This is a genomic window from Devosia sp. Soil_C_22 (genome assembly GCF_057657195.1).
The window spans coordinates 1-115,343 of the sequence record NZ_JBDGIY010000001.1 but is presented as its reverse complement, the minus strand read 5'-3'; the positions used below and the strand labels follow the sequence as shown (position 1 = coordinate 115,343).

The window sequence follows — 115,343 nt, the reverse complement described above, 5'->3', positions numbered from 1 at the left end:
ACCGTGAGGTAGCCCCACCACTGCCACATATCGACGAGTAGCACGCCGTAGAGCGAAGTCGCCGGATCGGACAGCGGGTTAGAGATCGGCACGCCGATCAGGTTCAACCACGCGACGAGGCCGGTATTGGAGCTGTAGATCATGCCCATCCACACCTGTGCCAGCACCGCGGTGGTGATGGTGACGGGCAGGAAGAAAACAAGCTGGAAGAAGTTGCGGCCGCGCGGCGTCACCAGCAAAAGCACGGCAAAGAGTAGGCCGCCGATCATCGGCAGGGTCACATAGAGCGTCGAATAGATCAGGTTGTTGACTAGCGCCTGCCAGAAGCGCGCCTCGTGGAAGACGACGGCAAAGTTGTCGAGGCCGACGAAGCGCGGGATGCCGAGCCCATTCCAGTCCGTGAAGGCGAAGCCGGTGGTCGCGATCACCGGGACGAGTACGACCGACAAGCTGATCAGCAGCGCCGGCAAGGCAAAGAGCAGGCGCGTCCACGAACCGGTCGGGTAGCGGCGCGACCGTTTTCGCGTGCGCGGAATCGCCGAGGTGGCTGCAATGGCCGTCATTGTTCTTCCTTCACGTAATGAGCCGGCGAGGTGCATCGGGGCGCGAATGATCCCGGACCGCTGGGCGCGGCTCAAAATGGGGAAAAGTGCCGACCACGCTTGCGCAGCCGGCACCCCGTTTGGTTCAGACAGCGCGCGGCGGCAGCGGCTTCACCGTGCCGGCGGCAAGCTCTTGCTGGAACACGCTGTTGACGTTGTCGCAGAACTGCTGCGGTGTGATCGAACCAAGCCACACCTCCTCGACCGAGGCCTTCATATATTCGTCGGTCTTAGGCGGCCAGAACGACCAGGGCAGGTAGCCGTAGGTGTTGTTGGCCGTAGCGGCTGCCGTCTGGGCGCGGATGTCTTGCGCCATTTGGGCATACTGGTCACCGTCGACCGTGGCAGTCTGCAGCAGCGGAACATCCCAGCCGCCGGGCCAGCGCTGCGACAGCGGCCCGATGACGGCAGGATCGGTCAGCATGTTCAGCAAGCGCGCCGCGGCATCCTTGTTGGCTGCGGCGGCATTGACGGCGATATGCCCGCCAACGCCCAGCGCGAAGACCGGATAGTCAACACCGTCGGCGAGCTGCGGCATCGGGGCCCAGCCCAATTCTTGACCGGTCTTGCCGAACGAGTTCGGTATCCACGACAGCGCCCAGGTGCCCATCGGGCACATGGCGGAACGGCCGGTGGACATGAAGGTGAAGGACTGCTCCTGCGTCATCGAGAAGTAGTTTTGGCCACCGAAATAGCCCTTGTCCCACCAGTCCTTGAGCAGCTGGATGCCTTCCACGAAATCCGGTGAGTTCCACGCCCGCTTGCCCGACAGGGCCTCGTGGATGGCGCCGCCACCGACGAAGGAGTTCCAGATGATCGAAACATACTGGCGGTTGACGAAGCGGGCGCCGGAATTGCCGGCCGCGAGCGGGGTGATGCGCTTGGCGAGGCAATCGTCGGCGATGGCCTCGAACTCGGCGCGGGTCTTGGGCGCGGTATAGCCGTTCTTGTCGAACAGGCTCTTGTTGTAGAACAGGACCTGCGTTTCGGCCGAGGTCGGCAAGGCGTAGAGTTCGCCGTTGGTGGTGCCGAGATCGAGCATGAAGGCCGGCAGCTTCTCCCGCCAGCCGAACTGTTCGGCATAGGCATTGAGCGGCGCGAGCTTATTGGACGCTACCATCTGGTCGGTCCAGGACGGGCCATTGGTCATCACGATGTCCGGACCACCATTGGCGGCGAGCGCCACCATCAGGGTGTCGGCCATGTCGTCGCCGCGATAGTCGACCTGCAGGTCGATGTCGGGATTGGCCGCACGGTAGGGATTGATCAGGTATTCCTCAAGCGCCGCCTGCTGGTCGGGCAGGCCGGTGCCGGTCCACCAGACCAGCCGCCCACCCTGGGCGAATGCGACCTTGCCGAGCAGGCCAGTGGCGGCAAGCGCGCCGCTGGCGACCATAAACACACGGCGCGAAATTCTAGAGCTGTCCATGTTTTCCTCCTCACTTGTTGGTCGTTCCGGCGACCCGGCGAAGGTCCTCCCCTATGCCGGTGGCCGGTCCTCGCTCGCGCCAGCCATGGCCGGCGCGGCGAAAATCTGATGCGCTAGGCGGCGCCCACTCCCTCGTGGTTCTCCGCCCGGCGTTCGGCCGACGAAAAGCAGATGACGGCGGTCAGTGGCTCGGCGCTGGTGCACCGGGCCCAGTGGCGAACACCGCGCGGGATGCGGATCACCGCCCCCGGCGAGAGGTGATAGAGCTGATCGCCGAGCAGGTGATCGCACTCGCCCGACACGACGTAGAGCAGCTCCTCGCAGTTGGGATGCGAGTGCAGCGGATTGCGCTGGCCGGGCTGGATCGTGACGATGCCGAAGGTCTGCTCGGCGCCGGGCATCTCCTTGGCGCCGACCATCCAGGCCAGCGTGCCCCAGCTCTCCTGGTTGAGCTTTGTGTCCTGCAGCCGCGCCACAAACTCGATTGCTACTTCCTGGCTCGGTCCGGCCATCCACCACTCCCTAAGTGCCCATCCGCCGCTCGTTGCTTGCGGCAGCTTGGGTATACGGTAGGGATATATGTATACAATCGTCAATCAGAAAATTCCTATTGTCACACTCGTATCCTTGACGTACGTATCCCATACGATTGAGATCACATGTATTCGCTCCGAAGGAGGAACGAGTGGTGACGGACGCGAGGTCGCTGACCCTTCGGAGCAGGATTTACGACGAGTTGGTGCGCATGATCACCAAGGGTGAGCTGCTGCCCGGCACTCCGCTCGACGAGAAAGCGCTCACCGAAGCGCTGGGGGTCAGCCGCACGCCGTTCCGGGAGGCAGTGGCGATCCTTGCCAGTGACGGGCTGGTGGAAGTGCGCCCCTATCGAGGCTTCTCGGTCCGCAGCTTCACTCGCAAGGAGATCGACGATCTCTACCAGCTGCGGCGTACGCTCGAATGCTTCGCGGTCCGGCTTGCGGTGGAGAACATCTCGAACGCCGATATCACCCGGCTCGAGGCTATCCTCGACGAGAGTGTCGCCGCGCTCGAGCGTGACGACCTGGCCGCCTACGCCGTGCACGACACAGCCTTCCACGCCATGATCGCCGAGCTTTCCGACAGCTCGCCCCTGATCACGACACTGGAGCGGCTGTCGCTGCAAATCCAGATGTGCCGCGTGCTCGCCAACCGCAGCGCAACATTCGCGCAGGAAGCGGCGCAGGAACGCGACCAGATCCTGCGCGCGCTGCGCGATCGCGATGCCGACCGAGCCGCCGAGCTGCTCGACGCGCATATTGCCCACGCCCAAAAGACGGTGCTGCTCAACCTCGACCAGACCCCGCCGGCCGCGAACGACCGCGACCGCCCGACGCGGCGGCGACAGAACCCGTAAGGCCCACGGAACGTGCATCACAAGCACGAACGAACGCTTCGGGGAGGAAGCGCTTATGACTGAATTGACCGTACTCAACCGAATGGCCGATCCGGATTTCGACCGCGCCGTGGCACGGCATGTCGAGTGGGGCCTCCACTGGATGGACCTGCGCGACGGCATCTACGACAAGGGCGTCGCCGATCTCGACATCGCGACCGCCGAGCGCGCCAGGGCGGCAATCGATGCCGCAGGGCTCGAGGTCTACTGCCTGTCGAGCCCGATCATGAACGACCATGTCGAAAAGGGTGAGGCGCATTTCCGCGCCAACCACATCGATCGCATCGCGGCGATGGCCGACACGGTGCGCATCCTCCGCCCGAAGTATTTCCGCCTGTTGGCCGCCGAGTTCGAAGGCCGCCGCCCCGGCGAGACGACCACCGAAACGCTGCAGCGCGAGCACCCATGGGTGATCCCGGCCTACCAGGAGGCGATCGACCGGGTCGCCGAGCTGGGGGTCGCAGTCACCATCGAGAATGAATGGCGCAACTGCATCATCACTACGGCCGATGACGCGCATGCGTTTTTCGACGCCGTCGATCGGAAGGGCGTCGTCGGCTACACCTGGGACGTCCAGAACCAGTGGACCTCGGGCTTCTTCCCGACCGTGGCCGAGTACCGGCGGATGTCCTCGCTCATCCAGTATGTGCACCTGAAGGGTGGTCAGTACGCCGACCCCGACAGCAAGGAACTTGCCTGGCGCGCCGGCCTCCCCGAGGCCAGCTGGCCGGTGAAGGACATCGTCCAGGCCGTGCTCGATGACGGTGTGTCGCCGGTCATCTGCCTCAACCCGTCGCATGGCGAGCTCAAGGCTTCCTACGACTACGACTACGACACCGTCACCAAGCGGGACATCGATTTTCTGCGCCGTGAATTCGAGGGGATCGTTTGAGATGGAATATCAGATCGAAGCCAAGCGCCGCGTCCGGATCGGCCTGGTCGGCGCGGGCTCGCATGCCTATCGCAATATCCTGCCGGCGCTGATCTACCTGCCGGTCGAGCTCGTCGCTATCGCCGACGTCGATGGCGAGCGGGCCGCAACCGTCGCCAAGGTATTCGGTGCCAAAAGCTCCTACTCGAGCGCCGCCGAGATGTACGCCAAGGAGGATCTCGAGGCGGTGCTGCTGGTGGTCGGCCCACAGATGCATCCGCGCCTCGCCATCGAGGCATTCAAGGCCGGCCTTCACGTCTACATGGAGAAGCCGGCCGCCACCCGCGCCCGCTTCATCGAGGAGATGATCGCGGCTCGCGGCAGCCAGATTAGCGTCGTGGGGCACAAGAAGTGCTTCATGCCGGCCACGCGCAAGGCGGCGGACTTGCTCGCCGATCCGGCCAACCAGCCACTGCGCAGCCTGCTCGGCGTCTATCCCAATACCGTCCCGGAGAACGGGCCGGCCGTGCTCGAGGGCGGCCAGCCCAACCCCTGGCTCGCCAATGGCTGCCACCCGTTGTCGATCCTGCTCGAACTCGGCGGGGATGTGAACGAGGTGACCTACCATCGCGGCCAGCATGGCGGTGGAGCAGCCATCCTCGACAATGCCAACGGCTCAATGACGACGCTGCATATGCCCTATGGCGCGCCGGCCTCGCAGCCGGTCGAGCGCTACCTGATCGCCGCCGGCCAGCACAGCATCGAGGTCATCAACTCGCGCAAGCTCGTCTACCAGCGCGGCATCGACTTCAGCTACGCGTATGGCACCAACTATGTGGGCGGCGAAGGCGCGACCGTTTGGGAAGCGCAAAACCACCTCAACTCGCCCGAGAACATGGCGGTGATGACGCAGGGCCTGTTTGGCGGGCTGGAGCATTTCTTCCAGTCGATCATCACCAACACGCCCGCGACGATCAGCAACCTCGAATTCGCACTGAAGCTTACCCGCGTATGGGAGGCGGTGCTGCTCTCGGAGGGCAAGCCCATCCGGATCGTCGACATCTAGCCAGCCTCGCCTCACCGTCAGCTAGCCATAACGGCGGTACCCACGGGGTCGGCCGAAGGAGGAGATTTTTCGACATGGCCAAGGTCTACGTCATCGGAACGATGGATACGAAGGGCCCCGAACTGCGCTACGCCGCCGATATGGTGCGTGGCGCCGGAGCGGAGCCGGTACTGGTCGATGTTGGTACTGTCGGGCAAGGTGAAAGCGCTACCGTCACCGCAAGGGAGGTCGCCAGCCACCATCCGCAGGGCGCCGAGGCCGTACTCGGCCGCAATGATCGCGGCCAGGCCGTCTCGGCCATGGCGAAGGCGCTGACCAACTTCCTCGCTTCCCGCAGCGATATCGGCGCCGTGCTCGGGCTCGGCGGCACCGGCAACACGGCGCTCGTCACGGAGGCGATGCGTACGCTGCCGATCGGCGTGCCCAAGCTGATGGTCTCGACCGTAGCCTCGGGCAACACGGCCGCCTATGTCGGCCCCAACGACCTCGCCATGATGTATTCGGTGGTCGACGTCGCCGGCCTCAACGCCATCTCACGCAAGGTGATCGGCAATGCGGCCCATGCGGCCGCAGGCATGGCGCTTAGTTTTGTACCGGCCTCGGAATCCGACAAGCCCGGTGTCGGCATGACCATGTTCGGCGTCACCACCGCCTGCGTCACCATGGTGCGCGAGGCAATGGAGCAGAGCCACGAGGTCTACATCTTCCATGCTACCGGGGTCGGCGGCCAGTCGATGGAAAAGCTCGCCGACTCCCGGCTGGTGGCGGGGCTCATGGACATCACCACGACCGAGGTGCCGGATCTCCTCGTCGGCGGCGTGTTCGCCGCGACCGAAGACCGCTTCGGGTCGGTCATGCGCACAAAGCTGCCCTATGTAGGTTCGGTGGGTGCGGTCGATATGGTCAACTTTGGCGCAAAGGAAACCGTGCCGACGAAGTTCGCCAACCGCCGACTGCACGTCCACAACGCCCAGGTGACGCTGATGCGAACGACACCTGAAGAGAACGTGGCGATCGGCAAGTTCATCGTCGAGCGGCTCAACCGCATGGAGGGACCGGTGCGGTTCCTTCTGCCGCTACGCGGTGTCTCCGCCATCGACGCTCCTGGCCAGCCGTTCCACGATCCCGAAGCCGATCGCGCGCTGTTCGACGCCATCCGCTCCGGCTGGCGGCAAGCCGGCAACCGCCAGCTTGTCGAACTCGACTTCCACATCAACGATCCGGAATTCGCCGCCGCACTTGTCGACAATTTCCGGGCCATCAGTTCTCCGAGGGTTTCCGCATGAGCCGCACCGACCGCACCGCCATTGTCGAGCGCCTGCACAAGAAGATCGCCGACGGCACCCCGATCATCGGCGGCGGCGCTGGCACCGGCCTTTCGGCAAAATCCGAAGAGGCAGGTGGCATCGACCTTATGGTCATATACAATTCCGGTCGCTACCGCATGGCCGGGCGCGGCTCGCTCGCTGGACTTATGGCTTACGGCAATGCCAACGACATTGTCGTCGAGATGGCACGCGAAGTGCTGCCAGTGGTGCAGCACACTCCGGTGCTGGCAGGCGTCAACGGCACCGATCCGTTCATGCTGCCCGATCAATTCCTCGACCAACTCAAGGCGCTGGGCTTTGCCGGCATTCAGAACTTCCCGACGGTCGGACTGATCGACGGCGTGTTCCGCGCCAATCTCGAGGAGACCGGCATGGGTTACGCCCTCGAGGTCGACGTGATCGCCCGCGCCGCTCAGAAGGACATGCTGACCACGCCGTACGTGTTCTCCGAGGCCGATGCCATCGCCATGGCCAAGGCCGGCGCCGACATCATCGTCTGCCACCTCGGCCTGACGACCGGCGGCACCATCGGCGCCCAGACCGCGCTTTCGCTCGACGACTGCGTGGTTCGCATCGACGCCTGGTCGGCGGCCGCCCTCGCGGTGCGCAAAGACATTATCGTCCTCTGCCATGGCGGCCCGATCTCCATGCCGGATGATGCAGCTCATGTGCTGAAGCGCACCCGAAACTGCCATGGCTTTTATGGTGCAAGTTCGATGGAACGCCTGCCGACAGAAGTCGCGATCCGCGATCAGATACGTCAGTTCACACGGATCAAGGCCCAGCGCTAAGCCGAGGTTCTTCTCGGGGCGCCGCTGAATGCGATGTGAGGCGTTTGGTCGGAATCCGCCGACGGCTGTAGGTTATCAGCGCGACAGGCCACCGGCAGCAACGAGGTTGGGGCAGGGGTCTCAATTGGGCCGCGCCGTGGGGCCGGACGCCTTGCCGTCGGTGCCTGCGATCATCGCAAGCAGCTCTTGCAGGCTGAACCAGACCACGAACCGGGTTCCGGCATGATTTCATCCGGAATACGAGGTCTCCACGAGCTTCGGCACGATCCGGTGCCGGGTGGCCTGCTCGTAGTCATAGGCGAACGCCAGCAGCTCGGCCTCGCTCCACATCCGGCCCACCAGGATCAGAGCAAACGGCGCACCGCTGGCGTACTGCCCGGCGGGGACCGTCACGCCTGGCAGCCCGGCGATGTTGATTTCGGAAACCGTGGTCGCAGGATACTCTTCCTTGCTGAAGATCCCCGGCAGGGGGGCCTCCGACTGCGGGAATACGAGGGCATCAAGTTCGTTGTCGTCCATCACCCGGTTGACGACGTCGAGGTAGGCCGTCCGCGCTGAGACGAACTCGCTGAGGTCGGGGGGAACCGTGGGGTCCTTGAGCGACTCTGCCAGCACCGGACGCTTGGCGTGCATACCCAGGATGCCGTCTTCGGCGAACGGGTCGGACGGTAGCAACGCCTTCAGCCCGAGGAAGGAGCTGGCCAGCGGGCTGCCGAGGCGGCGCAGGAAATTCTCGAAATCATGCGCTATCGACTCCATGCCGCGCGGATCGAAGCCCTCCCCCAGCGCCAGCGACGCGAACTCGGTACCGAGGAACGGGTCCTCTACCAGCACCGCGCCGCGCAGTTGCAGCTCGGCCTGCGCCGCGCCGTAAAGCTTTGCGGTCTCATCGGCGATGGGCTTCTTGCGCCAGCCGGCGCCATAGAGCCCCAGACGCTTGCCCTTCAGCGCCGTGTCGCTGAGCTTGCTGGTATAGCCGCCCGGCGGGACGTTGCCGATCGCGGCCACCGTCTTGGGGTCGGCCGGCGTGTAGCCCGCCAGCACATCCATCAGCAGCGCCGCGTCGCGGACGGTGCGCGCATGCGGCCCCACCACGTCGCGGGTCGAGCCGGCGAGCGGGGCAACGCCGGTATTGGGGATCAGCGCAAAGGTCGGCTTCACCGACACAAGGCTCTGCGCCGCGCCGGGGTTCTGGATCGAGCCGCCGGTTTCCTCGGCCAGCCCCACCACCGCAAAGCTCGCCGCGATGGCCGTGGCTGTGCCCGACGAGCTCGCGCCCGGGCAGATATCGCGGTTCACCGCATTGTAGGTCGGCCCATCCCAGCTGGTATTGGCGCGCGCGCCATCGTGGCTGAAGGCCGGGATATTGGTCTTGCCCAGGATCACCGCGCCAGCCGCCTTGAGCCGCGCCACCACCGGCGCATCGACAGCCGGCATCAGGTCGAAACCGCCGGCAAGGCTCGAGAGCGGCGCCCAGCCAGCAGTCGAGGGCAGGCCGACGAAATCCATCGCCTCCTTGATCACCACCGGCACCCCGGCCAGCGGTCCCAGCACCTCGCCTGCCGCCCGCCGCGCATCGATGGCACGTGCATCGGCCAACGCGTCCGGGTTCATGAAAGTGAAGGCGTTGTAGTAAGGCTCGTATTTCTCGATCCGGGCGAGATGGGCCAGCGTCAGCTCCTCGGAGCTGAACCGGCCCTCCCTGAACCCCGCCTGCACGTCGGCAATCGTCAGTTCGGCGACATCGATTTGGCCGGTGACAACCGGCTGGACCAGGGCGTTCATGCTGATGCTCCGTCAGGATAGGGGAAGGGTAGCCGGCCTCGGGAGGGCGGCCTTTGGGGCGCCAAGGGGTCAGGCTGCGGCCTTGGTCAGGCTCGACTTCTCGATCAGCTCGAGCAGATGGGGCGTATCCATCACGTCGGCGAAGATGGTGTACATCGAGAGCAGCGTGCCCAGGTGCTCCTCGTCCGACAGCGTCGCGTTGGCGTCGGACATGAAGATCACCTTGTAGCCCATCTGCAGCGCGTCCCGCGCCGTGCTCTCGCAGCAGCAATTGGTCAGCGTGCCGGTGATGATCAGCGTATCGATGCCCTTCTGCTTGAGGATCGCATCCATGTCGCAGGTCTCGGGGATCAGCGCCGAAAAGCGCGTCTTGTCGACGATGATATCGTCGGCCTTGAGCTCCATCCGCGGATCGATCTCCCAGTCCGGCTGGCCCGGGCCCATCTTCTTCTGCCCCTCCTGCTGTGCCTTGCCGAGCGTTTCAACCCAATAGGCCCAGGAGTGCTTCTCGGTCGGATCGAAAGTGTAGCGGGTGAAGACGTTCACGCCCCCCGCCTGGCGCACCGCCTCGGAAATCGTGTTGATCGTGCCGTAGATCTCGCGCGTCATCGGCACCTCGATGGGCGCCCCTTCGGCGACGAAGCCGACCTGCATGTCGACGCACACATGCGCCACCTTGCTCATGTCGAGCGCCGAATAAATGTGGTCGCCGCCGCGCACTTTTCGCACGCGCTCGACGATATGGGCCGGGATGGTCACCTGATGCATGGTCGGTCCTCTTCTCTGTCAGGAAAGCTTGGGGTGCCGGGCGTGCCAGTTGGTAGCGGCCTGGAAGGCGTGGCCCGCCTGGAACAGCAGCGCCTCGTCGAGGTGCTTGCCGGCGAGCTGGAAGCCCATCGGCACGCCGCGCGCGTCGAACCCGCCACTCAGCGACAGCGTCGGCTGGCCGGTCATGTCGAACACGGCGGTGAAGCGGGTCAGCCCATCGAACTCGTCGCCGGTCATCGAGCGGCTGAACATCTCGGCCATCGGGGCCGGCGTCGGGATGGCCGGCACCAGCAGCAGGTCGCAATCGAGCATGGTCTTGGCGATGGCGCCGTTGAGCTTCAGCCGGTACTGCAGCGCCTCGGCCAGCTGCTTGCCGCTGGTCGCGAGGCCCTGGTCGATGAGCGCCGTCAGCACCGGACCATATTCGTCGCGCCGGCTCGGGAAGGTCGCGGCATGCGCCGCCGCACACTCGGTCGAGCAGATCGCCATCCAGTGCTCGCCGACATCTGCCACAGACGGGAACTTCACCGGCACGATGCGAGCACCGAGCGCCTCGAAGACCGCGATCGTCTCGCGCATCATCGCCGACACCTCGGATGAGCTCCTGGCGAAGACATAGTCCTCGTCGAGGCCGATTCGCAGGCCGGCGATGGCGCCGCCGAGCCCGGCGAGATAGTTCGGCACCGGCGCGTTCAGCGTCGTCGGGTCGCGCCCATCATGGCCGGCAATGGCCGTCAACATCACCGCCGCATCGCCGACGCTGCGGGTGATCGGGCCGACATGATCGAGTGAGTCCGCCAGCGCCCACACCCCGGCGCGGCTTACCCGCCCCCAGGTCGGCTTCATGCCGGTGAGCCCGCAGGCCGTCGATGGCAGCCGGATCGAGCCGCCGGTATCCGAACCGAGCGAGCCGTAGCAGAGCCCGGCCGCGGTCGCGACGCCCGAACCGGACGAGGAGGCGCCGGTCCACACGCCCTCGAGCCAGGGGCTCTCCGGCGTCTTCATCTTCGGATGGTGCCCGGCCCAGGCGCCCTCGGTCATGGTGAGCTTGCCCAGGATCACCGCGCCCGCGCCTTCCAGCCGGTCGACTACCGTGGCATTCGCCGCTGCCATGTGCTCGCGGTGGATGTGGGTCCCCGCACTGGTCGGCGCAAAGCTCGTATCGCACAGGTCCTTCACCGCTACCGGCACGCCGTGCAGCGGCCCGCGCCAGATCCCCGCCGCCAGTTCCCCCTCGGCCCTTCTCGCGCTCTCGAGCGCATGTTCTGCCGTCACGGTGGTGTAGCTCTGCAGCCTGCCGTCGAATTTCTCGATCCGGTCGAGCAGTGTCCGCGCCACTTCCACCGGGCTGACAAAGCCGGTGCGGATCAGCTCGGATACCGCGGTGAGGCTCAGGTAGTGCAGCTCCTCGCTGGCGACGAGGGTGTGCGGCGCCTTGGCATCCATTCCCGCGAGTCCTTCAGTTGATGTCCTAGGCGATAGTCAAATATGAAAATATCAAAAGCGCAAGTGGACTCTTCTCATCCGTTCGCCTAAAATATAGGCATTTCACGTATCGGACTAAAAAGTCAGCATTTGTTTGACATCCGCGCCGAGAGCGGTCAGTGTGCCCCGTCCGCCGCATGGGACGATCCTTCGTCCTAGAAATGTTGCGGCGCTTCTCGGGCGGAGGTTACGGCGTGAAAGTCGGCATGCTGCATCCACGGAGCGGAATCGCGGGAATGTGGGCCCCCGCCATGGACGCCGCGGCCTTGCTCGGCGCCGCCGAGATCAACGAGGTGGGCGGGATCCTGGGCGAGGACGTGGAGATCGTGTTCGGCGATTCCGGCCTCACCATCGGCGAGGCGCTGGGCGCGGTCGACCAGTTGATCGACATCGATGAGGTCGATGCCATCATCGGCAGCCACACCTCCAACCTGCGCGACGCGATCAGCCGGCAGGTGAGCGCACGCCTGCCCTATATCTACACGTCGCAATACGAGGGCATCGCCGTCGGCCCATCCACCGTCGCCATCGGCTCGACTGACGGGGAACTGCTCGGCCCGGCGCTCAACTGGCTGAAATCGGCCCGGCGCGCCGACCGCTACTTCTTCGTGGGCAATGATTACATCTGGCCACACATGGCGCTCGGCACCACCAAGCGCGTGCTGCGCCAGCAGGGCTCCGAACTCGTGGGCGTCGCGCTCGTGCCGACCCAGCCCCAGGATTTCACCGAGGTGCTGCGCCAGATCGCGCATTCCGGTGCGCAGGTGGTGGTACAGGCCTTGGTCGGGCAGTGCTCGGTCGAGTTCAACCGCGCCTTCGCCAAGAAGGGGCTCGACCAGAAGATGCTGCGCTTCGGGTTGATCGTCGACGAAACGGTGATCTGCAATATCGGCGCCGACGCCACCACCAACCTCTTCACCGCTTCCAACTACTTCGCGCACCAGCATTCGCGCCGCAACGACCACTTCCTCGAGCGTTATCACGATGCCTTCGGCGAGCTGGCGCCGCCCGTCTCGGCCGCCAGCGTGGGCTTCTACGAGGGCCTGCACGTGCTCGCCGGCCTCGTGCGCGACCTCAAGACCCTCGACAGCCGCGCCCTCGCCCGGCATCTCACCCGGCCGATCGCCCGTCCCATCGTGCGCCACATGCTCGAGGACAAGCCGATCGGCGTCTCCCCGCTCGCCTATCTGGGCGAAGCCGAAGGAGTGACGCTGCAGGTGATCGGCCAGCTCGCCCACTGAGCCCCAGGCCGTTCAGGCATTCCGGCCGTGGCCAAAATTAGTTGCATCGGCAATATTGTCAGACTGAAGTCGTAGTGCTATCCACGCGCCAATGACGGTCGCAGCGATTCCGCTGCGCCGGATGGGATGCACTCCCGCAAAATACCCGCCGCTGGCCGGAACCGGGAGCGCCCCATACGGCGTTAGTTGAAATATGTACTATTGAAGACGGGAGGGGACGGTGACTCAGACGCGCATGAAGGATCAGCTGGCCTACATGATCGCCAGCATCAACCGTCAGCTTGAAGCCGAGCTCGAGGAAAGGCTGCGTCCCGGCGGCGTGCCGATCGAGCAATACCGCATCCTCGAGGTGCTCGATGCCAACGAACCGGCGGCCATGGGCGAGATCGCCCAGCAATCGCTGATCGAGGCGCCCACCCTCACCAAGATCATCGACAAGATGGTGGCCGAGGGCCTCGTCTACCGCGCGCCCGATCCCAATGACCGCCGCCGCGTCCTGATCCTGACCGCCCCCGGCGGCAAGGCTCTGTTCAAGCGCCTGCGCGGCGTCTCAACCGCCCAGGAACAGCGCATCGTCGAGCTGCTCGAAGGCGACAAGGCGGCGGCGCTCAGGAGCCTGCTGAAAGAACTGATCCAGTAGGGCAAGCCTGCCCTCTACACCCGCTTGGCACACTGCCCCGTTCGGGCGGGCGGCCCCTGCGTGCCGCGATAGCTTGACTTTAAATATGCATGCACATACATATGCATCATGATGCAACAAAGTATATTCCAGATGCTGGCCGATCCGACCCGGCTGCGCATCGTCGAGGCGTTGGCTCGCGGCGAGCAGGCCGTGGGCGACCTCGTTCGGGCCGTCGACATCGACCAGTCCGGCGTTTCGCGGCACCTGCGCATTCTCGGTGAGGCCGGCTTCGTCACGATGCGGCCCGATGGCGCGAAGCGCCTCTATGCGCTCCGCCCGGAACCGTTCCGCGCCATCGACGATTGGGTGGCGAGCTATCGCAAACTGTGGGAGGGCCGGCTCGATCGCTTCGATGCCGCTATGGCGCGGCGGCGGCAACGCGAGGAGAAGCCGTGATGGAGCATGCCGGCGCGCTGGGCGCGGACGCCATCAGGTTCGAGCGGGTCTATGACGCATCCGTCGAGGACGTCTGGGCCCTGTGGACCACCAGGGAAGGGCTCGAAGAGTGGTTCGCGCCCGAAGGCATGCGCTTCGAGGTGTCAGTGCTCGAGCCGTGGGACGGCGGTGCGTTTGATCATGTGATGACTGCGGTGGGCCCTGAGCAGGTCGCGTATCTGGCGAGGCTCGATCGCCCGCCGTCGGCATGGGTGAGCGGCCGGTTCATCGAGGTCGTGCGCCACCGCAGGCTGCACATCCGCTTCGACATCGACTTCGTCCCCGGGGTCGAGGCCTACCCCTACCACATGCTGGTCGAGCTCCACGCCGAGGCCGGCCGCGTGCGCATGGTCCTGACCGCCGATCGTCACCCGGACGCCGAGATGACGCGCGGCGCCATCCTCGGACTCACCAGCCAATTGCACCGCTTCGACCTCGCCGTCGCGGCCCGAGCGACCAAGGAGCAATGACCCCGATGCGCCCCCTTCTCTACTCCATCAACGTGACGCTCGACGGCTGCGTCCACCATAACGCCATTCCGACCGATCCGACCCTGATGGACGAGCAACTGCGCGCGACGCACCGCCACGCCACCGAAAGCCTCGGCCGGTGCGATGCCCTGCTCTTCGGTCGCGTCACCTACGGCATGATGGAAGGCGCGTGGCGGCTGGATACGCGCACCAGCACCCCGCCCGACTGGACCGAGCCATTCGCGCGCACGATCGATGCGATGAAGAAATACGTCGTTTCGAGCACGCTCGACCATGTCGAATGGAACTCGGAACTCATCCGCGACAACCTGGGCGAGGCGGTGGAGAAGCTCAAGCAGCAGCCCGGCGGGCCGATCCTCACCGGCGGCGTGCAGTTGCCGCTGGCGCTGGCGGAACTGGGCCTGATCGACGAGTACGAGTTCGTCCTGCAGCCCCGCATCGCCGGCCACGGCCCCACCCTGCTCGCCGGCCTCTCCAGCTATGTCGAACTGAAGCTCATCGCCCGCAAGGAACTCAGCTCCGGCGCAGTTGCGCTGCGCTACGAGCCGAGACGGTAGCCCGCGCGTGAGCGCAAGACGGACGCCGGACCCACTCGGGGCCGGCGTCCGCTTCATCCTGGGCGCGCGGTGCCGGCGCGCTCAGAAACCGGGAGGACGGCGGGTGTGCCAGTCGGTAGCCATCTGGTAGGCATGCGCCACCTTGAGCAGCAGCGCTTCCGAGCCGGGGGCGCCGGCGAGCTGCATGGCGACCGGGCGGCCGTCCTCGGTGTAGCCGACCGGCAGCGTCACCGTCGGCGTGCCGGTGGCGTTGAACGGCGAGGTGAACTTGCCGATCTTGTCGAAGCTTTCCGCCACCAGCGCGCGCATCTCGCTCCAGGTCGGCGTGCCGTATTTGAACACCGGCATCACGAACACATCGATGTCGTCGAACATGCGGATCACCGCGCCGCGGAACTTCCGCCGCTCGATGATGCCCTTGCCGATATCGACCGGATTGGCGGCGCGGCCGAGCTCGATCATCTGCTTGACGCTCGGCCCGTATTTGTCGGCCTGGCTCGGATAGGTCGCGTCGTGATGCGCCGCCGTCTCGGCCATGGTGGCGGCCATGTTCATCTTGAGCAGCTCGTCCTGCGAGGGGAAGCTCACCGGCGTGGTCAGCGCGCCGATCTCCTCCAGCACCGCTACGGCATCCTTGATGAAGCCGATGGTCACCGGGTCGGCATCGTCGGCCATATAGTCCCAGTCGAGCCCGACCTTCACGCCACGCGCGCCCCACACGCCGGCCGAGAGTTCGCCCAGATAGTCCGGGATCGGCGCCGATAGCGAAGTGGTGTCCTTCGGATCCCAGCCGGCCAGCGTCTGCAGCATCGCCGCCGCGTCAGCCGCCGAGCGCGCCATCGGACCGAGATGGTCGAAGGTCGCGGCGAGATCGAAAATGCCATAGCGGCTGATCAGCCCCCAGGTCGGCTTCACCCCGGTCAGCCCGTTGCAGGCCGAGGGGAAGCGGATCGAGCCGCCGGTGTCCGAGCCGATCGTGGCATAGGCGAGCCCCGCCGCGGCCGAAACGCCCGAGCCCGACGAGGAAACGCCGGTCCACAGGTCCTTCTTCCACGGGTTCACCGGCTCAGGGAATTCCGGGTGATGCTCCAGCATCGCGCCCTCGGTCATGTGCAGCTTGCCGAGCAGCACCGAGCCGGCATCGGCGAGCTTGGTCACCACCGTCGCATCGTGGTCGGGCTTGAAGTCGCGATAGATCGACATGCCGCCGGTAGTGGTGATTCCCTTGGTGTAGCAGAGGTCCTTCACCGCGATCGGGATGCCGTGCATCACCCCGCGATAGATCCCCTTCATGATCTCGACCTCGGCTTTGCGCGCCTGGTCCATCGCCACATCGGCGGTGACCGTAGTGTAGCTGTGCAGCCCCTGGTCGTAGTTCTCGATGCGCGTGAGGATCGCCTCGGTCACCTCCACCGGCGAGATGTCGCGGTTCTCGATGTGCTTCGCCACCTTGGTCAGCGGCTGGAAATGGATGTCGTCCAACGCCATTGTCGGCTCCTATCGCTTGGTCAGGAAAGAGTGGGCCGGCGCAGGTGCCAGTCGGTCGCCTGCTGGTAGGCATGCGCGGCCTTGAACAAGCTGGCTTCGCTGAGCTGCGCCCCGACCAGCTGCATGGCGAGCGGCAGGCCGATGCTGTTCGACCCCACCGGGAAGGTGATGGTCGGCACGCCCGCCATGTTGTAGGGGCCGGAGAACCGGTTGAAGGTCGGGTGCTTCTCGAACACGCCGTCGAGCTCGTCATATTTGACGCCGGCCCACGGCATGATCGGCGCCGCGATCACGTCGATCTGCTCGAAAATCTCACTGAGGGCGCCGCGGAAGCGGTCCTTCTCGATATAGGCGGCGGCGAGATCGACCGGCCGGTAGTTGAAGCCGCGCTCGATCACCTCGGCAAGCTTGCCGAAGCCCGACGGGTTCGCCCGGTAATGCGCCTCGTGGTAGCGGGCGCACTCGGACTCCATGATGATGCGCTGGCCGCGCACCAGCTGCTCGGTCACCGGCACCGTGATCGGCACGATCCTGGCGCCGATCGCCTCGAACATCTCGAGCGCGTCGTGCAGTCCCTGCACCAGCTCGGCGTCAACGCCCTCGGTCACATAGGCCCAGTCGATGCCGATCTTGAGATCCCGCGCTCCGAACACGCCTTCCAGACCCGCGACATACCCCGGTACCGGCGCGCGCAGGCTGGTCGGATCGTTCACATCGTGCCCGGCAATCGCATCGAACACCGCCGCGGCATCCGCCGCCGAGCGCGCCATCGGCCCGACGGAATCGAGCGTATCGGCCAGCGTGAACACGCCATAACGCGATACCCGCCCCCATGTCGGCTTCAGCCCCGTCAATCCGTTTGTCGCCGAGGGGAAGCGGATCGAGCCGCCGGTATCCGAGCCCAGCGCGGCAAAGCACAGCCCCGCTGCCGTGGCGACGCCCGAGCCCGACGACGAGCCGCCCGGCCAGTAGCCCGCAACATAGGGATGCCGGGGCGGCGCGCCGAAATGCGGATGGTGCTCGGCCAGGGCGCCTTCATGCAGCGCCAGACGCCCGAGGATCACCGCTCCCGCCGCCACCAGCCGATCGACCACCGTGGCGGAGTAATCGGCGACGAAATCCTTGTACGCACCCGAGCCGAAAGTCGCCGGCACGCCCTTGATGAAGAACAGATCCTTGATCGCAATCGGCACACCGTGCAGCGGCCCGCGATAGCGGCCGGAGCGAATTTCCGCCTCGGCCTGCCGCGCCTGCGCCAGCGCCATCTCGCCGGTGACCGAGAGGAAGTATGCAGCTCCGGATCCACCGCGGCGATGCGCGCCAGCATGGTCTCGGCCAGCGTCACCGGCGACAGCTCGCCGGATCGGATGCCGGCCGCGACGTCGGTCAGGGCCATGAAGGGAATGTCGCTGGTATCGAGCATGGTCGGTCTTTCAGTGGAGAAGCGGTGGGCGCTTGAGGTGCCAATCGGTCGCCTGCTGGAAGGCGTGGGCGGCGCGCAGCAGGCCGGGCTCGCTCAGATGCGGCCCGATCAGCTGCATGCCGATCGGCATCCCGACCTTGGCGAGGCCGACCGGGAAGGTGATCGAGGGGCTGCCGGAGACGTTGAACGGCGAGGTGAAGCCGAGGAACCCGACGAGGTCGCTCAGGTGCGCATCCATGTCGTCGTAGCGCGCGCCAACCATCGGATAGACCGGCGAGGCGATCGCATCGATGCCGTCAAAGGCCCGCAGCAGCTCGCCCTTGAACCGGTCGCGCGTGATGTAGGCCTTGCTGAGCGTCAGCGCGTCATAGCCCCTGCCCCGCTCCATCGCCTTGGCCAGCTGCGGCCCGAATTTTCCGGGGTCGGCCTCATAGACCGGCTTGTGGAAGGCAAAGCTCTCGGTGTCGGTGATCACCATCTGCGCTTCGATCGCCGCGCGCCGCTCCGGCACCTTCACCGGCACGATGACCGCGCCGAGGTCCGCGAACATCGCGATCGCGGCACGGATCGCCGCCACCGTCTCGGCATCGACGCCGCTCTCGAGATAGGCCTCGTCGACCCCGATGCGGAACCCCCGCGCCCCGAGGATCCCATCGAGCCCCGCGAGATAATCCGGCACCGGCGCCGTCAGCGCCGTCGGATCGTTGGGGTCGGGTCCGGCGAAGGCTGCCAGCATCGCAGCGGCGTCGGCCGCATCGCGCGCCATCGGCCCGATCGTGTCGAGCGAATCCGCCAGCGGGAACACGCCATAGCGGCTGGTCCGCCCCCACGTGACCTTGAGCCCGGTGACCCCGTTGGCCGCCGACGGAAAGCGGATCGAGCCGCCGGTATCGGTGCCCAGCGAGGCAAAGCAGAGGCCGGCGGCGGTCGCCGCGCCGGAGCCGGATGACGAACCGCCCGGCCAGTAATCGGCGTTCCAGGGGTTGAGGCATTTGTCGAGCGCCGGATGGTGCTCGCCGAACGCCCCTTCGTGCAGGTGCAGCCGGCCCAGGATCACCGCGCCGGCCATCTTCAGCCGGTGGACGATGGTCGCATCCTGGTTGGAGATGAAATCCCTGTAGGCCACCGAGCCGAAGGTCGACGGCACACCCTTGGTCCAGAACAGATCCTTGATGGCGATCGGCACGCCGTGCAGCGGCCCGCGATGCCGGCCGGCCGCGATCTCGCTCTCGGCGACCTTGGCCTCGTCGAGCGCGCTCTGCCCGGTGACCGCCAGGTACGAGTGGAGCGCGGCATCCACCTTGCCGATCCGGTCGAGCATCATCTCGGTGAGCTCCACCGGCGACAGGGCGCGGCTGGCGATCATCCCCGAGACCTCGAGCAGCGAGGCGTAATGAAGGTCGGCGGGTGGGGACATCGGAGCCTCTGGAGAGATGGCGGGCGCGGCGGCCGGCGCGAGCCGGTGCCTGCTTCACCCATATACAAGCCTTTCTGATATTTTCAAACGATAATATCAAAAGTAGAAAGATTGCTCAGGCTGCCCGTTTGTTGGGCGTTATCATCTGGTTCGACCGGCTTGTATGCGAACACCGCTCCTTCCTGCGAAGCATTCGGAATCTGCATAGCTGCCATCCCGTCCACCGAAATGCTTGGATTTTCTACTATTTGCGCCTCAGCGGTCGTGTGCCGCACCCCTCTCTGGGCGGGGCTGGCACACCCTTTGCAGCGTCCTTGGCGTAACGCCCGACACAGGGGGTGACCGCATGCAGGAAGGATGCATCATGAATTCAATCAAACTGCGGGGCGTGCTAGCGGCAGCCGCCTTGGCCATCGCGACCGGAATGGGCAGCTCTGCCATTGCGCAGGAATCCGTGCTGCGCGTCGCCATGACCGCTGCCGACATCCCCGACTGGACCGGAGCACCGGACCAGGGCTACGAGGGCATGCGGTTTGCCGGCTACACCATGTACGACGCGCTCGGCCTGTGGGACCTCACGTCCTCCGACAAGGCCGCCGATGTCGTTCCCGGTCTCGCCACCAGCTGGGAAGTCGATCCCGCCAACAACCTGCTCTGGACCTATCATCTGCGCGAGGGCGTGAAGTTCCACGACGGCTGCGACTGGAACGCCGATTCCGCCATCTGGAATTTCGCCCGCGTCATGGATCAGTCGGCGCCGCAGTTCAACGCGCGCCATGCCACCCAGCAGGGCTCGGGCGTCGTCAACGTCGCGTCGGTCGCCAAGGTCGACGACTACACCATCCAGATCACCACCAAGACGCCAGCGTCGCTCCTCCCCTACGACCTCGCCATGTTCCTGATGATCTCGAACTGCGGCGTCGAAGCGGTCGGCAACGACTACGCCAAGTTCGGCGAGAAGCCAGCCGGCACCGGCCCGTACAAGTTCGACAAGCTCGTCCCGCACGAGCGCCTCGAGCTGGTCAAGAACGCCGAATACTGGAACCCGGACCGCGTGCCCAAGCAGGACCGCGTCGTGCTGCTCCCCATGCCGGAAGCCTCGACCCGCGCCGCCGCGCTGATGTCGGGCCAGGTCGATTTCGTCGAGGCGCCCTCGCCCGACACCATCCCGGCCCTGCAGGGCGCGGGCATGCAGATCATCACCGTGCCTTATCCGCACAACTGGGACTATCTGCTCAAGGTCGATAGCGGCCCGTTCTCCGATATCCGCGTCCGCCAGGCCGCCAACATGGCGATCAACCGGCAGGACATGGTCGACATGCTGCAGGGCGTCGCCGTCGCCGGCTACAACACCCTCATCGAGTCCCAGCCCTGGTACGGCTCGCCGCCGATCTACGAGTATGACCCCGAGGGCGCCAAGGCGCTGCTCGAGGAAGCCGGCTGCGTCCCCTGCAAGGTCCGCATCGGCATCTCCACTTCCGGCTCGGGCCAGATGCAGCCGCTGCCCATGAACGAACTGGTCAAGGAGCAGATGGACGAGGTCGGCTTCGAGGTCGAACTGGTTCCCATGGACTGGAACGCCCTGATCGGCGTGTTCTTCCAGGGCGCCACGGCATCCGGCTTTGACGGCATCAACTTCTCCATGGCTCCGATCGATGCCAGCCAGGGCATCATCAAGAAGTGGATGACCGAGTATGCCGCGCCGAGCTGCTGCAACTGGGGCACCTACTCGAGCGCCAAGGTCGACGAGCTCGGCAAGGCCGCCCTTGCCGAGTTCGACCAGGCCAAGCGCGACGCGCTGCTGACCGAGATGAACAACGCCATCATGGCCGACGCGCCCGAGCTGTTCATCGTGCACGACCTCAACCCGCGCGCCCTGTCGCCGAAGCTCACTGGCTTCGTGCAGGCCCAGAGCTGGTTCCAGGACCTGACGCCCATCATGGTCGCTCCCTGATCTCCGCATGATTGCCGCGGGCGCAACTCGGCGCCCGCGGTCCTCGTCCACCACGCCAACTGCGGGTAGCCAAAGATGTGGATGTATGCCCTCCGCCGCCTGATCCTGACGATCCCGATCCTCCTGGGCGTCACGGTGATCTGCTTCGCCCTGGTCCAGATCGCCCCCGGCGATCCGATCACCAACCTCATCAGGCCCGACACGCCGCCCGAGCAGATCGCCATGCTGCGTGCGCATTACGGGCTCGATCAGCCGGTGGTGGTGCAGTACTTCCTCTGGCTGTGGCGCGTCATCGGCGGTGACTTCGGCACCTCGATCTCCACCAACCTGCCCGTCGCGGTCGAAGTGCTCCGTGCCTTCGCCAACACCATCGTCATCGCGCTCATCTCGGTCGTTGTCGCCTTTGTCGCCTCGCTGGTGCTGGGCACCATCGCCGCCATCCGCCAGGGGGGCGTGGTCGATCGCTTCGTCACTGCGCTCGCCGTGTTCGGCATTTCGGTGCCGACCTTCTGGCTGGCCGTGGTGCTGGTCATCTTTTTTGCCGTCGAACTCAACTGGCTCCCCGCCACCGGCATGGGCTCGTCCGGTTCGGACAGCTTCAACTATCTCGACTGGAACGACTTCAAGTTCGCCGTGATGCCGATCATCGCGCTGGCCCTGCCGCCGCTCGCCATCATGACGCGCACCACCCGTGCCTCGCTCAGCGAAATCCTCAACCAGGACTTCATCCAGACGCTCCGCGCCAAGGGCCTCAGCGAATTCGCCATCATCACCCACGCCATCCGCAACATCATGCCCTCGGCCGTCGCCATGCTCGGCCTGCAGTTGGGCTATCTGATCGGCGGCTCGGTGCTGGTCGAGACCGTGTTCACCTGGCCCGGCACCGGGTTCCTCCTCAACAAGGCGATCCTGTCCCGCGATATCCCGCTGCTGCAGGGCACCATCCTCGTGCTGGCCGGCGCCTTCGTCCTCATCAACCTCGTCGTCGACCTCGCCCAGTCGCTGGTCGATCCGCGCATCAAACGCAGCTGAGGCCAGAGCAATGACCGATATTCCCGCCGGCAACCTGTCCATAGACAAGTCGCAATCCGCGCCCGCCACCAAGGTGCGCGGCTACTGGGGCAGCGTCTGGAACCGGCTGCGCTACGATTACGTGACCCTGTTCTGCCTCGCGCTCATCGCCGTCATCGTGCTGCTCGCCGTGTTCGCGCCGTGGCTGTCGCCGATGGATCCCGAAAAGTCCTCGATGGCCAACCGGCTGCGCCCCATCGGCCACGCCAAGTTCGTGCTCGGTACCGACGAGCAGGGCCGCGACATGCTCTCCCGCCTGCTCTGGGGCGGACGCGTCTCGCTGCTCATGGGCATCGTCCCGGTCGTCTTCGCCACCCTGATCGGCGGCACTTTCGGCGTCATCGCCGGCTACTACGGCGGCAAGGTCAACATGGTGATCATGCGCACCATGGACGTGTTCTTCGCCTTTCCCTCCGTCCTGCTCGCTGTCGCCATCGCCGGCAGCCTCGGCGGCGGCATCGGCAACCAGATGATCACGCTCACGGTCGTCCTCATCCCGCCGATCTGCCGCGTCGCCGAAACCGCCACAGCCCAGGTACGCTCGCTCGATTTCGTGGATGCGGCGCGCGCCAGCGGCGCCTCGACCTTCTCGATCCTCACCGGCCACGTGCTCATCAACGTGCTCTCGCCGGTACTGGTCTATTCCTCCACCCTGGTTTCGATCTCGATCATCCTCGCCTCGGGCCTGAGCTTCCTCGGCCTCGGCGTCTCCCCGCCGACCGCCGACTGGGGCCTGATGCTCGCGACGCTCCGCCAGTCGATCTACGTGCAGCCCTTCGTTGCTGCGCTGCCGGGCGTCTGCATCCTCATCACCTCGATCGCCTTCAACCTCGTCTCCGATGGCCTGCGCCAGGCCATGGACGTCAAAGCGTAAACGGAGGCAGCCGCCATGACCGACATCATCGAAACCACCAGCGCCACCGGCCCCGACCCCCGCGATCGCGGCGGGCCGGCCCAGCCGATGCTCATCGTCGAGAACATCAAGAAATACTTCCCAATCCGGGCGGGGCTGCTCAACAAGAAGGTCGCCGAGGTGAAGGCCGTCGACGACATCTCCTTCTATGTGCTGAAGGGCGAAACGCTCGGCATTGTGGGGGAATCCGGCTGCGGTAAGTCCACTCTGGCGCGCCTCCTGATGTACCTGATCGAAAAGGACGAGGGGAACCTCGTGCTCGACGGCGATCCGGTCGGGGAGAAGACCGGCACCTCGCTCGACGGCCTGCGCCGATCGCTGCAGATGGTGTTCCAGGACAGCTATTCGTCGCTGAATCCGCGCCTCCCGATCGAAAGTTCCATCGCCTACGGCCCCAAGGTGCAGGGCGCCAGCCCCAAGACCGCCAAGGAACAGGCCCGCGCGCTGCTCGAACAGGTCGGGCTCAAGGCCGAGCGCTTCGGCCAGCGCTACCCGCACGAGCTCTCGGGCGGCCAGAAGCAACGCGTCAACATCGCGCGCGCCCTCGCGCTCGATCCGCGCCTGCTGATCCTCGACGAAGCCGTTTCCGCCCTCGACAAATCCGTCGAGGCCCAGGTGCTGAACCTGCTCGGCGATCTGAAGGAGCAGCTGAACCTCACCTACATCTTCATCTCGCACGACCTGCACGTGGTGAAATACATCTCCGACCGCGTGCTGGTGATGTATCTGGGCCAGGTCGTCGAGATCGGCCCCGTCGACAAGATCTACGACAACCCGCTCCACCCCTACACCCAGGCCCTGCTGGCCTGCCGGCTCTCGATGGATCCCGACGAGCGCGTCGACAGCGCCCCCCTCGCCGGCGACCCGCCCAACCCAGTCAACCCGCCCTCGGGCTGCCGCTTCCACACCCGCTGCCCCTATGTCGAGGACGTCTGCATGAGCAAGGCGCCCGGGCTCGGCGACGCCGTTCGTGCCGATCCCGGCGAGCACCTCGCCGCCTGCCACATGGTGCATGCCGGCTCCGGCCACTCCAAGGCGCCCGACCCCGACAGCCGAACCCTCCCGCTCTGGCAAGGAGAGATGAAATGAACGAGATGCGCTCCCCCGACCTCTCTTTGGTCGAAGCCCAGTCCGAAAAGCCCGACGCCTATGTGAAGGTGAAGGACCTGCAGGTCCGCTTCGTCTCGCGCGAGGCCACCGTGAAAGCCGTCAACGGCGTTTCCTTCGAGCTCAAGAAGGGCGAAGTCCTCTGCGTCATCGGCGAGTCCGGCTCGGGCAAGTCGGTGATGATGCGCTCGCTCATGCAGCTCCATCCCAAAAAGCGCACCCGCATCGAGGGCGAGATGCGCATCGGCGAGCACGACATCATGACCGCCACCGACAGGCAGATGTCGGAGCTGCGCGGCTCGACCGTGTCGATGATCTTCCAGGAGCCGATGACCGCGCTCGATCCGCTCTACACCATCGGCGACCAGATCGCCGAAACCGTAATGCGGCACGAGAAGGTCGACCGCGATGCCGGCTGGAAGCGCGCCCTCGAGCTGCTCGAACTGGTCCGCGTCCCCTCCCCCGAGCGCCGCCTCAGGGCCTATCCGCACGAGCTCTCCGGTGGCCTGCGCCAGCGCGCCATGATCGCCGTGGCGCTCAGCTGCCGTCCCTCGCTGCTGTTGGCGGACGAGCCGACCACCGCGCTCGACGCCTCGGTGCAGATCCAGGTCCTCGTGCTGCTGCGCAAGCTACAGCGCGAAATGGGCATGTCGATGATCTTCGTCACCCACGATCTCGGCGTCGCCGCCCAGATCGCCGACAAGGTCGCCGTCATGTATGCCGGCCGCATCATCGAATACGGCAACGCCCGCGACGTGCTGATGCACCCCGAGCACCCCTACACCCGGGCCATGCTGTCCTCGACCATCAAGGATCAGGCCCGCGGCAGCCAGCTCGAGACCATCGCGGGCACCCCACCCGACCTGCGGGCCTTGCCGGACGGCTGCAGCTTCGCGCCGCGCTGCAAATATGCAGGCCCCGACTGCTTCGAGACCATGCCCGACGAAGTCACCGACGGCCGCGGCCACATGGCCCGCTGCGCCAAGGTCAGCGTCGTCCGCTGCCTCCTCGCCTTCGACCCCGGCATCGCGGCACCAGTCCCCGCCTGACCCTGCCCGGACGCCCGGACGCCGGGCGTTCCTCGCAGATTTCTTTTCATTTTCATTAGTTGAAATATTGACTATCGTGGATCACGCCGCGATAGTCGCAACAGGGGCCGGCAGAGCCCCACGAGGCACCACCATGGCCGAACACCACCTTCTCCCCAGTGTAGAAACCTGCCACTGGGGCTATTTCGACGCGACGCAGGCGCCCGCGCTGGTCGTGAAAAGCGGCGACACCGTCATCATCGACACCGTCACCGGCACCCCCAACGTCGTCCCCGACCGCGAGAAATTCCACGTCCCCGCGGCGCTCGACGCTGTCTTTGCGGGGCTGAAGCCCGAGGGCCCGCATATCCTCACCGGTCCGGTCTATGTCGAGGGCGCCAAGCCCGGAAACGTGCTGGAGGTCCGCATCAAGGACGTCTCGGTGATCCAGGACTGGGGCTTCAACATCATCGTGCCCAAGCTCGGCACGCTCCCGCACGACTACGACGAGTTCGTGCACAACAACATCCCGATCGACCTCGGCCGCAATGTCGGCATCATGCCCTGGGGCCTCGAGCTGCCGCTCAAGCCGTTCTTCGGCGTCATGGGCCTCGCCCCGCCCAAAGGCTGGGGCCGCATCTCCTCGATCGCCCCGCAATCGATGTGCGGCAACCTCGACAACAAGGAGTTGATCGCCGGCTCCACCCTGTACATCCCGGTCTTCGCCGAAGGCGGCCTGTTCTCCTGCGGCGACGGCCATGGCTGCCAGGGCGATGGCGAGGTCAACGTCACCGCCATCGAGACCGCGCTGCGCGGCACCTTCGAGTTCATCGTCCGCGATGACCTCAGCTTCACCTGGCCGCGCGCCGAGACCCCGACCCACCACATCACCATGGGCATGGACCCCGATCTCGACCAGTGCGCCATCACCGCCCTGCGCGAAATGATCGGCCTGCTCGGCGAGAAATCCGGCCTCTCGCATGCCGACGCCTACATGCTGTGCAGCCTCGCCGGCGACCTCCACGTCACCCAGACGGTCAACGGCAACAAGGGCGTCCACATGATGATGGACAAGAGAAACTTCTGACAGATGAGCAAGATCCGCATCGCCCACATGGCCGGCCCGACGGCCACCATCCAGAATACCCCGCCGCTGGTGACCTCGAACAAGGCCCGCGCCAAAGCCGGCCTCGAGCCCATCGCCGGCGACTTCGACCCGCTGCGCGCCCAGCGTCTCGCCGCGCCGGTAAAAGTCTATGTCGAGCAGTTTTCCGCCCATCCGCTCGAGGCAGATACCGCCGAGCTCTACGCCGCCCCCGATGGCTATATCGGCGCCGATGGCAGCTTCTCCAAAACGAAGACCTCCGACGCCGATAAGCCGGTCTACGAGATCGAACTGAAGCCCGAGGACGGTCTCTACCCCCTGCCCTACATGGCGCTCCAGGCCGACGGCACGCCCTGGGAGGAGGAGACCACAAAACCCTTCGGCACCATCACCCGCCAGGGCTTCTTCCCCGACGGCTCGCGCTCGTTCGAGGAGATCGACCGGCTCTCCATCGGTGCCGACGGCAAGGTGAACCTGATCGGCGGCCGCGCCGAGGTCGATTTCTATCGCCCCGCCCCTCCGGGCGGCTTCACCAAGGGCCTGACCAATGCCCAGCGCGCTGACGAGGGCGACGGCGATACCCCGGCCGAACGGCTGGGTTACGACTTCTTCGCCTACAAGCCCTTCCACATGGCCAAGTCGCCGCCGCGTCCGGTGCTGGCCAAGATCACCAACGACGTGCAGGCCATCCTGTCCTCGGGCAAGTACGATGGCGCCATCTGGACGCAGGGATCGCCACAGGTCGAGGAAACCGCCTACTGGTTCAACCTGCTGATCGATACCGACCTGCCCATCGCCTGCAACGCCGCGCAGCGCCCGCAGGGCCAGATCTCCAATGACGGTCCGGCCAACATCGTCGACAGCGTCACCTATATCGAGAGCGGCATCTGGAAGGACGGTAAGGGCGGCAACCGCGCCGGCACCGTCGTCATCCAGGAGCAGCAATTCTTCGCCGCCCGCGAAGTCGCCAAGGTCGACGCCCGCCCCGGCGGCTATGTCGCGACCGGCGGCCATGGCGGCATCCTCGGCCAGGTCACCCACATGGGTGCGCCGTACATGATGTACGTGCCGGCCTACAAGCACACGTCCGGCTCCGACGTGAATATCAGCAAGCTGCCGAACTCCGTCACCGGTACCAAGCTGGTCGACGGCACGGCCACCACCTGGACCGTCTCGATCAAGAACGGCACCGGCAAGCTGCTTGCCGACGCCATTCCCTCGGTCTCGATCATCAAGGAAGGCGGCTACTACGCCGACACCTTCGGCGACGATCCGTCCCCCGAGGGCGATCTCGATTTCCTGATCAAGCACAAGCTGAGCGGCAAGCGCCTGGGCGGCTTCGTTGTCGAAGGCCTCGTCCCCTACGGCAACATCACCTCCGAGCTGCGCGGCAGCATGCTGCGTACCGCGAGCTTCATGGGCCTGCCCGTGGTCAAGGTCGGTCGCGGCTACCCGGAGGGCTTTGCCGATCCCGACCCATGGATGATCTCGGGCAGCAACCTCACATCGACCAAGGCCCGGCTGCTGCTGATGGCCTGCCTGATGAAGTTCGGCGCCCTTCCCCTGGCAGCCGATCCGAAGAACCCGACAGAGGCGGAGATCGCCGCACTCAGGGACGCGCTGGCGAAGTACCAGTCCGTGTTCCACACCCACTGACGGAGGCGAGCATGCTGCGGCTCCACGGCATCATCGGCACGGCTCAGGATGCGGCCTATGCCGGCCTGATCCACGAGCTCGAGCATTCGGGCGGTATCGAGCTTCTGTTCGTCCCGCCCTCCGATGCCGGCCGCAAGCGCTTCCGCCTCGTCACCGACCGCGGCACCGACTGCGCCGTCAGCCTCGACCGCGACGAGGACCTGGTCGACGGCGCCCTGCTCTTCCTCGACCCCGAACGCGCCATCATCGCCCGCTTCGGCGAACAGGAGATCTGGCGGTTGCGCCCGGTAGATCAGGCCGCCTCCCTGAAGCTCGGCTGGAACGCCGGCAACCTCCACTGGCGCGTCCGCTTCGAAGGCGACGTGCTCCACATCCTCCTCGACGCCCCGCTGCACACCTACCGCGCCCGCATCCTGCCGCTGCTCGAGAGAGGCGAGGTCGAAGAGCTGCCCGATGTTTGACGCCGCCACCGCCCTCGCCCTCCTGCAATACGGCGACAGCGCCTACCCGGCCGGCGGTTTCGCATTTTCCTGGGGCATCGAAGGCCTTGCCGCCGACGGCATGCTCGACACCACGGACCAGCTCGACGGCTTCATCGCTGATCACCTCAGCCGCCGCTGGCAGACCATGGACCGCGTGCTGCTGCGTCGTGCCTTCCTCGCTCCCGACCTCGAGCTGGTCGCGGCCACCGACCGTCTCGCCGAAGCGGCCACGCTCTCGGCGGAAATGCGCGAGGGCTCCCACCGGGCCGGCAAAGCCCTGCTCGGCGTCGCCGTAAAGCTTGGCGGCCCGCTGAGCACCACCTACCGCCAGATGGTCTCGGCCGACCCGCGCCTCGGCCACCTGCCCATCGTGCAGGCCGTCGCCTGGCGCGACGCCGGGCTCGACCTCGAGGCCGCCGAACTCGTCTCGAGCTGGACCCTCGTCACCGGCCTCGTCTCCGCCGCCACCCGCCTCGGCATCATCGGTCACATCGAGGGCCAGCGCGCGCTTACGAATGCCCGCGTCGTGCTCTCCGAACTGCTCGCCGACCCGCCGGCCGCCGATGTCGTCCCCTCCAGCTTCACCCCGCTGATCGACATCGCCGTCGCCCGCGGCCCCACCCGCCACGTCCGCATGTTCGCCACCTGAGGAGCCCATCGTGAACCTCACGCCCACCGAGATGGACCGCCTGACCATCTTCACCGCCGCCGAGATGGCGCGCCGCAACAAGCAGCTCGGCATCCGCCTCAGCCACCCGGAAGCCGTGGCGCTGATCACCGACGAAGTCATGCTCGCGGCCCGCCGCGACATGCCCTATGCGCAGATCCGCGACATGGCGAGCCGCCTGCTCACCACCGATGATGTCGAGCCCGGCGTCGCCGAGATGATCCCGATGATCTACATGGAACTCGCCTTCGCCGAGGGCACCAAGCTCATGGCGCTGTTCGAGCCCATCGCCATCGGCCACCAGCCGCTGCTCGAGCCGACCTATCCCGGCCAGATCTTCACCCCCAAAGGCGACATCGAGTTCTTCGAGGCGGGCGAGAGCGTCACCATCGAGGTGGTCAACACCGGCGATCGCGACATCCAGGTGCGCAGCCACACCCATTTCTTCGAGGCCAACCGCGCCCTCGAATTCGACCGCGCCGCGACCTGGGGCATGAAGCTCGATCGTCCCGCCGGCATGGGCATCCGCTTCGAGCCCGGTGTGCCGCAATCGGTCCGTCTCGTGCCCATCGCGGGCCAGCGGATCGTCCAGGGCCAGGCCGGCCTCGTCAATGGTCCGCTCGAGGCCGAAGGCGCCAAGGCGCGCGGTGTCGAGCTCGCCCGCGCCCGCGGCTACAAGGGAGCCTGAGAACAGTGTCCAAACTTTCCCGCGAAGCCTATGCCCGGCTCTACGGCCCCACCAAGGGCGACGTCATTCGCCTCGGCGACACGGAGCTACTCGTCGAGATCGAGCACGACTACGCCATCTACGGCCACGAACTGGTGCTGGGCGCCGGCAAGAACCTGCGCGACGGAGAGGGCATCGATCCCTTCGCCAAGCCAAGCGACGGCATCCTCGACATCGTCATCTATGGCGCCACCATCGTCGATGCGGTCACCGGCATCATCAAGGCCGATATCGGCTTGAAGGACGGGCGCATCGCCGGCATCGGCAAGGCCGGCAACCCGGCGACCATGCCCGGCATCACCCCTGGCATGCTGGTTGGTTCGACCACCCAGCAGATGAGCGGCACCAATTTCATCGTCACGGCCGGCGCCATTGAAAGCCACGCCCATATCGGCTCGCCCGAGCAGTCCGAGCACGCGCTGGCCGGCGGCACCACGACGCTCGTCGGCTCCGGCCCGCTCGATGTCGGCTCCGGCACCACGCGCTCCTTCGGCCTATTGCTGCAGGGCATGGAGAGCTCGCCGGTCAACTATGCCCTGTTCGGCCGCGGCAGCACCAGCCCCGAGGCGGTCGAGGAATCCGTCGCCGGTGGCGCCGCCGCCATCAAGATCCACGAGGATTGGGGTGCCGCGCCCACCGTCATCGACGGCTCGCTGATCGCCGCCGACCGCAACGATTTCGCGGTGCACCTGCACACCGACACCATCAACGAGTTCCTCTTCGCCGAAGACACCATGGCCGCCTGCGAAGGCCGCACGATCCACATGTACCACGTCGAGGGCGCCGGCGGCGGCCACGCCCCGGACCTGCTGAAGGTCTGCTCCTACGAGAACGTCATCCCGTCCTCGACCAACCCCACCAACCCGTACACCCAGTACGCGATGGAAGAGGGGCTGCCGATGGCGATGATCGCCCACAACCTCAACTACAACACGCCCGAGGACCTGCTGTTCGGCGAGGCCCGCGTCCGCGCCGGCACCGTCGCGGCGGAGGATTTCCTCCACGACATGGGCGCCATCTCGATCTTCGGCACCGACACGCAAGGTATGGGCCGCCTCGCCGAGAACGTCGCCAAATGCTGGCAGCTCGCTTCGGTGATGAAGGAGCGCATCGGCCGCCTGCCCGAAGAGGCCACCGCCCGCGCCGACAACGAGCGGGTGAAGCGCTATGTCGCAAAACTCACCATCAACCCGGCCATCGCCGTCGGCATCGACGACCATGTCGGCTCGATCGAAGTCGGCAAGATCGCCGATCTTGTGCTCTGGCCGCGCGCCTCGTTCGGCGTGAAGCCGTGGATAGTGATGAAGAACGGCTCGATCACCTGGCAGGCCATGGGCGATGGCAACGGCTCGCTCGGCCTTGCCGAACCGCAGGTGCAAAAGCACATGTGGGGCGGCCTTGGCCGCGCCACGCAGGCGGTCAGCTTCAACTTCATGAGCAAGCTCGCCATCGATGCCGGCGTCACCCAGACGCTCGGGCTGGCAAAGACCACGCTGCCCATCAAGTCGGTCCGGCATTTGCGCAAGCAGCACATGGTCCGCAACGACGCCCTGCCCTGGATCGAAGTCGACCCGCAAACCTTCGAAGTCCGCGCCGACGGCCGGCTGCTGATGTGCGAGCCGGTCAAGAAAGTCCCGCTGATGCGGAGGTACATGCTCAGATGAACCAGCTCTCCCCCCACGTCGCCGCCGAGCGGACCAAGCCCATCGCCGCCGCCCGCGTCGGCATCGGCGGCCCGGTCGGCTCGGGCAAGACCGCCATGGTCGAACGCCTGATCCCGGCGCTGCTGGCGCGCGGCATCGACATCGCCGTCATCACCAACGACCTCGTCACCGCCGAGGACGCCGAGCGCGTCCGCCGCTCCGGCCTCATCGACCCCGCCCGCGTCTCCGCCGTCGAGGCCGGCGCCTGCCCCCACACTGTCATCCGCGAGGACCCCACCCTCAACATCGAGGCCGCCGACGAACTCGAGCGCCGCTTCCCGGGTGTGGAACTTATCCTCCTCGAATCCGGCGGCGATAACCTCGCCTCCACCTTCTCGCGCGACCTCACGGATTTCTGGATGTTCGTCATAGATGTGGCCGGCGGCGACGATATTCCGCGCAAGCGCGGGCCCGGCGTCATCCGCTCCGACCTGCTCGTTATCAACAAGACCGACCTCGCCCCCCATGTCGGGGTCAATCTCGAGCGCATGCACGAGGAAGCGAAGTCCGTCCGCTCCGGTCGCCCGGTGCTGCTCACCAACTGCCGCAGGGGCGAAGGCATCGAGGCCGTCGTCGACCTGATCGAGCGCGAGGTCCTGTTCCGCGCGTGAAGCACGTCACCCTCACCGAAGCGCTTCCCGCAGAAGTTGCAGACTTTGCCGGTTCGGAAGCGCGACAGCCCAAAGAGCCCGACCACGCGCACCTCGACCTGAGCTTTGTCGTCCGCAACGGCCGGACCGTGCTCGACCGTCGACTGTTCCGCTATCCCTATGTGCTCATGCGCACGTTCAGCGAGCCGTCATCACCGGTTCAGGATGACACCACAACCAGGTCAGCGCCACTGACCCTTATCGTCCAGAATAGCGGCGGCCCGATTCACGATCGCGACGACCTCTCGACACGCCTGTTGCTGGGCGAAGGTACCTCGGTTCGCATCCTCTACCAGGGCGCTACCGCCATCCACCGCGCCCGCCCTGGTGAGATGAGCCGTGAACGCCTGTCGATCACCCTCGAGCCCGACAGCCACCTCGCCTACCTGCCCGCCCCGCGCATCCTGTTCCCCGATGCCGCCCACCATCAGATCAGCGACATCGAGATAAGTCCTTCCAGTAGCTTGCTTTTCACTGACGCTTTCACCCTGCACGACCCAGACGGTACGGCGCGTCCCTTCCGCGAACTGGACAACACCCTCACCATCCGTCGGGCCGGCGAGATCGTCCTGCTCGACCGCCAGCATTTGCGCAATCCGTTGAATTTCCAGACCTATCGGGCCTTCGCCAGTGCCCTGTTGCTCGGCGTCCCCAACCCCGGACTGTCGGAAGTCCCGGACCTCTACGCCGCCACGAGCCAACTCCCATCCGACCTTGGCTGGATCCACCGCCTGGCCGCCCCCGACCTCCGCCCCATCCGCACCGCCATGACCTGCGTAACGCGTACGGGTCCCAGCTCGCGATGAAATGCCGTCGTTGCCGGCGGCATGCCCATTGGTGGACCGAGGAACCACTTACTTCGCAATGGTCCCTCAGCTTGTCGACTCAGGGCGTCAGGATCACCTTACCCGTCTGGCCACGATCGAACGCCGGAAAGATTTCCGGCGCGTCGATCAGGGGCACGGTATGGGTGATGGTCGCTTCGAGCGGGATGTTGAAGCGGCGCACGAACTCCATGATGCGGAAATAGGCATCGATCGGAAACACGAAGGAACCCATCAACTTCAGTTCCTTGACGATGTACTCAGACGGCGTGATCGAGGGTGCGCCCGAGCCGAAGCCGACGAAGGCGATACGGCCGCCCCGCCCGGTTACCGCCACGGTGTTGGCCTGCGCCACGCCGACGCCGGAGGTCTCGAAGCTCGACGACACACCGTCCTTGCCCGACCAGCGCTTCACCGCCTCGCGCACATCCTCATCCTGGGCGTTGACCACCGCCTCGGCGCCGAGTGAGCTCGCCAGCGCCAGCCGGTCGGGGCTGGTGTCGATGCCGATGACCTCGGCCCCCATCGCCCGGGCAAACAGCATGCCGGCCAGCCCGACCGGGCCGAGGCCGAACACGGCCACCCGGTGCCCGGGCTTGGCCTCGAGCTTCTTCATCGCCTCGAAGGCCGTGCCGCCCACGCACATCATAATCGCGCCGAGGGCAAACGAGGCATCATCGGGCAGCGGCAGGCAGTTGCGGGCGTCGGTAAGCAGGAAGTCGGCGTCCGAGCCATGGATCGGACCGCCATAGCCGCGCCGGTCGTCGCACCACTGCATCTTGCCGGACCGGCATTCCTCGCAATGGCCGCAGCTGCGGAAGTGATAGACGGCGACACGGTCGCCGACCTTCACATTGGTGACGCCATCGCCCACCGCGTGCACCACCCCGCTCGGCTCGTGCCCGGGGATGGTGCCCGCCGAGCCGTTGGCCAAGCGCTCGGCCGCAGTGGCGCGATAGCCGTGCAGGTCGCTGCCGCAGATGGCAGCTGCCTTCACCGCGACCACGACCTCGCCTGGCCCGGCGACGGGGTCGTCGAAATTGGCAATCTTCACCTGCCGGTCGCCCGGAAACAGAAGTCCACGCATAGTGTGTTCAGCTTTCTAATTGGCGTGATCGACCGTCAGTTTAGCAGCTGGCCGCCGGAGACGTTGATCTCGATGCCGACTGCGTGCTGCGCCTTGTCGGAGGCAAGGATCGCAAGCCAATAGGCGACGTCATCGGGCTGCCCGACGCGGCCGATGGGCGTGCCCTCGCGCAGCTTGTCGATGGCGCCGGGCTTTTCGAGCCAGCCATCCATGGTCATCGGCGTCACGATATTGCCGGGCGAGACACAGTTGACGTTGATGTTGTGCTTGGCCGCGAAGCGCGCGAGATCCTTGGTGTAGGCAAGAATGCCACCAAAGGCCGCGCCGTAGCCCGGGATGTGCCCGGCGATACCGTGCGCGGTGAACGAGCACATGTTGATGATCTTGCCGTACTTGCGCTCGATCATGTGCGGCAGCACCGTCTGGCAGCCGAGGAACACCCCGTTGAGGTGACCGCTGATCTGCCGGTTCCACTCGGTGTCGTCGGTGTCGAGATGGCCGGTCTTGGCGCCGGGTCCGGCGACGTTGCAGATAATGTCGACCTTGCCGCTTTCCTTGATGACGCGGGCGACGAGATCGTTCCACTGCTGGCGCGAGGTGACATCGTGGGTCACCGCGTGCGCCTTGCCTTCGGCAGCGTTGATCTCACCCGCGGTGATTTCGGCGCCGTGGCCGTTGAAGTCGGCGATCCAGACTTCGACCCCTTCCGCCGCGAGTATCTTGGCCGTCGCCTTGCCCATGCCGGATGCGCCCCCGGTCACGATGGCGGTCTTGCCGCCGAGCCCCAGATCCATGTGTAGTCCCTCCTAAGACAATGAGTGTGGATCAACCTTTGACAGCGCCGGCCGTGAGGCCCTTGACGAGGTAGCGCTGGACGAATGCGAAGAGGATGGCGAGCGGCACGGTGGTGACCACCACGCCGGCATTGAGCAGCCCCCAGTCGACGAGATCCTTGCCACGCATCGCCGCGACGCCGACCGTCAGCGTCCTGAGCTCGGCGCTGTTGGTGAAGGTCACGGCGAACAGGAATTCCTGCCAGGCGAGGATGAACGAGAAGATCAGCGTCGCCATCAGCCCGGGCAGGCTGAGCGGCAGCACGATGCGGAAGAACGTGCCGATCTGGCTCGCGCCATCGATCATCGCTGCTTCCTCGAGCTCCACCGGAATGTCCATGAAAAAGCCGCGCAGCAGCCAGGTACAGAAGGGGATCGCGAAGGCGTTGTAGGCAATGATCAGGGCCCAGTAGGTGTCGAGCAGATGCAGCGCCTGGAACCACAGGAACAGCGGGATGATGGTGGCAATGGCCGGGATCATCTGGGTAAGCAGGATGAGGAAGCCGATCAGCCCGCGGCCCGGAAAGGCGAAGCGCGCCAGCGAATAGCCGGCAAAGGCCGAGATCGAGGTCGCAAAGATGGCGGTGACGCCGGCAACGATGGTGCTGTTGATGAAGTAGCGGGCGAAGTCGTATTCCTGGAACAGCCGCGTGTAGTTCTCGAGCGTGGGGTTCTCGATCCACAGCGTCTGGCCTTGGCGCTGCATCAGCTCGAAGTTCGACTTGAACGAGCCCAGCAGCATCCACAGGAACGGCGTGACGATCAGCAGGGCGAGCAGGATCACGAGCACATGCGTGCCGATCGCCTGGTCGCGAAAGAACCGTTTCCAGTCGATGCCCGAGCGGGCAGGCAGCTTGTCTTCGCGCGGAAGCGTGACGGTCATCGATACCTCCTCAACGTCCGGATTTGCGGTAGGAGGCGAGGTAGATGACGGTGATGATCGCCATCAGCACGAGGATCACGACACCGGCGGCCGAGGCGTAGCCGATATTGCCGCGCCCGAAGCCCTGGTTGTAGGCGAACATGGCGAGCGTCATGGTCGAGAAATACGGGCCACCCGAGGTCAGGATGTAGATCAGCTCGATCGAGTTGAAGGTCCAGATCGTGCCGAGCAGCGTGGTGATCATTATCGTCGGCGCAAGGCTCGGCAGGGTAATGTTCGCGAAGGCCTGCCACCGGGTCGCGCCATCGATCGTGGCGGCTTCATAGTAGTCCTTCGGAATGCCCTGGAGCGCGGCGAGGAACATCACGGCAAAGAAGGGAAAGCCCTTCCAGGTGTTGGTGATGATGATGGTCGGCATCGAGGTGGCCGGATCGGATAGCCATGGGTGGAAGGCGTCGATCACGCCCAGCTGCACCAGCCCCAGATTGGCCAGCAGGGTGTTGACGAGCCCGGTGCTGGTGAACAGCAGTCCGAACATCATGGCGGCGAGCGAGCCCGGCACCACCCATGGGATCAGCACTAGCCCGCGGAAGAAACCGCGGAAATGGATGTTCTGGTTGAGCAGCAGCGCCGCGGCGAGCCCGAGCACGCATTGCAGCACCACCGAGGCGATGGCGAAGTACCAGCTCTGCCAGAACGAGCGCCAGAAGATCGGGTCGTTGAACAGCATCTCGTACTGATCGAAACCGACGGCGAGGCGTCGGCCTGGCCGGAACAGGCTGAAGGCCTCGAAACTCGTGATGATGCCCTGGAACATCGGCACGAAGCTGACGATCACGAGGCAGATCAGTGCCGGCAGCAGGAACAGGTAGGCGGTCATGTGGCGCCGCAGCATGCGGCGGCTTGGCCACCACCGGCGTGCGGCGGGCTTGTCGGTCGAGACGAAAGTCATGGCGTGGTCGGGCCTTGGGCGAGGATGGCTGGGAACGGACATCCCCGGGGAGCGGCCTCTCGCCGCTCCCCGAAGACGTGGGAGTCCGTCAGCTGTTCGGAACGTCGACGCCGTTCATCTGCAGTCCCTGGATCAGTTCCTGCTGAATCTGGCTGGCCGCGTCGCGCGGCTTGAGCTGGCCCAGCAGCACGCCCTGGAGCAGCGGCGGCACGATATCGTCGAGCAGCGCATCGAACCCTGTGGCCCAGATCGGCGCCAGCACTTTGGTCGTGGCCATGGTGCCGATGTAGCCCTTGTAGAGCGGGTCATCGGCCCAGAACGGATCGGCCTGCACGGCCTTTGAAGCCGGGATCATGCCGTTGGTCATGCAGTAAATGCGCTGCCCCTCGTCGCTCGACAGGAAGTCGACCCAGGCGAAGGCCTGGTCCTCGTGACCGCTGGTGCGGGCGCCACGGAAGAGACCGGTCATGCCGCCGCCGATCGAGGTCGGGAAGGCGCCGGCCGGGCCCTTGGGAAGCGGCATGGATGCGAGTTCCCAACCGCCCTTTTCGAAGTTCTCGCGAGTTTCGCGTAGCGACCACGGGCCCTGCCATTCGATGGCGGCCTTGCCCGACTGGAAGTTCGCGTCACGCTCCTTGTAAGTGTCGGTCGGCGTCGACGGCACCGCATAGCCGTTGAGATAAAGGTTCGTGTACCACTCGATGCCGGCCGCAGTTTCCTCGCTGTCGAAGACGATCGGCTCCGGGGTTTCCGAACGCGGATCGCCGTTCACCCACTTGCCGCCATAAGCGTAAATGGCCATCAGGAAGATCTGCACCGGATCGCCGATGCCCGAGGCATTCATGGCGACACCCCACTGCTGGCCCTCGATGGTCAGTGCCTTGCAGTATTCGGCGAACTCGTCGGTGGTCCAGTCGTCCTTGAGTTCGAGCCCGGCCTTGTCGAACAGCGTCTTGTTGACGAGGATCGAGTGCGTACCGACGAACCACGGCACGCCATAAAGGTGCTTCTGCCCGTCCGGACCGATGCCGTAGGCCTGCTCGACAAACAGCGGATCGAAGCGCTCGAGGCTGGCGGCGGGGACGCGGTCCTCGATCGGTACGATCATGTCGGCGGCGGCGAAGTCGGAGACCCAGACGACACGGCCCATGTCGGGCAGCGTGTTGCCCTGCGCCTGCGTCAGCAGCTTGGGACGCGCCTGCTCCCAGGGCAGTTGCTGGAACTCGATCTCGATGCCGGGGTTCTTGGCCCGGAATGCCTCGTACACGGCTTGGTATGCGGCATTGTCCAGCGGTCGCGTATCGTGCTCGACATTGACGAGCTTGACCACGTCCTGGCCGAACGCCCGTGACGAGAGCAGGCCCGGTGCGAAGGCCGCACCGGCAGCGCCCAGGCCCAGCTGCATGGCCTGGCGGCGAGTAAATCTAGTCATCTTCGGCAAACCCTCCACATGCGCGTCCGACGCTGCGGCTCTCCCGGCCGCGGCTCGACGCGCTCTCTCCTCCATCAGGTCGCTGCGACGTGAACCGTCGTGCTGGCTCACCTGATATCCAATCGCTAACATCCTCCTGTAGGGCTGTCTAGCTGTCCAACAGGTTGAGTGGATGCTATCTTGGTTGTATGCGGTCACCATCGAGGGCCGCGAAACTGCGGAATGGGAGGCCTGATGCAGAGACCGGCGCACAGAATTCAGCGATCGACGCTGGCCGAACAGATCGAGGAGCACATCCGCGAGCTCATCGTCTCGGACAAGATGGAAGCGGGCGAAGTCCTCCCCTCGTCCATCGATCTGGCAGCCGAATTCGGCGTCAGCCGCACCATCGTGCGCGAGGCGATGAAGTCACTGCAGGCCAAGGGGCTGATCGAGATCACCAACGGCAAACGGGCCCGTGTGCAACCGATCACCGGCAGCGTCCTGGTCGATTTCTTCGACCGGTTCAGCCAGCCCGGTCAGGGTGCTGTGATCGAGATGCTGGAGGTTCGCCGCGGCATCGAGGTGCAGGGCGCCCTGCTCGCGGCAGAGCGGCGCACCGATGACGATCTCGAGTCTATGGCGAGCCTGCTGGATGGTATGGAGAGCAATATCGGCGATCCACACGCCTTCACTGCGGTGGACATCGAGCTCCACCTCGCCATTGTCGGCGCCTCGAAGAATCGCATGCTCTACCACTTGGCCGAGTCGATCCGGGCCGCCATGCGCGACACCATGAATGAAGGCCTGATGCGACACATGGACCGCAAGTCCTGGCAAAATATCCAGGCCAACCACGTGACGCTGGTCGACCTGATCAGGCGGCAGGATGTTGCCGGCACCGCCGCCTGCATGGCCAAGCATTTCGACGAAGCCATCTTTGGCATCCGCACCCGAGAACCGGTGGAACTGCCACCTGTCGGCACCCGCGTGCTCGGCCACATCGAACGCAACGACGACTAGGTCGCTCTACGGCACGCACGGCAGAGCCGGCCAAACAACAGCCATAGCTGGATCGGCGCTATCGGGTGCTATGCCTCCCTGTCGCCGATCTTGTATATGCGCACGGCGTTCTCGCAGAAGATCAGCCGGTGCGTGGATGGAGGTAAGGCTGCAGCAGCGGTCCTGAGCACCGCCTCATAGCCTCCTTCCCTTTCCGCAACCGGCCAGTCACTGCCCCACAGGAGTCGGTCGTCGCCAAACAGATGCCGCAGATTGACCACCAGATCCGCGAACTGATCACGGCTGCCCGATTGAAAGGGATATCCCGAAATCTTCACGCTGCAGTTGGGCATTTCGGCAAGCTGCCGCATGTTTGACTGCCATTCGCCGAAAAGCTCCGGATGTCGCCAGGGCTTGGCGAAGTGATTGACGACAACCAGCAGGTCCTGGTGACGCCGGCAGAGCCGGACCAGTGTTTGCAGGTGCCGGGCATCGACTAAGGCCTCGAACACCAGACCAAGCCCTGCCATGCGGTCGATCTCGGCTGTGGCCAAGGGGTCGAGAAGCCAATCGATCTCCTGGTGCCGTTGAAGCATCGGTCGGACACCGACCAGTCGCTCCCGGTGAGGCAGCCGCAGCAGCTGTTCGAGGCAGTCGGGCTCGCGTGGATCCCACCAGCCAACCACGCCGGCGACGAAGGGCGTTGACGAGGCCTGGGCCAGCAGGAAGGCGGTCTCGGCGATGGTGTCGGTGGCCTGCACCAGGATCGTCTGTGCCACGCCGGTAGTTCGCAGGTGTCCCGCCAGATCATCGGGCTGGAAATCGCGATAAAGCACCGGGTCACTAGGTGCTGGAAAGCGATAATCGCCTCGACCAAGCGTCCAGAAATGCTGGTGCGCGTCGATGATCATACCGTTCCCTCGATCACGGCACTGCCCACGTATCCGGCCGCAACCGCCGTCCGCCAGAACTCGACCGGAATTTTCGTGTCCAGGAACGCCCGATTCTTCTGCACCTCGTCGGGCGTGCGCATACCCACTACCACCGAAGCCACTGCAGGATGCAACAGCGGGAACTGCAGCGCTGCCGCCTCGATCGGAATGTCATGCTCGATGCATATTCGCCGCAGCGACGCGATGTGCCCGGCTATCTCATCGGACATCGGCCGATATCGCCAGGTCGTTCCGCCGGCCAGCGCACCCGACATGTAGGGTCCACCAACCATCACCGAGACGCCTTCGCGCGCGCAACGGTCGAGCACGCCCTCGTCGTCCTGCCGCAGCACGGAATAGCTCCCGGCCAGCAGGAGGCAGTCCCAACTGCCGGCATCCAGGGCCATGTGACACGGTGTCGGCGCGTTGACTCCCAGACCTATGGCTCCGACCTCACCCTCGTCCCGCAGCCGTGCGAGCGCGCGATACGCTTGTGCGATCAGCTGTCGCAACGTTTCGCCGCTGCCGTATCGATCGGGATCGTGCAAAAGGAGGAAATCGATCCGGTCACGGCCGAGCCGCTCGCGGCTGTCGCGCAGCGACCGCCGGATACCCTCGTCGGAAACGTCATAGATCTCGCCGTATGGAAGTGCTTCCGGCCAAATGTCCAACTCGACACCTTCCGGCTGAGGCTGGAGCAAACGACCCGCCTTGGTCGACAACACGATATCATCGGGGGCGAACGCCGAGAGCGATCTCCCGAGTCTGTGCTCAGCGAGGCCGCGCCCATAGTGCGGCGCCACGTCGAAGTAGTTCACTCCCGCAACGACCGCAGCATGCACGGTCGCCTGTGCATCGGCCATCGAGGACGCCCGGTAGAGCCCGCCGAGGGGGGCGCAACCGAGACCCAGCAGGCTGACCGCGTATCCGGTCTTGCCGATGCTGCGACGCTCCAATGGGGTTGGCGCCTCCATCGACCCTTGCCGGAGGCCTGCGCCAGTCACTCGAACACCGCGACATTCGTCGCGTTGCTGCGAATGAAATCCCAATCGTAGCTAACGCCGAGTCCATGGCCCGTCGGTACGGGGAACTGCCCGTCCTCGCCAACCGCCTCGAGCGCATCGGAATAGCCGCATGTATAGATCGCCGGCTTGGATGCCCCGGATTTTGGCCCGACCAGCGCCAGTTCATAGTAGTTCGTATTGCGGATCGCGGCCATGCAATGGCGATGCGCAGGACCCGACGAGTGAACCTCCACGTCTAGGCCGAGCGACTCAGCCATGTTTGCGACCTTCATCGCACCGGTAATGCCCATGTCGTAGTCGGGATTGACGCGAACGAAATCGGTTGCACCCGAGGTGGCAAAGTCCGCCTTGTTCTCGAGTCCGCGGATATGCTCGCCCAGCAACAGCGGGGTTCTCACCCGCTCGCGCAGCAGCTTGTGCGCAGATTGCGACACGCCCGTGTCCCGGAAGGGATCCTCCAGCCAGAAAAAGGACGCCTCGTCGCAGGCTCGGCCGACCGCAAGCGCGTCGGCGAAAGTCCGCAGGTGTGAAGCGGGATCGAGCATGAGCGCATATCCGGGCCCCATCCTGTCCCGCAGCATCAGCACCGCGGCCGCCTCTTCGGCAACATCGGCCTCTCCCCAGCCATGCATCTTGAACGCCCGGTAGCCCAGGCTACGACAGTGCTCAGCGAAGTCCGCAAAGTCCTGGGGGCTGGAAAGTCCTCCGCTTCGGTCACCGTGATAAGTGCTGGCATAGGCCGGCAGCCGATTGCGACTCGCGCCCAGCAGTGAGGCAACTGACGTCTCGAGACGTTTGCCGGCCCAGTCCCACAACGCGATATCGAGCGGACCCGCTCCCATCTTGTCGAACTTGCGCAAAGCGCGCTTGAACTCCTCGTAGAACTCAAGGCGGTGGAACGCGTTGCGCCCGAGAATCTTGGGCGCAAGATACGCCGCCTGGCGGAAAGCGAGCGGTAGTCCGCCTACATATTCTCCGGCCACGCCATCGCTGGTCTCCACGCGAGTAGCAAGCGTCGAGAGCCGACCGGTCGTGTTTGGGACGTAGACCGTATCGTAGCCATTTTCGCCCGGTCCCACGTTTGTCACCGGGTACGAGAACTCCAGGATTTCGATCTTACGGATACTGGTCACGAGATTTCCCTCTGTTGTGTTGGTCGATGTCAGCCGGACGGCGACCGAGTGCGGATGGCGCTTGCGCGGTCGCCGCAGACGTCGTCGCATTCACTTACGCTTGCCTTACTTTAAGACGTATGACAAGTTGACGTCAGATAACAAAACGAAGTTGAGGGTGAGCTGTGACGGAGCGGCAGAGTGCGTCGGTGCTGTGGTGGAGGGCTCCAGCCGAAAACTGGATACAGGCACTGCCGATTGGCGACGGACGCATCGGCGCTCGCGTGTTCGGAAACGTCGATACCGAACGCCTGGCGCTAAACGTCGAGACCCTGTGGTCCGGACGCCCGCTGTCCCATGGAATCACGAATGGTCCCGCGACCCTGGCGACCATGCGTGACAAGCTGCTCGCGGGCGAGCGTGCGGCTGCCGATGCGCTGGACCACCAGTTGCAAGGCCCTTTCAACAATGCCTACCAACCGTTGGGCGACCTGTTGATCGACTTCGCGGACGGCGAGAGTGGGGGTATCCCGACGGACTACCGGGCCGAACTGGACATGGCGACGGGCGTGGCCTCTGCCAGCTTCACTCGCAACGGCGTCAAGGTGCGGCGGCGGGCCTTGGTTTCAGCAGCCCGGCGCGCCCTGGCCGTAGTTGTCGAGGCGGACGCTGCGGTCACGCTGCGTGTTCGTCTCGAAACGCAGCACCCTGCCGACAAAGTTCTGACCGACGGCACCATGTCCCTCACCGGATTCGCACCGGCGACCGTCGACCGCAAGGCCTGCCATTCTGCCGGTCAGGTCGTGCCGACACCGGGCATGACCTATGCCGACGATTCAGGGGTCGGGTTTGCCGCCGTGCTGCAGGTCGGGGGCGATGCCACTACGCGAAGCCAAGGAGGCGAGTTGACGGTCGAGGGACGTCGTATCGTCCTGTGGGTCACTGCCGCAACCACGTTTGACGACTGGCGAGCGCCGGCCTCGCGCGATGTCGCGGGTGCGCTCAGCACCGCAATGGCCGAGGCCGACGCGGCCCGGCGTGGCGGACTGGATGATCTTTTCGAGGTGCAGGCGGCCGAGCATGGCGCACTGTACAACCGGGCCCGCCTTACGCTCGGCTCCCCCGTTGACGCAGCGAAGCTATCCATCGACGAGCGGGTACGGCTGGTACGCGAGGGCGGACATGATCCGAGCCTGTTCGCCTCGCTGTACGATTTCGCCCGCTACCTGCTGATCTGCTCGTCGCGTCCCGGCAACGCACTGCCCGCCAACCTGCAAGGCCTTTGGAATGATAACCGCAATCCGCCGTGGTTCTGCAGTTTCACGACGAATATCAACGTCCAGATGAACTACTGGTTGGCCGAGCCGGCCAATCTGTCCGAATGCGCCGACCCCTATCTTGGCTATATCGAGTCGTTGGCCGAGGCGGGGACTACCACTGCTCGCGAGGTGTTCGGCTTTGAGGGTTGGTGCGCCAACCACAATGCGGACATATGGCGGGCCAGTTGGCCATCCGGCGGCGGCATTCACCGGCCTACCTGGTCTTTTGAGCCGACCTGCGGCATGTGGCTGGCCGCCGCCTTTGCCGAGCGCGACAATTTCCGCCCAGACGACGACTTCATTCGGAACCGGGCGCTGCCTCTCTACGAGGGAGCCGCCCTTTTCGGGCTCAACCTGCTTGTGCGGACGGATCGCGGCCTGATCGTCGTGCCCTCCACCTCTCCGGAGAACAACTACAAGGACAGTCGCGGCGACGTTGTCGATCTCGATCTGCAAACGACTTTCGACTTGTGGCTGGTCCGCGAAACATTCGACACCTACCTCGCATACGCTCGCCGACTGGGCGTCGAGAGCGAAACGACCCGCCGCATCGCCACGGCCCGCGCCGAGTTGGAAGAACCGCCCATAGGAACGGATGGCCGCCTCCAGGAGTGGTCCGAGCAATTCGAGGAACCTGAGCCCGGGCACCGTCACCTGTCCCACCTCTACGGCCTTTTCCCCGGCAACCATATCGATCCGGTCAGCACTCCGGAACTTGCCGCAGCCGCCAGGCAGAGCCTCGAAGCGCGAATAGCGGGCGGAGCGCCGGTCGGCGGTTGGACGCACTGCTGGATGGCAGCGCTTTTTGCCAGGTTGCACGATGCCGAGAAAACGAACTGGGTCATTCAGCATTTCATCCAGTCCGGTCAGATCGGTCCTGGGCTGAGCTATCAGTCCTGGCGTGGAATTCATCAGATCGACGCCAATTTCGGCATCGGAAACGCCGTCTCTGAGATGCTGCTGCAAAGTCACCGTGGCGTCATTCGTCCACTGCCGGCGCTGCCGCGCGACTGGGCCTCTGGTCGGTTCGCGGGCTTCAGGGCGCGTGGTGGCATCACCGTCGCCGTGGCTTGGCAGGACGGTAGAGCGACAGTGGAGCTGACTGCGGATCGCGATGGCGAGCATCGCGTCGCCTACCCGCAGCATCCGGCTGAAGTAATGCCGGTGCGCCTCATCGCAGGACAAACCTGGAAGGGCGAATTCGCATTGCCGCAGGCGGGCAACTAGGCCGCGCAGTACGAGGCGCGGAGGAGCGCCCGTGTCGCTACCATTCACTCAGGAGGTAACCCAGAATGAACTCTCAACTCTGCAGGCGGTCACTCGCGACCGCCACCCTCGCGTTTGCGATGATAGCGGGAGCCGCCACTTATGCCGTTGGCCAGGAGGCCACCATTTCGTTGTGGATTCGCCCGAACCTGTTCACGCCCCAGCAGCTGGCCGGCCTGCAGCAACAGTTCCCCAACCTGAAGGTCGACATCCAGGAGAGCCCCGACGTCGAGCCCAAGCTGCGAGCTGCCTTGCGCGCCCGCTCCGGCATCCCCGACATCGTCATGCTCGGCGGCAACGTGCCGGACTACTATGCCGCCGAGGACATGTTCGTCGATCTGCGCGACTACGGCTTCAATGACGTAGCCTCGAGCTACCTCGATTGGAAGGTCGGCCTGGGTACCAGCACAACCGGCCGGGTCATCGCCGCCCCACTCGATACCGGACCCTATGTCTTCTTCTATCGCGCCGATGTCATGGGCGAACTGGGCTTCCCCACCGATCCCGCTGCGATGGGCGAGAAGGTGTCTTCATGGGAAGGCTATATCGAGGTGGCAACCGCGGCGGCAAAGGCCGGCAAGTTCGCATGTGATGCCGCCTCCAGCGTGCTGACACTTGGAAACAACCAGGACGGCTTCGCCTACTTCGAGCGCAGCGGAGATCAGGTCGTTCCCGCCGTTGATACCCCGGAACTCAAGGAAAACTTCATCCGGGCCATCGACTTCGTCAACGCCGACCTGTGTGCCAATGTCGTTCCCGGCAGCCCCGAATGGAGCGCCGCGGCGGCACAGGGAAATCTCGTCGGCTTCACTGGCCCGATCTACAACCAGAATGGCTTGAAGCGCGCGGTGACCGACTCGGCCGGGCAGTGGCGCGTCACCTATACGCCCGGCGGCATGGCATCGGCCAAGGGTTCCTTCATTGCCGTGACGGCGGCCTCGAGCCACCCGGCTGAGGCAGCGCAGATCGTCTATTGGCTGACCAATCCGGAAAACCAGACGATCACCTATCGAGACGTCGGTCCCTATCCGTCCACCCCTGCCTCGCTCGCGGATGAGATCTTCCAGACGCCGGATACTTTCTATGGCGGGCAGATACTGGTCGAGGTGCTGCAGCCGGTGCTTGAGGGCGCGCCGCGCGTCATCGTCGGACCGTTCGGGGACAATGTCAGTGCCATCTTCCGCGATGCGCTGACCAATCTTGCTGCAGCTGGCGGTGGCGACCCCGAGCAGACCTATGCCCGGGCGGTGCAGGACGCCAAAAGCGCGCTGGGACAATAGCGCATCGGCTGGGAGGGCGACTCGTGTTGTCGTCCTCCCGCCGCGAAGAACAACCACCTCGGGAGGGCGAGATGACGGTGCGGCACAAACGCCTCAGGAAAAGCAACTGGCACCTCTACCTGGCGATCTCGCCCTTCTTCATACTGTTCGGCATCTTCGGCATCGGACCTCTGTTTTATGCCGGCTGGCTGTCGCTGCACCGCTGGAACGGCCTGTCGGCTCCGGTCTTCGTGGGCTTCGACCAATTCCTGCGCCTGGTCCGCGACGGCGCGTTTCTTGATGCCCTGCTCACCACGATCCTGATCTTCATCATGGCGCAGATTCCGCTGGTCATCGGGGCACTGGCAGCTGCGGCGACCTTGGCCCAACTCAAGGGCCGCGCCCGGGCGTTCTATCAGACCGCTCTCTTCGTGCCGCAGATCACTTCGCTGGTCATGGTCGCGGTGGTGTTCCAGTCCCTGTTCAGCGGCTCATACGGCATCGTGAACCGGGCACTCGGCGCTTTGGGTTTCCCCATCATCGACTGGCTGGCCGACTGGTGGGGCATCAAGTGGGTAATCGCCTTGATGGTCATCTGGCGCGGATTTGGATATTTCATGGTGATCTTTCTTGCCGGTCTCGCTGCGATTCCGCCAAGCCTTTACGACGCCGCCAAGATCGATGGTGCCGGTGCATTCCGCACGTTCTGGTCGATCACCCTGCCCTTACTGCGGCCGACCATCGTCTTCGTCGTCATCATCTCCAGTATCGGCGGGCTGCAGTTGTTCACCGAGCCACAGGTGCTGTTCAACGGTCTTGGTGGCCCCAACAATGCCGGCCGCACGATCATGCTGCTCCAGTACCAATACCTGGGGAGCACGCTGGGGTCTGCCAGCTTGCCCGATCTGGGATACGCCACAACCATCAGCATCGCCACCTTCGTCATCCTCCTCGTGGTGTCGCTGGCGCAGGCCCGCGTACTGCGACGCTCGCTTCAGGTCTCGGAGTAATCGGATGGAAGAACCTCACACTCCCGCCTCTGCGATGCGGCGATTGCCGCTCGTACGGCTGATCCGGCCGAGGTCGAGCTGGCTGCTGCATGTTGCGCTGAGCCTGCTCGCGATCCTGTTCGCGTTGCCGTTTTACTGGATGATCGTGGTGGCCACGTCCACTACGGCCGAGATGTTCTCCGCAACGCCGCGCCTGGTGCCGGGAGACCAGTTGCTCAACAACCTGGCGCGTGTCTTCGAAGGCAGTCCGTTCGGACGCGCGCTCCTCAATTCGGCTGGCCTCGCGGTGCTCAACACGGCGATCTACGTATTCCTCGCCTCTCTTGCCGGATTCGTGTTCGCCAAGTTCTCCTTCCTGTTCCGCGATACGCTGTTTCGGCTGCTGCTGTTCACCATGATCCTGCCCAGCGGAGTGACGCTGGTGACCAGTTTCCAGATCTATGCCGACCTGGGCTGGATCAATACCTATCTGCCGCTGATCGTCCCCGGCGCCGTCTCGGCCTTCGGCGTGTTCTGGATGCGCCAGGTGGCAATGGACGCCATTCCGGGCGAGCTGATCCAGGCGTCCCAGATTGATGGCGCCAACTTCGTGCAGCAATACTGGTACGTGGCGTTGCCCTGCATGCTCCCCGGCATCACGGCTCTCTCCATTTTCCAGCTCATGTGGAATTGGAACGAGTATCTTTGGCCGCTGCTGGTCCTGAACGATCCCCAGCTTTATACGGTCCCGGTGTCGTTGGCTCAGCTCAAGAGCCTCTATGACGACTACGACTACAGCATCGTCATGGCGGGAACGCTGGTTGCCACCATACCGCTGCTCGTGATCTTTCTGGTTTTCAGGCGGACCGTCATGGAAAACACCACCGGTGGAGCAGTAAAGGGATGATTGCGTTGGCCCTCCCCGCGTCGGGTTCGGCTGTCACCGGCGCCTTGCCGGCCTGGACGGGGCTGAGTTCCCGATGAGCGACTCGGATGGCCCGGACAAGTCGCAGGGTGAGGCTGACGGGGCGCGTCGGCTGACCCGCCCACTCAGCCTCGTGTCTGCCGTGGTCGGCGACCTCATTCATCGTGTGGCGCGCGGCGAGTTCCAATCCGCCGAGCCTTTGGTCGCTGAAACCAAGCTCGGCCAAGACTATGGAGTGAGCCGCCCGGTTATCCGCGAAGCACTCCGCACCCTGGCCGATAAAGGACTGATCACCATCCGGCACGGGCGCGGCACGGTGGTCAACGAGCGGGAAGATTGGGACCTCGTCGATCCCGAGGTGCTGTCGGCGCTCGTCGCCCAGGACCGTTCGCCCGAGGTTCTATCCCAGCTCGTGCACGTGCGGGCGGCGGTGGAGGCGGAACTGGCACGGGCGGCCACCGCCAACATGTCCGACGCCGATCGAGGACAATTGCGAACCCTGTTCGGTGAGCTGGAAGCTTATCAAAATGACATCGCCCGGTATCAGCCGACCGATCGCGCGTTTCACGACCACATCATGCGCTGCTCGAATAATCCCTTTGGCCGCGTTATCGTACGCAAGGTGTCGGCATGGTCGCGGGCCGCCCCCCGACCGCTGGGCTACGATCTGCGCGAAGTCGCAGTGTCGCTGGCAGGCCATCGCCGTATTCACGAAGCGATTCAGGCACGGGATGCTCTTGCCGCCGGCGAAGCGATGCGAACGCACATCCTCGACGCGTGGGCGGAACGGCTGCGGATCGGCAACCTGTGATCGCTGACGCGGCCGATCGCTACTTCGCAAGCGCGGCCCGAACGTCGACGTCGGCATTGTCGAGGAGAACGCGGACTGCGTTGTAGGCCGCATCCGGCTTACGCGCGCCCGGATGGTCTTGCCCTGGCTACGCACCTCCCCTCCTCACCATCGCCTCGGCTCCGAAGATGGTCGTAGACGGCGCGTCGGGCAGCGGCGCCGTCCCCTCGCCTGACGTGCTCCAGTATCCGGGCGTAGGGCGATCGCGGGCCGCCGGCGCCCGTCGGCAAGGCGCTGCGGACTTGGCGTCGAAGCCCGGCCACGGCGGCCGCGAGGTACAGGCTGCCGGACGCAATCGCTACGTTCAGATGGAAATCGAAGACGGCGGCATCGCGCTCTTCGGCCTCGTGGAGGCGGTCGATGCGCGCAACGCACCGCTCGAGGCGATGCAGGTCCTCGGCCGTCCGGTGAGCCGCAGCTAAGGCCGCGGCTTCCGGTTCCACGCACAGGCGATAGGCGAGCAACGCCTCGTCGAGGGCCGACGGCGCGGCCCGCACGGCAGGATCATGCGTCATGGCCTGCCCGCTCCGGTTGGGTTGCCCGCCAGCATCGCCGGTCACCCTTCGAGCGCGACGATGACGATGTCGCGTGCGGGCACGGTGGCGATGCCGCCGGTCAGTTCGGCCTGGCTGTCGGCCCAGTAGGTCTTGCCGAACTTGGCCGGCTTGCCCCCGATGGTGACATTGGCAGTCTGCGCTTGCCGGGTCTGGTTGAGCAGCCACAGAAACCTGCCCTTGGGGCCCTCGTGCAGGCGTGCCTGCATGGCGTTGCTGGAGAGCTGGACCAGCGGCGTCTTGCCGGTCCAGTCGAACACGCTCTGGAAGAACTGCCGATTGGCGTCGTTCGACTGCTTGAAGTACGCAATGCCCGGGTTGGTGCCGACGAGCAGCGTCCGGCCCTTGCCGAAGCTGTGCTCGACGACCGCGATGCGACCATCGGCGTAGCGCCCCTTGGGTACTCCGCCCTCAGGCTTGTATGCCTGCAGGAAACCGCCGCCGATAATGGTGCGCCCGCCATAGTCGAAGCGGATGCGATCGGCGATATCGGGCATGAACTCCACATCGGCCTCGCGCGCCCCAAACACGGCATCGAGCCCATTGTTCGGCTGCACCGTCCCGACCTTGCCGCGATCGCCGAAATAGCCGACGCAGCCTTCGCTGATCAGCGTGCCGCCGTTCTCGACCCAGCGCGCCAGCTTCGCGGCGTTCGCCGATGTCAGCATGATCGGATACGGGGCGTAGATCTCGCGATAGCGCTCGATATCGTCGAGATGGACCCAGTCGGCCTGCAGCCCATTGTCGAAGAAAGCCCGGTAGGCGCCCCACATGGCCGAGGTGTAGGTGTCGGGCGCATTCTTGTGCGTCAGTAGATAGTCCCAGGCCTGCGCCTCGGGAATGACCAGCAGACCGATGTCGCCGCTCACTGGCGTCGCCTCGAACAGCTCCTTCTGCTCGGGCGCATTGGCCCACTTGGCCATGTCGCTCGCCATGTCCGAACGCGGCGTCCGGGATCCGTCCATGCCGTAGGAGCCGAAGGCGCCGAACAGCGGACCTTCGAGCAGCGGCCGGTAGCGCAGGTTGAGCACGCCCGTGGCGCCAGCGGCGAACGAGGTCATGGTCAGCACGCGGACGTCCGCCGCGTCCATGATGCGGGCATCTTCCTTGTCGCGGCCAAGCACCTGCGGCTGCAGCCAGAGCGGACCACCCGGACGCTCGGCGTGCCACCACTTCTTGCCGCGCGCCGCGCTGCGGGTGAGATCGGGCCCGAAGAAGTTCTGCCAGGGCTTGAAGCCGCGACGGCCGGGGACCCAGGTCAGCCCGTAGATCTCGACCTTGCTGGCCGCCAGCCAGTCGTCGCTGCCATGGGAGACCATGTGCTGGATGGCGCCGCCGACACCGTGCGCGGCAATAAGGCAGTCCTTGTCGATGGCGCGGATGGTATCGATGCGCCACTGCATCTGGCCGTAGAACATCTCCCGCTTGAACTCGAGCCAGTCGAGGTTTTCGGGATAGGCGCCCAGCTCGGGCGGCGGCTCGATATCGTCCCACTCCGCATAGGAGTACCGGTGCCAGGCCTCGGCCAGGGCGTCGAGCGAGCCATGCTTCTTTTCGAGCCAGCGGCGGTATTCGGCCTTGGTGTAGGACGAGTAGTCGACCTCGGACGAGTAATTCACCTCGTTCCAGATATCGTAGCCGAGCAGGCCCGGATGGCCTTTGTATCGCTTGGCCATCTCGGTCAGGAACGCGCCTGCGGCTTCCTTGACCTCGGGGCAGTTGAGCGTCAGCGTCCCGGCGCCGCCGACATTGTAGCCAAAGCCGCCGACCGGTGCGCTGGGGGTCATGATGGAGCGCAACTCGCTGCCATCCATCTTGATCTGCCGGGCGTGAGCGTACTTTCGGTAAGCCCAATCGGGAGCGGCGTGGATCAGTTCGGCGATGATGGTCTTGATGCCGTTCTCGGCCGCCAGGTCCATCTGCCGGTCGTAGTCCGACCAGTCATAATGGCCGGGCCGACGTTCGATCGCGCTCCACATGAACCAGTGACGGAAGGTGTTCAGGCCGTCCTCTCTGGCAACGCCATAGTCCCGGTTCCAGTCCTCCTTGGGCGGGTGCGCCTTGCGGAAATACACCGCCCCAAAAGGTACCTGCGAAACCTTGTCCGTTGCCATCTGTCTAACTCCCTAAGGCAATGCGTATCCGTGGCGTCTCGCGACGCGCGTCGTGTTCGACTGTTGGTGGTGGTTGGCGCGCCGCGATTTACCGCATGGCGCTCTCCGTCGTCGTGAGCCGCATCACACGGCCTCCCGCGCACGATGCAGCATGCGCTTTTCACGCGGGTCGGCGTGCGGAACGGCCGAGATCAACCGCTTGGTGTAGGCCTCGCGCGGGGCCGAGCAGATCTGCTCGGCATCGCCGATCTCAACGATCTTGCCCCGGTGCATCACCGCGACCCGGGTGCAGAAATACCGGACGACCGAGATATCGTGCGAAATGAAGACGAAGCTGAGATCGAGCTTTTGCTGCAGCGACAGCAGCAGGTCCAGAATCTGGGCCCGGATCGATACGTCCAGCGCGGCGGTGGCTTCGTCCGCCACGATCAGCCGCGGATCGAGGGCGAGTGCCCGGGCGATGCCGATGCGCTGGCGCTGCCCACCGGAAAAGGCGTGCGGATAGCGCTCGGCCGATGCCGGATCGAGGCCGACGAGCTCCAGCAGTTCGGCGACGCGGGCCTCGCGCTCGCTCGCCGACTTCACGCCATCCACTACGAGCGGATCGCCAACGATCTCGCGGACGGTCAGGCGAGGGTTCAACGAGGCGAACGGATCCTGGAAGACGAGGCGCGCGTCGCGATGGAACGTCCGCAGCTGCTTGCGGTCGAGGCTGCGAACATCGACGCTTCGACCAGTCCGATCGCGATACTCGATCTCTCCGGCGGTCGGTTCCACGACCCGGAGCAGCATGCGACCGAGCGTGGTCTTGCCCGAACCGCTCTCGCCGACAATGCCGAGATTTTCGCCGCGCCGCAGCTCGAAGCTCACGTCATCGACGGCCTTGAGACCGGTTCCGGCCTTGCCGAACAGTCTTGAGCGCCCGCCGTAGACCTTGGACAGGTTGCGCACTGTGAGCAGCGGCGGGGCGGGTTCGGCGACCACCTCCTCTACAACGCGGGTCTTCTCGAGCTTGAGCGTCGCGTCGAGCAACCGGCGCGTATAGGGATGGCGGCTGCCGTGGAAGATGGTGTCGACGTCCGCCTGTTCGACGATGCGGCCGAAGCGCATCACCGCCACGTCGTCGGCCACCTCCGCCACCACGCCGAGATCGTGGGTGATCAGCAGCATGGCCATGCCGCGCTCGGTCTGGATGCGCTTGATGAGATCGAGGATCTCGGCCTGCGTGGTGACGTCGAGCGCGGTGGTCGGCTCGTCGGCGATCAGGATCTGGGGATCGGCCGCCAGCGCCATGGCGATCAGCGCGCGCTGCCGCATGCCACCGGAGAACTCGAAGGTGTAGCGGTCGATCATCTCGCCGGCGCGCGGGATCTCCACGCTGTCGAGCAGCTCGATGCCACGCTGGCGCGCCTCGGCCGGGGTCATGCCCTTGTGCAGCCGCAGCACCTCGATGAGCTGGCTGCCGATCGTATGGACCGGCGACAGCGAGCTCATCGGCTCCTGGAAGATCAGGCCGATCTGGCCACCCCGAACCCGGCGCATCTGGGGTCCGCCCGACGGCAGCGAAACCAGATCGAGCGGCGCCTCGCCCGGGCGCGACAGCAGGATGCTGCCGCCGGTGATCGTGCCGTTATGGTCGACCAGCCGCAGCAGCGAGCGGGCGGTGACGCTCTTACCCGAGCCACTCTCGCCAACGAGGCTCAGTGTCTTGCCGCGCTCAAGTGTGAAGCTGACATTGCGTACCGCATGCAGGATCTGCGTGCGCAGGCGGAAGTCGATGCTCAGGTCGTTGACCTCGAGGACGGCGTTCGGTGCGGCGGCATCGACCGCGGGGGTGGCGGGGCTGGTCATGGTCACGACTCGTACGGGTCCGCGGCATCGCGCAGGCCGTCGCCGAGGAAATTGTAGGCGAGGACAGTCGCCACTACGGCGCTCACCGGCCAGGCGAGCAGCCACGGAGCCGTCGCGACGGCGCGAATGTTCTGCGCGTCCTGCAGCAGCACGCCCCAGCTCACCACTGGCGGCTTGAGGCCGATGCCGAGGAAGCTCAGCGCCGTCTCGGCGACGATCATGGTGGGCAGCGCCAGGGTCACGACGGCAAGGATGTGACTGGTGAGCGAGGGCAGGATATGCCGCGTGATCAGCCGGGCCTCGCTGGAGCCATCCAGCCGCGCGGCGGTGACGAAGTCCTCCTGACGCAGAGCGAAGAAGCGGCCGCGAACCTCTCGCGCCAATCCGGTCCAGGCCAGCAGCGAGATGATGAGCGTGATGACGAAATAGACCTGGAGCGGCGACCATGAGGTCGGCACGGCCGCGGCGAGGCCAAGCCACAGCGGGATGGTCGGCATCGACGAGATGATCTCGATCAGCCGCTGGATGGAAGTATCGATCCAGCCGCCATAAAAGCCCGCGATACTGCCGAGCGCGATGCCCAGCAGCAGGCTGATGCCGACGCCGACGAGGCCGATCGACATCGACACGCGTGTTCCATAGATCAGCCGCGTCAGCAGGTCCCGGCCGAGCTTGTCGCTACCCAACAGGTACATCGTATCGCGCGGGTCGAGCGGCCCGATGAGATGCGTCGTCATCGGGATCAGGCCCCAGAGCCGATAGCCCGGACCCTCGACGAAGAAGCCGACCGGCACGATCTTGCTTTCATCGACGACGTAGTTGCGCTTCAGCGACTCCTTGTCGATCTCCATCGAGTAGCCGGCGACATGCGGAGCAAAGCGCGTCGACCCATCGGCATCGGTCAGGAAGAAGTGCAGCGGCTGAGGCGGCGCATAGGTGTACTGGGGCTTTGCCGCATCGGGCAGACCGGGCGCCAGGAACTCGGCGAACAGCGCCACGAAATAGAACAGCAGGACGACGACGCCCGCCGCCAGGGCGACGCGGTTCTTCGACAGCTTGTACCAGAACAGCTTCCACGGGCCGGCGATCGCATCCTTGGCGGCTCCGCGATCGCTGCGCAGCTGCGTGAAGGATGGCGCGGTGTCGATGTCGTTGTCGATGAAGGTGTGGGCGGTCATGCGAAACGAATCCGGGGGTCGATGACCATCAGCAGCAGGTCCGAGATCAGCATGCCGATGAGGGTCAGCACGCCCAGCATCAGGATGATGCTGCCGGCGAGGTACATGTCCTGCACGGTCAGCGCGCGGAACAGCAGCGGTCCGACCAGCGGCAGGTTGAGAACGATCGCCGTGATGGTGACGCCGGAGACGAGCTCGGGCAGCACCCAGCCGATCGAGGACACGAACGGGTTGAGGGCTATACGCAGCGGATACTTGAGGATGACGTGATGCTCGGGCAGTCCCTTGGCCCGGGCGGTCACGACATAGGGCTTGGACAGCTCGTCAGTGAGATTGGCCCTGAGGATGCGGATCAGCGCCGCCGTGCCGCCGGTTCCGATGATGATGACCGGGATCCAGATGTGGCTCAGCAGGTCAACGAACTTGTCCCAGCTCCACGGCGCGTCGATGTATTGTTGCGAGAACAGGCCACCGACCGTCATGCCGAGGTAGCGGTAGGCTACGTACATCAGCACGAGCGCGAGAATGAAGTGGGGGATGGCGAGGCCCAGGAACCCCAGCAGCGTGAAGAAGTGGTCGCCGAAGGTGTGGCGGCGAACCGCCGAATAGATGCCGATCGGCAGGGACACGGCCCAGACGAACAGCAGGGCGAGCACCGAAACGCCGAGGGTCGCGCCCATGCGCTCCCCGATCAGATCGCGGACCGGGCGATTCCACTCGAACGAATAGCCGAAATCGCCGCGGAACAGGATGCCGCTGATCCATTTCCAGTACTGGATCCAGATCGGGTCATCGAAGCCGTAGATTTCGCGATAGCGAGCGACCAGCGCCTGATCGACCGACACACCGCTATCGGCCATCGTGGCCAGCATGGACGTCAGGTAGTCGCCCGGCGGCAGCTGGATGATCAGGAACGATATGATCGACATGCCGATCAAGGTCGGCACCATGTAGGCGATGCGCCTGAGAATGTATCGAAGCATGGCTCGCGTTCGTCGGTTCGGGACCGCCTGGCCGGATCGAATGCCGGCCAGGCGAGGTGCTCAACTCAGGCCTTGGCGAACTGCTCGGGGCGTGCCGGCCCGGGGGTCGGCCAGCCGTAGGAGTTGGGCATGGTGGTCGGGACGTTGACCATGTTGTTCCGCACCACGCCGTAGCTGTCGGGCGGCAGGCTGACGCCGAAGGTGAAGAACAGGTCGGCGGCGTTCTCCAGCAGCTGGGCCATCAGCGTGTTCTGCTCGGCCGGGTCGGCCGAAGCGAGCAGCTTCCGGTAGAGGTCCTGCTGGGCCTTCACGTCGGCCGGCGGTTCAATCGCTTCCGGATCGGTGGGGTCGGAGTAGTAGAGCGACCAGCCTCGGGCGAACAGCGAGCTCGTGGCAATGGTCGGCACGAAATAGCGGGCGTCGAGCATTGCCGCGACGCCGCTATTGGCACCGAACTGGTGGGCGGTCGCGTCGAAATCGAGGCTCTGGCGAACCCGCGTTTCCCACAGCGAGCGGTCCATCGAGCGCACCTGCGCATCGATACCCACGGCCTGGAACATCGGAATGACCAGCTGGAACATGTCGACGAAGGTGGTGCGCGTCTGGTCGAGTTCGAACACGAGGGTGAAGCGCTTGCCGCTTTCATCGAGGCGCCAGCCATCGCCGTCCCGGTTGGGCAGCAGCGTATCGAGCATCGTACTGGCCTTGTCCGGATCGTACTCGGTCCACTCCTTGGCCAGCCGCTCGTTATAGAGCGGATCGCCCTCGCGGATCGAAGCCTGCGCCGGCGTGCCCTGGCTCACGAACACCGCGTCGATCAGCGCCTGCCGGTCGATGGAGACGGACAGGGCCTGGCGGAATTCCTTGGTGTTGAAGAGCTTGTTCTTGATCGGATCGGGGTGGTTCAGGTTCAGCTGGAAGGCCATCACGTTGGCCGCGGTCTCGGTCAGCGTGTAGAAGTCGTAGTTGCCCGCTTGTTTGCCATCGAACAGCACCGGCTTGTTCGTCGGCGTGGCGATGTACTGGTCCATCACGTCGATGTCGCCCTGCAGCGTCTTCAGCAGCAGCACCTGCGGATCGGCCACCAGCTGGTAGACGACGCGATCCATGTAGGGCAGCTGTCTGCCCTCGGTATCGACCTTGAAATAGTAAGGGTTGCGAACGGCGACCGCCTGCTCGGTATTCTGGCCCGGCGCACTGCCACCTTCATTGGCGAACGACCAGGCATTGAGCGTCGGCCGGTTCGGGTTCTGGTAGAACACCGTGTCGTCGGCGAAGCCCACTTCACGCTGGAACAGCGCAACCCAGCCCTCGAGGCCGGCATCCTTGGCCAGCTTGTCGGCATCCGGGTTGTAGCGGATGTGGAATTTTTCGAGATAGTGCTTGGGTGTGCGGGTGATCTGGTCCTGCTGCGCCCAGGCGAGCTGGTGGGCAAAGAAGCCGTTCGGGCCGGGGAACTTGACCTTGAAGACCTGCTCGTCGATGACTTCGACCGTGCCCGGCTCACCGTTCACGAACCACCACGAGTTTCCTCCGGTCATGCTTTCGGGATCGGCGAAACAGGCGTCGTACCAGAACTGCACGTCTGCCGTGGTGAACGGGACGCCATCCGACCACTTGTGACCCTTGCGCAGCTGGAAAGTGAATTCGGTGGCGTCGGCATTGGCTTCGAAATGCTCAGCCGTGTTCTCGACGAGGCCGGTCCAATCCTGATTGTAGCGCACCAGCGGCTCGTAGCCTTGGCAGCGCACGATGACATGCGAGCCCCCGCCGCCGACCAGCGCGTTGTTCCAGGTGCCACCATAGGCGGCCGGGCGCTCGAGCGGGGTGATGACCAGTGGGTTGACCGGTAGCCGCTCGGCCAGGGGCGGCAGAGCACCCGACGCCACCTGATCGGCAAACACCTTGGCCTCCAGCTCCTGAGCCACGGCGCCTCGGGTGAGATACGCGCCCGCCGCTAGCGTCGACGCTCCGGCAATAAACGACCTTCTACTCAGCCTGACCACATTTCCTCCTCTCGGGCTATGCCTGCTCGCTTGCTTTTTCTAAGCCTTTCAAGCAAGAAATGTTAGGTAAAGTGTTAGGTTTGAAGGACCGGCTACACTCAGATTCCGCGGGACACTAAGACCTAATGTGGGCTAGCAATGGCTGACCCCGTGCGGAATCGAGCGGGTATCGGGAGACAAGGGAGGTTAGGTGCGTTAGGTGGCAGCGTCGAAAAAAGTAACAATTTCCACGATCGCGCAGGTGACCGGTCTCAGTAAGTACTCCGTCTCGCGGTCTCTGGCCGACAAGAGCGGGGTCAGCGAGGAAACACGCGCCCGCGTAAAATCCATCGCCGAGGATCTCGGATACATTCCGGCGCCGGAACGGGACATCCCTCGGATTGGCGTGATCTTTCACGACACGGACTACATCAACAGCCGCTTCTACCTGAAGCTGCACCAGGGCATCGAGCGCGAGGCACTGTCTCGGGGCTATCGCACCACGATCAACTGGACGCACAGCGCCGCCGACATCGATCGCGCGCTCAAGGAGACGTCCGGACTCATTCTGGTCGGACCCCACGAGCCATCCGTCTTCGCCGCTGCCCGTGCCCTCAACAAACCCGTCGTGCGGCAGGGCCGGGTGTCGTCGCTCGAAAAAGCCGACAATGTCAGCGGCACCGACCACGAGGCCGGGGCTGCCGTGGCCGAATACCTGTTATCGCTGAACCATCGGCGCATCGTCTACGTCCACGGGCAGCCCGGATATCGCGGGCGGGTCGAGCGCTCCAACGGCATGCGCGAAGTGCTCGAGCAGGTGCCCGACGCCGAACTCCGCGAGCTGATCTTCGAGCCCGAGGCGGACTTTGCGGACCATTTCGCGGCGCTGCTCAAGACCGGCTTCAAGCCCACCGCGTTCTTCTGCGCGCGCGACGGGCTGGCGCTGACCGTCGTCTCCGAGCTGCTGCGCCTCGGCTACAAGATCCCACGCGACGTGTCGGTGGTGGGGTTCGGCAACGACGAGGTTGCCGTGCAGGTCGTCCCCCAGCTGACCACCGTCGGCATGGACGGCGAGCAGGTCGGGGCGGCGTGCATGCGGCTGCTCGATGACCGGCTGAACATGCGCATCAGCCCAAACGTGTCAGTGCGCCTCCATATCGCCAACGAGATTATCTTCCGAGGCTCCTGCGGGCCCTGTCCGGCCGCATGAGTGAGGTGCCGCGACGACTTTTGCAGCCCTGGCGGCCCGAACCATGCTAGAGGTCGAAGCGACGTGAAGTTGCTAGCTGACCGGGGCAGACGTTGCCGAAGTGGACTGATGTTGCTGACTTGCGCGGCCTCGTGCGCGCGCCCACGCTCGGTGATGTCCTGCACCGCGAGATGCGCGAGTTGATCAGGAGCGGCGAGTGGCCGGGCGGCTCCCGGCTGCCGACCGAGAGCGAGCTCTCGCAACGCTTCGGTGCCTCGCGGCCAGTCGTCCGGCAGGCGCTGGCAAAGCTCAGGGACGAGGGACTGATCTCGTCGCGCCAGGGATCGGGCAGCTACGTGCTGGCGGAGCCGGAAGCCGCGGCGTTGCCGGCCCTGCACTTCCCGCAAATTCGCAGCCTCGGCGATATCGAGACCTTTCTGCACTTTCGCGAGGGGATCGAGAGCGAAGTGGCGGCAGCCGCAGCAGCCAGCCGCACCGAACAGGATGTCGCACGGCTGCGCGCCCTCGTCTCGACCGGCAGGATAGAGCGCAAGGCCCCGCTCACCCCGGAGGAGGATTTCGGGTTCCACCTGGCGGTGGCGGAGGCATCGCGGAACCCGTTCTACCTCAATACCGTGCTTTCCCTGCAGCAGCACATCCTGATGACCTTGGAGATGATCTGGAGTTTTTCGGGCGACGGGGACGACCTCCCGGATCAGGTCCGCGCCGATCATGCGGCGATTGTCGAGTTCATCGCCGGCGCCGATGCAGAGGGAGCCCGTGAGGCGATGCGCACGCACCTGGTGCGCAGCCGCAACCGATTGCAGCGCGGCAGCACGTCAGGTGGCCCCTCGGGTCCTGTCAAGCGGCCGCAGTCGTAAAAAACCCTCCCGAGAGGAAGGGACCCGGCGACAGTTCGGCTAGCCGTGTAGCGCCGTGTGGTACGGCTCATTGGCGAGGTCGGCATCGAGCCCCGGTGAGATGACGGACAGGCCACCGGCCCTGGCACTGACGAAGTACTGCAAGTGGTAGTCGCTGTCGGTGTAGGCGGCCGGGACGCTGGCCTTGTAGCCCTCACCATCCGGCTCCATCACCGCGTGCGACCAGCGTTCGGCCTGGTTCACGTGCCGGAAATGCAGCGTCGGCGCCGCGTCGAACTTGCCCTCCACGCGAACCTCGAACGTCTCACCGGCGACGAGCCGGGCGGACGTGGCCGTCTCGAGCTTTCGGCTCTCCACCGGGCTGCGGTGGGCCAGCAGTTCCAGCGCCCGCTCCACCTCGGCAGTGGGGGCGGTGGTGTTGCCCTGCCCCGCGCCGGTATAGTTCTTCAACGCACCGCGCGAGGCCTCGATGTCTAGTATCTCGGCCCGTATCTCCTCGAGCCGCGAGTGCCAGGAGCCCCGCATCCAGCTCTGCGGACCATAGGTCAGGTCGGTGTGGTAGACCTCGCGGCTGAGCGCCGCGATGGTTCCCCAAGCCGAGACGGAGCGCCGGGCGTAGTCGAGCACCGTTTCGATCAGCGATGTCACGTGCGTTGCGAGCCACAGCTCGGCGTAGACCGCGGCACGGAACCGCTCGGCGAAGAACCGGCCGAGGCCGGCGGAGATCGCCGCATCGATGGCCAGCCGCTGCACCGCCGGCCGGCCGTAGTCGCGGGTCGCCTTGAGGTCGACCAGGGCATGTTCGGCCCCGCCGGCCAGATCTTCGAGCCAGTCCGCTACGTCGAGCGGCGAGTAACGATGGTCGACCGCCCCCGCCAGCAGCATCTCGGCATATTCGCGCGGGCTCGAGAAGAGCTCGGAGTCGAACGGTACGACATTGCCGAACCTCGCCTCGCCCTCGATGTCGAAGGCATAGGCACGGCCGTTATTGCCCGGTATCAGGCTGATATTGCTGTAGATTTCCGGCCAGTAGTGATTGTTGGAGGCGGACGGCCCGTGCGCCAGGGTGATCAGCGGCAGGATACGGCTGGCGAGCGACAGAGCCCGCTCGCACTCATCCGCCCCATCGCCGCATTCGGCCCGCAGCTGCCGCATCCAGCTGTCGCGCGGCGCCTCGGGATTGAACAGCAGCCGGCCCCAGACGCGATATTGATAGGTGTATTTCTCCCAGTCGTAGCGGGGAGCGAGTTCCTGCCGCTGGTAGTTGAAGCGGCCGCCCGGAATACCGGTGCCCATGCGGCCCTTGAAGCTCAGCGGCTCACACCACTCCACACCATCGGCGCCGGCATACATCGAGCTGCGGCCATAGCCGGCAGCGAGCACCGGATCGCCCCAGAGCAGGATGCGCTGGGTGCCCGGCCAGATGCGGAACAGGACCTTGTAGTCCTTGTCGCGCCGTAGCAGGTCGCCATAGCTGTAACGCAGGAAGCTGCGCGAGCCGCTGCTGATGCGCTCGCGGTCGCTACGGTTGGGGTTCTTGGGGTACTCGCGGTTGCGGATCGAGGACTGGTGGTAGGGCAGCCCCATGTGCTCGGCCAGGTACTTGGGCGAAGCCGTGACCGGCATGCCGCTCTGCTTGGCGACCTGCAGCATTTCGAAATCGAGACCCTTGCCGTGCATGTCGATCTCGACCGGCCGGCCGACGGCGCTGACGCCCGAGAACGCGACACGCCAGAAATCATAGTCGCCTTCCGAAATGCCGCCCTCTACGTGCACGCGGAAAGTAATGCCGGTGATCTGCGGCACCTGCTGCAGGATCTCGGTGATCGCGTCGCGGCAATAGGGGGCGAGGTTCTCGTCGGTGACCCCGGTCACGCTCTGGCGGGCCCGCGGCACATCGTCGAAATCGTAGCGCTGCGTCCAGAGCGCGAGCTGGAAGTCCATGCCGCGGCGGGCGGTCTCCTCGCCGATGAATTGCAGCATCTCGAGGTTGCGGCGACGCTCTTCTGCATCGACGCCCGACACAGCGATGTCATAGCCGGGCAGCGCAACCAGATAGGGGTAGGGAAAGTAGAAATAGACGTCGTTGATCCACAGATTGTGGCCCGGATAGTTGTAGCCCATCCCCAGCGTCAGCGAGAACCGGTTGAACCGGTTCGAGGCCAACATGTCGAGATAGGCGCGCCACTGGTTCCTGTCATAGAACCAGACCTTGTCCTCTTCCTCACTGCAGAACAGTCGCGCCATTGAGCGGATCGCCGCGGAGGGCGCCTCGCAGAGTGGGAGCGATCCGAACAGACTGTCCTGCCGGTTCGCGTGGCTCGCCCGGTCGGCGAGCTCGGTGACCGCATAGACCAGCGCGCGCTCGTCATAGGCCCAGATGGCGAGGCCCGATCCAGTCTCGGCGATGGCGAACGCCTCGGCCCGTTGCTCGACCTCGATCCCGGCCGGCGGCGTCGGGACGATCGAGATGCCGAAGTCGGCATCTTCCGATATGGCGATGCCATGCCGGCTCAGCGCACGCGCCAGTTCGGCGAACGCCCACGACTGGGTCTCGCTCGCATGAGACGGGGGAAGGCTGACGGTGGTGGGCCACGCCATGTAGTTACTCCAGATACGATAGGGGTTCGGTGCGCTGGCGCGGACGAGAAAAGCCGCCCCAACCCAGCCGGGCCGGAGCGGCTCTGGATCAGGCGCGGGTGGCCTTGCTCAGGTCCCAGTCGGACCCGCCGGACTCGACTTCGTAGCCGAGTTCACAGCCGACGCCGCGGACCATGAGGAAGCCGTTCGTGCAAATCGGCAGGTAGACCGCGTCACGCAGCACCTGGGCCTCTGCCTCGCGCACCAATTCGAGACGCTTGTCGAGGTTCGGCTCGGACAGCGCGGCCTCGATCTTGTCGTCGATGCCCGGCATTTCGAGGCCATAGCGGCTGAGATTCTGCCCGCCATCGGCGGCACTGGTCTTGGACAGGTACTGTAGCAGCGGCACCGTCGGCACCGGAGCAAAGGCCGCCGAGAGCATTGACAGCGAGTTGGTGCCGGCCACCTGATCGGCGTGGAATGTCGTGTGCTCCTTGACCGCCAGGTTCATGGTGATGCCGGCGCGGCGCAGCTGCTCCTGGATCATCAGGGCGATCGAGGAATAATCCTCACGCTGCGAGGTGTAGGCGTCGAAGGTGAAGTTCTCGATGCCGGCCTCGGCCAGCAGCGCCTTCGACTTTTCGATGTCGAGATCGTAGCGGATATCGTCGGGGATCGTCTCGGCAGTGAAAGCGCCGAGGAAGCTCGGCGGGTTGACGCCATAGGTCTCGGCACCGAACGGGGCCATCGCCTGGGCGATTTCCTTGCGGTCGATGGCGTAGAAGATGGCCTGGCGGACGCGCACGTCCTCGAACGGCTTGATGCGCAGGTTGACGTGCATCGAAAAGAAGCTGCCCGGGCTCGAGACGTCGAAGCCGAGCCGGGGTTCCTGCTTCTGCAGCGAGGGGACCCAGCCGGGGGCGCGAACGCCTTCGACGATGTCGAGATCGCCCGAGAGCAGCGCCAGCGTGCGGGCCGTGGTGTCGGCGACATAGCTGAAGTGGATGCGCGGCATCACCGGCTTGTCGCCCCAGTAATCCGGATTCGCGGCGACGGTGATGCCATCCGCCGGATTCTCGTGCACCTTCTCGGACATGTAGGGCCCGGTGCCGATGGGATCGAACTCGATGGCGGTCTCGCCCTTTTCCTCGATCGCCTTCTTGGACATCACGTTGGTCGGATAGCCGAGCAGCGAGCTGACCGGGAACAACGGATCGGGCCGCTGGAGCTTGAAGACGATGGTATACGGACCGTCCTGCTCGATAGCCTCGATGTTCTCGTAGACCGCACGGGTAGTGCCGGAACGCTCGGGATCGAGCATGCGATCGAGCGAGTACTTGACGTCTTCCGACGTCATCTCGCCATAGCCCTTGTGGAACTGCACGCCCTCGCGCAGCTGGAAGGTCCAGGTGCGGGCGTCCTCCGAACTCTGCCAGGAGGTAGCCAGCGCGGGCTGCAGCTCGTCGAGGCTCTTGGGGTAGCGGCCGAGCGGGGCGGCCACCAGGCGGTCGTGAATGTGGTTGATGGTCCAGGCGTCGGCGCCCTGGTTGATCTTGGCCGCGTCGAAGTTGCGCGGACCGCCGGCGGCGAAGGCCACCCGCAGCGTATCCGACTGATCCTGCGCCCACGCGCGAGTGACCTGACCGGCCGCCAGGGCGGTGCCCGCGGCGGCGCTGATTGCTAGAAATGTACGGCGCTTCATGTCGCCCATCCTCCCTGATGTGTCCAACTGCGAACAGGACGGCCGGCACTCTAGGGGACGCGCGAAGCGCGGGCTTTCGAGGCGGCGGACTATTTCGCGCTATGACACGCTTCCACGATGCGGAAACCTGACCGCCGTCTCAGCCCGGCTGATCCGCCGGCAGGTGCCCGCCGACAGCGATAGTGAGGTCGCGCGCTACCCGCGCCACGATCTCCCCGACGGGCTCCACCCGGTCCTCTGTCAGGCGCACAGCCAGCCCGGACACCGAGATCGCACACAGGACTTCGGCGTGCGCGTTGTAGACCGGGGCGGCGATGCAACGCAGACCGACCTGGTATTCCTCGTCGTCCACGGCGTAGCCACGCAGCCGCACCTGCTCGAGGTCGGCGCGCAGGTCGGCCATGCGGACGATCGAGCGGTGCGTATAGCGGTGCATGCCACGCACAGCCACGTTGCTGGCTGTCTCGTCGGGCGAGAAGGTCGCGAGTATTGCCTTGCCCATGCCGGAATTGGCCATGGGCACGCGCCCGCCGACCCTGGTGATCGCCCGCATGACCTCGCGGCTCTCAACCTGGGACAGCACCACGACGTCGCCATCGTCGATGATGCCGAGGTTTGCGGTCTCGCGCGTCACGTCGCGCAGGCGGCGGAGGAACGGCGATGCCGCCGAGACGAAGTTGCGGTGCCGCACGAAACGCGAGCCGACGAGGAAGCTCTGGCGCCCGATATGCCAGGTCCCGCTCGATGAATCGAACTGCACGAACTGACGGCGCTGCAGCGTCGTCAGCAGGCGGTGGGCGGTCGAGGGCGACAGCTGCGTCCGCTCGGCGAGGTAGACCAGCCGGCAGCCGTCCTCATCCTCGCCAATGGCTTCGAGCAGCCGCAGGGCCCGCTCTACCGACTGGACATTGCCCGACCGGTCCCGCTCCGTTCGCACTTCAGGTGTAGTGTCGCTGTCATCGGACATTTCGTCTCCTACCGGCAAGCGCCGCGGCTTGCTCGAGCTAAGCGGGCAAGGCAGCCAGTGGTTGTTCCATGGCCCAGTCGGTGCCCCATTCCTGCACGAGATGACCCTGCCCGAGATCACGATAGCTGCGCTCGGGCACGACGTAATCGGGGCTGCGGATCGGGCTCTTGATCTCGGAATTGTCGGCCGTGCGGATCTGATGCCGCCGCGCCGGATCAGGAATCGGGACGGCCGCAATCAGCCGCTTGGTGTAGGGATGCTGCGGGCTACCGAACACGGCGCCGGCCGGCCCGATCTCGACGATCTCGCCAAGATACATCACGGCGACGCGGTGGCTGACGCGCTCGACCACGGCCATGTCGTGCGAGATGAACAGGTAGCTCAACCCGAGCTGGGCCTGCAGGTCGAGCAGCAGGTTCACCACCTGCGCCTTGATCGACACATCCAGCCCTGACACCGACTCGTCCGCCACGATCACCTTGGGCGAGAGCGAGAGGGCGCGCGCAATGCAGATGCGCTGGCGCTGGCCGCCGGAGAACTGCTGCGGATAGCGGCTGGCGACCTGCGGATCGAGACCGACGCGCTGCAGCAGGTCGGCCACCATGGCGCGCGCCTGCTCGGTAGTCCCGAGCTTATGGGTGAGGAACGGCTCGGCGATGGCCTCGCCCACCCGCAGGCGCGGATTGAGGCTCGCGAACGGATCCTGGAAGATCATCTGGATATGCCGGCGCATGTCCCGCATGCGGGCCTTGTCGAGCCCGAGGATGTCACTCCCCTCCAGCGAAACCGTGCCGCTTTGCGGTTCGACCAGACGCATGATGGCGCGTCCGGTGGTCGACTTGCCGCAGCCGGATTCGCCGACCAACGACAGCGTCTCGCCCGGCTTGATCTCGAAGCTGACATTCTCGACCGCATGCACGCGGCCCTTGACGCCGCCGAACAAGTCGTTGGAGACATCGTAGCGCTTGACGAGGTTCCGAACCGACAGAACCGGCTCGGCATCGTGCACCACGCTGTTGCTGCGGACGGGCGCTATCTCGAGCTCGCCGGTCGTCCGGTTCATCATCGGGAAATGCTGGGGCTGGCTGGCCGGCTTGCTGCCGAGCCGCGGCACGGCCGCGATCAGGCTGCGCGTATAGGGGTTTGCCGGCGCGGCGAAGATATCATCCGTGCTTCCTTGCTCGACCACCTCGCCACCCAGCATGACGACGGTGCGATCGGCGATCTCGGCCACCACGCCCATGTCGTGGGTGATGAAGAGGACGCCCATCCCCTCGTCCTGCTGCAGTTCCTTGATCAGCTGCAGGATCTGCGCCTGGATGGTCACATCGAGCGCCGTGGTCGGCTCATCGGCAATCAGCAGCTTGGGGCGACAGGCAAGCGCCATCGCGATCATCACGCGCTGCCTCATGCCGCCCGACAGCGAGATCGGCAGGTCCCGCGCCCTTATCGCGGCAGCGGGAATGCGGACCCGGTCGAGCAGTCGTATGGCTTCAGCCTTGGCCGCATCCTGCGACATCTGGCCATGGATGGTCAGCACCTCGGCGATCTGGTTGCCGACGCTGACCAGTGGATTGAGGCTTGTCAGCGCTTCCTGGAACACCATGCCGATCTGGCGGCCGCGAATGTGGCGCATCTGCGCTTCCGGCAGGCCGATGAGTTCCTGGCCGTCGAGCTGCACCGAGCCTTCGATACGGCTCGATGCGGGATCGAGCAGCCGCATGATCGAGAGCGCCGTAACGCTCTTGCCCGAGCCGGATTCACCGACCACGGCCAGCGTCTGCCGCCGGTCGATGTCGAAGGACAGGCCCTTCACGATCTGGGTCCATCCGGTCGAAGTCCGGAATGCGGTCTTGAGGTTGGTGACCTTCAGCACGGGGACAGAAGCGGATGCGCCCTGTGCGGCGCCGGCATTGATATCGTTCATTTCCCGCCCTCCTATTCCGAGCTCGTGGACGGATCGAGCGCATCGCGCACGGCATCGCCGATGAGGTTGAAGGCGAGGACGACCAGCGTGATCGCGGCGCCCGCGCCGATGATCGGCCAGGACGAACCGAAGATGTTGTTCAGCCCATCGCGGATGATATTGCCCCAGCTCGGGTTCGGCGCCTGCGTGCCGATGCCGAGAAAGCTCAGCGAGGCCTCGAGGCGGATGGCGGAGGCGACCCAGAGCATGGCGAGAACCACGATAGGCGCCACGATGTTGGGCACGATGTGCTTGAAGATGATGACGGGCGTCGGCACGCCGACCGAGATCGCCGCTTCCACATAGGCTTCCTGCTTCACTGCCAGGGTTTGCGCACGGGCGACGCGGGCAAAGCCGGGCACGAACGCCACGGTGATCACGAAGATGACGTTCCAGAACCCACCGCCGAGAACGGCGGCGATCAGGATGGCCAGCAGCAGTTCGGGGAAAGCGAGCAGCAGGTCGACGACGCGGGAGATGATGCGGTCGAGAACACCGCCGAAGTAGCCGGCGACGACGCCCAGCGCGGTTCCGATGATCGCGGCGCAGAAGGGCGAGATCAGGCCGAACAGCAGTGAGTTGCGCGAGCCGTAGAGCATGCGCGACAGCACGTCGCGCCCGAACTGGTCGGTGCCCAGCCAGTGCTGGGCGCTCGGCAGCCCGTTGATCTTCAGCATCGACTGGGCCAGCGGATCATACGGCGCAAGCAGCGGCGCAAATGCCGCGACTAGCGCGAAGGCCAGGATGATGAAGCACGCCACCATGGTGCCGGGCCGGGCCGTGACGATGCTGAGCAGTTGCCGCAGAGGGGTCGGACGCGCGGGGAGCGCGGGGCCGGTTTCGGTCACTAGTGTCATCATTGCACCCGGATGCGTGGATCAACCACGATGTAGACGAGGTCCATGATCAGGTTGATCACCACCACGAACATGGCGAACACGACCACGCCGCCCTGGATCACGGCGTAGTCGCGCTCGGCGATAGCATTGACGAGGAGCTTGCCCACGCCGGGCCGGTTGAAGACCATTTCGATGGCAACCGAGCCGGAGAGCGTCGCCAACAGGCTCAGCCCGAGACCCGTCGTGATCGGCAGCAGCGCGTTCCTGAGCCCATGCCGGTAGATGATGCGACTATCCTTGGCGCCCTTGGCCTTGGCGGTGCGGATGAAGTCCTTGCCGAGCACCTCGAGCAGCGAGGTTCGGGTCAGCCGGCCGATGAAGGCGGCCTTGACCAGCGCCAGCGTCACTGCGGGCAGGAACACGTGGTACATGCGATCGGCAAAGCCGACGCCACCGCCGTTGATGGGGAACCAGCCGAGGTTCAGCGCGAAGACGATGAGCAGCAGCGCGCCGAGATAGAAGTCGGGAATGGCATAGCCGATCAGCGAGAAGACGCGGACGCTGGCGTCGGGCCACTTGTTGCGGTTGGTGGCCGCGACCACGCCCAGCGGCACGCCGGCGACGATGCCCATCAGCATGGCGACGATAGTCAGCTCGATGGTGAAGGGCAGGTTGTAGGCGATGAGATCGATGACGGCGCGGCCATTGGAGGTGGACGTACCGAAATCGAGGGTGAGCACGCCTGTGACGAAGTTGATGAACTGCAGCCAGAGGGGATCGTTCAGCCCCATCTGCTCGCGCAGGATCGCCAGCTGCTGCGGCGTCGCCATGTCGCCCAGCGCCGCCAGCGCCGGGTCGCCGGGCAGGATGCGCATGGCAAAGAAAACGAGAAGCAGGACGAGGAACACTGTCGGAACCGCGTCCAGCAGCCTCATCAGGAGATTACGTGCCATAGGTCATTGATCCGTTCCGGACATCGCGCGTGAGGGGGAAGCCGCGCGTCGCTGGCGACGCGCGGCAGTGCCTCAGCTCACGCGGCGGGCGCGATAGAGCGGCCACGCCGCTCCGCCCGAGACGACGTCGTAGCCAAGGTCGACGCGCGGATTGCGGGCCACCACGTAGCCCAGGGTGATCATCCCAAGGCATGGCAGGTCGGTCAGGATCTTCTTTTCGATCTCCTTGAACGTCTCCACCCGGGCCTCGAAGCTCGGCTCGTTCTGCGCCTTGGCCAGCAGGTCGTCGATGCCCGGGATGACGACGCCGTAGTGGCTGTAATTGCCACCGCCGGTGCCATCTGGCTTGACGCAGGCGGCCGCCGAAGTCTGCTGGGTGAACACGTTGATCGGCAGCGGCGGATAGCTGGTCGAATTCAGCGGCATCGCGTTCTTGTCGTTGCGATTGTCCGCGTGGAACGTGTTGTGGTCGATGATCGGCATCTCGAGCGTAATGCCGACATTGCGCAGCTGCTCCTGCACGATCAGCATGATCGTCTGGTAGTCTTCGCGCTGGCTGACATAGCAGGGGATGGTCACGCCACCAGACAGGCCGGCTTCGGCCAGCAGGGCCTTGGCCTTCTCCGGGTCGTAGTTGTACTGCAGCTCGGGCGGCAGTTCCTCGCGGGTCACCGAACCCTCGAACTGGCTGGCGATGAGGCCGACCATGGGCTTGGCCACGGCGCCATAAGCCTGCGCGATGGCAGAGCTGTCGATGGCGTAGCGGATAGCCTGGCGGACGCGGATGTCGTCGAGCGGCTTACGCGTCAGGTTGAGGTGCAGGAAGTTGAACGAGCCCGGCGAGGTCACGTCGAACACCGTGTCGGCGGAGCGCTGCTGCATCGACTCGATCCAGCCCGGCGAGCGCACGCCGTCAATCATGTCGATCTGGCCCGAAGCGAAGGCCAGCGTGCGGGCGGTGGTGTCGGCGATGAAGCTGATGTTCAGCTTTTCGGTCACGGCCTTGTCGCCGAAGTGATCGGCGAAGGCGGTCAGCATGGCGCCGCCTTCTTCGCTATAGCTCTCGAGCTGGTAGGCGCCGGTGCCGATGGGGTCGAAGTTGAAGCTGTCGCCTTTCTCCTCGAATGCCTTCTTGCTCATGATGCCGGCCGACAGGGTAGAGGCCACGGAGCCGTTGAACATCGGATCCGGGCGCTTCAGCTTGATCACTACGGTGTACGGGTCGGGCGCCTCGATCGTCTCGATGTTCTGGAAATAGAGCTTGTTGACCGTGACGAGGTTCGGGTTCAGCTGGCGGTTGTAGCAGAACAGCACGTCCTCGGCCGTCATCTCCCCATAGCCCTTATGGAACTGCACGCCCTGGCGCAGTTTGTAGGTCCAGGTGAGCGCGTCCTCGGTGCTTTCCCAGCTTTCGGCCAGTGAGGGCTGGAAGTCTTCCGGCCGGTTGGCGTAGTTCCCATCCGGCGGCTTCACGAGCATGTTGTACATCTGGAACATGACCCAGTTGTCCGCGCCGACCGTGCCCGGCTGCTGCGGGCTGAGGCCGTTCAGCCCGTTCACGGCCAGGGCCATGCGAATAACATTGGCGTCCTGTCCGGCGGACGAAGTGATGCCGAGGCCTGCGGCGGCCCCCATGGCACCGGCGGTTGCCAGAAATGCACGTCTAGTGAGCGCCATTGGTTCCTCCATGCGCTGGTTATCCGCGAAGCGTCAGGATCAGACCCGACGCTTCGCGATCTCTGCTTCATTGAATTCGAAGCCGAGGCCGGGCCGCTCGGACAGCTTGAACTTGCCGTCGACGGGCCCGATCGGGTGGGTGAATGCGACGTCCGAGCGGCCTGAGGCGTCGGCGTACTCAGCCGGCTTGGTCATGTGCATCACGCTCGAGAGCACGTGCAGGTTGGCCATGTGCCCGATCCCCGGCTGGGTCTGGTGCGGAACGAATTCCACGCCGTGCGCGAAGCAGATCGCTGCGCACTGCATCAGCCCGGTGATGCCGCCCATCTTGATGATGTCGGGCTGAACCATCCGCACGCCGGCAAGGATCAGATCGACGAGGGCCTGCGTGGTGTAGCTCTGCTCGCCGGCGGAGACGGTGATATCCAGCCGCTGGGCCACCTCGCCCATGGCGCGCACGTCATAGTGCTGCACGGGCTCCTCGAACCAGGCGTATCCAAGATCCTCGAGGACGCGGCCCATGCGCATGGCGCCGCTGATCGAGTACTGGTTGTTGGCATCGAAGGCGAGCGGCAGGTCGTCGCCCACCAGCTTGCGCACCGCACGCACCTTGGCGATGTCGGTGGGCAGGTCATGGTCCTGCCGCGTCCGGTCACCGTCGAGCCGCACCTTGATGGCGGCGGGCTGCTCGGTGCGCCAGCGCCGCTCCACGCGCGCCACGGTCTCTTCGACGGTGGTATCCTGGTTGCCGCCGACCGAGGAATAGAAGGGCAGCTCGGTGCGCCAGGCGCCACCGAGCAGCTTGTAGATGGGTTGGCCGAGCAGCTTGCCCTTCAAGTCCCACAGCGCGAGGTCGACCGCCGCCAAGGCGCCGGTCAGCGCGCCTTCCGGCCCGAGCTTCACCAGCCGGTGCAGGGCCCTGTCGTAGATGACCGCATGATCCAGCGGATCGGCGCCGATCAGGTTGGGCGCGACATAGCGATTGATGATGTCTATGGAGTGCTCGCCACCCATCATCGGCGACGCCTCGCCATAGCCAACCAGGCCGGACTCCAGCTCGACACGCACCCAGGCGCTGTTGGCGGTCCGCGGGCTGTCTGGTTTCCACGCTAGCTGAAAGGCTTCCACCAGGCGGATTGCATCAGGCATCGTTCGCTCCTTGTCGATCGGCGCGAGACAAAGCCTAAGTCGGGTAATTTGTAAAAACTTGCGTGCACAAATTCCACGATGTGGAATGTGCCCGCCGAAGCAGGGGTACCGAACGCAGTCCGTCGCACGTGCCGGATCATCGCCGCAGGAAGGCGGCTCGTGGACGCTCAGGTTGGCGCAGGGGACCTGGCATCGATTGATTGAGCGGGGATACGGCGGCTGTTTTAGCCGGCTTCAGTCTTGTACGCGGCAAAGATGAGGAGATCGACGCGCTTACCTTGGGGGGTGAGGACTTCCTGGCGCAGGCGGCCTTCGAAGGGGAAGAGCGGGGCGCGCATGAGGTGATAGATCATGCGCCGGTTGGTGGCGAGGATGCCGACCGAGAGTTTGTCGAGGCCGCGGTGCTGCAGCATATGCTGCATCAGGGCGAGTATGGTTTCGTGCACGACGTCGGTGCCCCAGTGCGCCCGGTCGATCAGCGCGGTGGTGAGCATGCCGCGGCGGTGCTGCAGGTTCACGTCGATGGTGAACATGCCGATCAGCTCATTGCGGTCTCTGGGATAGACGCCGATGGCGTAGCGCGCCCGGTTGTCGTAGGCCGCGAGGAAGCCGCGCAGCCGCTCCATTGTCCAGTCGACCTTGGGCAAGTTGGCGCCACGCAGCATGTCGTCGTCGCCGAGCCAGCGTTGCAGCTCCGGTCCGGCGTCGTCGACGGTCAGGCTGCGCAGGCGGTAATTCGGCGTGTCGATCAGGATCGGCCGCGCCGCCGGCGACTGGCGGCGGAAAGCGGCAGGCATCGGGCCGGGCGGCAGCTTCAGGCTGCGATTCTTGGGCTGCATGTCGCTGTCCTCTTCAAAGCCGGATTGCCCGCACCGGGTGGCCATTGCGGGGGTTGAGGCTGAAGCACCAGAGAAAGTCGGGCGACGCCGTCGAAGTCAGCTCGAACCGCGCCCGGTCGAGGAAGACCGCCAGCGCGGTGATGACCTCGGTGGTGGCAAAATGCCGGCCGCTGCACATGCGCGGGCCGAGCGAGAAGGTCATCGTCTCGCCGCGACCGGCGCCGGCTGGCGGTTCGATCTCGATGCGCCAGGGGTCCGGCCGGACCGCCCGATCGTGGTTGAGGCCAACCAGCGAAATGAACATGGTGTCGCCCTGAGCAACCGGGCGATCGCTGATCCTGTCTTCGCCGAGCGCGCGGATCGCGGTGACCGGAGCCGGTGGGAACATTCGCAGCGCATCGGCGACGAAGCCGCGGAAGCGGTGCAGCTGCTGCAATCCGGCGAGGTTGGGGTTGGAGGACCGCCAGAAGGACTGCACGTCGGCGCGCAACTCTTCCTGCAGTTCCGGCTCGCGCGCCAGCAGGTAGCAGCCCCACCCGATCGCCGCGGCCGAGGTTTCCGAGCCGGCCGTCAGCAGCATCAGGATCTCATGCTCGAGCCGAAAGGTCGGATCGACCGCCTCGTGCTGCAGCAGGTCCCACAGCACCGGATCGTCGGCGGTGATGGTCGGCCGTATCGAACTCAGCCGCTCCATGATGAAGCGTCGGGTGGCAAAGAAATCGCTCGTGCGCTCCCGGCTCATCGGCAACCGCGTCCCGGTGGGATCGAACGCGTAGCCGGCGGTCGAAAAGGAATAGTCGACGGCATATTGCAGGACCTGCGAAATCTCCTCGTAGGTGGTGAAGCCGAAATCGGCCCAGGTCCGGCCGAGCAGGGTTTCGACCATCACGCCGCTGGTGACGAGGCGAAACAGCCCGTCATCCATGCGCTGCCCGCCGGCCTCGCTCTGCTCGAGCAAGGCGGCGATGCCGTGTTTGCCATGTTTGCTACCCAACGCGAACAGCCGCTCCAGGTCGCATTTGGCGATATGGCGCTGAGTGAGCTTGCGGCGCGATTCCCACGCCTCGCCATTCTCCGTCAGCCGCGACGGTCCGATTGCCTGGCTCAGCCAGGCGATGGATTTCTCGTAGTTGGCGACATTGGTGCGCAGCAGGTGCTCGGCGTCGCCGGCATGCTGGATGACGACGTAGCGCTGCCCCCCCAACGCGATCTCGACGTTGCGACCGCTCTGCTCGTCGGCCAGGCGATAGAGCAGGTTGGCGATCTCGGAGCCGATCAATCCCCGCTCCCCCCTAGCCGCGGTAGCCGGCTCACGCGGCCGACTGCTGCTTCATGTCTCGCAGGAGGTCGGCGAGGTCGGCGACGGTGCGGACCTCCAGCAACTTGACCGGATCGGGCTCGCGCCCGGCGAGATTTTCGAGCTCGAGGATCAGGCCTTCGAAGGAGAGGCTGTCCATGCCCTTGAGCGAGCTGATCAGGTCGTCGTCCCCAATCGATGCGACAGGAATGAAGAAGGCGGTGGAGAGGACCTGCTTGACCGCTTCGATTTCGCTCATTCTCCGGCGTCTCCCAAAAGCCGTGGCGCCCCCCGCTCGGAGAGGCGCCCAATGTTGCTGATGCCGTGCGAGCTCAGAACTTCAGGCTGATGCCGGCCCGGATATCGTGTGTCTTCAGATCGAGGGTACCGGCCGGATCGGCCGGGTTCATCGGATCACCGTCGATGTCGAGCGTGCCGAAATCGGAATAACGATATTCGACATGGCCGATGATGGTGTCGGTGAAAGCCTGCGCCACGCCAACGCCGGCGGTGTAGCCCTTGGCGTCGAAATTGCCGGCGGTGTTGGAAACGCCGACGATATTGGGGCCGTAGGAGTAATCATAGTCGGCGACGGCGAAGCCGCCCGTGACGTAGAACAGGGTCCGGTCCGCCGCATAGCCGAGGCGTCCGCGAATCGAGCCCATGGAATTGAGCGTCGAGGTGCCGGTGAAGCTCACGCCGACCGGGCCAGGACCATCCAGCGCCAGCTCGCCTTCAGCCTCCATCCACTGCCAGTCGCCCTCGAGGCCAAAGACGATGCCGTTGTCGAGGGCAAACAGGTAGCCCGCATGCACACCGAGGAAGCCGCCCGACGGATCGTAGGTCTTGGCGTAGGTGGCGGGCGTCGGGACAAGCGCCTCCTGCTCGAGGGCAGAATCACCGACGACAAGGCCGCCGCTGACGCCGGCATAAAAGCCGGTCCAGTCGTAGCTCGGATCGTAGGCGACTTCGGGAACGGTATCGACCGGATCATAGAGCACCAGATCAGCGGCAAGGGCAGACGTGCTCATCAAGGCGGTGATGCCCAGCACGGACGCGGCAAATCTCATTGAAATTCCCCCAAAAGTATAATCGACGCTCGGCCAGCATCAATGTCGTCGGGGATATAAGTGCGCAGTAGCCCGCATCGGCGTGCAACGGCTTGAAAATGCTTAAAATAAACCCAAACGTCCACCGCAAGCGTGGCCAGTTGAGTTTGTAGCGTGAAGCCGGAAGGAGAGACAATACCAATGAGTACTAGATCGCGCCTGGGCGGCTTTACGACATTAGTCGAAGCGCTGCAGTTCGCAGCCCGCGGCGCCGGGGAGATCGCCCTCTATTCGGCGCAGGGGACGCGCGAAGCGGGGCTCACCTATGCCGAGCTCGACGCGGCGGCGCGGCGTGCGGCGCTGCAGCTCTCGACGGCGGGGCTGCGGCCCGGCAGCCGGCTGGCGCTGGTGGCGACCACGGACATGGACTTCCTGACGGTGTTCTATGGTTGCCAGTATGCCTCCATCATTGCCTGCCCGGTACCGTTCCGGACCTTCGCTGCCGGCCGGGCGGCCTATGTCGAGCAGATCGGTCGCATGCTGCGCACCAGCGGCGTGGCGGCGATCGCGGCACCGGCTGCCATGCTCGGGCTGCTGGAAGGGGTCGAGGTGCGGCGACTGGCGACCGAGGAGATATTCGCCCAGCCGACGCGTGGCGACCTGGTGCCGTTCGAGGCGGGTGATCCGGCTTATGTCCAGTATTCGTCAGGCTCGACCTCGGACCCCAAGGGGGTACTGGTGACGCAACGCATGGTGGCGGCCAACGCCACCGGCATCCTCTCGCATGGGCTGCGGCTGCAGCCGGACGACCGGGCTTTCTCGTGGCTGCCGCTCTACCACGACATGGGGCTGGTCGGGTTCTCCATCGCGCCGATGTTCGGGCAATGCAGCGTCGACTACATCTCGCCCTCGACCTTTGCGCGCCGGCCGGCGCTGTGGCTGGAGCTGATGGCAAAGCTCGGCTCTACGATCTGCTATTCACCTTCGTTCGGCTACCGACTGGCGGCGCAACGCTATCGGCAGGGCGAGCAGCTGATTGACCTGTCGCGGCTGCGGGTGTGCGGTGTGGGGGGCGACATGGTGCGGGCCGAGGTGCTGGAGGAGTTCAGCGCTCAGCTGGCGCCGACGGGTTTCCGGGCCGAGGCGTTTCTCCCCAGCTATGGCATGGCAGAATCGACGCTCGCCATCTCGTTTGCCGATCCCGGGCGGCGGTTTGAGGCCTTGGCGTCGGATACGGGCCGGCGCTTCGTGGCATGCGGGCCGGCACTGCCGGGGCACGAGCTGGTGGTGGAGGGGCCCGACGGCGTCCGGCTGCCAGAGGGCGAGATCGGCCGGATCTGGATCCGCGGGCCGAGCGTGATGACGCATTATGCCGACGATCCGTCGGTATCGCCGCTGCGCGAGGACGGGTTCCTGGCTACCGGCGACCTCGGCTATGTGGCGAGCGGGGCGATCGTGGTGACGGGCCGGCACAAGGACCTGATCCTCCACAATGGCCGCAATGTCTGGCCACAGGATATCGAGTGGGCGGTCGAGCGGATCGCGCCGCTGAGACCGGGGGACGTCGCGGCCTTTGCGGTGGAGGATGCCGAGGCGGACCGTGCCGTGGTGCTGGTACAAACGGGATTGCGCGACGAGGCAGCGCGGGATGCGCTACGCACTCGGGTGAGCGGGGTAGTGGCGGAGACGGCGGGAATGAGCTGCGAGGTGCAGCTGGTGCCGCCGCATAGCCTGCCATTCACCTCCTCGGGCAAGCTGGCCCGGGCCAGGGCACGCGAGATCTTCTCGCGAGGCGGTTTCATCTGAAGGCACCCGGGACGAAAGGGCGGCCGGGCCAGTGCCGGTCATCGTGGCCGGCGTCTCAGTTGATACTGGTCAGCCGGTCCACGGCCGCGGTGAAGCCCGCCAGCGACACGGGGATGCCGAGCGCGTTGCGGCTTGCCGTTTCCATGCTCACCGTCAGGGTCGTGCCGCTCTTCAGCGCTGCGAGCAGTTCGGGGGACAGCGCGACGGTGGCAAGGGCACCGGCCTGGCTGCTGCTGGTGATCGGGGCCATCGCCTGGGCGCCGGCATCAATCTGGTAGGACACACCGGCCGGCAGGTAGAGACCATGTGGCAGCAACAGCCGCATGGTCATCTGGCCATCCATAGCCATCCGTTCGATGGTCACGACCATCACTACCGCGCCCGATCCCTGCTGGAGGAAACGCTGGGCGATCTGGCAGTTGAGCGGACCGCTCGCTGCATTGGAACTGGCACATTCGAGCGTCCAGGCGGCTGGCGGCGCGGCGGGAGCGGCTTCCTGGGCCACACCGCTGCCCGCCAGCAGGGACAAGGCCAAGCCGGCTGCCGCGGTACGAAACCTGGTGGTCATGCGAGCGCTTCCTACCACGTCACCCGAAGGCCCGCCTTGCCGCCCAGGCCATAGCTGTCGCCAAGATTCTCGAGACTGCTGCTGGCCGAGACCTGGCCGTAGACCGAGTATTTGTCGTCGTCCCAGTTGTAGGAACCGCCCACCCCGATCTCGCCCGCCAGGGCATCGTTCTCGGAAACCAGTTCGGTACCCGAGACATCCGTCGAAGTGCCGCCGAGGAACTCGTAGTGGAGATTGACGATACCGTGCACGGCAACGCGCTCGGTCCTGCCCGCCTCGTTGATCCAGCTGTCCTGATGCTCGATTGCGATGCCCAGCCGGGCGCGCAGGCTGTCCACACCGTCGGCCGAGACCGTGGCATCGAAGGGGTCGGTGAACATGTTGTAGCTGACATTGGAGTAGATCAGTTGCGCCTGCGGGATCACCGTCCAGTTCTCGGCAAGGCCGAGCCGCTGGCCGGCCTCGAGCGACAGTGCATAGCCGATGCCGCCATTGTCGCTGACCAGATTGCCGACCCAGTCCGAATTGAGGTCGCTGCTGTACCAGGCGAGCTGTGCCTGCCCGTCGAGATAGAAGCCGCTGGCGGCGTACCAGGTGCCGGTGACGCCAATGCCCCAGGTGTCGCTACCGATGCTGCCCGTACCGAATTCCGAGCTGATATCGGCAGAGCCGTGGCCGTAAAAGCCGGTGAGGCCAGCAACGAACTTGCCGTCCTCGCCCTCCGACACCACCCTGTCGATGCCGGCGCGCAGTTTCCAGATATTGAGGTCGTAGTCGGTGCCGCTGGTCGATAGATTCGGATTGAGCCGGGCGTGCGAAGCCTCGACAACGCCCCAGACACCATTTTCCTCGATCGTGAGCGGATCGCTGCCGTCTTCGGCCGCTACCGGTTCCTGAGCCTCGTTCCAGTAACGATTGCCGACGCGCTGCTGCAGGGTGGGCAGTTCGTTGAGGCCGAGCAGCACCTGGCCATAGCTCTCGTAGAGCGGCACGCCCGGCTGGAAGAGCGGATCCGACGGATCGGTCGGACCGCCCGGCGGCAGCAGTTGCGAACGCAGGTACCAGTCGCCGTCGGTCGGGTCGGTCACGCCGTTCTTCCACAGCGTGTACCCGTAGGCGCCCGCGATCACTGCCTGCTGACCCTCGATGACGTAGTCGCCAGCGAGCAGGAAGGCGCCATCGGAGGCGCCGATCACTTCGATGATCTTGATGCCCTCGACCGTCTGCGCACCGAGGCCGCCGACGTTATTTACCCGAACGAAGCTGCTGCCGGAGGTGTCGCCGTCGATGCGGAACCGGTCGGTGCGGGAGAGATCGTCACCCAGCGCCGTATCGAGCACGATCACGCCGTCGTCGCCGTGATAGTTCCTCACCGCGAGATTGTCGCCTGCATCGGCACCAATCGCGGTGGTCAGGGATATCGTGCCGGCGTTGGCAACATCGCCGTCGACGATGCTCGCCCCGGTGCCGATGCCGACCGTGGCGAGCGTCGTTCCGGCCGCCAGATCGACATTGCCAGCGAGAAAGAAGCTCTGCGAACTGATGTCGAGAAGCGATCCACTGGTGAGGAACACGCCGGTCGTCGCATTGCCCGGCGTGCCCACCTGGAGATAGCCACCGGTGATCGCCAGCTGGCTGTTGTCGAGGTTGAAGACCTCCCAGTTGGCAATATCGGTGCCTTCATGGGTGGCGTTGGTTGCATCGAACAGGTTCAGCGTATCGAAGCCGGCGTCACCGTCGAGGCTGGTCATGCCGGAGAGCCCGCCATGGAGGTCGAGCTGGTCGTCGCCCCCTCCGAGCCACACGCGGCCGTTGACCGTGGCCCCGGCCTCGACCACGACATGGCTGTCGCCGTCGACATTCATGATGGCGTTGCCACCGCCCGACCCGACAGTCGCTCCCTGTCTGACGTTGATCTGGGTAAAGACCTGGTAGGCGTTGGCCCAGATCCCCCAGTTGTCGGCGGCATTGCCACCCTGGATATCGCCGGTCACCGTGATGGTGATGTCGTCGGCGCCCGTGCTGGCCCAGGTGTTGTTGACGAAAATGCCGTTGCGACCGCCGCTGGCGTTGTTGACGGCGATGTCCATGGCGCCGGCTGGATTTGATCCCGCATCGACATAGACAGCGTCGCCAGCAGTGGACGTCGCTTTCGCCGTACCGGTCACGTCGACATCGACTGTGCCGGTACCGGTCCCGAACACGTAGACACCATAGTCTTCGCCGGTCGCATTGTTCGCGTTGATGACCAGCCCGTCGCCCGCGGCATTTGCCCGGATGCCGGCCTGCAGCCCCGCGCCACTACCGGTGGCGGTTGCATCGCCGCTCGAAATGATCTCGAGCTTGCCCTCGCCATTATGGTCCGCCCAGATGCCCGCCTGCAGACCCTGGGTGTCCCTGACGTCGATGGAAACTGCCCCGGAGCCGGCGAAGCTTTGCGTGTTGATACCCGCCACATTGATGCCGGTGACCGTGCCCGTCGCAACAACGTGGATATCGCCGGCGCCTTCGTTCCGCGCCTGGATACCACGGAAGTCGCCGGTGACGTCGACAACGTCGATATGGATATCGCCGCTGGGGGCGGCGCCGTTCTTGGTGACGGCAATGGCGTCCGCGGCGGTGTTGCCGGCAGCCGTCGCCACGACGGTTCCGGTCGTCGTCACGCGAACGTCGCCGCCGGTCTGATCCTCGATCCGAATGGCCGTATAGGCACCCTCGATATCGTTCACGTTGACGATGATATCGGCGTTGGCATCATCCGCAGGGTCCACTGGGCCGAAGGCAGTGATGTCGATACCGCTGTTCGTTTCCGACGTGATTTTTCCGGTAGAGGCGACATTCACCGCTCCGGTCGAGTTCTGGAGGACCTGTATGCCGATACTGGTGGCGGCAACATTATTGGTCGAGATATCGAGTGCCCCCCCGGCCGTGGAATCTTCGAAATAGATGCCAGTATCACCGCCCTCGACCAGACCGGTGGCGGTGATGCTCGCATCGCCGCTGCCCTGATGGTTGACGTCGATGCCGGCATCCGAGGCCCCGCTGACATCGACGACATCGATATCGACGCCTCCGGCGGAACCGGCTGCCGTGTCGATGTCCATACCCTTCTCATCGCCTTCGATCATGCCCGATGCCTTGATCGATACGAGCCCCATGCCCTCCTGCGAGACGGTGATGCCGTTGCGGCTGCCGCTGACGTCATTCACGTCGATCAGGACGCCGCCTGTGGCTGTGCCGTAGTTGCTGACGACCAGGCCGTCGTAGCTACCCGAGATTGACCCGCCAGTGATGGAGTCGCTCGACTCGATGGAGAGCGTGCCGCCCATGTTCTCGACCCACATGCCGATATAGGTCTGGCTCTCGACTCGGCTCAGGTCGAGGGTCGAACTGGAGATATCCGCGCCGGCTGCCAGATACAGACCATAGTTTCCGGCGCCGATCAGCGAGCCAGTCGATTTTACCTCGACCTCGCCGACGAGCCCGATGGCATTGAGGTCCAGCGCACGGCCATCCGCTCGAATCGTCGAGCCGAACTCATCGATGAACGTGAGGTCGCCGGTGCCCGAAGCGTTCACCGTAATACCGTAGTTGGGGCTGTCGAGCCCGAAGCCGTTCTCCGTCGTGATCGTCAGCGTTTGATCCGTGACGTCATACGACTGCTCGACGTCACCAGGCGCCGCCGGCAGCGTGCAGACCACGGTGGGGGCCGGACTGCAGTCGCCGGCAAAGGCTGCGAGTACCGAAAAGCTGAAGCCGCCGAGCACCGCGATGAAGGTCGCCGCAGCACCGAGTACGGTCGAAACGAGCCCGCTGCGCGGCGCAACGCCGCCGGCAATCCCGCGATGCTTCGCGATGCGCCCGCCGCGCAGCATCAGCCGACGCCATCCACCGTGTGCAGATCGCAGGCTGGAATCAAGGGCGGCGGGGATCGTGATAGGTCCGATAATTGTCATTTGATGCCTGCACGGTTGAAGACTGCGGGGACCTGCCAAGGGGTCTGGGAGCTGCGTCGAGCAGCAGGCGCGCGGCCCATTTACTGCGCGGCGACCTGAAACGGGTGAGGATCAGTGCGAAGGCCGCGAAGTAGCGCCTCAGCCGGTAGCCCACGGGGGGCGAGGAGGGACGCGAGCCCGCCCCGGCCTCGGCACTTGCGAGGTCGGGAGCCGCGGGGAGGCTCTGGCGTTTGCCGAACGCCTTATGCGGCGTCGCGCTGCTGAACTCCGGGAATGACAGCCTGCTCAGCCGCTCACCCCCTGCGCTCTCATCCAGCCGATTCCCCATCTCGGCGACGCCCCCACCTCCGGAAGATCTGGCTGCCAGTCTGCCAACGCGCGAACCGTTCCCATTCGCCCGCAACTGGACAGCAAATCCTCTCGCAGCATCGAAGCTAAGTCGTTGTCTGTCCTACGACAACGGCAGAATATATCACTTCCTGACACTTGATCGTACTTATGCGCTGTCTAGTAACGGAGACTACTGCATCAGTATAGCGATAATACTTATGATGCGTTTCTCCCTCGGCCTTGCGTTCTGCGCTTTGGCTGCGGCGTCGGACGAGAGGGCCGCACCAAGAAGAAAAGGAGGCGCGGGCGGGCGCCTCCTTTGAGAGTTTTGAGTGGTCGTAGCGACCGATCAGAACTGGCCGGTCAGGCCTATTGTCGCCTTGTACGACCAGGCGTCGCCAAAGGAGAGCACAGTACCGCCGGTAGCGTTGGCGCTGTTGTAGTCGGCGTCTGCGTCATCGTTGCCAGGGCCGTTGGCGGTGCCAGTGGCCCCATCTTCACCTACGAACCGAGCGGTCGCCACGCGCGACATGTACTCGGCTCCGATGCCGAAGTTGAGCTGCAGATTCTCTCCGATATCGGCCGAGAAAGTGCTGTCGGCCTGGATCGTGTAGGCGAAGCCTTCTTCCGCATCGAGGTCGAAATTGCTCTGAACACTGGCCCCGTCGGTCGGCGTCCCGTACAGGTTGCCCCCGGAGATAGACGCGTCCGTCTCCGATTCATACGAAGTCGAAGCGTAGTAGGCGCCGCCACCAAGCCCCAGGGACAGCGTCGCGCCAGTCCAGAGTTCGACGTCGACATTGCCGCCGATCACCGCACCACCATAGTAGGTGTCGATATTCTCGACCGTGCTCATGTCGAAGGTCGGAAACTGGAAGTTGTTCGGCGCTTCGTAGTGCTGGTTCATCTGAACCGTGACGTCAGTGGTCGTCTCGGTGCCCAGGTAGCGGAAGCTGGGACCGACATACCCGGTAAAGGTCACGCCGCTGCCATCAGGCACGGTCGACTGGGAGAAGGTGATGTCACCACCGGCATAGGTCAGGTTCTGGGTGACGTCGGTCCAGATCTCGGTCCCTGCCAGCTCACCCGCGCCAAGGAAAATCACGCCATCCTTGGTCGCCAGCACGCCAAAGGCATAGGTCTGGTAGTCCGCAGCAGCACCGGCGTACGAGAAGCCATCGGCACCGGCATTGACTTGATAGTACGGCCCCCCAATCGGAGCCGTAGCAGCGCCCGGAACCCCAACCGAGTTTGCCGTATCCACCGGCGTGACGACAGAGGTGGCGTCACCCCAATCGGTGATGTTCGTACCCGTGGCCTGAATGTCCAGATCGATGGTGTCCAGATCGATAGTGCCGGCGGGCAGCGAGGGGCCCCGAATGGCGAGATAGGTCTCGTCCTGCAGGGTGCGGGAATCGCTCTCGCTGCGCGTAGCCCAGGCGCCAAACGCCGAGAAGTTGACTGCGGCGCCATCGGCGTTGAGCGGCGCGCTCGCCTGCACACGCAGACCACCACCGAGTAGCACCTCGTCGAGACCGTCGAACAGCGTGGTCTCGTCCACCGCTTCCAGGGGCACGTCAAGAAGGCCATCGTTGATGACGCCGATGGTATCAGTATCGGGGAGGCCGAACACCCTCACGCCGCCGTCGATCGACAGCGAGAACATGGGCTCCTCGTCTTCGATCACAATGGGCTCGATCGGAGCGATAGCGTCCGCTGCCATCACGGAGGTCGAAAGCAGCAGCGCCGCGTTCAGACCCAACAAGAGCGTTTTCGGCCTCATGAGTTCATTTCCTTAAATTACCAACGTTCCGGATCATGGCCATCCCGTCCGCGCCGGGCCTGACGTGCGATTAGATCGGTTTCGTTTCGAGCCCCATCTGAACACAATCAGTATGTAACCCTCAGATTCACAACAACGTCAGTTTCTTTCGCTTCCTGTCACAATCTGTCGGTTCCCTTCACTTCCTCTCTACTTGATCGGATCGACGTTTAATGATCGAGTGATAATCCGGTATTGTGTTGCATATTTGCCCCGCAGCAATTGAGCAGCCGATCCCGCTCCCGCGACCAGCTCGGACCGCAAGCGGTAACGGAACGATGTGGCAGTGATGCGCGGTCACAACCCATCACGACGTCGCATCGGCGGACGGCGTGAGAATTGATTTGCCGCGCTCCCTGGAGCGCGGCCTGGTATCCGCTAGTCGGCGAACGCGAAGCCTTGGCCGCGAATGGCGTGAAGAGGGATTGGCATGCTGGACTTTTCGGCCCTTCGACGCAGCCGGCTCGCGATCGTGTCCAGATGGGCGTAGTTGAAGTCATAGACGTCAGCGCCCATGGCTTCGACAATGGAGCGCCGGTCAACGATCTTGCCGCGCTCGCTGAACAGCCGCCCCAGGAAACGCTGTTCCGAAGTGGTGAGGCGAAGCCGATGGCCCTTGCCGTCGGACAGCACCCAGCCGCCCTCCTCCAGCGTCCATCGCGGTGCGCTGGGCGGCTCGGGCGGATGCTCCCGCGTCAGACGCTGGTTGAGCGCCGCCACCGTCGCGGCCAGTTCTCGGACATCGACCGGCTTCACCAGATATGCGTCCGCACCTGTCTCCAGGCCCTTCACCCGGTCGTCGATCGAGCTCCGAGCCGTCGCCATGATGATGCCCACGGACCTGGAGGCGCGCAGATGAGCCGCGATCGAAAGCCCATCTTCGTCCTCGAGTCCAATGTCGAGGATAACGATGTCAGACGGCCTCGCCGCGTAGGCACGATAAAGCGCCGCGGCACTGTGGAAACCATGCACGTCGAGGCCCAACTTCGATAAGCCAAAAATCATTTCTTCGCGAAAATCGCTGTCGTCATCAACAAGATAGACCAGCGGCGACGTCGCACCGCCAGCTTGCTTAAATTCCTCTCCGAACATTAACCCCCACCTATGCCGCATAACCGATCCATTCGATTTCACCTAATGTTGGTCTTGTCCATTCTGTTCGGATGCGTAACGGCGCACAGCGCCCTTGCACTTTCGTTGCAGGAAAAAGATGCAGTGGAGGGTCCTGTCTCGCTCGGTGGTCATCTCGCCGTGCTGTATGATCCGAGTGGCGCGCTCACCATCGACGACGTTGCTGCCGCGGGTAACGCGGCGCAGTTCCGGCCTATCCCCGCCATGCTCACCGAGGGCTATCGGAGCGGTGCAATCTGGGTCCGCTTCTTCCTGTCCGCACCGCCCCCCGATGATGGGTGGCTGCTGCAGATCGAACGCCCGCTGATCGAACAGGTCACGGTCTATGTTCCCGATGGGACAGGGCAGTTCTCGACTGCGACACCGGGCCGGATCCACCGTGGAACCGGCGAGGGTGCCGATGCCTATCCCACCATCTTCCCCATCGCCGTGCCGCCGACCGAGGCCGCCTACTATGTCCGGCTCCAGTCATCGACCTCGATAACCACCTCGCTGAACGTATGGCAGCGAGAGGCCTATGCCGACTATCGCCGGCTGGACGACTGGATCATGGCCATGGTGGTCGGATCCATCTTCGTGATGATCTTCACCAACCTGCTCTACGCGGCCTGGCTGAAGGACTCGCTGTATGTCGTCTATACTGCGCTGCTCTTCATCTCGGGCCTGATCAGCCTGTTCCACATGGGCTATGCGTCGGAAGTTCTGCAATTCTGGGACGCTGCGACCATCCACCGCGCCTGGGGCATCATCGTATGCTTCTACAGCATCGTGATGATGCTGTTCCTCGATCGGTTGTTCGAGTTCCGCCGCAACTGGATCTGGGCGGCTCGTGCCTCCCAGCTGATCGTCGCGCTCAATGTTGTCTGCCTGGGATTTGCCCTCGTCGGGCGCTACGGCGACGTCGGCTTCTATGTGTCGCGGCTGCAGCAGCTGTCGCTGATCTTCATCGCCGCGTTCGTGCTCTACCTGCTCATCGTGCGGCGACAGTATCAGTATGTGCTGTCTGCGATCGCCTTTCTGGGCGTGATCGGCGTGCTGCTGGTGATGCAGATGATGTATACCGGCGCCAACCCCTTCCTGCTCGATGGCTCCCTGTCCCGCTTGCTGGCAGGCGGAACGGTCATCCACCTGATCCTGCTGAGCGCCGCCATCGCCTTGCGCGCACGCGCGGCCGAGGTCAGCCTGAGCCAGGAGAAGGACCGTACCATTGCCCTCTCCCGGTCGGCCGAGCAGGAGCTGACTCTCAAGGTGCATGAGCGAACGGCGGAGCTGGCGACGGCCAACGCCTCGCTCAAGGAAGAGATGGAGCAACGCCAACTGCTCGAGGTGAAGCTCAGGCAGTCGCTCGACTCGGTCAACGAAGCGCTCGCCCAGCAACGGAACCTCATCGCCTTCGTCTCGCATGAGTTTCGCGCCCCGCTGGCGGTCATCGATGCGGCCGCCGGCAACCTGTCGATGTCGGCGGCCGTGGGAACTCAGGATTTCAAGCTGCGGACCGCCAAGATTCGTCAGACGGTCAGCCGGATGACCATGCTGATTGACAACGTCCTCGTCGGGGAGCGTCTGGACGCCGGACACGCGGCGTTCAGCACAATAGAGACGCTCGACCTCAATGAGGTTCTCGATACCATCGAGGCAGGGCTGGATGGCGACGGCGCGGCACGCGTGAGCTTTGCTCACGGTGGGAAGGCGCCGGTGAAGGGCGACCGCACCCTACTCGAGATCATCGTACTGAACCTGCTTCAGAACGCCCTGAAATACTCACCGGCGCCCAACAAGGTGACAGTGCGGTTATCGGAGCAGGAAGGCACGGTGTTCGTCGACGTGACCGACCGGGGCTTCGGCATCCAGCCCGACGAGCGCGAGCTCATCTTCATGAAGTACTACCGGACGGCCGGCCAGCGCGTGAATGGCTCCGGGCTGGGCCTCTACATTGCCAGGGAGGTTGCCCGCCAACATGGCGGCGACCTCATCCTGGCCGCCAGCGACGACCGCGGCTCCACCTTCCGCCTCTCTCTCCCCAAAGCGGAGACCGCTGCTGCCGGACTGAGCCTCTCGTCTGAGTGAGCATGTCGTGACGGAAAGCACTCGCGGGGCACAATCCACAACGCCCACATGCGTGCAGCGGCGTTTCGGCGAACTGCCTGGTCGACGCATGTCGGCGCCGACAACACTACGCCTCGGCGCCGATTGACTGCCATCTGCCGCTCGAGGCAGACGCAAGTACCGCGTCGGTGACGGCGTCCGTAACGAGAGCGTCGTTGAAGTCGGGGACAATCCGCTCTCCGGTCTCCAGCCCGCGCAGGAAGTCGGCGAACTGGTGGACGAAGCTGTGTTCGTAGCCGATCTGCAGGCCCGGCACCCACCAGGCTTCCATATATGGATGGTCCCCGTCGGTCACATGGATCGAGCGCCAGCCGCGGGTCGTGCCCTCGTCGGCGCTGTCGAAATAGCTCAGGCGATGCAGGTCATGCAGGTCCCAGGCGAGGGAACCCCGCTCGCCGTTGATCTCGAAGGTGAATTGCGCCTTGTGGCCACGCGCGTAGCGGGTCGCTTCGAAGGTCGCGAGCGATCCATTCTCGAAGCGGGCAAGGAAGGCGCTGGCGTCGTCGATGGTCACCGGCTGGCGGGTGTTGGACTCGACATGCGTGCGCTCCTTGATGAACGTCTCGGTCATGCCGCAGACCTGCGTGATCGGCCCATTGAGCCACATCGCGGTGTCGACGCAATGGGCCAGCAGATCGCCGGTCACGCCACTGCCGGCGGCGGCGGCATCGAGGCGCCAGGTGGCGTTGCCGCCCTGCGGCAGGTCGGACGATATGGTCCAGTCCTGCAGGAATTTCGAGCGGTAGTGGAAGATGCGGCCGAGCACACCCGACTCGACCATGCGCTTGGCGAGGGTCACCGCCGGAATGCGGCGGTAATTGTACCAGACCATGCTGGCGACGCCGGCCTCCACCACTGCGCCTGCCATACGCTGCGACTGCTGCAGCGACGTGCCGAGCGGCTTTTCGCAACTCACCATCTTGCCGGCCTGCGCCGCCGCTATGGCAATCTCGGCATGCAGATGGTTGGGCGTCGCGATGTCGATCAGGTCGATGTCCTCGCGTTCCACGAGCTTGCGCCAGTCGGTCTCGAAGCTTTCGTAACCCCATGTCCGCGCAAAGTTTTCGGTGCTCTCGGGATTGCGGGCGCAGACCGCAGCCAGTTCCACCGCGGTGTTGCCGGGAAAGAAGACCGGCGCCTGCCGGAAGGCATTGCTGTGCGTGCGCCCCATGAAGCCGGTGCCCACCAGTCCAACTCTCAAACGACGCATCCATACCTCCCGTGAGCGCTCTTGCCTGCTTATTATATTAGTGTAATAACGCGCAAGCGGAGCGTTGGCTTTTTGTGCTTCCTCCGTGCCACCCTACCGGGCACACCAGAGGTGCGGTAGGGGGAGCAATGGCTGAGGGGCGGGGCAAAGGTCTGTACGGCCGATGAATGACAAGGCAAGCCTGACCGAGTTTCTGCGGGGCGTAACCCTGAATCGCGGCATGCCGCTGCGCGACCAGATCTATCTGCTGGTGCGCCGGGCCATCGTCACCGGCAAGCTGGCGCCGGGTTCTCCCGTCAACGAGATCGAGATCGCCGAACGCCTCGGCACGTCGCGCACACCGGTGCGCGAAGCGGTCAAGAAGGTCGAGGACGAGGGACTCATCGACGTGCGGGCGCAGGCCGGCACGTTCGTGACGCCGATCAGCAGCGCGCAGGTCCGCGAGGCCTATATCATCCGCACGGCGCTCGAGCGCGAAAGCACCCGCCTCGCCGCCGAGGTCATCACCGACGACCAGGTCCAGCGCCTCTACGACAACATCGACATCCATGCGCTGTCGCTCAGGCGGGCGCGCTTCGAGGAAGCCATCGACCACGACGATACCTTCCACCGGCTCATCGCCGAGGTGAACGGCTATCGCATGCTGTGGCGGGTGGTCGACATGAGCAAGGCGCAGATGGATCGCTGCCGGCTGCTGTCGCTGCCTTCCCCCGGAGCCGGAGAGACGACGATCGCCCAGCATCGCGCCGTCGTCGAGGCGCTGGCAGCACGCGATCCCGAGGCAGCCGACCGGGCCATCACAGCCCATCTGGCGACGTCGCTGGACAACACGGTCAACCTGCTCAGGCGCATCGAGGCGAACAAGGTGCTGGCCTCGTGAACGGTTGACGGGGACGAGTCTGCCATCGCGCGGTCACAACGACAGTCCGCGCCGTGCTCCTGGCGTCCATAGAACGCGACCAGCCGGCCACGCTGGCGGCGCGCGCTAGTAAGTCTTTGTATATCATCGTCTTTTCTCGCCAGTAGCGCGACTACCAACCAACGTCTGATTGACTCATTGCACTAATATAACGTAGCGTCCGGCAATGCTGCTCGATGAAGGCGGCGCCCCGTTCACAATGCCGGATCACACACCGAGGAGGTCGGTCGGTCCGGCGCCAAGGGAGGAAATCGCATGACAATGTATCATCTGGCCGGCGCTGCGCTGGCAGCGCTGGGACTCGGCCTGGGCGCCGCTCAGGCGCAGCCGATCGAGCTCACTTTCGCCAATGCGCTGTCGCTGCCGCAGGTCGAGCCCTATCAGAAGGCCGTCGACGAGTTCAACGCCGCCAATCCCGATATCAAGGTGACGATGATCAACGCGCCGTGGTCGGAATACTGGCAGCAGCGCCAGGTCGACACCGCCTCGGGCAAGCTTCCCGACGTCTGGCTGTTCGTCCCGGGCTTCGGGGCCCAGTGGCTCTATGGCGACCAGCTGCTGCCGCTCAACTCCTACACCGATGCCGACCCCACTATCGATCTGGCCGACGCCAACCAGACGATGCTGAAATATCTGACATTGAACGACAAGCTCTACGGCATCGGCTACGACTTCAACGGCCAGGTGATCTACTACAACCCCGAGCTGTTCGATGAAGCCGGCGTGCCTCACCCCGCTGAGGGCTGGACCACGGACGACCTCAACGCAGCCGCCCGCACGATCAGCGAAAAGCTGAGCACGGGCAGCCGGAAGGTCTGGGGCCTTGCCGGGGGCGGTACCGATTGGGTGCTTGAGGGCTGGTATCGCGGCTTCGGCTCGCGGATGATCACCGACGACGGCAAGTATGGCGCCAACAACGAGGGCGGCATTCAGGCGATCCAGTTCTTCGCCGACCTTATCCATGACGGCTTCATGCCGATCCCCGATCCCAAGGATCCCAACGGCCAGGCGCAGTCGCTGTTCATCGGTGGCAATGCCGCCATGATCCTGGGCGTCGGCCATACCACCTACATCCTCGACGACGCCGGCGTCGACTTCAACATTGCCCGCCTGCCCGCTGGTCCGGTGGCGCAGGTCGGTACCGGTCTCGGTGGCGCCTACGTGATCACTGCCAGCACCCCGCATCCCGATGCCGCCTACAAGTTCCTGTCCTACATCACCAGCGGCCCGGTTCTGGCCAAGGTGGTCACCACCGGTGTGCCGGCGCGCAATTCGGCCTGGGGCCAGCTCTCGGACCACATGACCGAGTTCGCCGAGAAGGTGCAGGGCTTCGAGCCGTTCAACGCGGTCAAGGGCTCGTTCCAGGTGATGGATATCCAGAAGCGCATCATGAGCGAGGTCTGGAACGGTACCAAGGACGTGCCCACCGCCCAGGCCGAGATCGAGGCCGAGGCCAACGCCGCCCTCGCCGACGCCGCCGCGAACTGACGACTGCGAGATCGGTGCCGCCGCCCCCGGCGGCACCACGTCTTTCCAACTGGCTGCCTTGCGCGGCGACCCTTCGGGCAGAAGGTCATTGATCCAATGGCAGTAGCTTCAACAGCAGAGGAGGCCTCGAGCCTCTCGTCGTCCGGCGCGCGCCGCCGTCCCATCCGGGAGGAAATCGCCGCCTGGCTGTTTCTCCTGCCCTCGGTCATCCCCTTCCTGATCTTCACGCTCGTTCCGGCGGTCGCGACCTTCGCGCTGAGCTTTTATCGCTGGGACTTCATCTCGGCCCCGCGATTCGTCGGCCTCGCCAACTGGGTCAGCCTGTTTTCCGGCGGACCGGCGGGCAAAAGCGTGGTCACCACGCTGATCCTCGGCGTCATCACCGTGCCGATCTCGATGGCGATGGGCTTGGCCCTGGCCATTGCGCTCGACCGCATGCCGTTTGCGAAGCTGTTGTTCCGCTCGATCTTCTTCATGCCGATCGTGACCTCGCTGGTGGCGATTTCCTTCGTCTTCGGCAACATGTTCGCCACCGAGACGGGGCTCATCAACTACGTCATCGGCCTCTTCGGCCTGCCCTCGGTGGCGTGGCTCACCTATTCCACGCAGGCGATGATCTCGGTCAGCATCATGATGATCTGGTCGATGACCGGCTTGTGCATGCTCATCTACCTGGCCGGTCTGCAGCAGATCGATCACTCGCTGATCGAGGCCGCGCAGCTCGACGGCGCCAGCCGCTGGCAGCTCTTCTTCCACGTCGTGCGCCCGCTGCTGTTCCGCTCCACCGTCTTTCTCGCCATCACCCAGACCATCCACGCGCTGCAGACCTTCGAGGCGGTGTTCGTGCTGACCGATGGCGGTCCGGGCGACGCCACCACCACTATCGGCATGTACATCTACAAGGCCACCTTCCGGCGCTTCGAGGTCGGCAGCGGGGCAACCGCGTCGATGGCGCTTTTCGCCCTGATGCTGGTGGTGACCATCATCCAGCTGCGCGCCCAGAGGAGGATGGATCATGTCTAGGAAGAAGTCCGTCGAGCTGCTGCGCTACGCCTTCACCATCGTCCTCGCCGCGATATTCCTGCTGCCCTTCGTGTGGATGGCCTCGCAGTCCATCAAGGGGCTGGGCGACTACTACCGGCTGCCGCCCGAACTCATTCCCGATCGCATCCGCTGGGACAACTACACCAAGATCATCGCCAACTATCCGATCATACCGGCGGCGATTAACAGCCTGATCGTCGCCGTGGCAGTGACGCTGATCCAGCTGGTCACGGCCTCGATGGCCGGCTTTGCCTTCGCGACGCTGCGCTTCCGCGGCAGCCGCTTCACCTTTCTGGCACTGCTGACCCAGACCATGCTGCCGGTGGCGGTGGTGCTCGTGCCGATGTTCCAGGTGGTGCAGTATCTGGGGCTGGTGGGGTCGCTCTGGGGCATGATCCTGCCCTTCGCCTTCACCGCCTACGGCACCTTCTTGCTGACCCAGTATTTCAAGGGCGTGCCGCGCGAGATCTTCGAGGCGGCGCGGGTCGATGGCGCGTCCTATTTCCGCATCTGGTGGCAGGTCTACCTGCCGCTCGCCCCGGCCGGGCTCGCAACGCTCGGGGCGCTCTGCTTCGTCTTCTACTGGAACAGCCTGCTCTGGCCGCTGCTGGTCTCGGGCGGCTCCGCCAACCAGACGCTGCCGGTGCTGCTGGCGCAGATGATCGGCATCAGCGCCTCGAGCCCGCAGCTGGTCATGGCCGGCGCAGCCATCGCCGTCTTCGTGCCGCTCGTCCTGTTCCTGGCGCTGCAGCGCTTCTTTGTGGCCGGGGTCACCTCCGGCAGCGTGAAATAGCCGCCCGGCGACGGTCGGCGCTCATCCAGCGGTCTCGACGCCGCACACACCATACTGGGAGGTAGTCATGTCGAAATACTCGGTGGTCATTGCCGGCTGCGGACCACGCGGCGCATTCCACGCCGAAGGATTTACAGCCAATGCCGATCGCTTCGACCTGCAGGCGGTGGCCGATCTCGACGATGGTCGCGCGCAGGCCATGGCCAAGCGCTTCAACGTCGAGAATGTCTATAACGACGCCGACGCCATGCTGGCCGCCCACAAGCCGGACGTCTTCTGCTTCGCCACCCTGCCCCACGTCCGCCTGTCGCTCATCGAACTCGGCATCAAGCACAAGGTGAAGGTGATCGCCTTCGAGAAGCCGGTCGCCACCGAGCTGCCCGAGGCCAGGGAGATCTTCGACCGCTGCCGCGCCGCCGGCATCAAGCTGATCGTCTCGCACCAGCAGAAATACGGCAAGGCCTGGCATGTGGTGAAGCAGCTCGTCGATTCCGGCGAGATCGGCGAGGTCACCAAGATCCACGCCACCGCCCGCGCATGGCTCAGCCAGCTGGGCACGCACATCATGGATTACATGCTGTGGTTCAATAACCGCTCCAAGGTGAAGTGGGTGGTCGGCCAAGCCATCGGCACCGGCATGCTGACCGACTCGCACCCCTCGGCCGACTACGTGATCGGCAGCATGGAGTTCGAGAACGGCGTGCGCGGCATCATCGAGTGCGGCGCCCACGCCCCGCATTTCGTGCCGGGCGACAACCCGCTGCGCGACATCAAGTTCTGGACCGACAGCGCGCTGACCATCCACGGTACGCATGGCTATGCCCGCGTCACCACCGGCAATGGCTGGCAGGCCGTCACCAAATCGAGCAAGGGCGAGATGCTGAGCGGCGACGGGTTCTTCAACCCGTCCTACGAGCAGCCGCTCTACATCCGCGACCTGGCCGACTGGCTCGACGGCAAGCTGGCCGTGCACCCCTGCGACGGCGAGATCAGCTATCACGGCTTCGAGGCGGTGATGGCGCTCTACATGTCGGCCCTCGACCACAAGAAGGTCGACCTTCCCCTCAAGGACATCCCCCCGGGCTCGCTGATCGAACGCCTGGGCCAGGAACTTCCCACCAGCGACGAGTATCAAGGACAATGATCAGGCTTGGAGGATACGGCGTTCCGCTCGATCTCGACGATCCGCGCGACATCGCCAAGGCACATGTGGACTACGGCTACCGGGCAGCCTACTGCCCCAAGGTCGAGCTCAAGGACAAGACGCGGATCAACGCGATCCGCGACGCCTTCGCGGCGGCCGACGTCGAGATCGCCGAGGTCGCCGCGTGGTGCAACGTCTCGGCGCCCGAGCCGGTCAAGCGCAAGAAGAACCGGGCCTATGTGAAGGATCGGCTGGCGCTCGCCGACGAGGTCGGCGCGCGCTGCGCCATCACCTATATCGGCTCGCTGGCCGAGGGGGCGGAGTACCAGCCCCATCCCGACAATCTCACGCAAAAGGGCTTCGACGAGTTCGTCGAATGCGCACGCGAGATCATCGACGACGTTAAGCCCAAGCGCGCCAAGTTCTGCCTCGAGATGATGCAGTGGGAGCTGCCCGATAGCCCTGAAGTGCTGCTCGAGCTGATCAAGGCCATCGACCGGCCGGCCTTTGCGGCACATCTCGATCCGGTGAACCTGATCGTCTCGCCGCGGCAGTATTACGACACCACCAGCCTCATCAAGCGCTGCTTCGAACTCCTGGGGCCCTACATCATCAGCGCCCACGCCAAGGACCTCACACTGGGCGACAAGCTGTCGCTGCACCTGAGCGAAGTCATCCCGGGCCTTGGCGGTCTCGACTACCGCACCTATCTCAGCCTGCTCGACGGCCGCGGTATCCCGATCATGCTCGAGCACCTGCCCGATACGGACTACCCGGAGGCTCGCGATCACCTGAAGCGAACCGGCAAGGAACTGGGCATCGACATCTAGGCGTCAGGTCGGCGCCAGTTCTACATGAGAAGAGTAAGGCCCCGGGGCGTGCGTTCTACGCCCCGGGGCCTTGGCCTTTGTCGGTTATGACCGCGGGACGGTATCCTTGGACAGCGTCGCGCCGCGGAATAGCCAACCCAGATCGCCTCGCTACATAGACGACTGTTTCTATAGACTTAGTTGATAACGATCGGGATGAGACTACCCTTGCGCATGTTCCGGCACAGGCTGGACGCATGTTCAAGGAGGCAGCGTTGGTTCGCTCCATTTTCTCACTCACCCGCCGCTCGGCGCTGAAGGGTCTTGCCGGAGCGCTGCTCGCCGGCATGGCCATGTCGCCCGCCCTGGCCCAGGATGCGCCTGTCACCGGCGGCACCCTGATCTACCTGGAGCAGCAGGCGCACACCAATCTCTATCCCCCGGCGGGCGGCTTCTACCCGAACGGCGGCGTGCTCAACCAGATCACCGACAAACTGACCTACCAGAACCCCGAGACGCTCGAGATCGAGCCGTGGCTGGCCGAGTCGTGGGAGGTGAACGACACCGCCACCGAGTACACCTTCAAGCTCCGCCCCGGCATCACCTTCTCGGACGGCACGCCGCTCGACGCCAAGGCCGTGGCGCTCAACTACGACATCTTCGGCCTCGGCAAGCCCGACCTGAAATACCCGGTCTCGGAAGTCATCAACAACTACGACCACTCCGAGGTCATCGACGACCTGACTGTGAAATTCTATTTCAAGGCCCCCTCGCCCGGCTTCCTGCAGGGCACCTCGGTGATCGGCTCGGGCATCGTCTCGGCCTCGACGCTCGCCCGTCCCTATGACGAACTGGGCGACGCCACCAAGATCATCGGCTCGGGCCCGTTCGTGGTCGAGAGCGAGAACCTGGGTAAGGAACTGAACCTCAAGGTCCGTGAGGACTACAACTGGGGTCCGGTGAACTTCGCGCACCAGGGCCGCGCTTACCTCGACGCCATCAAGTACATCATCACCCCCGAGGACAGCGTCCGCATCGGCGCTCTTCTCGCTGGCCAGGCCGACCTCATCCGCCAGATCCAGGCCTATGACGAAGCCCAGGTGATCGATGCCGGTTACTCGATCTTCGCCCCCGGCACGCGCGGCATCAACGACGCCATCTCGTTCCGGCCGGACAATCCGCTGGTCGCCGACGTGAAGGTGCGCCAGGCGCTGCTCTACGCGACCAACCGCAAGGAAATCGTCGACACCCTGTTCTCGGCCAACTATCCGCTCGCGACCTCGATCCTGTCGTCGCAGGCCGCCGGCTATGTCGATCTCTCCTCGAAGCTGATCTACGACCAGGAAAGGGCCAAGGCGCTGTTCGCCGAAGCCGGCTGGACCCCAGGCGCCGATGGCACGCTGAAAAAGGACGGCCAGAAGCTCGACCTCACCGTCTACGTGTCGCTGCCGCAGCCGCAGAACGAGGGCGTGCTGCAGCTCCTGGCCCAGCAGTGGGCCCAGGTCGGCGTCAAGCTCAACGTGCTCGCCGGTGATGCCGGTAGCCGGACGCTCGATCTGCTCGATCCGCTCAAGACCCCGGTCAACGTCACCATGGTCGGCCGCGCCGATCCGGACGTGATCAAGTCCGGCTACCATCCCAAGAACCGCGACTGGCTGCTGCAGGCCGGCGGCTCGAGCGACAAGACCGCGTTCACCGACGAAAAGCTCAACGCCCTCCTCGAAGGCCTCGCCGCCGAGACCGACCGTGAAAAGCGGCTCGCCATTGCCGGTGAGATCCAGAACTACGTCGTCGATCAGGCCTACACCATCCCGTTCTTCGAGGAGCCGCAGGCCTTCGCCACCGCGCCCTATGTCAACGGGATCGGCTTCGAAGCCGTGGGCCGGCCGAGCTTCTACAACGTCTGGCTCGCCGCACACTGATCGCGCCAACGCCTTCGGCCCCGGGCAAAACGTCCGGGGCCATTGACCATTTCAGCCGGAGCGCCGCCATGTCGCGCTATATTCTGAGCCGGATCGGCCAGGCCCTGTTCGTTTTGTGGGTTGCCTTCACCGCGTCCTACCTGCTGCTGCAGGCGCTGCCCGGCGATGCCATCCTGATCAAGTTCCAGAACCCCGAGCTCGGCCTCGGGCCGGAGCAGATCGCCGCACTGCGCGAGGCCTACGGCGTCGACAGCCCGCTCTGGCAGCAGTACCTGCAGGCGCTCGGCAACTTCCTTACCGGCCAGTTCGGCTATTCGGTCGTCGGCTCGGTGCCGGTGGCGCACGAATTGCTGTCGAATCTGCCGGCCACTGCCCGGCTTGCGACCTTCGGCTTTCTCCTCGCCGTGATCCTCGCCTTTGCGCTCGCCTTCCTCGCGACGCTCGCCCCGTTCAAGTGGCTGCGCGCCGCCATCCAGGCCATCCCCGCCGTCTTCGTCTCCGTGCCGGTGTTCTGGCTCGGCATCATGCTGATCCAGATCTTCTCGTTCCGGCTGAAATGGATCTCGGTCATCAACCCGGGCGAGATCGAGGGGCTGATCCTGCCCGTCATCACCCTCGCCGTGCCGATCTCGGCGCCGCTGGCGCAGATCCTGATGCGCAATATCGACGAAGCCTCGACCCAGCCCTTCGTCGCCGTGGCACGCGCGAAGGGCGCTTCGCCGAGCTGGGTGCTGTGGAAGCACATCGCCAAGAACGCCCTGCTGCCCACCCTCACCATCGCGGGTATCCTGTTCGGCGAGCTGCTGGCGGGCGCGGTGATCACCGAGACGGTGTTCGGCCTCAACGGCATTGGCGGGCTGACCGAGCGCTCGGTGCGCTTCCAGGACACTTCGGTGATCCAGGCCGTGGTGGTGTTCTCGGCCGCCGCTTTCGTGCTGGTCAACCTCGTCGTCGACCTCCTCTACCCCGTGTTCGATCCGCGCCTGAGGAAGGCCAAGGGAGTTTTGGCATGAGCAGCATCGGTTCCGTGGACGGGCTCGTCTCGCACAAGCGTAACACCCTCGCTGCCGGGCTGACGGCGCGGATGAAGAACGTGTCGCCCGGGCTGGTGATCGCCTGGATCGTCATCGCCAGCGTCATCCTGTTCGCGCTGTTCCCGCAGCTCTTCACCAGCTTCAACCCGGTGCAGGGCGTACCGGCCGAAAAGCTCAAGGCGCCGAGTGCGCTGCATATCCTCGGCACGGATTCGCTCGGCCGCGACCTCTTCGCCCGCATCGTCTATGGCGCGGTGCATTCGCTCACCGGCGCTTTCGTCGCGGTCGCCGTCGGCCTCGTCGTCGGCACCGCGCTCGGCGTCCTCGCCGGCTCGACTGGCGGGCTGGTCGAGGAGGCCATCATGCGGCTCGTCGACGTGCTGCTGTCGATCCCGGGCCTGCTGCTGATGCTCTCGATCATCATCCTGCTCGGCTTCGGCACGGTGAACGCCGCCATCGCGGTCGGCATCACCTCCGTCGCCGCCTTCGCCCGCCTCGCGCGCTCCGAAGTGGTGCGGGTCAGGCGCTCCGACTATGTCGAGGCGGCGTTCGGCTCGGGCGGCACCTTCTTTGCCGTGCTGCGGCGGCACGTACTGCCCAACTCACTGGTCTCGGTGTTGGCTTTCGCCGCGCTGCAGTTCGGCAGTGCCATCCTCGCCATCTCCACGCTCGGCTTCCTCGGCTACGGCGCGCCGCCGCCGACGCCCGAATGGGGCCTCTTGATCGCCGAAGGCCGCAACTACATCTCGACCGCCTGGTGGCTGACCACGGCGCCCGGCATCGTCGTCGTGCTGGTGGTGCTCGCGGCCAACCGCATCAGCCGCTCGCTCGGGGGGAACCGCTGATGACCATGCCCCTGCTCTCGGTCGAAAACCTCTCCGTCGCCTATCACGAGGCCGGCCACACCGCCCGCGTCACGCACGAGGTCAGCTTCGCTATCGCGGCCGGTGAAGTCGTGGCGCTCGTCGGTGAATCCGGCTCGGGCAAGACCACCACCGCGCAGGCCGTGATCGGACTCCTGCCCGATAACGGCCGCATCGAAACTGGCGCCATCCGCCTCAACGGCGAGGACATCTCGCGCTGGTCTGGCAAGCGTTTTGACGCCATCCGCGGCAGCCAGATCAGCCTAATCCCGCAGGACCCGACCAGCTCGCTGAACCCGGTCAAGACCATCGGCGCACAGGTCGGCGAAATCCTCCGCATCCACGGCGAGCGCGACAGCAAGGCCATCGACGCCCGCGTCGTCGAGCTCCTCGCCCGCGTCGGCCTCTCCGACCCGGCACTGCGCGCCAAGCAATATCCGCACGAGCTGTCGGGCGGCATGAAGCAGCGCGTGTTGATCGCCATCGCCATCGCGCTGAAGCCGCAGCTGATCATCGCCGACGAGCCGACCAGCGCGCTTGATGTCACCGTGCAGCGCCGCATCCTCGATTTGATCGACGACCTGCGTCGCGAGAACGGCACCGCCGTGCTGCTGGTGACGCACGATCTCGGCGTCGCCGCCGACCGCGCCGATCGCATCGTCGTGCTGCAGGGCGGCCGCATCCAGGAGACCGGCGACACGAAGTCGCTGCTCGCCGCCCCGCGCAGCCCGTACGCCCAGCGCCTGCTCGCCGACGCGCCCTCGCTGTCTTCCGGTTTCAGGAGAGCCATTACGCCCTCCTCCCCACCAGCTGTCATCCCTGCGAAAGCAGGGATCCATCTATCCCCCCGTGCCGGCGGAGAGTTGGATCCCGGGTCTTCGCCCGGGATGACACCGAGCGAGATTGCGACATCCAGTGAAATAGCCATATCGGTGGACAATCTGGTCCACGAGTTCCACACCGACGGCCGCAAGAGTTTTCGCGCCGTGGACGGCGTCTCCTTCACCGTCCGCCGCGGCACCACGCACGCGATTGTCGGCGAAAGCGGCTCAGGCAAGACCACGACCGTACGCGACGTCGTCGGCTTCGGTCGCCCTACCGCCGGCGCCATCCGCATCGAGGGCACCGACATCGCCTCGCTGAAAGGCGAAGCCTTGCGAAAGTTCCGGCAGACCATCCAGCTCGTCTACCAGAACCCGTTCTCCTCGCTCGATCCGCGCCAGACGGTGTTCGGAATCGTCGAGGAGCCGCTGATCAATTTCGGCGAGCGCGACGCCACCGTGCGGGCCCAGAAGGTCAATGCCCTGCTCGAGCGCGTCGGCCTGCCCGAAGCGCTGCGCGCCCGGCGGCCCCGCGCTCTCTCTGGCGGCCAGCGGCAGCGCGTCGCCATCGCCCGCGCGCTCATCCTCGATCCGAAGGTGCTGGTGCTCGACGAAGCGGTCTCCGCCCTCGATGTCACCGTGCAGGCCCAGATCCTGAAGCTGCTCGACGAGCTGCAGCGCGAGCGCGGGCTCACCTACCTCTTTGTTTCGCACGACCTCGCGGTGGTGCGGCAGATTTCCGATACGGTGTCGGTGCTGCACAATGGCCGGCAGGTCGAGGCCGGCCGGGTGGAGGATGTCTTCCTCCGTCCTCAAAGCGACTACACGCGCGAACTGATCGACGCCATTCCCGGAAAGCGGACCCACGCCAATGCCTGATACACCTCTCCCCAAGCGCCTCGGCTTTTTCACCCGCGTCCTCGACGACACCACACCCGGCGAGCGCTACGCCAATGCGGCCGAGGCGATCGTCCATGCCGAGCAGCACGGCTTCGACAGCGCCTGGGTCGCGCAGCACCATTTCCACCGCGACGAAGGCGGCCTGCCCGCCCCGCTGGTGTTCCTCGCCTATGTCGCGGCGCGCACCACGCGCATCCGGCTTGGCACCGGCATCATCACGCTGCCGCTCGAAAACCCGATCCGCGCCGCCGAAGATGCGGCCGTGCTCGACCTGCTGTCGGGCGGCCGACTCGAGCTCGGCACCGGGTCGGGCGGCACGCCCTCGTCCTTCACCGCCTTCGGCTATGACGTGAAGGACAAGAACGCCATTTACGAGCAGCATCTGGCGATCTTCCGAACCGCGCTTTCGGGCTCGCCTATCGTCGACGACACCCGGCTCTATCCGGCGGCCCCGCATCTGCTCGAGCGGTTCTGGCAGGCGACGTTCTCGGTCGCCGGCGGCATCCGCGCCGGTAAGGCTGGCGACGGGCTGATGCTGTCGCGCACCCAGCCGCGGCCGGCCGACAACCCCAGGGCCACCCTGCCCGATATCCAGCATCCGATCATCGATGGCTATTTCGAGCACCTGCCGCGCGAAATCGCGCCGCGCATCGTCGCCTCGCGCACGCTGTTCGTGGCCGATAGCCGCGAGGAAGCGCGGCGCCATGCCGAGATCGGGCTGCGCAAATCCATCGCCGGCCTCAAGCGCGGCGGGCACGTGTTCGAGGACCACAGCCTCGATGCCCTGATCGCAGCCACCGACACCCATGTCGGCACCGTCGACGACGTGCTCGAGAGCCTGCACTGCGACACCACGCTGCCGCGCGTCACCGACCTCGTGTTCCAGGTCCACTCAGTGGACCCGCCACACGAACTCATCCTGCGCTCCATCGAGCTGATCGCGACCAAGGTCGCGCCGCAGCTGGGCTGGAGCAAACCCGACAAGCCGGCTCCCCGCCTGACCGTCGTGCGCTGACCCATATAGGAGGACTCCAATGACCCAGACCCAGATCGACGTCATCGACCGGCTGGTCGGCATCACGCCCGGCTCCACCCTCGATGCCGTGCGCCGCAACCGCATCCAGGCCCGCGATAACGCCCAGCTGAGCTACGAGGCGTTGTTCGCGCCCAAGACACCCGGCACGGTGCTGATCGAGGAACGCTTCGCCATCGCCTATTTCGTTGCTGGCCTACATCACGACGAGGCCATTGCGAGCTTCTACCGCGAGGGCCTCGGCCACTATGACCGCCCCGGCCTCGTCGGCGCCATCAGCGCCGAAATCCGCCGCGGCGAGACTGCCGGCCCCTATGGCAGCTACCCCGCCGGCCCGCTCAGTGCCGAGGACAAGGCCGGACTGATCTACGCGCCCGACCCGGCTGGCCGTGAAGTACTCGGCCGCCTCGGCGCCGCGCTCACCCACGCCCACCTGCTCGTCTTCCGCCCGCGCGATGCGAGCTCGGCAGCGCTGCAGGCCCTGCTCAATGCCGGCTGGTCGACGGACGATATCGTCACGCTCAGTCAGCTCGTCGCCTTCCTCTCCTTCCAGATCCGCGTCGTCACGGGCTTGCGCGCGCTTGCCGCCGCCGACACCCAGTCCGTCGCCGCCGAGTAACAACCATGACCCAAAGCGCTACACATTCCATCACTTACGACGATCCGAACCGTCCGGTCGCCTTCACCCAGGCCAATATCGGCTGGGCCCCCTGGCTCGAGCCGCTGAAGGAAGAGGACCTGACCCAGCGTCATTGGGACGGCCTCACCGAAGCCAGCCGCGCCAAATCGCCCTATTTCATGCTGCTGGCCCGTGACCCCGACACGCTGCGTGCCCGCACGCTGACCGACAAAGACATCTTCTACAACCCCGACGCCGGCCTGCCGCGCGCCGAGCGCGAGCTCGCCGCTGCCGCCACCTCACGGTCCAACGGCTGCATCTTCTGCGCCTCGGTACACGCTCGCTTCGCCTCCACCTATTCGAAGCGCACGGCCGACGTGGACAAGCTGCTCGATGAAGGCGTCGATGCCGATCTCGGTCCGCGCTGGAACGCGCTCGTCGCCGCCTCAGTCAAGCTCACCGCCACCCCGTCCGAGTTCGGCGCCACCGAGATCGCGGCGCTCCGCGAGCAGGGCCTCGACGACTTCGCCATCGCCGACCTGATCCAGGCCGCCGCTTTCTTCAACTGGGCCAACCGCCTGATGCTGTCGATCGGCGAACCGACCCCGGCTGCCGCCTGACACCGACTGCGATCGGTCACTGCCGGGCGTGGCGTGACTGTGTCCTGTCATGTCGCGCTGACCGGCACGCTCGGTTATGCCGTCGTCGTCGAGGCGGCGACGGAAACCCACGGTGGCGTGGAGCGGCCGCGAGATCCGAGGCTATGAGCCAGAGTTGGACGGCGGGACTGTCGGACCTCCGGCCCTACATGCCGTGGCTCGTGTCGGCGATTCAAAGCTGGCGGCCTAGCGCGTTTCGAGCACCGATGCTCGCAGGGCACAGTGCCTTATCGAAGCTTTGCATTTTTACTTTCGGGTCATAAACCTGCCGCATACGTGTCCGTGCTATGGTGAGTAAAACGCCGGCCCGGCCATGGGGCGGCATTCCGTAGGGAGCGCCGCGTTGGGTGACGGTGCTGGGCAAGGAACGGAAGTAGTATTGCGGCGGGTTAGATTGGGGCTGGCCATGCTGGCCCTGATGTCGGCGGGAAACGCGCAGGCGTTCGAGTTCCTCGGCATCAAGTTCTTCGAAGAGCAGAGCGAAATCGATGCGGATTCGGTGATAGCCGATCCGCAACCCTATACGGCCGAACTCACCACCGGCGCCACCGGTCCCCTCGAATCCGCCATACGCAACGCCTCGAGCTTGTTGGCGGAGCAGGGCGAGCCTGCGTCCGGCGCCGCCGGCCTCCTCGCCCGCGCGCGTGGCGACTACAAGCGCATCCTCGGCGCCCTCTACGACCAGGGCTATTACGGCGGCACGATCAGCATCCTGGTCGGCGGCCAGGAGGCGGCAAAGATTCCCCCCGACGCGACGCTGCCCAAGCCGGTCGCCGTGCAGCTCAAGGTCGATCCCGGCCCGCTGTTTCACTTCGGCCGCATCGGGATAGCCAACCGCGCCCCTTCGGGCGTTGCCGCCGACGATTTCGTCGAGCCACCCGAGGAGATCGGCTTTGCCTCGGGCGAAGTCGCGCGTTCGACCCTGATCGTGCGGGCCGAGACGCTTGCCGTCGAAGCCTGGCGGCAGCTCGGATACGCCGATGCCCGCGTCGCCGACCGGCAGGTGGTCGCCGACCATGCGACCGACGCCGTCGATGTCGCGATCCTCGTCGAACCGGGCCGGCAGGGCTTCATCGGCCCGGTCGAGGTGCGCGGCACCGAGCGGATGGATCCTGTCTTCGTCGCCCAGCAGACCGGGCTGCAGACCGGCGCCGAGTACGACCCCGACGACATCTCGCGTGCCGAAAAGCGGCTCGCCCGGCTCGATGTGTTCCGCGCCATGCGGGTCGAAGCGGCCGGCGCCATCGGCAGCGACGGCATCCTGCCGATGAACGTCATCGTCGAGGAGCAGGCGCAGCGCCGCTTCGGCGTCGGCGCCACCTATTCCAGCATTGACGGGCTCGGGCTCGAGGCTTTCCACCTGTGGCGCAACCTGTTCGGCCGGGCCGAGCGGCTGCGGCTCGATGCCAAGGTCGCCGGCATCAACTGGCCGGTCGATACCGCCGAGTTCGACTACGCATTCGGGGCCACCTTCACCAAGCCAGGCTTCCTCAACCCGGACAACGACCTCGTCGCCGCCATCGCGGCCGAGCGCACCGTGCTGCCCGCCTATACCGAGACGTCGGCGCTGGCGCGGCTGGGCATGACGCAGTATCTCACCGACGACATTACCCTCGACGGCAGCCTCTACTACGAGCGCTCGCAGTTCGACGACGACTTCGGCACCCGCGACTTCTCGCTCGCCGGCTTCAACGCGGGCGTCATCTGGGACGGGCGCGACAACGAGCAGGATGCGACCGAGGGTTTTTACCTCGCCGGTACCGCCGAGCCGTTCTACGAGTTCGAGCACGGCTATCTCGGCTTCCGCGCCACCGCCGAGGCGCGCGGTTACTGGAGCTTCGTGCCCGACGACAGCTTTATCCTCGCGGCGCGCGGCAAGGTCGGCGTGCTGCTCGGTCCCGATATCGAGGACATCCCGCCCGATCGGCTGTTCTTTGCCGGCGGCGGCGGTTCGGTGCGCGGCTACCCCTATCGCGGCATCGGCGTGCGCAACCCCGACGATACGATCAGCGGCGGCCGCTACCTGCTCGAAGGCTCGGTCGAAGCGCGCTACCGCGTCACCGACGAAATCGGCGTGGTCGGCTTCGTCGATGGCGGCTATGTCGCGGCCGACACCTTCCCCAGCATCGACCAGCTGCGCATCGGCGCCGGCATTGGCCTGCGCTACTACACCAGCCTCGGCCCGCTGCGGGCCGATATCGCCATCCCGATCAACAAGCAGTCGGGCGATCCGGACTACGCGCTCTATATCGGCATCGGGCAGGCCTTCTGATGCGGCAGCTCGTTGCGATAGCCGTGGTCGGCGGCGCACTGGCGATGGCGGTGCCGCTCGTCGCGCAGGACCAGCAATCGCCCGAGCAGCAGCGCGACTGGTTCGTGCAGTTCGTCGAAGGCCAGCTCTCCACTCCCGAGCGGCAGATCCGGCTTTCCAATATCGACGGCATCCTCTCGAGCCAGGCCTCGGTGCGCGAGGTGACGATCTCGGACGGCGAGGGCGTCTGGCTCCGCATCAACAATGCCGCGATCGACTGGGACCAGGGTGCGCTGTTCGGCGGGCGGCTGCTGGTGCGCGAGCTCAAGGCCGACAGCATCGAGTATGTCCGCAACGCCGTGCCGAGCGGCGATGTCAACCTACCGGCGCCCGAAGCGCAGCCGCTGCAGATCCCGGAATTCCCGGTGGCGATCCAGCTCGACAAGCTGTCGGTGCCGTCGGTCACCTTCGGCGAAGGCGTGTTCGGCCTCGGCTCTGAGATCTCCCTCGAGGGCCGGCTGCTGCTCGAGGGCGGCTCGCTCGATTCCGCGCTGAATATCACCCGCCTCGATGGCCCCGGCGGCAAGCTCACGGCCGATGTGAAGTTTGCCCGAGCCGACAATACCGTCGACCTCGCGGTGACGCTGACCGAGCCGCCCAACGGCATCGTCGCGAACCTGCTCAACATCGAGAACCGGCCCGAGATCGCGCTCAGCATCACCGGCCAGGGCCCGGTCGACAATCTCACCACCGCGATGACGCTCGATGCCGGTGGCACACGCGCCCTCGCCGGCACCGCGACCATTGCCGGCGCGCCGGGCGGGCTCGCCATCAATGCCGATCTCGGCGGTCCGATCGGGACGCTGATCGCGCCGACCTATCGCCCCTTCTTCGGCGCCGAGACGCACCTGACGGCGGCGGCGCTGGTGAAGAGCGAAGGTGGCATCGAGGTTTCCGATTTCGCGCTGAGCGGCGGCCAGCTCGCGCTCAACGGCCAGCTGACCACCACCAGCGACGGCTTCCTGAGCCTGCTGGCCATCGACGGCGTCATCGCCGATCCGGCCGGCGCACCCGTGGTGCTGCCGGTGCCGGGCGGCGCGACCAGCATCCAGCGCGCCGACCTCAATGTCGATTTCGGCAGCGCCGGCAGCGACGACTGGACTGCCAACGTCAACGCGCAGAGCTTCACCAATGGTAATCTCGCCGCGCGCGAGCTGACCATCGCGGCAAGCGGCGTTGCCGCCAATCTCACCGACCCGACCCAGCGTCGGGTGACCTTCAATGCCGACGGCAATATCGCCGGCATCACCAGCGCAGATCCCGACATCACCGCAGCGCTCGGCGACGGCGCCGGCTTCGGCCTCGCGGGCCTGTGGAATGCCGGCGAGCCGGTGCAGATCGCCGAGCTGCGGCTGGTCGGCAAGGCGCTGACCATGGCGCTGGCCGGCAAGATCGACAATAACGTCTTCGATGGTTCGATCGGCATCGAGACGAGCTCGATCGCGCCGTTCTCCGGCCTTGCCGGCCGCGACCTCGGCGGCGCCATGTCGCTCATCGCCACCGGCACCCTGACCCCGCTCAGCGGTGGCTTCGACCTCAATCTCGACGGCACCGCCGACAACCTGCAGCTCTCCGAGCCGGCGCTCGACAACGTGCTCGCCGGCCGCGTCTCGCTGGCCGGGCGTGTCGCACGCAACGAGACAGGCTTCACCGCGCAGGGTTTCAAGCTCGGCAACGACAAGGTGGCCATCACCGCCGATGGCAGCTTTGCCACCGGCGTGGCCGACTTCACCTTCGGCGCCAACCTCACAGACCTGTCGCTGGTCTCCGACAATGCCAGCGGCCCGCTCGCCATCACCGGCTCGGCGCGCGGCAGCGGCGATATCGCGCTTGCCCTTACCGGCGAAGTGCCGCAGGGCCGCCTCGCGGGCAAGGCGCTGAATGGTGCCCGCTTCGGCTTCACCAGCACGCTGGCGCAGACGGGCGGGCTGACCGGCTCGCTCGACGGCAATGCCAGCCTCGACGGCACATCGGTCACCCTCGCCGGTGATCTCAGCAGCAGCGACACCGGCCGCCGCCTCAGCGGGTTGCGCTTCTCGGCCGGCCCGACGCTGCTCGAGGGCGACCTGACGCAGGACGCGCAGGGCCTCGTCACCGGCCAGCTGGTACTGACCTCGCCCGATGTTTCCACCGCCGCCGCGCTCGCCGCCATCCGCGCCAGCGGCAGCGCCAATGCGCGCATCGCGCTCAGCGCCGCCAATGGTCAGCAGGCCGCCGACGTCACCGGCCGTATCGAAGGCCTCAGCGCCAACGATGTGCGGATCGGCGCCGCCGATATCCGCGCCACGCTGACCGACCTGTTCGGCACGCCCGCCATCAACGGCACCGTCGCGGCCCGCACGCTGACCGCCGGCGGCTTCACCGTAGACCGGCTCGACGCCGAGGCGGCGCAGTCGGGCGCTACCACCAACTTCACCGTCAGCGCTTCGACCGAGAGCGACCGCACCCTCGCCAATGCCGGGCTGACTCCGGTGCAGGCGACAGCGCGCGGCAGCCTCACCGGCCGCACCGTCACCCTCGCCGGCCTCTCGGCCACCGGTCGCGGCGGCCTGCAAGTGAGCGGTAGCGGCCGGGTGCCACTCGACGGCAATGGCCTTGCCATCGACATCACCGGCTCGGCCCCGCTGGCGCTCGGCAACCGCTTCGTCGCCGATCGCGGCGGCCAGCTCAGTGGTACCGCCAACCTACGGGCCCGCGTCACCGGCTCGCTCGCCTCGCCGCAATTTTCCGGCACGGTTTCGACCGGCGGCGCCGGCTATGTCGATCCGGCGCTGAACCTGAGGCTCGTCGATATCGGCGGCAGCGCCACACTGTCCGGCCAGCGGCTGGTGATCGACAGCCTCTCGGCCCGCCTCTCCACCGGCGGCTCGATCAGCGCCGCCGGCTCGGTCGGCCTCACCGGCACCAACGCCGCCGATATCACGCTGCGGCTGAACAATGCGCGCTATGCCGACGGCACCATGTTCGTCGCTACCGTGGCCGGCGACCTGCGCCTCTCCGGCCAGTTGGCGCGCGATCCGCTGCTGTCGGGCAACCTGCGCATCGAACAGGCCGATATCACCATTCCCGAGACGTTCGGTGGTTCGGCAGCCTTTGTCGAGGCCGAGCATATCCATATCCCGCCTCGCGCCGCGGCAACGCTCGCCCGCGCCAAGGTCGACCAACGCCCGGCCCGCACTGGCGCGGCGCGCCCCTCGGCGGTGCAGCTCGATATCAACGTCTCGGCCCCCAACCAGATTTTCGTGCGCGGCCGTGGCCTGGATGCCGAAGTTGGCGGCAACGTCCGGCTCACCGGTTCGATCAACGACATCCACCCGGTCGGCAGCTTCCAGCTCAACCGTGGCCGCATGGCGATCCTGGGCCAGCGCATCACCTTCGAGGAAGGCTCGGTGACCCTGATCGGCGATCTCGACCCCTTCCTCGATTTCCGCGCCCGCACCGAGGGCGACGGCATCACCGTGTTCGTCGATGTCACCGGCCGCGTCTCCGAGCTCGATATCGGCTTTTCGTCCAACCCGGCCCTGCCCGAGGACGAGGTGCTGGCCCGGCTGCTGTTCAACCGCTCGATGGGCGAGTTGACCCCGCTGCAGCTGGCACGCCTCGCCGGCGCGGCGGCCGAACTCGCCGGTGGCGGTGGTGGTTCGCTGGTCGACTCGCTGCGCGCCAAGGCCGGCCTTGCCGATCTCGACGTCGTCACCGGCGAGGACGGCAACCTCGCCGTGCAGGCGGGCGCCTACCTGCAGGACAATGTCTATCTCGGCGTCCAGGCCGGCGCCGACGGCAACTCGCGCGTCACGGTCAACCTCGACATCACCAACGACATCCGCGCCAAGGCCTCCGCCGGCACCGACGGCGATACGAGCGTTGGCGTGTTCTACGAGAAGGACTACTAGGGCGGTCTGCAGTCGACCTACCCTATCCACCGGCTGAGCCCGGGGCTGGTTCAACCAGACTTAGAAACGCTCGGCCCGCGTCAGGATCACCGCTGTGCCTGCTTGAAGAGTCCCCTGCCCTTGCGCAAGTAGGGCGCAACGCTACGGCACAGGACATACGGCCATGAAGAAGATCGGTTTCCTCTCGTTCGGGCACTGGAGCGCCTCGCAGCATTCGCAGACGCGCTCGGCCTCGGACACGCTGCTGCAGTCGATCGAACTCGCCGTGGCCGCCGAGGAAATCGGGGCCGACGGCGCCTATTTCCGCGTGCACCACTTCGCCCGCCAGCTCGGCTCGCCCTTCCCGCTGCTCGCCGCCACGGGCGCGCGCACCAGGAAGATCGAGATCGGGACCGCCGTGATCGACATGCGCTACGAGAACCCGCTCTACATGGCCGAGGATGCCGGCGCCGCCGACCTCATCGCCGGTGGCCGGCTGCAGCTAGGCATCTCGCGCGGCTCGCCCGAGCAGGTGATTGATGGCTGGCGCCATTTCGGTTACGCCCCGGCCGAGGGCGAGACCGAGGCCGATATGGCCCGCCGCCATGCCGAGGTGTTCCTCGACGTGATCCAGGGCAAGGGCTTTGCCCAGCCCAATCCGCGCCCGATGTTCCCCAACCCGCCCGGCCTGCTCCGGCTCGAGCCCTATTCGGAAGGGCTGCGCGACCGCATCTGGTGGGGCGCGGCGACGACGCCGACAGCGGAATGGGCCGGCAAGCTCGGGGTGAATCTGCAGAGCTCGACGCTGGTGATGGCCGAGTCCGACAAGCCGTTCCACATCCAGCAGGCCGAGCAGATCGCCGCCTATCGCGAGGCGTGGAAGGCCGCGGGCCACACGCGCACGCCGCGTGTCTCGGTCAGCCGCTCAATCTTCGCCCTCGTCAACGACACCGACCGCATGTATTTCGGCGGCGACGAGAGCCAGGACCACTTTGGTTATATCGAGCCCGGCAAGCAGGCCGTGTTCGGCCGCTCCTATGCGGCCGAGCCGGACGTGCTGATCGAGCAGCTGCGCGAAGACGAAGCCATCAAGGCCGCCGACACGCTGCTGCTGACGGTGCCGAACCAGCTCGGCGTCGAATACAACGCGCACGTTATCGAGAGTGTGCTGAAGCACGTCGCGCCGGGGCTGGGCTGGCGCTAAGCGGCGCCTCGCCTCACCCACACCCACGGTGTCATCCCCGCGAAAGCGGGGATCTCCGTTTGCGGTGGTGCGGGGGAGAACGGAGATTCCCGCTTTCGCGGGAATTGCCAGGTGGTTGGGGCGAGCATCATCGCAACGCCAGCTCGCCGGTATCCGTGCACCGCCACTCCCCCCGCGCCACCGCCCTCTCAGTCGTCATCCGCGGGCTTGACCCGCGGACCCATAGTCAGTCGCAGCTATGCATGGGTGCTCGGGTCAAGTCCGGGCATGATAGTGCTTGGGGAACTCAATGCCCCCACCACCCACCGGGTCACCCCGGCGCAGGCCGGGGCCCATCCCGAGGTCGTCGCGGCCCCTGCGCCGAACCCTTACCCTCTCAGGATGGATTCCGGCCTACGCCGGAATGACATCGTGATTGTGGGCGGTGATTGCCCCCAGCCCCCCTCAAATCACCTCCAGATAATCCCGATCCGGCAGTTGCGGGAACGGCGTCGCCGACAGCTCCTGATACCAGAACGCCACCGAGGCGATGTCGTCCTGCAGCGGCAGATAGCGGCGATCGGTCTTCTCCGTCCGCCAGCCCAGCGCCTGGATCGTCACGCGCAGGTCGCTCTCGAAGCGGATCGGGTCGTTGAGGTGCCAGCGATACATGCCGAAGCGCTGCTGGCTGCGATAGGTCCCGTCGGGCCGCAATACCTGCGGCAGGCCGGAGTAGGGGGTGGTGAACTCGCGGTAGCGGCTGTCCATGGTGTCGTCGACCACGCCGCCATCAAAGTTGTAGGCGCCGCAGAAATAGTCCTCGGTGCCGGTGCCGCAGATGGTTGGGAAGTCCTTGTCCCCGTCCATGAAGAACTTGATCTCGCCCTCGCCCCACCAGCCGGAATTGTTGACGCCCCAGGCCATGTACGTGCCGACGTAGTGGCCGCGGCCCCTGATACCGTCGACGATGGTGTAGTCGGTGCCGAAGGGCAGCGGATTGGTGCGGCGGAACTGGGCGTGGAAGTAAGCCGCGTCCTCGGGCACCTCGGTCAGGGTGTAGTTAATCTGGTAGTAGATGATGCCGAAATTGTCGGGATCGCGGTTCTCGATCTCGATGCGCGCCGCCTTGCGGAACGGCATCTCCCAGTAGCAGTTGAAGGCCCGGCCGGGGTTCACGCACACCGCCAGCGAGGTGACCTGCGCGAACTGGTTCCAGCCCGAGCAGAAGAAGTCGCCCACCGGCGCCTCGACCGACGGATGCTCCTGGTCGTCCCACCAGATCCTGAGGATCAGGTCGCGCCAGCGCAGGTTCGCGGTGGTCAGCCAGATCTGCTGGATGGCGCCCATGCCCTCGATATCGGCGAGCACGCGCGTCTCGCCCGGCTCGATGCGGATCGAGGGCGACATCTTCCAGCCCTGCCCCGAGCCGTCCGGACCGAGCCCGCGCGCGTGCACCTTGCCGGTGCCTTCGGTGGCCATGCCGCCCTTGCCCTTCTCCCCGGTAAAATTCTCGGGCGAGATGGAGCGCGTCTTGGCCGGGCTCAGCCGATAGAGGTTGGAGAGGTTGACGCCGAGGCCGTTGAATACAGTCATCTTGTGGTTCCGTAGAGTGAGTGTCGTCAGCCCTTGAGGCCGGATGTCTTGATCGAGTCCATGATCTGGCGCTGGAAGACGAGGAAGAGGATCAGCATGGGCAGCGCCACGATGGTGGACGCGGCCATGGTGTAGTTCCACGACGCCGAATACTGGTTCTTGAAGTTGGCGATCGCCACCTGCACCAGCCAGAACTGCTGGTCGTTCGCCACCGTCAGCGGCCACAGGAAGCCGTTCCAGTTGGCGAGGAAGAACAGGATAGCCAAGGCCGCGATGATCGGCCGGCTCATCGGCAGGATCACGCTCCAGTAGATGCGCCAGTAGCCCGCCCCGTCGATCACCGCCGCTTCCTCGAGCTCGCGCGGCAGCGACAGGTAGTACTGACGCAGCAGGAATATGCCGAAGGCGTTGAAGATGGCGGGGATGATCAGCCCCTGCCACGAGTTCAGCATGCCGAGCGCCTGCACCAGGACGAAGAGCGGCACGATGATCACCGGCAGCGACACGAGGAAGGTCGAGAACATCGCAAGGAAGATCGTCTCGCGCCCCGGAAAGCGCAGCCGCGCCAGCGCGTAGCCGGCCATGGTGTGGAAGAACAGCGCCAGCACCGTCACCACCGCCGAGACGACGAAGGTGTTGATGAGGTAGCGCCAGAACGGCACCTCGGTCAGCACGTAGACGAAGTTGTCGAGCGTGGGCCGCGGGGGGATCAGGTCGGGCTTGAACACGTCGGTCGGGCCCTTGAAGGCAATCGACAGCATGTAGAGCAGCGGAAAGATCGCCATCAGCGCGAGGATGCACGCGACCAGCATCCAGACGACGCCGACGGTATCGAGCCTGAGCCGCGAGGGCGGCAGGCTGGGAGCGGCAGTATCAGTCATACTGGAACCTCCCGCCGCGGGTCATGAGAAAGAAGACCACCGTCAGCACCATCAGCAGCACGACGAGCAGCGTCGCGATGGCCGAGGCATAGCCGAAGGCCGAATACTGGAAGGCCTGCTGGTAGATGTAGCTGATCAGGAGCGAGGTCGAGTTGGCCGGCCCGCCCTTGGTCATCACGTAGACGAGGTCGAAGGCCTGCGCGCCGGTCACGGCCGCGACGGTCGAGACGATCAGCACGAAGAAGCTGGTCGGCCTGAGCAGCGGCAGGGTGATGAACCAGAAGCTCTGCGTGCGGCTGGCGCCGTCGATCTTTGCCGCCTCGTAATACTCGCGCGGAATGTCCTGCAAGCCGCCCAAAAAGATCAGCATGTAAAAGCCCATCAGGAACCACACCGCCGCCGCGGTGACGGTGAAGAGGGCGAGGTTGGGGTTACCGAGCAGCGACAGCCCGCCGACGCCGAGCATGGACAGCGAGCGCGGCAGCACGCCGAGCTTGTCGACCACCATGAGCTGGAACACCAGCCCGACCACGACGAGGCTCACCATCTGCGGCGCAAAGAACATGGCCCGCAGCACGGTGTTCACCCGGCTCGTCCGCTGCACCAGCAGCGCGAGCCCGAGGCCGACCACATAGAGCACCGGCACCAGCATCACCGCGAAGGTGATCGTCACCCGCAGCGACGACCAGAATAGCGGGTCGACCCACATCTTACTGTAGTTGCCCAACCCGACGAACTTGAAGCCGCCGAAGCCGTCGACCTCGAACACCGAGATGCCGAGCGCCAGCACCATGGGCAGGCCGATGAACAGCAGCAGCCCGATCGCGTCGGGCGCAACGAACAGGTAGCCCGCCAGCATCTCGCGCTGGCGGGTGGTGAGGCCCCTGGCGGCGGGTTTTGCACCCGCCACCTTGGATTGCGTGTCGACCATCGCCATCAGAGCAGCGGCGCGCCGCTATAGCTGGCGAGGAAGGCATCGAGCTGCTGGCTCGCCGCGGTCGCCGCCTGCTGCGGGTCGGTGCCGCCCAGCATGGTCGCCTGGATCGAGTCCGAGATGATCTTGTAGACCTCGGGCGGCACGCGCGGCTCGGCGCGGGTGCCCGGATGGATCTCGGTGGCGAACTTGGCGAGATTGCCCTGGTTGAAGGCGGCCTTGCCGGCTTCGAGCGCCGAATTGCGCGGCGGCATGTCGGACTTGGCCACCGTGCACCAGTCGACCACGCGCTGCACCGAGTCCGGCGCCATCGACGCCAGCGCCCAGGCGATGAATTTCGCCGCCGCTTCCGGGTTCTTGCCCTTGGAGTTGGCTACAAAGGCCCAGCCGCCGCCCACGGTCACATACTTGCCGCCGGTCGGCACGGGCAGCTTGAAGATGCCGTAGGGGACGTCCGGCGCGTTGTTGTCCATCGCCGAAATGCCCCAGATGCCGACATTCTGGATGGCGCAATAGCCCGAGCCGAGATTGGCGACGATGTCGCCGCCGCCACCGCCGAGCACCTGGCGCGGGGCCGCACCCAGGTTTACCGCATCCTGCCACAGCTTCAGCGCCGCGACCGTCGCCGGCGAGTCGTAGGCCGACTTGCCCTCGGCGGTCTGGAACTCACCGCCGCCCTGCCACATGAACGGGTACCAGGTGAAGTTCTGGTAGTAGCCGGGGTTGGTCTCGAACAGGAGCCCATAGCGCTCGTTATTGGTCAGCTTCTGGCCGAGTTCGAGCAGCTGGTCCCAGCTCTCAGGCACGTCGTTCTCGTTGAGCCCGGCATCCTCGAAGGCCTTGACCGAGTAGTAGAAGGCCATCGGCTCCACTTCCATCGGAATACCGTAGATCTTGCCGTCCACCATGCGGTTGGCGATCACGCTTTCGGGGAAATCCGCCTTGGCCGCGTCCTCGATATGGGGCGTCAGGTCGGCCAGCACGCCGCCATTATAGTAGCGCAGGAAATCGCCCGGCGAGATGATGAAGATGTCCGGCCCCTGTCCCGAAGCGAAGGCGGTCGGCAGCGTAGTGCCGTTCATGTACTCGGTGTTGACCACATAGTTGAGGTTCACCTTGGGGTCGTGGCTGGCATTGTAGTCGTCCACCATCTTGATGAACCAGTCGACCTGGGTCTTCACCTCGCCGTCCGGCGCGTAGAACTGCCAGAAGCTCAGCGCATCGTCCTGGGCGAAGGCCGAACGGCCGAATAGCGGCGCCGTGGCGAGGCCGGCGCCAAGCGCGGCGCCGCCCTTGAGGATGGACCGGCGGTTCCAGCCCGCCGGCAGGTTGGTCTTCAAACTCATGGTACTACTCCTCCCAATCGAGTTTTCTCTCGAACAAAAATGACCCCGGCCCTCCCGGCCAAGGGTCCCGCATGCCCGTGCCGTCAGGCGGTATCGAACCTCCTCAGCGCGCAGGGCAGGGTTTCGGAACGGACCGCACCGGTCCAGCGGCCATCCAGCCGATCGCGCAGCAGCTCCAGCGCCTTGGTGGCGAGCAGGGCCGGCTTGCCGCCGACGCGGGTGAGCTTTGGCCGCACATAATCGAGATGGTCGAAATCGTCGAAGGTGGCGACCGCAATATCGGCCGGCGAGCTGATGCCGTTGTCGTGCAGCGCCGCGAGGCCGCCGCGCGCCATCAGCGAGTTGGCGAAGAACACCGCCGTCGGCAGGTTATCGCGGTGCGTGCGCAGCAGCCACTCGATACTCTCGTAGCCGGAGGGCACGAGGTAGCTGCCCTCGTGACACAGCGCCGGATCGATGCTGCCGCCATGCTCGACAAAACCGCGCTCGAAGCCGAGCCGGCGGATCTCGGCCTGCTCGAAGAAACCCGGCCCGGTGATATGGGCAACCCGGCGATGGCCCTGCTCGGCCAAGTACTTGCCCATGGCGTAGCAGCCGCCATCGTCATCGAAGCCGACCGAGTCGATGGCCCGATTGGGCAGGTGGCCCATGAACACGGCCGGCATATCGAGGCTCAGCAGGTCTTCCTGCATGCGGTGGGTGGCGAAGTCGGCGATGATCACCCCGTCGACCCGCTTGTGGCGGATCTGCCGCAGGTATTCGCGCCCATGCTCCACCGAATGGCCGCCCGGCACATCGGTGTTGAACACCAGCGTGTCGAGCCCGGATTGCTCGAGCCCGGACTGAATGACCTTCACCAGCTCGGGGTAGAATGGGTTCTGAATATCGGGGATCAGCACCGCGATCAGGTTGGTGCGCCCGGTGCGCAACGACTGGGCCTGCGGGTTGGGCACATAGCCGAGTTCGGCAATCGCTGCCTCGACCTTTTCGCGCAGGGGCCGCGACACCCGGTCGGCATGGTTCAGCACGTGCGACACTGTCGTCCGCGACACCCCTGCCCGCTCTGCAACCTTGGCGATCGTACTCATCGGGCGGGACCGTAGCTACGTGTGAATGCATTTGCAAATGGATTTGCAAATGCATTTTGGCCGCTGTCGAAGGCCGGTTGAACAGCCCTCAGCGGAGGCAGGTTTCCTCCCCACCCACCGTCATGCCCGGGCTCGACCCGGGCACCCATACATAACCGCGGGTACTATGGGTCCGCGGGTCAAGCCGCGAGACGCCGGCGCCCCACGTCCACACCCTTCGACCTATTTCGAACACCTGCCGGCTCGACGTACGTGCATCATGCCGATACGGTCGCTTCGGGCCGGAGGAGGCCCATTGTGGAGGGACTTGGAACGTGAAGATCACGTCTGTGAAGACGGCCGCCTCGACCGGCCATTGCATGCATCTGTGGGTGAAGATCAC

95 protein-coding genes (1 of these 95 running past the window's edge) are annotated in these 115,343 nt (G+C 65.3%); 49 read left to right on the top strand and 46 right to left on the bottom strand.

Going from position 1 to position 115,343, the window contains the following annotated elements:
- From AC3A6I_RS00475 to AC3A6I_RS00465, 3 genes are all read right to left on the bottom strand, one after another.
- On the bottom strand, positions 1–563 hold the 5' portion of the coding sequence (locus AC3A6I_RS00475; RefSeq protein ID WP_487541040.1) for a carbohydrate ABC transporter permease. It extends 358 nt beyond the left edge of the window; 563 of the gene's 921 nt are visible here — the first part of the coding sequence; the start codon lies at positions 561–563; its stop codon lies beyond the left edge, outside the window.
- A gap of 124 nt (positions 564–687) precedes the next feature.
- Positions 688–2,031, bottom strand: a complete 1,344-nt coding sequence (locus tag AC3A6I_RS00470; RefSeq protein ID WP_487541039.1) for an ABC transporter substrate-binding protein — start codon at positions 2,029–2,031, stop codon at positions 688–690.
- Positions 2,032–2,144: 113 nt separating this feature from the next.
- Complete coding sequence (locus AC3A6I_RS00465) at positions 2,145–2,543, bottom strand: cupin domain-containing protein (protein ID WP_487541038.1); 399 nt, start codon at positions 2,541–2,543, stop codon at positions 2,145–2,147.
- A gap of 173 nt (positions 2,544–2,716) precedes the next feature.
- On the opposite strand from AC3A6I_RS00465, the gene AC3A6I_RS00460 reads away from it, so the two are divergent.
- The 5 genes from AC3A6I_RS00460 (at position 2,717) to AC3A6I_RS00440 (ending at position 7,519) form a co-directional block, all read left to right on the top strand.
- The gene (locus AC3A6I_RS00460; RefSeq protein ID WP_487541037.1) at positions 2,717–3,424 is read left to right on the top strand and encodes a GntR family transcriptional regulator; all 708 of its coding nucleotides are present in this window, start codon (positions 2,717–2,719) and stop codon (positions 3,422–3,424) included.
- 55 nt (positions 3,425–3,479) lie between these two features.
- Positions 3,480–4,355 carry a sugar phosphate isomerase/epimerase family protein gene (locus AC3A6I_RS00455; RefSeq protein WP_487541036.1) on the top strand — a complete coding sequence of 292 codons (876 nt, stop codon included), beginning with the start codon at positions 3,480–3,482 and terminating at the stop codon, positions 4,353–4,355.
- 1 nt (position 4,356) lies between these two features.
- A complete protein-coding gene (locus AC3A6I_RS00450) occupies positions 4,357–5,400 on the top strand; it encodes a Gfo/Idh/MocA family protein (protein WP_487541035.1) in 1,044 nt (347 codons plus the stop codon).
- A gap of 74 nt (positions 5,401–5,474) precedes the next feature.
- Positions 5,475–6,686, top strand: a complete 1,212-nt coding sequence (locus tag AC3A6I_RS00445; protein WP_487541034.1) for a Tm-1-like ATP-binding domain-containing protein — start codon at positions 5,475–5,477, stop codon at positions 6,684–6,686.
- A complete protein-coding gene (locus tag AC3A6I_RS00440; protein WP_487541033.1) occupies positions 6,683–7,519 on the top strand; it encodes a phosphoenolpyruvate hydrolase family protein in 837 nt (278 codons plus the stop codon). The genes AC3A6I_RS00445 and AC3A6I_RS00440 overlap by 4 nt, the downstream gene beginning before the upstream one ends.
- Before the next feature lie 228 nt (positions 7,520–7,747).
- Here AC3A6I_RS00440 and AC3A6I_RS00435 read toward each other — a convergent pair whose 3' ends face one another.
- The 3 genes from AC3A6I_RS00435 to AC3A6I_RS00425 form a co-directional block, all read right to left on the bottom strand.
- Entirely contained in the window at positions 7,748–9,304 is a 1,557-nt protein-coding gene (locus AC3A6I_RS00435; protein ID WP_487541032.1) for an amidase, read from the bottom strand.
- Positions 9,305–9,373: 69 nt separating this feature from the next.
- Positions 9,374–10,072, bottom strand: a complete 699-nt coding sequence (locus AC3A6I_RS00430; RefSeq protein ID WP_487541031.1) for a cysteine hydrolase family protein — start codon at positions 10,070–10,072, stop codon at positions 9,374–9,376.
- 18 nt (positions 10,073–10,090) lie between these two features.
- Positions 10,091–11,518 carry an amidase gene (locus AC3A6I_RS00425; protein ID WP_487541030.1) on the bottom strand — a complete coding sequence of 476 codons (1,428 nt, stop codon included), beginning with the start codon at positions 11,516–11,518 and terminating at the stop codon, positions 10,091–10,093.
- 176 nt (positions 11,519–11,694) lie between these two features.
- On the opposite strand from AC3A6I_RS00425, the gene AC3A6I_RS00420 reads away from it, so the two are divergent.
- The 5 genes from AC3A6I_RS00420 to AC3A6I_RS00400 all read left to right on the top strand — a co-directional run bounded on the left by AC3A6I_RS00420 (position 11,695) and on the right by AC3A6I_RS00400 (position 14,963).
- Entirely contained in the window at positions 11,695–12,798 is a 1,104-nt protein-coding gene (locus AC3A6I_RS00420) for a substrate-binding domain-containing protein (RefSeq protein WP_487541029.1), read from the top strand.
- Positions 12,799–13,018: 220 nt separating this feature from the next.
- The gene (locus AC3A6I_RS00415) at positions 13,019–13,438 is read left to right on the top strand and encodes a MarR family winged helix-turn-helix transcriptional regulator (protein ID WP_487541028.1); all 420 of its coding nucleotides are present in this window, start codon (positions 13,019–13,021) and stop codon (positions 13,436–13,438) included.
- Between the two features lie 108 nt (positions 13,439–13,546).
- Positions 13,547–13,876 (top strand): ArsR/SmtB family transcription factor, encoded by a 330-nt coding sequence (locus AC3A6I_RS00410; RefSeq protein WP_487541027.1) that lies wholly within the window; start codon positions 13,547–13,549, stop codon positions 13,874–13,876.
- On the top strand, positions 13,876–14,385 hold the full coding sequence (locus AC3A6I_RS00405) for an SRPBCC family protein (RefSeq protein ID WP_487541026.1): 510 nt from the start codon (positions 13,876–13,878) through the stop codon (positions 14,383–14,385). The genes AC3A6I_RS00410 and AC3A6I_RS00405 overlap by 1 nt, the downstream gene beginning before the upstream one ends.
- 5 nt (positions 14,386–14,390) lie before the next feature.
- On the top strand, positions 14,391–14,963 hold the full coding sequence (locus tag AC3A6I_RS00400; protein WP_487541025.1) for a dihydrofolate reductase family protein: 573 nt from the start codon (positions 14,391–14,393) through the stop codon (positions 14,961–14,963).
- 81 nt (positions 14,964–15,044) lie between these two features.
- Here AC3A6I_RS00400 and AC3A6I_RS00395 read toward each other — a convergent pair whose 3' ends face one another.
- The 4 genes from AC3A6I_RS00395 to AC3A6I_RS00380 all read right to left on the bottom strand — a co-directional run bounded on the left by AC3A6I_RS00395 (position 15,045) and on the right by AC3A6I_RS00380 (position 19,497).
- On the bottom strand, positions 15,045–16,451 hold the full coding sequence (locus AC3A6I_RS00395) for an amidase (protein WP_487541024.1): 1,407 nt from the start codon (positions 16,449–16,451) through the stop codon (positions 15,045–15,047).
- 20 nt (positions 16,452–16,471) lie between these two features.
- Complete coding sequence (locus AC3A6I_RS00390; RefSeq protein WP_487544960.1) at positions 16,472–17,815, bottom strand: amidase; 1,344 nt, start codon at positions 17,813–17,815, stop codon at positions 16,472–16,474.
- A gap of 69 nt (positions 17,816–17,884) precedes the next feature.
- On the bottom strand, positions 17,885–19,291 hold the full coding sequence (locus AC3A6I_RS00385; RefSeq protein WP_487541023.1) for an amidase: 1,407 nt from the start codon (positions 19,289–19,291) through the stop codon (positions 17,885–17,887).
- Positions 19,292–19,374: 83 nt separating this feature from the next.
- Positions 19,375–19,497: a hypothetical protein gene (locus tag AC3A6I_RS00380; protein WP_487541022.1), complete on the bottom strand. Its 123-nt coding sequence runs from the start codon at positions 19,495–19,497 to the stop codon at positions 19,375–19,377.
- A 158-nt stretch (positions 19,498–19,655) separates the two neighbouring features.
- Between AC3A6I_RS00380 and AC3A6I_RS00375 the strand changes: the two genes are divergently transcribed.
- The 13 genes from AC3A6I_RS00375 (at position 19,656) to AC3A6I_RS00315 (ending at position 33,160) form a co-directional block, all read left to right on the top strand.
- Positions 19,656–21,245, top strand: a complete 1,590-nt coding sequence (locus tag AC3A6I_RS00375) for an ABC transporter substrate-binding protein (RefSeq protein WP_487541021.1) — start codon at positions 19,656–19,658, stop codon at positions 21,243–21,245.
- A gap of 75 nt (positions 21,246–21,320) precedes the next feature.
- Entirely contained in the window at positions 21,321–22,277 is a 957-nt protein-coding gene (locus AC3A6I_RS00370) for an ABC transporter permease (protein ID WP_487541020.1), read from the top strand.
- A gap of 10 nt (positions 22,278–22,287) precedes the next feature.
- The gene (locus tag AC3A6I_RS00365) at positions 22,288–23,190 is read left to right on the top strand and encodes an ABC transporter permease (RefSeq protein WP_487541019.1); all 903 of its coding nucleotides are present in this window, start codon (positions 22,288–22,290) and stop codon (positions 23,188–23,190) included.
- A 15-nt stretch (positions 23,191–23,205) separates the two neighbouring features.
- Positions 23,206–24,318, top strand: a complete 1,113-nt coding sequence (locus AC3A6I_RS00360) for an ABC transporter ATP-binding protein (protein ID WP_487541018.1) — start codon at positions 23,206–23,208, stop codon at positions 24,316–24,318.
- A gap of 5 nt (positions 24,319–24,323) precedes the next feature.
- Complete coding sequence (locus AC3A6I_RS00355; protein ID WP_487544959.1) at positions 24,324–25,385, top strand: ABC transporter ATP-binding protein; 1,062 nt, start codon at positions 24,324–24,326, stop codon at positions 25,383–25,385.
- 133 nt (positions 25,386–25,518) lie between these two features.
- Positions 25,519–26,451 (top strand): acetamidase/formamidase family protein, encoded by a 933-nt coding sequence (locus tag AC3A6I_RS00350; protein ID WP_487541017.1) that lies wholly within the window; start codon positions 25,519–25,521, stop codon positions 26,449–26,451.
- 3 nt (positions 26,452–26,454) lie between these two features.
- Positions 26,455–28,125, top strand: coding sequence for an asparaginase domain-containing protein (locus AC3A6I_RS00345; RefSeq protein ID WP_487541016.1), 1,671 nt, complete (start codon positions 26,455–26,457; stop codon positions 28,123–28,125).
- Positions 28,126–28,136: 11 nt separating this feature from the next.
- A complete protein-coding gene (gene ureE, locus AC3A6I_RS00340) occupies positions 28,137–28,586 on the top strand; it encodes an urease accessory protein UreE (RefSeq protein WP_487541015.1) in 450 nt (149 codons plus the stop codon).
- Positions 28,579–29,256: an urease accessory protein UreF gene (locus AC3A6I_RS00335; protein WP_487541014.1), complete on the top strand. Its 678-nt coding sequence runs from the start codon at positions 28,579–28,581 to the stop codon at positions 29,254–29,256. The genes ureE and AC3A6I_RS00335 overlap by 8 nt, the downstream gene beginning before the upstream one ends.
- Positions 29,257–29,263: 7 nt before the next feature.
- Positions 29,264–29,962, top strand: a complete 699-nt coding sequence (ureB, locus tag AC3A6I_RS00330) for an urease subunit beta (RefSeq protein WP_487544958.1) — start codon at positions 29,264–29,266, stop codon at positions 29,960–29,962.
- 5 nt (positions 29,963–29,967) lie between these two features.
- Positions 29,968–31,665, top strand: a complete 1,698-nt coding sequence (ureC, locus tag AC3A6I_RS00325) for an urease subunit alpha (RefSeq protein WP_487541013.1) — start codon at positions 29,968–29,970, stop codon at positions 31,663–31,665.
- Entirely contained in the window at positions 31,662–32,315 is a 654-nt protein-coding gene (gene ureG / locus AC3A6I_RS00320; protein WP_487541012.1) for an urease accessory protein UreG, read from the top strand. The genes ureC and ureG overlap by 4 nt, the downstream gene beginning before the upstream one ends.
- A complete protein-coding gene (locus AC3A6I_RS00315) occupies positions 32,312–33,160 on the top strand; it encodes an urease accessory protein UreD (RefSeq protein ID WP_487541011.1) in 849 nt (282 codons plus the stop codon). The genes ureG and AC3A6I_RS00315 overlap by 4 nt, the downstream gene beginning before the upstream one ends.
- A 79-nt stretch (positions 33,161–33,239) precedes the next feature.
- Here AC3A6I_RS00315 and AC3A6I_RS00310 read toward each other — a convergent pair whose 3' ends face one another.
- The 5 genes from AC3A6I_RS00310 to AC3A6I_RS00290 all read right to left on the bottom strand — a co-directional run bounded on the left by AC3A6I_RS00310 (position 33,240) and on the right by AC3A6I_RS00290 (position 38,365).
- Positions 33,240–34,265 (bottom strand): zinc-binding dehydrogenase, encoded by a 1,026-nt coding sequence (locus AC3A6I_RS00310; protein WP_487541010.1) that lies wholly within the window; start codon positions 34,263–34,265, stop codon positions 33,240–33,242.
- 35 nt (positions 34,266–34,300) lie between these two features.
- Complete coding sequence (locus AC3A6I_RS00305) at positions 34,301–35,059, bottom strand: SDR family NAD(P)-dependent oxidoreductase (RefSeq protein ID WP_487541009.1); 759 nt, start codon at positions 35,057–35,059, stop codon at positions 34,301–34,303.
- A gap of 31 nt (positions 35,060–35,090) precedes the next feature.
- Positions 35,091–35,981 carry a carbohydrate ABC transporter permease gene (locus tag AC3A6I_RS00300; protein WP_487541008.1) on the bottom strand — a complete coding sequence of 297 codons (891 nt, stop codon included), beginning with the start codon at positions 35,979–35,981 and terminating at the stop codon, positions 35,091–35,093.
- Positions 35,982–35,991: 10 nt separating this feature from the next.
- On the bottom strand, positions 35,992–36,933 hold the full coding sequence (locus AC3A6I_RS00295; RefSeq protein ID WP_487541007.1) for a carbohydrate ABC transporter permease: 942 nt from the start codon (positions 36,931–36,933) through the stop codon (positions 35,992–35,994).
- Positions 36,934–37,021: 88 nt separating this feature from the next.
- On the bottom strand, positions 37,022–38,365 hold the full coding sequence (locus tag AC3A6I_RS00290) for an ABC transporter substrate-binding protein (protein WP_487541006.1): 1,344 nt from the start codon (positions 38,363–38,365) through the stop codon (positions 37,022–37,024).
- Positions 38,366–38,599: 234 nt separating this feature from the next.
- Between AC3A6I_RS00290 and AC3A6I_RS00285 the strand changes: the two genes are divergently transcribed.
- Entirely contained in the window at positions 38,600–39,367 is a 768-nt protein-coding gene (locus tag AC3A6I_RS00285; protein ID WP_487541005.1) for a FadR/GntR family transcriptional regulator, read from the top strand.
- 68 nt (positions 39,368–39,435) lie between these two features.
- On the opposite strand, the gene AC3A6I_RS00280 is transcribed toward AC3A6I_RS00285, so the two are convergent.
- Genes AC3A6I_RS00280 through AC3A6I_RS00270 form a run of 3 tightly spaced genes read right to left on the bottom strand, consistent with a single transcriptional unit; the run spans position 39,436 to position 42,436 of the window.
- A complete protein-coding gene (locus tag AC3A6I_RS00280; protein WP_487541004.1) occupies positions 39,436–40,257 on the bottom strand; it encodes an amidohydrolase family protein in 822 nt (273 codons plus the stop codon).
- The gene (locus AC3A6I_RS00275; protein WP_487541003.1) at positions 40,254–41,234 is read right to left on the bottom strand and encodes an aldo/keto reductase; all 981 of its coding nucleotides are present in this window, start codon (positions 41,232–41,234) and stop codon (positions 40,254–40,256) included. The genes AC3A6I_RS00280 and AC3A6I_RS00275 overlap by 4 nt, the downstream gene beginning before the upstream one ends.
- A 44-nt stretch (positions 41,235–41,278) precedes the next feature.
- On the bottom strand, positions 41,279–42,436 hold the full coding sequence (locus AC3A6I_RS00270; protein ID WP_487541002.1) for an enolase C-terminal domain-like protein: 1,158 nt from the start codon (positions 42,434–42,436) through the stop codon (positions 41,279–41,281).
- A 164-nt stretch (positions 42,437–42,600) separates the two neighbouring features.
- On the opposite strand from AC3A6I_RS00270, the gene AC3A6I_RS00265 reads away from it, so the two are divergent.
- From AC3A6I_RS00265 to AC3A6I_RS00245, 5 genes are all read left to right on the top strand, one after another.
- A complete protein-coding gene (locus tag AC3A6I_RS00265) occupies positions 42,601–44,961 on the top strand; it encodes a glycoside hydrolase family 95 protein (protein WP_487541001.1) in 2,361 nt (786 codons plus the stop codon).
- Positions 44,962–45,131: 170 nt separating this feature from the next.
- Positions 45,132–46,280 carry an ABC transporter substrate-binding protein gene (locus AC3A6I_RS00260; protein WP_487541000.1) on the top strand — a complete coding sequence of 383 codons (1,149 nt, stop codon included), beginning with the start codon at positions 45,132–45,134 and terminating at the stop codon, positions 46,278–46,280.
- A gap of 71 nt (positions 46,281–46,351) precedes the next feature.
- The gene (locus tag AC3A6I_RS00255; protein ID WP_487540999.1) at positions 46,352–47,269 is read left to right on the top strand and encodes a carbohydrate ABC transporter permease; all 918 of its coding nucleotides are present in this window, start codon (positions 46,352–46,354) and stop codon (positions 47,267–47,269) included.
- A gap of 4 nt (positions 47,270–47,273) precedes the next feature.
- Positions 47,274–48,155, top strand: a complete 882-nt coding sequence (locus AC3A6I_RS00250) for a carbohydrate ABC transporter permease (protein ID WP_487540998.1) — start codon at positions 47,274–47,276, stop codon at positions 48,153–48,155.
- A 73-nt stretch (positions 48,156–48,228) separates the two neighbouring features.
- Positions 48,229–48,984 carry a FadR/GntR family transcriptional regulator gene (locus AC3A6I_RS00245; protein ID WP_487540997.1) on the top strand — a complete coding sequence of 252 codons (756 nt, stop codon included), beginning with the start codon at positions 48,229–48,231 and terminating at the stop codon, positions 48,982–48,984.
- Positions 48,985–49,082: 98 nt separating this feature from the next.
- Here AC3A6I_RS00245 and AC3A6I_RS00240 read toward each other — a convergent pair whose 3' ends face one another.
- The 6 genes from AC3A6I_RS00240 to AC3A6I_RS00215 all read right to left on the bottom strand — a co-directional run bounded on the left by AC3A6I_RS00240 (position 49,083) and on the right by AC3A6I_RS00215 (position 57,709).
- Complete coding sequence (locus AC3A6I_RS00240) at positions 49,083–49,538, bottom strand: FadR/GntR family transcriptional regulator (protein WP_487540996.1); 456 nt, start codon at positions 49,536–49,538, stop codon at positions 49,083–49,085.
- Positions 49,539–49,579: 41 nt separating this feature from the next.
- Positions 49,580–51,691, bottom strand: a complete 2,112-nt coding sequence (locus tag AC3A6I_RS00235; protein WP_487540995.1) for a beta-galactosidase — start codon at positions 51,689–51,691, stop codon at positions 49,580–49,582.
- Positions 51,692–51,814: 123 nt separating this feature from the next.
- Positions 51,815–53,542 (bottom strand): ABC transporter ATP-binding protein, encoded by a 1,728-nt coding sequence (locus AC3A6I_RS00230; protein WP_487540994.1) that lies wholly within the window; start codon positions 53,540–53,542, stop codon positions 51,815–51,817.
- 2 nt (positions 53,543–53,544) lie between these two features.
- Entirely contained in the window at positions 53,545–54,720 is a 1,176-nt protein-coding gene (locus AC3A6I_RS00225; protein ID WP_487540993.1) for an ABC transporter permease, read from the bottom strand.
- Complete coding sequence (locus AC3A6I_RS00220; protein WP_487540992.1) at positions 54,717–55,703, bottom strand: ABC transporter permease; 987 nt, start codon at positions 55,701–55,703, stop codon at positions 54,717–54,719. The genes AC3A6I_RS00225 and AC3A6I_RS00220 overlap by 4 nt, the downstream gene beginning before the upstream one ends.
- A 65-nt stretch (positions 55,704–55,768) precedes the next feature.
- On the bottom strand, positions 55,769–57,709 hold the full coding sequence (locus tag AC3A6I_RS00215; protein WP_487540991.1) for an ABC transporter substrate-binding protein: 1,941 nt from the start codon (positions 57,707–57,709) through the stop codon (positions 55,769–55,771).
- 199 nt (positions 57,710–57,908) lie between these two features.
- On the opposite strand from AC3A6I_RS00215, the gene AC3A6I_RS00210 reads away from it, so the two are divergent.
- Together AC3A6I_RS00210 and AC3A6I_RS00205 are read left to right on the top strand one after the other, a co-directional pair.
- Positions 57,909–58,898, top strand: coding sequence for a LacI family DNA-binding transcriptional regulator (locus AC3A6I_RS00210; protein WP_487540990.1), 990 nt, complete (start codon positions 57,909–57,911; stop codon positions 58,896–58,898).
- A gap of 92 nt (positions 58,899–58,990) precedes the next feature.
- Entirely contained in the window at positions 58,991–59,758 is a 768-nt protein-coding gene (locus AC3A6I_RS00205; protein ID WP_487540989.1) for a FadR/GntR family transcriptional regulator, read from the top strand.
- 39 nt (positions 59,759–59,797) lie between these two features.
- Here AC3A6I_RS00205 and AC3A6I_RS00200 read toward each other — a convergent pair whose 3' ends face one another.
- The 12 genes from AC3A6I_RS00200 to AC3A6I_RS00145 form a co-directional block, all read right to left on the bottom strand.
- A complete protein-coding gene (locus AC3A6I_RS00200; protein ID WP_487540988.1) occupies positions 59,798–62,359 on the bottom strand; it encodes a hypothetical protein in 2,562 nt (853 codons plus the stop codon).
- A gap of 88 nt (positions 62,360–62,447) precedes the next feature.
- A complete protein-coding gene (locus AC3A6I_RS00195) occupies positions 62,448–64,040 on the bottom strand; it encodes an ABC transporter substrate-binding protein (protein ID WP_487540987.1) in 1,593 nt (530 codons plus the stop codon).
- A 139-nt stretch (positions 64,041–64,179) separates the two neighbouring features.
- Positions 64,180–65,007, bottom strand: coding sequence for an IclR family transcriptional regulator (locus AC3A6I_RS00190; RefSeq protein ID WP_487540986.1), 828 nt, complete (start codon positions 65,005–65,007; stop codon positions 64,180–64,182).
- Between the two features lie 37 nt (positions 65,008–65,044).
- A complete protein-coding gene (locus AC3A6I_RS00185; RefSeq protein ID WP_487540985.1) occupies positions 65,045–66,934 on the bottom strand; it encodes an ABC transporter ATP-binding protein in 1,890 nt (629 codons plus the stop codon).
- Positions 66,935–66,945: 11 nt separating this feature from the next.
- Complete coding sequence (locus AC3A6I_RS00180) at positions 66,946–67,830, bottom strand: ABC transporter permease (RefSeq protein ID WP_487540984.1); 885 nt, start codon at positions 67,828–67,830, stop codon at positions 66,946–66,948.
- Positions 67,830–68,765 (bottom strand): ABC transporter permease, encoded by a 936-nt coding sequence (locus AC3A6I_RS00175; RefSeq protein ID WP_487540983.1) that lies wholly within the window; start codon positions 68,763–68,765, stop codon positions 67,830–67,832. Before AC3A6I_RS00175 ends, AC3A6I_RS00180 begins: the two co-directional genes overlap by 1 nt.
- Before the next feature lie 72 nt (positions 68,766–68,837).
- Positions 68,838–70,442, bottom strand: coding sequence for an ABC transporter substrate-binding protein (locus AC3A6I_RS00170; RefSeq protein WP_487540982.1), 1,605 nt, complete (start codon positions 70,440–70,442; stop codon positions 68,838–68,840).
- Positions 70,443–70,481: 39 nt separating this feature from the next.
- Positions 70,482–71,591: a mandelate racemase/muconate lactonizing enzyme family protein gene (locus AC3A6I_RS00165; RefSeq protein WP_487540981.1), complete on the bottom strand. Its 1,110-nt coding sequence runs from the start codon at positions 71,589–71,591 to the stop codon at positions 70,482–70,484.
- Positions 71,592–71,815: 224 nt separating this feature from the next.
- Positions 71,816–72,430, bottom strand: a complete 615-nt coding sequence (locus AC3A6I_RS00160) for a GNAT family N-acetyltransferase (protein WP_487540980.1) — start codon at positions 72,428–72,430, stop codon at positions 71,816–71,818.
- A 13-nt stretch (positions 72,431–72,443) separates the two neighbouring features.
- Positions 72,444–73,709, bottom strand: a complete 1,266-nt coding sequence (locus AC3A6I_RS00155) for a cytochrome P450 (RefSeq protein ID WP_487540979.1) — start codon at positions 73,707–73,709, stop codon at positions 72,444–72,446.
- A gap of 31 nt (positions 73,710–73,740) precedes the next feature.
- Positions 73,741–73,986 (bottom strand): acyl carrier protein, encoded by a 246-nt coding sequence (locus AC3A6I_RS00150; protein WP_487540978.1) that lies wholly within the window; start codon positions 73,984–73,986, stop codon positions 73,741–73,743.
- Between the two features lie 73 nt (positions 73,987–74,059).
- Entirely contained in the window at positions 74,060–74,797 is a 738-nt protein-coding gene (locus AC3A6I_RS00145; protein ID WP_487540977.1) for an outer membrane protein, read from the bottom strand.
- Positions 74,798–74,977: 180 nt separating this feature from the next.
- On the opposite strand from AC3A6I_RS00145, the gene AC3A6I_RS00140 reads away from it, so the two are divergent.
- The gene (locus AC3A6I_RS00140; RefSeq protein WP_487540976.1) at positions 74,978–76,582 is read left to right on the top strand and encodes an AMP-binding protein; all 1,605 of its coding nucleotides are present in this window, start codon (positions 74,978–74,980) and stop codon (positions 76,580–76,582) included.
- 55 nt (positions 76,583–76,637) lie between these two features.
- Here the strand turns inward: AC3A6I_RS00140 and AC3A6I_RS00135 are convergent, their stop codons facing one another.
- The 4 genes from AC3A6I_RS00135 to AC3A6I_RS00120 form a co-directional block, all read right to left on the bottom strand.
- Positions 76,638–77,150: an invasion associated locus B family protein gene (locus AC3A6I_RS00135; RefSeq protein ID WP_487540975.1), complete on the bottom strand. Its 513-nt coding sequence runs from the start codon at positions 77,148–77,150 to the stop codon at positions 76,638–76,640.
- An 11-nt stretch (positions 77,151–77,161) separates the two neighbouring features.
- Positions 77,162–78,901, bottom strand: coding sequence for an autotransporter family protein (locus tag AC3A6I_RS00130; protein WP_487544957.1), 1,740 nt, complete (start codon positions 78,899–78,901; stop codon positions 77,162–77,164).
- A 2,884-nt stretch (positions 78,902–81,785) separates the two neighbouring features.
- On the bottom strand, positions 81,786–83,219 hold the full coding sequence (locus AC3A6I_RS00125) for a hypothetical protein (protein WP_487540974.1): 1,434 nt from the start codon (positions 83,217–83,219) through the stop codon (positions 81,786–81,788).
- A 417-nt stretch (positions 83,220–83,636) separates the two neighbouring features.
- On the bottom strand, positions 83,637–84,350 hold the full coding sequence (locus AC3A6I_RS00120; RefSeq protein ID WP_487540973.1) for a response regulator transcription factor: 714 nt from the start codon (positions 84,348–84,350) through the stop codon (positions 83,637–83,639).
- Positions 84,351–84,473: 123 nt separating this feature from the next.
- Between AC3A6I_RS00120 and AC3A6I_RS00115 the strand changes: the two genes are divergently transcribed.
- Positions 84,474–86,456, top strand: coding sequence for a sensor histidine kinase (locus AC3A6I_RS00115; RefSeq protein ID WP_487540972.1), 1,983 nt, complete (start codon positions 84,474–84,476; stop codon positions 86,454–86,456).
- Between the two features lie 106 nt (positions 86,457–86,562).
- Here the strand turns inward: AC3A6I_RS00115 and AC3A6I_RS00110 are convergent, their stop codons facing one another.
- Complete coding sequence (locus AC3A6I_RS00110) at positions 86,563–87,705, bottom strand: Gfo/Idh/MocA family protein (RefSeq protein WP_487540971.1); 1,143 nt, start codon at positions 87,703–87,705, stop codon at positions 86,563–86,565.
- 163 nt (positions 87,706–87,868) lie between these two features.
- On the opposite strand from AC3A6I_RS00110, the gene AC3A6I_RS00105 reads away from it, so the two are divergent.
- The 16 genes from AC3A6I_RS00105 (at position 87,869) to AC3A6I_RS00030 (ending at position 109,140) form a co-directional block, all read left to right on the top strand.
- Positions 87,869–88,585: a GntR family transcriptional regulator gene (locus AC3A6I_RS00105; protein ID WP_487540970.1), complete on the top strand. Its 717-nt coding sequence runs from the start codon at positions 87,869–87,871 to the stop codon at positions 88,583–88,585.
- Positions 88,586–88,879: 294 nt separating this feature from the next.
- On the top strand, positions 88,880–90,112 hold the full coding sequence (locus AC3A6I_RS00100; protein ID WP_487540969.1) for an ABC transporter substrate-binding protein: 1,233 nt from the start codon (positions 88,880–88,882) through the stop codon (positions 90,110–90,112).
- A gap of 96 nt (positions 90,113–90,208) precedes the next feature.
- Positions 90,209–91,135, top strand: coding sequence for a carbohydrate ABC transporter permease (locus AC3A6I_RS00095; protein ID WP_487540968.1), 927 nt, complete (start codon positions 90,209–90,211; stop codon positions 91,133–91,135).
- Entirely contained in the window at positions 91,128–91,949 is an 822-nt protein-coding gene (locus tag AC3A6I_RS00090) for a carbohydrate ABC transporter permease (RefSeq protein ID WP_487540967.1), read from the top strand. Before AC3A6I_RS00095 ends, AC3A6I_RS00090 begins: the two co-directional genes overlap by 8 nt.
- 67 nt (positions 91,950–92,016) lie before the next feature.
- Entirely contained in the window at positions 92,017–93,093 is a 1,077-nt protein-coding gene (locus AC3A6I_RS00085) for a Gfo/Idh/MocA family protein (protein ID WP_487540966.1), read from the top strand.
- Positions 93,090–93,923, top strand: a complete 834-nt coding sequence (locus AC3A6I_RS00080; protein ID WP_487540965.1) for a sugar phosphate isomerase/epimerase family protein — start codon at positions 93,090–93,092, stop codon at positions 93,921–93,923. The genes AC3A6I_RS00085 and AC3A6I_RS00080 overlap by 4 nt, the downstream gene beginning before the upstream one ends.
- 326 nt (positions 93,924–94,249) lie before the next feature.
- Positions 94,250–95,824 (top strand): TIGR04028 family ABC transporter substrate-binding protein, encoded by a 1,575-nt coding sequence (locus AC3A6I_RS00075; protein ID WP_487544956.1) that lies wholly within the window; start codon positions 94,250–94,252, stop codon positions 95,822–95,824.
- A gap of 68 nt (positions 95,825–95,892) precedes the next feature.
- Positions 95,893–96,837, top strand: coding sequence for an ABC transporter permease (locus AC3A6I_RS00070; protein WP_487540964.1), 945 nt, complete (start codon positions 95,893–95,895; stop codon positions 96,835–96,837).
- Positions 96,834–97,703, top strand: coding sequence for an ABC transporter permease (locus AC3A6I_RS00065; protein ID WP_487540963.1), 870 nt, complete (start codon positions 96,834–96,836; stop codon positions 97,701–97,703). Before AC3A6I_RS00070 ends, AC3A6I_RS00065 begins: the two co-directional genes overlap by 4 nt.
- Positions 97,703–99,421, top strand: coding sequence for a dipeptide ABC transporter ATP-binding protein (locus tag AC3A6I_RS00060; protein ID WP_487540962.1), 1,719 nt, complete (start codon positions 97,703–97,705; stop codon positions 99,419–99,421). The genes AC3A6I_RS00065 and AC3A6I_RS00060 overlap by 1 nt, the downstream gene beginning before the upstream one ends.
- Positions 99,414–100,457 (top strand): putative FMN-dependent luciferase-like monooxygenase, encoded by a 1,044-nt coding sequence (locus AC3A6I_RS00055; protein WP_487540961.1) that lies wholly within the window; start codon positions 99,414–99,416, stop codon positions 100,455–100,457. The genes AC3A6I_RS00060 and AC3A6I_RS00055 overlap by 8 nt, the downstream gene beginning before the upstream one ends.
- Before the next feature lie 19 nt (positions 100,458–100,476).
- Positions 100,477–101,094, top strand: a complete 618-nt coding sequence (locus AC3A6I_RS00050) for a CMD domain protein (protein WP_487540960.1) — start codon at positions 100,477–100,479, stop codon at positions 101,092–101,094.
- Positions 101,095–101,099: 5 nt separating this feature from the next.
- Entirely contained in the window at positions 101,100–101,714 is a 615-nt protein-coding gene (locus AC3A6I_RS00045; protein ID WP_487540959.1) for an alkylhydroperoxidase domain protein, read from the top strand.
- Between the two features lie 445 nt (positions 101,715–102,159).
- Positions 102,160–104,025 carry an autotransporter assembly complex protein TamA gene (locus AC3A6I_RS00040; protein WP_487540958.1) on the top strand — a complete coding sequence of 622 codons (1,866 nt, stop codon included), beginning with the start codon at positions 102,160–102,162 and terminating at the stop codon, positions 104,023–104,025.
- Positions 104,025–107,957 carry a translocation/assembly module TamB domain-containing protein gene (locus AC3A6I_RS00035; RefSeq protein WP_487540957.1) on the top strand — a complete coding sequence of 1,311 codons (3,933 nt, stop codon included), beginning with the start codon at positions 104,025–104,027 and terminating at the stop codon, positions 107,955–107,957. The genes AC3A6I_RS00040 and AC3A6I_RS00035 overlap by 1 nt, the downstream gene beginning before the upstream one ends.
- 163 nt (positions 107,958–108,120) lie before the next feature.
- Entirely contained in the window at positions 108,121–109,140 is a 1,020-nt protein-coding gene (locus AC3A6I_RS00030; protein ID WP_487540956.1) for an LLM class flavin-dependent oxidoreductase, read from the top strand.
- 444 nt (positions 109,141–109,584) lie between these two features.
- On the opposite strand, the gene AC3A6I_RS00025 is transcribed toward AC3A6I_RS00030, so the two are convergent.
- The 5 genes from AC3A6I_RS00025 to AC3A6I_RS00005 form a co-directional block, all read right to left on the bottom strand.
- On the bottom strand, positions 109,585–110,712 hold the full coding sequence (locus tag AC3A6I_RS00025) for a glycoside hydrolase family 172 protein (protein WP_487540955.1): 1,128 nt from the start codon (positions 110,710–110,712) through the stop codon (positions 109,585–109,587).
- A gap of 26 nt (positions 110,713–110,738) precedes the next feature.
- Positions 110,739–111,593, bottom strand: coding sequence for a carbohydrate ABC transporter permease (locus AC3A6I_RS00020; protein ID WP_487540954.1), 855 nt, complete (start codon positions 111,591–111,593; stop codon positions 110,739–110,741).
- Positions 111,586–112,530, bottom strand: a complete 945-nt coding sequence (locus AC3A6I_RS00015) for a carbohydrate ABC transporter permease (protein ID WP_487540953.1) — start codon at positions 112,528–112,530, stop codon at positions 111,586–111,588. Before AC3A6I_RS00015 ends, AC3A6I_RS00020 begins: the two co-directional genes overlap by 8 nt.
- Positions 112,530–113,873, bottom strand: a complete 1,344-nt coding sequence (locus AC3A6I_RS00010) for an ABC transporter substrate-binding protein (RefSeq protein WP_487540952.1) — start codon at positions 113,871–113,873, stop codon at positions 112,530–112,532. The genes AC3A6I_RS00015 and AC3A6I_RS00010 overlap by 1 nt, the downstream gene beginning before the upstream one ends.
- Before the next feature lie 83 nt (positions 113,874–113,956).
- Positions 113,957–114,961, bottom strand: coding sequence for a LacI family DNA-binding transcriptional regulator (locus tag AC3A6I_RS00005; RefSeq protein WP_487540951.1), 1,005 nt, complete (start codon positions 114,959–114,961; stop codon positions 113,957–113,959).
- Between the last annotated feature and the right edge of the window lie 382 nt (positions 114,962–115,343).

What these genes read in the sequence shown, in the direction of transcription:
- AC3A6I_RS00470 (WP_487541039.1), bottom strand. Translation starts at nt 2,031, where the DNA reads ATGGACAGCTCTAGAATTTCGCGCCGTGTGTTTATGGTCGCCAGCGGC.
- AC3A6I_RS00465 (WP_487541038.1), bottom strand. Translation starts at nt 2,543, where the DNA reads ATGGCCGGACCGAGCCAGGAAGTAGCAATCGAGTTTGTGGCGCGGCTG.
- AC3A6I_RS00455 (WP_487541036.1), top strand. Translation starts at nt 3,480, where the DNA reads ATGACTGAATTGACCGTACTCAACCGAATGGCCGATCCGGATTTCGAC.
- AC3A6I_RS00450 (WP_487541035.1), top strand. Translation starts at nt 4,357, where the DNA reads ATGGAATATCAGATCGAAGCCAAGCGCCGCGTCCGGATCGGCCTGGTC.
- AC3A6I_RS00445 (WP_487541034.1), top strand. Translation starts at nt 5,475, where the DNA reads ATGGCCAAGGTCTACGTCATCGGAACGATGGATACGAAGGGCCCCGAA.
- AC3A6I_RS00440 (WP_487541033.1), top strand. Translation starts at nt 6,683, where the DNA reads ATGAGCCGCACCGACCGCACCGCCATTGTCGAGCGCCTGCACAAGAAG.
- AC3A6I_RS00435 (WP_487541032.1), bottom strand. Translation starts at nt 9,304, where the DNA reads ATGAACGCCCTGGTCCAGCCGGTTGTCACCGGCCAAATCGATGTCGCC.
- AC3A6I_RS00430 (WP_487541031.1), bottom strand. Translation starts at nt 10,072, where the DNA reads ATGCATCAGGTGACCATCCCGGCCCATATCGTCGAGCGCGTGCGAAAA.
- AC3A6I_RS00425 (WP_487541030.1), bottom strand. Translation starts at nt 11,518, where the DNA reads ATGGATGCCAAGGCGCCGCACACCCTCGTCGCCAGCGAGGAGCTGCAC.
- AC3A6I_RS00420 (WP_487541029.1), top strand. Translation starts at nt 11,695, where the DNA reads ATGGGACGATCCTTCGTCCTAGAAATGTTGCGGCGCTTCTCGGGCGGA.
- AC3A6I_RS00410 (WP_487541027.1), top strand. Translation starts at nt 13,547, where the DNA reads ATGATGCAACAAAGTATATTCCAGATGCTGGCCGATCCGACCCGGCTG.
- AC3A6I_RS00405 (WP_487541026.1), top strand. Translation starts at nt 13,876, where the DNA reads ATGGAGCATGCCGGCGCGCTGGGCGCGGACGCCATCAGGTTCGAGCGG.
- AC3A6I_RS00400 (WP_487541025.1), top strand. Translation starts at nt 14,391, where the DNA reads ATGCGCCCCCTTCTCTACTCCATCAACGTGACGCTCGACGGCTGCGTC.
- AC3A6I_RS00395 (WP_487541024.1), bottom strand. Translation starts at nt 16,451, where the DNA reads ATGGCGTTGGACGACATCCATTTCCAGCCGCTGACCAAGGTGGCGAAG.
- AC3A6I_RS00385 (WP_487541023.1), bottom strand. Translation starts at nt 19,291, where the DNA reads ATGTCCCCACCCGCCGACCTTCATTACGCCTCGCTGCTCGAGGTCTCG.
- AC3A6I_RS00380 (WP_487541022.1), bottom strand. Translation starts at nt 19,497, where the DNA reads ATGCAGATTCCGAATGCTTCGCAGGAAGGAGCGGTGTTCGCATACAAG.
- AC3A6I_RS00375 (WP_487541021.1), top strand. Translation starts at nt 19,656, where the DNA reads ATGAATTCAATCAAACTGCGGGGCGTGCTAGCGGCAGCCGCCTTGGCC.
- AC3A6I_RS00370 (WP_487541020.1), top strand. Translation starts at nt 21,321, where the DNA reads ATGTGGATGTATGCCCTCCGCCGCCTGATCCTGACGATCCCGATCCTC.
- AC3A6I_RS00365 (WP_487541019.1), top strand. Translation starts at nt 22,288, where the DNA reads ATGACCGATATTCCCGCCGGCAACCTGTCCATAGACAAGTCGCAATCC.
- AC3A6I_RS00360 (WP_487541018.1), top strand. Translation starts at nt 23,206, where the DNA reads ATGACCGACATCATCGAAACCACCAGCGCCACCGGCCCCGACCCCCGC.
- AC3A6I_RS00355 (WP_487544959.1), top strand. Translation starts at nt 24,324, where the DNA reads ATGCGCTCCCCCGACCTCTCTTTGGTCGAAGCCCAGTCCGAAAAGCCC.
- AC3A6I_RS00350 (WP_487541017.1), top strand. Translation starts at nt 25,519, where the DNA reads ATGGCCGAACACCACCTTCTCCCCAGTGTAGAAACCTGCCACTGGGGC.
- AC3A6I_RS00345 (WP_487541016.1), top strand. Translation starts at nt 26,455, where the DNA reads ATGAGCAAGATCCGCATCGCCCACATGGCCGGCCCGACGGCCACCATC.
- ureE (WP_487541015.1), top strand. Translation starts at nt 28,137, where the DNA reads ATGCTGCGGCTCCACGGCATCATCGGCACGGCTCAGGATGCGGCCTAT.
- AC3A6I_RS00335 (WP_487541014.1), top strand. Translation starts at nt 28,579, where the DNA reads ATGTTTGACGCCGCCACCGCCCTCGCCCTCCTGCAATACGGCGACAGC.
- ureG (WP_487541012.1), top strand. Translation starts at nt 31,662, where the DNA reads ATGAACCAGCTCTCCCCCCACGTCGCCGCCGAGCGGACCAAGCCCATC.
- AC3A6I_RS00310 (WP_487541010.1), bottom strand. Translation starts at nt 34,265, where the DNA reads ATGCGTGGACTTCTGTTTCCGGGCGACCGGCAGGTGAAGATTGCCAAT.
- AC3A6I_RS00305 (WP_487541009.1), bottom strand. Translation starts at nt 35,059, where the DNA reads ATGGATCTGGGGCTCGGCGGCAAGACCGCCATCGTGACCGGGGGCGCA.
- AC3A6I_RS00300 (WP_487541008.1), bottom strand. Translation starts at nt 35,981, where the DNA reads ATGACCGTCACGCTTCCGCGCGAAGACAAGCTGCCTGCCCGCTCGGGC.
- AC3A6I_RS00295 (WP_487541007.1), bottom strand. Translation starts at nt 36,933, where the DNA reads ATGACTTTCGTCTCGACCGACAAGCCCGCCGCACGCCGGTGGTGGCCA.
- AC3A6I_RS00290 (WP_487541006.1), bottom strand. Translation starts at nt 38,365, where the DNA reads ATGACTAGATTTACTCGCCGCCAGGCCATGCAGCTGGGCCTGGGCGCT.
- AC3A6I_RS00285 (WP_487541005.1), top strand. Translation starts at nt 38,600, where the DNA reads ATGCAGAGACCGGCGCACAGAATTCAGCGATCGACGCTGGCCGAACAG.
- AC3A6I_RS00280 (WP_487541004.1), bottom strand. Translation starts at nt 40,257, where the DNA reads ATGATCATCGACGCGCACCAGCATTTCTGGACGCTTGGTCGAGGCGAT.
- AC3A6I_RS00255 (WP_487540999.1), top strand. Translation starts at nt 46,352, where the DNA reads ATGACGGTGCGGCACAAACGCCTCAGGAAAAGCAACTGGCACCTCTAC.
- AC3A6I_RS00250 (WP_487540998.1), top strand. Translation starts at nt 47,274, where the DNA reads ATGGAAGAACCTCACACTCCCGCCTCTGCGATGCGGCGATTGCCGCTC.
- AC3A6I_RS00245 (WP_487540997.1), top strand. Translation starts at nt 48,229, where the DNA reads ATGAGCGACTCGGATGGCCCGGACAAGTCGCAGGGTGAGGCTGACGGG.
- AC3A6I_RS00240 (WP_487540996.1), bottom strand. Translation starts at nt 49,538, where the DNA reads ATGACGCATGATCCTGCCGTGCGGGCCGCGCCGTCGGCCCTCGACGAG.
- AC3A6I_RS00235 (WP_487540995.1), bottom strand. Translation starts at nt 51,691, where the DNA reads ATGGCAACGGACAAGGTTTCGCAGGTACCTTTTGGGGCGGTGTATTTC.
- AC3A6I_RS00230 (WP_487540994.1), bottom strand. Translation starts at nt 53,542, where the DNA reads ATGACCAGCCCCGCCACCCCCGCGGTCGATGCCGCCGCACCGAACGCC.
- AC3A6I_RS00225 (WP_487540993.1), bottom strand. Translation starts at nt 54,720, where the DNA reads ATGACCGCCCACACCTTCATCGACAACGACATCGACACCGCGCCATCC.
- AC3A6I_RS00220 (WP_487540992.1), bottom strand. Translation starts at nt 55,703, where the DNA reads ATGCTTCGATACATTCTCAGGCGCATCGCCTACATGGTGCCGACCTTG.
- AC3A6I_RS00200 (WP_487540988.1), bottom strand. Translation starts at nt 62,359, where the DNA reads ATGGCGTGGCCCACCACCGTCAGCCTTCCCCCGTCTCATGCGAGCGAG.
- AC3A6I_RS00195 (WP_487540987.1), bottom strand. Translation starts at nt 64,040, where the DNA reads ATGAAGCGCCGTACATTTCTAGCAATCAGCGCCGCCGCGGGCACCGCC.
- AC3A6I_RS00190 (WP_487540986.1), bottom strand. Translation starts at nt 65,007, where the DNA reads ATGTCCGATGACAGCGACACTACACCTGAAGTGCGAACGGAGCGGGAC.
- AC3A6I_RS00185 (WP_487540985.1), bottom strand. Translation starts at nt 66,934, where the DNA reads ATGAACGATATCAATGCCGGCGCCGCACAGGGCGCATCCGCTTCTGTC.
- AC3A6I_RS00180 (WP_487540984.1), bottom strand. Translation starts at nt 67,830, where the DNA reads ATGACACTAGTGACCGAAACCGGCCCCGCGCTCCCCGCGCGTCCGACC.
- AC3A6I_RS00175 (WP_487540983.1), bottom strand. Translation starts at nt 68,765, where the DNA reads ATGGCACGTAATCTCCTGATGAGGCTGCTGGACGCGGTTCCGACAGTG.
- AC3A6I_RS00170 (WP_487540982.1), bottom strand. Translation starts at nt 70,442, where the DNA reads ATGGCGCTCACTAGACGTGCATTTCTGGCAACCGCCGGTGCCATGGGG.
- AC3A6I_RS00165 (WP_487540981.1), bottom strand. Translation starts at nt 71,591, where the DNA reads ATGCCTGATGCAATCCGCCTGGTGGAAGCCTTTCAGCTAGCGTGGAAA.
- AC3A6I_RS00160 (WP_487540980.1), bottom strand. Translation starts at nt 72,430, where the DNA reads ATGCAGCCCAAGAATCGCAGCCTGAAGCTGCCGCCCGGCCCGATGCCT.
- AC3A6I_RS00150 (WP_487540978.1), bottom strand. Translation starts at nt 73,986, where the DNA reads ATGAGCGAAATCGAAGCGGTCAAGCAGGTCCTCTCCACCGCCTTCTTC.
- AC3A6I_RS00145 (WP_487540977.1), bottom strand. Translation starts at nt 74,797, where the DNA reads ATGAGATTTGCCGCGTCCGTGCTGGGCATCACCGCCTTGATGAGCACG.
- AC3A6I_RS00140 (WP_487540976.1), top strand. Translation starts at nt 74,978, where the DNA reads ATGAGTACTAGATCGCGCCTGGGCGGCTTTACGACATTAGTCGAAGCG.
- AC3A6I_RS00135 (WP_487540975.1), bottom strand. Translation starts at nt 77,150, where the DNA reads ATGACCACCAGGTTTCGTACCGCGGCAGCCGGCTTGGCCTTGTCCCTG.
- AC3A6I_RS00130 (WP_487544957.1), bottom strand. Translation starts at nt 78,901, where the DNA reads ATGACCAGCCTCGACGGTGACGCCGGCTTCGATACGCTGAACCTGTTC.
- AC3A6I_RS00125 (WP_487540974.1), bottom strand. Translation starts at nt 83,219, where the DNA reads ATGAGGCCGAAAACGCTCTTGTTGGGTCTGAACGCGGCGCTGCTGCTT.
- AC3A6I_RS00120 (WP_487540973.1), bottom strand. Translation starts at nt 84,350, where the DNA reads ATGTTCGGAGAGGAATTTAAGCAAGCTGGCGGTGCGACGTCGCCGCTG.
- AC3A6I_RS00110 (WP_487540971.1), bottom strand. Translation starts at nt 87,705, where the DNA reads ATGCGTCGTTTGAGAGTTGGACTGGTGGGCACCGGCTTCATGGGGCGC.
- AC3A6I_RS00105 (WP_487540970.1), top strand. Translation starts at nt 87,869, where the DNA reads ATGAATGACAAGGCAAGCCTGACCGAGTTTCTGCGGGGCGTAACCCTG.
- AC3A6I_RS00100 (WP_487540969.1), top strand. Translation starts at nt 88,880, where the DNA reads ATGACAATGTATCATCTGGCCGGCGCTGCGCTGGCAGCGCTGGGACTC.
- AC3A6I_RS00095 (WP_487540968.1), top strand. Translation starts at nt 90,209, where the DNA reads ATGGCAGTAGCTTCAACAGCAGAGGAGGCCTCGAGCCTCTCGTCGTCC.
- AC3A6I_RS00090 (WP_487540967.1), top strand. Translation starts at nt 91,128, where the DNA reads ATGTCTAGGAAGAAGTCCGTCGAGCTGCTGCGCTACGCCTTCACCATC.
- AC3A6I_RS00085 (WP_487540966.1), top strand. Translation starts at nt 92,017, where the DNA reads ATGTCGAAATACTCGGTGGTCATTGCCGGCTGCGGACCACGCGGCGCA.
- AC3A6I_RS00080 (WP_487540965.1), top strand. Translation starts at nt 93,090, where the DNA reads ATGATCAGGCTTGGAGGATACGGCGTTCCGCTCGATCTCGACGATCCG.
- AC3A6I_RS00075 (WP_487544956.1), top strand. Translation starts at nt 94,250, where the DNA reads ATGGCCATGTCGCCCGCCCTGGCCCAGGATGCGCCTGTCACCGGCGGC.
- AC3A6I_RS00070 (WP_487540964.1), top strand. Translation starts at nt 95,893, where the DNA reads ATGTCGCGCTATATTCTGAGCCGGATCGGCCAGGCCCTGTTCGTTTTG.
- AC3A6I_RS00065 (WP_487540963.1), top strand. Translation starts at nt 96,834, where the DNA reads ATGAGCAGCATCGGTTCCGTGGACGGGCTCGTCTCGCACAAGCGTAAC.
- AC3A6I_RS00060 (WP_487540962.1), top strand. Translation starts at nt 97,703, where the DNA reads ATGACCATGCCCCTGCTCTCGGTCGAAAACCTCTCCGTCGCCTATCAC.
- AC3A6I_RS00055 (WP_487540961.1), top strand. Translation starts at nt 99,414, where the DNA reads ATGCCTGATACACCTCTCCCCAAGCGCCTCGGCTTTTTCACCCGCGTC.
- AC3A6I_RS00050 (WP_487540960.1), top strand. Translation starts at nt 100,477, where the DNA reads ATGACCCAGACCCAGATCGACGTCATCGACCGGCTGGTCGGCATCACG.
- AC3A6I_RS00045 (WP_487540959.1), top strand. Translation starts at nt 101,100, where the DNA reads ATGACCCAAAGCGCTACACATTCCATCACTTACGACGATCCGAACCGT.
- AC3A6I_RS00040 (WP_487540958.1), top strand. Translation starts at nt 102,160, where the DNA reads ATGCTGGCCCTGATGTCGGCGGGAAACGCGCAGGCGTTCGAGTTCCTC.
- AC3A6I_RS00035 (WP_487540957.1), top strand. Translation starts at nt 104,025, where the DNA reads ATGCGGCAGCTCGTTGCGATAGCCGTGGTCGGCGGCGCACTGGCGATG.
- AC3A6I_RS00030 (WP_487540956.1), top strand. Translation starts at nt 108,121, where the DNA reads ATGAAGAAGATCGGTTTCCTCTCGTTCGGGCACTGGAGCGCCTCGCAG.
- AC3A6I_RS00025 (WP_487540955.1), bottom strand. Translation starts at nt 110,712, where the DNA reads ATGACTGTATTCAACGGCCTCGGCGTCAACCTCTCCAACCTCTATCGG.
- AC3A6I_RS00020 (WP_487540954.1), bottom strand. Translation starts at nt 111,593, where the DNA reads ATGACTGATACTGCCGCTCCCAGCCTGCCGCCCTCGCGGCTCAGGCTC.
- AC3A6I_RS00015 (WP_487540953.1), bottom strand. Translation starts at nt 112,530, where the DNA reads ATGGCGATGGTCGACACGCAATCCAAGGTGGCGGGTGCAAAACCCGCC.
- AC3A6I_RS00010 (WP_487540952.1), bottom strand. Translation starts at nt 113,873, where the DNA reads ATGAGTTTGAAGACCAACCTGCCGGCGGGCTGGAACCGCCGGTCCATC.
- AC3A6I_RS00005 (WP_487540951.1), bottom strand. Translation starts at nt 114,961, where the DNA reads ATGAGTACGATCGCCAAGGTTGCAGAGCGGGCAGGGGTGTCGCGGACG.